General features: G+C 59.2%; 103 protein-coding genes (2 of these 103 cut by a window edge). 73 read left to right on the top strand and 30 right to left on the bottom strand.

Annotated elements, in window-relative coordinates; all coding sequences use genetic code 11:
* Positions 1-1,104: the 3' portion of an AAA family ATPase gene (locus tag BK659_RS26655; protein ID WP_123428811.1), read on the top strand. It extends 147 nt beyond the left edge of the window; only the last 1,104 of its 1,251 coding nucleotides appear in the window; its start codon lies off the left edge, out of view; it ends in the stop codon at positions 1,102-1,104.
* 2 nt (positions 1,105-1,106) lie between these two features.
* Positions 1,107-1,733 carry an RloB family protein gene (locus BK659_RS26650; protein ID WP_123428613.1) on the top strand — a complete coding sequence of 209 codons (627 nt, stop codon included), beginning with the start codon at positions 1,107-1,109 and terminating at the stop codon, positions 1,731-1,733.
* A gap of 41 nt (positions 1,734-1,774) precedes the next feature.
* On the opposite strand, the gene BK659_RS26645 is transcribed toward BK659_RS26650, so the two are convergent.
* The 9 genes from BK659_RS26645 to BK659_RS26605 form a co-directional block, all read right to left on the bottom strand.
* Entirely contained in the window at positions 1,775-3,256 is a 1,482-nt protein-coding gene (locus BK659_RS26645; RefSeq protein ID WP_123428611.1) for an APC family permease, read from the bottom strand.
* Between the two features lie 234 nt (positions 3,257-3,490).
* Positions 3,491-4,915 (bottom strand): gamma-aminobutyraldehyde dehydrogenase, encoded by a 1,425-nt coding sequence (locus BK659_RS26640; protein ID WP_123428809.1) that lies wholly within the window; start codon positions 4,913-4,915, stop codon positions 3,491-3,493.
* Positions 4,916-5,091: 176 nt separating this feature from the next.
* Positions 5,092-5,916: an ABC transporter permease gene (locus BK659_RS26635; RefSeq protein ID WP_123428609.1), complete on the bottom strand. Its 825-nt coding sequence runs from the start codon at positions 5,914-5,916 to the stop codon at positions 5,092-5,094.
* Entirely contained in the window at positions 5,906-6,853 is a 948-nt protein-coding gene (locus BK659_RS26630) for an ABC transporter permease (RefSeq protein WP_123428607.1), read from the bottom strand. The genes BK659_RS26635 and BK659_RS26630 overlap by 11 nt, the downstream gene beginning before the upstream one ends.
* Position 6,854: 1 nt before the next feature.
* Positions 6,855-7,892 (bottom strand): ABC transporter ATP-binding protein, encoded by a 1,038-nt coding sequence (locus BK659_RS26625; protein WP_123428605.1) that lies wholly within the window; start codon positions 7,890-7,892, stop codon positions 6,855-6,857.
* 105 nt (positions 7,893-7,997) lie between these two features.
* On the bottom strand, positions 7,998-9,149 hold the full coding sequence (gene ydcS / locus BK659_RS26620; protein WP_123428603.1) for a putative ABC transporter substrate-binding protein YdcS: 1,152 nt from the start codon (positions 9,147-9,149) through the stop codon (positions 7,998-8,000).
* 86 nt (positions 9,150-9,235) lie between these two features.
* Complete coding sequence (locus BK659_RS26615; protein WP_123428601.1) at positions 9,236-10,726, bottom strand: gamma-aminobutyraldehyde dehydrogenase; 1,491 nt, start codon at positions 10,724-10,726, stop codon at positions 9,236-9,238.
* Positions 10,727-10,827: 101 nt separating this feature from the next.
* Positions 10,828-11,742, bottom strand: coding sequence for a LysR family transcriptional regulator (locus BK659_RS26610; RefSeq protein WP_123428599.1), 915 nt, complete (start codon positions 11,740-11,742; stop codon positions 10,828-10,830).
* A 283-nt stretch (positions 11,743-12,025) separates the two neighbouring features.
* Positions 12,026-13,306: a glycoside hydrolase family 68 protein gene (locus tag BK659_RS26605; protein WP_123428597.1), complete on the bottom strand. Its 1,281-nt coding sequence runs from the start codon at positions 13,304-13,306 to the stop codon at positions 12,026-12,028.
* 675 nt (positions 13,307-13,981) lie between these two features.
* Between BK659_RS26605 and BK659_RS26600 the strand changes: the two genes are divergently transcribed.
* The 14 genes from BK659_RS26600 (at position 13,982) to BK659_RS26535 (ending at position 29,904) form a co-directional block, all read left to right on the top strand.
* On the top strand, positions 13,982-14,347 hold the full coding sequence (locus tag BK659_RS26600; protein WP_123428595.1) for a DUF6124 family protein: 366 nt from the start codon (positions 13,982-13,984) through the stop codon (positions 14,345-14,347).
* A 486-nt stretch (positions 14,348-14,833) separates the two neighbouring features.
* Positions 14,834-16,396, top strand: coding sequence for a methyl-accepting chemotaxis protein (locus BK659_RS26595; protein WP_404942550.1), 1,563 nt, complete (start codon positions 14,834-14,836; stop codon positions 16,394-16,396).
* The gene (locus tag BK659_RS26590) at positions 16,396-16,932 is read left to right on the top strand and encodes a chemotaxis protein CheW (RefSeq protein WP_123428591.1); all 537 of its coding nucleotides are present in this window, start codon (positions 16,396-16,398) and stop codon (positions 16,930-16,932) included. Before BK659_RS26595 ends, BK659_RS26590 begins: the two co-directional genes overlap by 1 nt.
* Positions 16,929-18,203: a CheR family methyltransferase gene (locus BK659_RS26585; RefSeq protein WP_123428589.1), complete on the top strand. Its 1,275-nt coding sequence runs from the start codon at positions 16,929-16,931 to the stop codon at positions 18,201-18,203. Before BK659_RS26590 ends, BK659_RS26585 begins: the two co-directional genes overlap by 4 nt.
* Positions 18,200-18,883 carry a chemotaxis protein CheW gene (locus BK659_RS26580; RefSeq protein WP_123428587.1) on the top strand — a complete coding sequence of 228 codons (684 nt, stop codon included), beginning with the start codon at positions 18,200-18,202 and terminating at the stop codon, positions 18,881-18,883. Before BK659_RS26585 ends, BK659_RS26580 begins: the two co-directional genes overlap by 4 nt.
* Positions 18,880-21,198 carry a hybrid sensor histidine kinase/response regulator gene (locus BK659_RS26575; protein WP_123428585.1) on the top strand — a complete coding sequence of 773 codons (2,319 nt, stop codon included), beginning with the start codon at positions 18,880-18,882 and terminating at the stop codon, positions 21,196-21,198. Before BK659_RS26580 ends, BK659_RS26575 begins: the two co-directional genes overlap by 4 nt.
* The gene (cheB, locus tag BK659_RS26570; protein ID WP_123428583.1) at positions 21,195-22,205 is read left to right on the top strand and encodes a chemotaxis response regulator protein-glutamate methylesterase; all 1,011 of its coding nucleotides are present in this window, start codon (positions 21,195-21,197) and stop codon (positions 22,203-22,205) included. The genes BK659_RS26575 and cheB overlap by 4 nt, the downstream gene beginning before the upstream one ends.
* A 42-nt stretch (positions 22,206-22,247) precedes the next feature.
* Complete coding sequence (locus tag BK659_RS26565) at positions 22,248-23,249, top strand: response regulator (RefSeq protein WP_123428581.1); 1,002 nt, start codon at positions 22,248-22,250, stop codon at positions 23,247-23,249.
* Positions 23,250-23,554: 305 nt separating this feature from the next.
* A protein-coding gene (gene prfB, locus BK659_RS26560) for a peptide chain release factor 2 (RefSeq protein ID WP_123428579.1) occupies positions 23,555-24,650 on the top strand; the annotation gives its coding sequence in 2 pieces (ribosomal slippage) (positions 23,555-23,626 and positions 23,628-24,650; 1,095 coding nt in all).
* A gap of 71 nt (positions 24,651-24,721) precedes the next feature.
* Positions 24,722-26,224 (top strand): lysine--tRNA ligase, encoded by a 1,503-nt coding sequence (gene lysS / locus BK659_RS26555; RefSeq protein ID WP_123428577.1) that lies wholly within the window; start codon positions 24,722-24,724, stop codon positions 26,222-26,224.
* Positions 26,225-26,326: 102 nt separating this feature from the next.
* The gene (locus tag BK659_RS26550; RefSeq protein WP_185015476.1) at positions 26,327-27,043 is read left to right on the top strand and encodes a TetR/AcrR family transcriptional regulator; all 717 of its coding nucleotides are present in this window, start codon (positions 26,327-26,329) and stop codon (positions 27,041-27,043) included.
* A gap of 198 nt (positions 27,044-27,241) precedes the next feature.
* The gene (locus BK659_RS26545) at positions 27,242-28,519 is read left to right on the top strand and encodes a flavohemoglobin expression-modulating QEGLA motif protein (RefSeq protein ID WP_123428573.1); all 1,278 of its coding nucleotides are present in this window, start codon (positions 27,242-27,244) and stop codon (positions 28,517-28,519) included.
* A 147-nt stretch (positions 28,520-28,666) separates the two neighbouring features.
* Positions 28,667-29,581 carry an alpha/beta hydrolase gene (locus BK659_RS26540; RefSeq protein WP_123428571.1) on the top strand — a complete coding sequence of 305 codons (915 nt, stop codon included), beginning with the start codon at positions 28,667-28,669 and terminating at the stop codon, positions 29,579-29,581.
* Entirely contained in the window at positions 29,578-29,904 is a 327-nt protein-coding gene (locus BK659_RS26535) for a PA3694 family proteiin (RefSeq protein ID WP_123428569.1), read from the top strand. Before BK659_RS26540 ends, BK659_RS26535 begins: the two co-directional genes overlap by 4 nt.
* 206 nt (positions 29,905-30,110) lie before the next feature.
* Here BK659_RS26535 and BK659_RS26530 read toward each other — a convergent pair whose 3' ends face one another.
* Positions 30,111-30,455 carry a pilin assembly protein gene (locus BK659_RS26530; protein WP_123428567.1) on the bottom strand — a complete coding sequence of 115 codons (345 nt, stop codon included), beginning with the start codon at positions 30,453-30,455 and terminating at the stop codon, positions 30,111-30,113.
* A gap of 194 nt (positions 30,456-30,649) precedes the next feature.
* Here BK659_RS26530 and ppc point away from each other — a divergent pair, with 194 nt between their 5' ends.
* From ppc to BK659_RS26495, 7 genes are all read left to right on the top strand, one after another.
* Complete coding sequence (ppc, locus tag BK659_RS26525; RefSeq protein ID WP_123428565.1) at positions 30,650-33,280, top strand: phosphoenolpyruvate carboxylase; 2,631 nt, start codon at positions 30,650-30,652, stop codon at positions 33,278-33,280.
* A 289-nt stretch (positions 33,281-33,569) separates the two neighbouring features.
* Positions 33,570-34,217 (top strand): adenylate kinase, encoded by a 648-nt coding sequence (gene adk, locus BK659_RS26520; RefSeq protein WP_123428563.1) that lies wholly within the window; start codon positions 33,570-33,572, stop codon positions 34,215-34,217.
* A gap of 93 nt (positions 34,218-34,310) precedes the next feature.
* Positions 34,311-34,985: a tRNA (adenosine(37)-N6)-threonylcarbamoyltransferase complex dimerization subunit type 1 TsaB gene (tsaB, locus tag BK659_RS26515; RefSeq protein ID WP_123428562.1), complete on the top strand. Its 675-nt coding sequence runs from the start codon at positions 34,311-34,313 to the stop codon at positions 34,983-34,985.
* Positions 34,986-35,217: 232 nt separating this feature from the next.
* Entirely contained in the window at positions 35,218-35,526 is a 309-nt protein-coding gene (locus BK659_RS26510) for a hypothetical protein (protein ID WP_123428559.1), read from the top strand.
* The gene (locus BK659_RS26505; RefSeq protein WP_123428557.1) at positions 35,526-36,386 is read left to right on the top strand and encodes a DUF72 domain-containing protein; all 861 of its coding nucleotides are present in this window, start codon (positions 35,526-35,528) and stop codon (positions 36,384-36,386) included. The genes BK659_RS26510 and BK659_RS26505 overlap by 1 nt, the downstream gene beginning before the upstream one ends.
* A 33-nt stretch (positions 36,387-36,419) precedes the next feature.
* Positions 36,420-37,241 (top strand): isocitrate lyase/PEP mutase family protein, encoded by an 822-nt coding sequence (locus BK659_RS26500; RefSeq protein ID WP_123428555.1) that lies wholly within the window; start codon positions 36,420-36,422, stop codon positions 37,239-37,241.
* A 16-nt stretch (positions 37,242-37,257) separates the two neighbouring features.
* Entirely contained in the window at positions 37,258-37,956 is a 699-nt protein-coding gene (locus tag BK659_RS26495; protein WP_123428553.1) for an extensin-like domain-containing protein, read from the top strand.
* Between the two features lie 15 nt (positions 37,957-37,971).
* Here BK659_RS26495 and BK659_RS26490 read toward each other — a convergent pair whose 3' ends face one another.
* Positions 37,972-38,592 (bottom strand): energy transducer TonB, encoded by a 621-nt coding sequence (locus BK659_RS26490; protein WP_123428551.1) that lies wholly within the window; start codon positions 38,590-38,592, stop codon positions 37,972-37,974.
* A gap of 93 nt (positions 38,593-38,685) precedes the next feature.
* On the opposite strand from BK659_RS26490, the gene BK659_RS26485 reads away from it, so the two are divergent.
* Complete coding sequence (locus BK659_RS26485) at positions 38,686-39,468, top strand: class I SAM-dependent methyltransferase (RefSeq protein WP_123428549.1); 783 nt, start codon at positions 38,686-38,688, stop codon at positions 39,466-39,468.
* Positions 39,469-39,602: 134 nt separating this feature from the next.
* Here the strand turns inward: BK659_RS26485 and BK659_RS26480 are convergent, their stop codons facing one another.
* Positions 39,603-40,247 (bottom strand): TetR/AcrR family transcriptional regulator, encoded by a 645-nt coding sequence (locus BK659_RS26480; protein WP_123428547.1) that lies wholly within the window; start codon positions 40,245-40,247, stop codon positions 39,603-39,605.
* A gap of 93 nt (positions 40,248-40,340) precedes the next feature.
* Between BK659_RS26480 and BK659_RS26475 the strand changes: the two genes are divergently transcribed.
* The 3 genes from BK659_RS26475 (at position 40,341) to BK659_RS26465 (ending at position 46,131) form a co-directional block, all read left to right on the top strand.
* A complete protein-coding gene (locus BK659_RS26475) occupies positions 40,341-41,441 on the top strand; it encodes an efflux RND transporter periplasmic adaptor subunit (protein WP_123428545.1) in 1,101 nt (366 codons plus the stop codon).
* A 6-nt stretch (positions 41,442-41,447) separates the two neighbouring features.
* A complete protein-coding gene (locus tag BK659_RS26470) occupies positions 41,448-44,513 on the top strand; it encodes an efflux RND transporter permease subunit (RefSeq protein ID WP_123428543.1) in 3,066 nt (1,021 codons plus the stop codon).
* A gap of 262 nt (positions 44,514-44,775) precedes the next feature.
* Complete coding sequence (locus tag BK659_RS26465) at positions 44,776-46,131, top strand: Fic family protein (protein WP_123428541.1); 1,356 nt, start codon at positions 44,776-44,778, stop codon at positions 46,129-46,131.
* 79 nt (positions 46,132-46,210) lie between these two features.
* Here BK659_RS26465 and BK659_RS26460 read toward each other — a convergent pair whose 3' ends face one another.
* The 3 genes from BK659_RS26460 to plsB all read right to left on the bottom strand — a co-directional run bounded on the left by BK659_RS26460 (position 46,211) and on the right by plsB (position 50,342).
* The gene (locus BK659_RS26460) at positions 46,211-46,582 is read right to left on the bottom strand and encodes a DUF6124 family protein (protein ID WP_123428539.1); all 372 of its coding nucleotides are present in this window, start codon (positions 46,580-46,582) and stop codon (positions 46,211-46,213) included.
* A gap of 507 nt (positions 46,583-47,089) precedes the next feature.
* Positions 47,090-47,779, bottom strand: a complete 690-nt coding sequence (locus BK659_RS26455; protein WP_123428537.1) for a DUF4197 domain-containing protein — start codon at positions 47,777-47,779, stop codon at positions 47,090-47,092.
* 49 nt (positions 47,780-47,828) lie between these two features.
* Complete coding sequence (gene plsB / locus BK659_RS26450; RefSeq protein ID WP_123428535.1) at positions 47,829-50,342, bottom strand: glycerol-3-phosphate 1-O-acyltransferase PlsB; 2,514 nt, start codon at positions 50,340-50,342, stop codon at positions 47,829-47,831.
* Between the two features lie 247 nt (positions 50,343-50,589).
* Between plsB and BK659_RS26445 the strand changes: the two genes are divergently transcribed.
* Entirely contained in the window at positions 50,590-50,799 is a 210-nt protein-coding gene (locus BK659_RS26445) for a cold shock domain-containing protein (RefSeq protein ID WP_054595898.1), read from the top strand.
* Positions 50,800-50,966: 167 nt separating this feature from the next.
* Here BK659_RS26445 and BK659_RS26440 read toward each other — a convergent pair whose 3' ends face one another.
* The 4 genes from BK659_RS26440 to BK659_RS26425 all read right to left on the bottom strand — a co-directional run bounded on the left by BK659_RS26440 (position 50,967) and on the right by BK659_RS26425 (position 56,195).
* Positions 50,967-51,344 (bottom strand): hypothetical protein, encoded by a 378-nt coding sequence (locus tag BK659_RS26440; RefSeq protein ID WP_123428533.1) that lies wholly within the window; start codon positions 51,342-51,344, stop codon positions 50,967-50,969.
* A gap of 99 nt (positions 51,345-51,443) precedes the next feature.
* Positions 51,444-52,253 (bottom strand): putative RNA methyltransferase, encoded by an 810-nt coding sequence (locus tag BK659_RS26435; protein ID WP_123428531.1) that lies wholly within the window; start codon positions 52,251-52,253, stop codon positions 51,444-51,446.
* Positions 52,253-53,404: a succinyl-diaminopimelate desuccinylase gene (gene dapE / locus BK659_RS26430; protein WP_123428529.1), complete on the bottom strand. Its 1,152-nt coding sequence runs from the start codon at positions 53,402-53,404 to the stop codon at positions 52,253-52,255. Before dapE ends, BK659_RS26435 begins: the two co-directional genes overlap by 1 nt.
* Before the next feature lie 199 nt (positions 53,405-53,603).
* Positions 53,604-56,195 carry a glycosyltransferase gene (locus BK659_RS26425; protein ID WP_123428527.1) on the bottom strand — a complete coding sequence of 864 codons (2,592 nt, stop codon included), beginning with the start codon at positions 56,193-56,195 and terminating at the stop codon, positions 53,604-53,606.
* 268 nt (positions 56,196-56,463) lie between these two features.
* Between BK659_RS26425 and tcdA the strand changes: the two genes are divergently transcribed.
* Positions 56,464-57,276, top strand: a complete 813-nt coding sequence (tcdA, locus tag BK659_RS26420; protein ID WP_185015475.1) for a tRNA cyclic N6-threonylcarbamoyladenosine(37) synthase TcdA — start codon at positions 56,464-56,466, stop codon at positions 57,274-57,276.
* A gap of 90 nt (positions 57,277-57,366) precedes the next feature.
* On the opposite strand, the gene BK659_RS26415 is transcribed toward tcdA, so the two are convergent.
* The 8 genes from BK659_RS26415 to map all read right to left on the bottom strand — a co-directional run bounded on the left by BK659_RS26415 (position 57,367) and on the right by map (position 66,816).
* Positions 57,367-57,771 (bottom strand): SufE family protein, encoded by a 405-nt coding sequence (locus BK659_RS26415; RefSeq protein ID WP_123428523.1) that lies wholly within the window; start codon positions 57,769-57,771, stop codon positions 57,367-57,369.
* Positions 57,768-58,973 (bottom strand): aminotransferase class V-fold PLP-dependent enzyme, encoded by a 1,206-nt coding sequence (locus BK659_RS26410; protein WP_123428521.1) that lies wholly within the window; start codon positions 58,971-58,973, stop codon positions 57,768-57,770. Before BK659_RS26410 ends, BK659_RS26415 begins: the two co-directional genes overlap by 4 nt.
* A 132-nt stretch (positions 58,974-59,105) precedes the next feature.
* Positions 59,106-60,140 carry a 2,3,4,5-tetrahydropyridine-2,6-dicarboxylate N-succinyltransferase gene (gene dapD / locus BK659_RS26405; protein WP_123428519.1) on the bottom strand — a complete coding sequence of 345 codons (1,035 nt, stop codon included), beginning with the start codon at positions 60,138-60,140 and terminating at the stop codon, positions 59,106-59,108.
* A 33-nt stretch (positions 60,141-60,173) separates the two neighbouring features.
* On the bottom strand, positions 60,174-60,482 hold the full coding sequence (locus tag BK659_RS26400) for an arsenate reductase (protein ID WP_259740318.1): 309 nt from the start codon (positions 60,480-60,482) through the stop codon (positions 60,174-60,176).
* Positions 60,483-60,998: 516 nt separating this feature from the next.
* A complete protein-coding gene (locus tag BK659_RS26395; protein ID WP_123428515.1) occupies positions 60,999-61,751 on the bottom strand; it encodes a zinc metalloprotease in 753 nt (250 codons plus the stop codon).
* A 208-nt stretch (positions 61,752-61,959) separates the two neighbouring features.
* On the bottom strand, positions 61,960-63,159 hold the full coding sequence (gene dapC, locus BK659_RS26390) for a succinyldiaminopimelate transaminase (RefSeq protein WP_123428513.1): 1,200 nt from the start codon (positions 63,157-63,159) through the stop codon (positions 61,960-61,962).
* A gap of 127 nt (positions 63,160-63,286) precedes the next feature.
* Entirely contained in the window at positions 63,287-65,989 is a 2,703-nt protein-coding gene (locus BK659_RS26385) for a [protein-PII] uridylyltransferase (protein WP_123428511.1), read from the bottom strand.
* 44 nt (positions 65,990-66,033) lie between these two features.
* Positions 66,034-66,816 (bottom strand): type I methionyl aminopeptidase, encoded by a 783-nt coding sequence (gene map, locus BK659_RS26380; protein ID WP_123428509.1) that lies wholly within the window; start codon positions 66,814-66,816, stop codon positions 66,034-66,036.
* Positions 66,817-67,187: 371 nt separating this feature from the next.
* Here map and rpsB point away from each other — a divergent pair, with 371 nt between their 5' ends.
* The 23 genes from rpsB to ispD all read left to right on the top strand — a co-directional run bounded on the left by rpsB (position 67,188) and on the right by ispD (position 93,365).
* Positions 67,188-67,925: a 30S ribosomal protein S2 gene (rpsB, locus tag BK659_RS26375; RefSeq protein ID WP_003219330.1), complete on the top strand. Its 738-nt coding sequence runs from the start codon at positions 67,188-67,190 to the stop codon at positions 67,923-67,925.
* Between the two features lie 204 nt (positions 67,926-68,129).
* Entirely contained in the window at positions 68,130-68,993 is an 864-nt protein-coding gene (gene tsf / locus BK659_RS26370) for a translation elongation factor Ts (RefSeq protein WP_123428508.1), read from the top strand.
* Positions 68,994-69,202: 209 nt separating this feature from the next.
* On the top strand, positions 69,203-69,946 hold the full coding sequence (gene pyrH / locus BK659_RS26365) for a UMP kinase (protein ID WP_019692086.1): 744 nt from the start codon (positions 69,203-69,205) through the stop codon (positions 69,944-69,946).
* Positions 69,943-70,500, top strand: coding sequence for a ribosome recycling factor (gene frr, locus BK659_RS26360; RefSeq protein ID WP_019692087.1), 558 nt, complete (start codon positions 69,943-69,945; stop codon positions 70,498-70,500). Before pyrH ends, frr begins: the two co-directional genes overlap by 4 nt.
* 17 nt (positions 70,501-70,517) lie before the next feature.
* Entirely contained in the window at positions 70,518-71,273 is a 756-nt protein-coding gene (gene uppS / locus BK659_RS26355) for a polyprenyl diphosphate synthase (RefSeq protein WP_123428506.1), read from the top strand.
* On the top strand, positions 71,273-72,079 hold the full coding sequence (locus tag BK659_RS26350) for a phosphatidate cytidylyltransferase (protein ID WP_123428504.1): 807 nt from the start codon (positions 71,273-71,275) through the stop codon (positions 72,077-72,079). The genes uppS and BK659_RS26350 overlap by 1 nt, the downstream gene beginning before the upstream one ends.
* The gene (ispC, locus tag BK659_RS26345) at positions 72,076-73,266 is read left to right on the top strand and encodes a 1-deoxy-D-xylulose-5-phosphate reductoisomerase (protein WP_123428502.1); all 1,191 of its coding nucleotides are present in this window, start codon (positions 72,076-72,078) and stop codon (positions 73,264-73,266) included. Before BK659_RS26350 ends, ispC begins: the two co-directional genes overlap by 4 nt.
* A gap of 54 nt (positions 73,267-73,320) precedes the next feature.
* Positions 73,321-74,673 carry a sigma E protease regulator RseP gene (gene rseP, locus BK659_RS26340; RefSeq protein ID WP_123428500.1) on the top strand — a complete coding sequence of 451 codons (1,353 nt, stop codon included), beginning with the start codon at positions 73,321-73,323 and terminating at the stop codon, positions 74,671-74,673.
* A gap of 74 nt (positions 74,674-74,747) precedes the next feature.
* Positions 74,748-77,126 (top strand): outer membrane protein assembly factor BamA, encoded by a 2,379-nt coding sequence (gene bamA / locus BK659_RS26335; RefSeq protein ID WP_123428498.1) that lies wholly within the window; start codon positions 74,748-74,750, stop codon positions 77,124-77,126.
* Positions 77,127-77,171: 45 nt separating this feature from the next.
* Positions 77,172-77,675 carry an OmpH/Skp family outer membrane protein gene (locus tag BK659_RS26330; RefSeq protein ID WP_071551636.1) on the top strand — a complete coding sequence of 168 codons (504 nt, stop codon included), beginning with the start codon at positions 77,172-77,174 and terminating at the stop codon, positions 77,673-77,675.
* Between the two features lie 3 nt (positions 77,676-77,678).
* Positions 77,679-78,734, top strand: coding sequence for a UDP-3-O-(3-hydroxymyristoyl)glucosamine N-acyltransferase (gene lpxD / locus BK659_RS26325; protein WP_123428496.1), 1,056 nt, complete (start codon positions 77,679-77,681; stop codon positions 78,732-78,734).
* Positions 78,735-78,842: 108 nt separating this feature from the next.
* The gene (gene fabZ, locus BK659_RS26320) at positions 78,843-79,283 is read left to right on the top strand and encodes a 3-hydroxyacyl-ACP dehydratase FabZ (protein ID WP_071551634.1); all 441 of its coding nucleotides are present in this window, start codon (positions 78,843-78,845) and stop codon (positions 79,281-79,283) included.
* A complete protein-coding gene (lpxA, locus tag BK659_RS26315) occupies positions 79,280-80,056 on the top strand; it encodes an acyl-ACP--UDP-N-acetylglucosamine O-acyltransferase (RefSeq protein WP_123428494.1) in 777 nt (258 codons plus the stop codon). Before fabZ ends, lpxA begins: the two co-directional genes overlap by 4 nt.
* 2 nt (positions 80,057-80,058) lie before the next feature.
* Positions 80,059-81,189 carry a lipid-A-disaccharide synthase gene (gene lpxB, locus BK659_RS26310; RefSeq protein ID WP_123428492.1) on the top strand — a complete coding sequence of 377 codons (1,131 nt, stop codon included), beginning with the start codon at positions 80,059-80,061 and terminating at the stop codon, positions 81,187-81,189.
* Positions 81,190-81,200: 11 nt separating this feature from the next.
* The gene (rnhB, locus tag BK659_RS26305) at positions 81,201-81,827 is read left to right on the top strand and encodes a ribonuclease HII (RefSeq protein WP_259740317.1); all 627 of its coding nucleotides are present in this window, start codon (positions 81,201-81,203) and stop codon (positions 81,825-81,827) included.
* 76 nt (positions 81,828-81,903) lie between these two features.
* Entirely contained in the window at positions 81,904-85,425 is a 3,522-nt protein-coding gene (dnaE, locus tag BK659_RS26300; RefSeq protein ID WP_123428488.1) for a DNA polymerase III subunit alpha, read from the top strand.
* A gap of 154 nt (positions 85,426-85,579) precedes the next feature.
* On the top strand, positions 85,580-86,527 hold the full coding sequence (locus BK659_RS26295) for an acetyl-CoA carboxylase carboxyltransferase subunit alpha (protein ID WP_123428486.1): 948 nt from the start codon (positions 85,580-85,582) through the stop codon (positions 86,525-86,527).
* A gap of 153 nt (positions 86,528-86,680) precedes the next feature.
* Positions 86,681-88,009: a tRNA lysidine(34) synthetase TilS gene (gene tilS / locus BK659_RS26290; protein WP_123428484.1), complete on the top strand. Its 1,329-nt coding sequence runs from the start codon at positions 86,681-86,683 to the stop codon at positions 88,007-88,009.
* A gap of 274 nt (positions 88,010-88,283) precedes the next feature.
* Complete coding sequence (locus tag BK659_RS26285; RefSeq protein WP_123428482.1) at positions 88,284-89,915, top strand: CTP synthase; 1,632 nt, start codon at positions 88,284-88,286, stop codon at positions 89,913-89,915.
* Between the two features lie 5 nt (positions 89,916-89,920).
* On the top strand, positions 89,921-90,766 hold the full coding sequence (kdsA, locus tag BK659_RS26280; protein WP_123428480.1) for a 3-deoxy-8-phosphooctulonate synthase: 846 nt from the start codon (positions 89,921-89,923) through the stop codon (positions 90,764-90,766).
* Positions 90,767-90,922: 156 nt separating this feature from the next.
* Positions 90,923-92,212 carry a phosphopyruvate hydratase gene (gene eno / locus BK659_RS26275; RefSeq protein WP_123428478.1) on the top strand — a complete coding sequence of 430 codons (1,290 nt, stop codon included), beginning with the start codon at positions 90,923-90,925 and terminating at the stop codon, positions 92,210-92,212.
* A 170-nt stretch (positions 92,213-92,382) separates the two neighbouring features.
* Positions 92,383-92,661 carry a cell division protein FtsB gene (ftsB, locus tag BK659_RS26270; RefSeq protein WP_019692104.1) on the top strand — a complete coding sequence of 93 codons (279 nt, stop codon included), beginning with the start codon at positions 92,383-92,385 and terminating at the stop codon, positions 92,659-92,661.
* On the top strand, positions 92,658-93,365 hold the full coding sequence (gene ispD / locus BK659_RS26265) for a 2-C-methyl-D-erythritol 4-phosphate cytidylyltransferase (RefSeq protein ID WP_123428476.1): 708 nt from the start codon (positions 92,658-92,660) through the stop codon (positions 93,363-93,365). Before ftsB ends, ispD begins: the two co-directional genes overlap by 4 nt.
* A gap of 518 nt (positions 93,366-93,883) precedes the next feature.
* On the opposite strand, the gene BK659_RS26260 is transcribed toward ispD, so the two are convergent.
* A complete protein-coding gene (locus BK659_RS26260) occupies positions 93,884-94,780 on the bottom strand; it encodes a LysR substrate-binding domain-containing protein (protein ID WP_123428474.1) in 897 nt (298 codons plus the stop codon).
* Between the two features lie 106 nt (positions 94,781-94,886).
* Between BK659_RS26260 and BK659_RS26255 the strand changes: the two genes are divergently transcribed.
* From BK659_RS26255 to rpoS, 8 genes are all read left to right on the top strand, one after another.
* Complete coding sequence (locus tag BK659_RS26255) at positions 94,887-95,999, top strand: S-(hydroxymethyl)glutathione dehydrogenase/class III alcohol dehydrogenase (RefSeq protein ID WP_123428472.1); 1,113 nt, start codon at positions 94,887-94,889, stop codon at positions 95,997-95,999.
* 8 nt (positions 96,000-96,007) lie between these two features.
* Positions 96,008-96,853, top strand: a complete 846-nt coding sequence (fghA, locus tag BK659_RS26250; protein WP_123428470.1) for an S-formylglutathione hydrolase — start codon at positions 96,008-96,010, stop codon at positions 96,851-96,853.
* Positions 96,854-96,905: 52 nt separating this feature from the next.
* On the top strand, positions 96,906-97,379 hold the full coding sequence (gene ispF, locus BK659_RS26245; RefSeq protein WP_123428468.1) for a 2-C-methyl-D-erythritol 2,4-cyclodiphosphate synthase: 474 nt from the start codon (positions 96,906-96,908) through the stop codon (positions 97,377-97,379).
* A complete protein-coding gene (gene truD, locus BK659_RS26240; protein ID WP_123428466.1) occupies positions 97,376-98,434 on the top strand; it encodes a tRNA pseudouridine(13) synthase TruD in 1,059 nt (352 codons plus the stop codon). Before ispF ends, truD begins: the two co-directional genes overlap by 4 nt.
* On the top strand, positions 98,422-99,171 hold the full coding sequence (gene surE, locus BK659_RS26235) for a 5'/3'-nucleotidase SurE (protein WP_123428464.1): 750 nt from the start codon (positions 98,422-98,424) through the stop codon (positions 99,169-99,171). Before truD ends, surE begins: the two co-directional genes overlap by 13 nt.
* Positions 99,172-99,212: 41 nt before the next feature.
* On the top strand, positions 99,213-99,848 hold the full coding sequence (locus tag BK659_RS26230) for a protein-L-isoaspartate(D-aspartate) O-methyltransferase (RefSeq protein WP_185015482.1): 636 nt from the start codon (positions 99,213-99,215) through the stop codon (positions 99,846-99,848).
* A gap of 211 nt (positions 99,849-100,059) precedes the next feature.
* Positions 100,060-100,917 carry a peptidoglycan DD-metalloendopeptidase family protein gene (locus BK659_RS26225; RefSeq protein ID WP_123428460.1) on the top strand — a complete coding sequence of 286 codons (858 nt, stop codon included), beginning with the start codon at positions 100,060-100,062 and terminating at the stop codon, positions 100,915-100,917.
* A gap of 105 nt (positions 100,918-101,022) precedes the next feature.
* Entirely contained in the window at positions 101,023-102,027 is a 1,005-nt protein-coding gene (gene rpoS / locus BK659_RS26220) for an RNA polymerase sigma factor RpoS (protein WP_123428458.1), read from the top strand.
* Positions 102,028-102,562: 535 nt separating this feature from the next.
* Here the strand turns inward: rpoS and fdxA are convergent.
* Both fdxA and mutS read right to left on the bottom strand, forming a co-directional pair.
* A complete protein-coding gene (fdxA, locus tag BK659_RS26215; RefSeq protein ID WP_123428456.1) occupies positions 102,563-102,886 on the bottom strand; it encodes a ferredoxin FdxA in 324 nt (107 codons plus the stop codon).
* Positions 102,887-103,028: 142 nt separating this feature from the next.
* Positions 103,029-105,608, bottom strand: coding sequence for a DNA mismatch repair protein MutS (gene mutS / locus BK659_RS26210; protein WP_123428454.1), 2,580 nt, complete (start codon positions 105,606-105,608; stop codon positions 103,029-103,031).
* Positions 105,609-105,807: 199 nt separating this feature from the next.
* On the opposite strand from mutS, the gene BK659_RS26205 reads away from it, so the two are divergent.
* The 13 genes from BK659_RS26205 to BK659_RS26145 form a co-directional block, all read left to right on the top strand.
* Positions 105,808-106,542: an XRE family transcriptional regulator gene (locus tag BK659_RS26205; protein WP_123428807.1), complete on the top strand. Its 735-nt coding sequence runs from the start codon at positions 105,808-105,810 to the stop codon at positions 106,540-106,542.
* A 504-nt stretch (positions 106,543-107,046) separates the two neighbouring features.
* Positions 107,047-107,397: a phage holin family protein gene (locus BK659_RS26200; protein ID WP_123428452.1), complete on the top strand. Its 351-nt coding sequence runs from the start codon at positions 107,047-107,049 to the stop codon at positions 107,395-107,397.
* A gap of 51 nt (positions 107,398-107,448) precedes the next feature.
* The gene (locus BK659_RS26195; RefSeq protein ID WP_123428450.1) at positions 107,449-107,982 is read left to right on the top strand and encodes a hypothetical protein; all 534 of its coding nucleotides are present in this window, start codon (positions 107,449-107,451) and stop codon (positions 107,980-107,982) included.
* A 3-nt stretch (positions 107,983-107,985) separates the two neighbouring features.
* A complete protein-coding gene (locus BK659_RS26190; protein ID WP_123428448.1) occupies positions 107,986-108,597 on the top strand; it encodes a phage baseplate assembly protein V in 612 nt (203 codons plus the stop codon).
* 10 nt (positions 108,598-108,607) lie between these two features.
* On the top strand, positions 108,608-108,940 hold the full coding sequence (locus tag BK659_RS26185; RefSeq protein ID WP_123428447.1) for a phage baseplate protein: 333 nt from the start codon (positions 108,608-108,610) through the stop codon (positions 108,938-108,940).
* Positions 108,937-109,932, top strand: coding sequence for a baseplate J/gp47 family protein (locus BK659_RS26180; RefSeq protein WP_123428445.1), 996 nt, complete (start codon positions 108,937-108,939; stop codon positions 109,930-109,932). Before BK659_RS26185 ends, BK659_RS26180 begins: the two co-directional genes overlap by 4 nt.
* Positions 109,929-110,564: a phage tail protein I gene (locus BK659_RS26175; RefSeq protein WP_123428443.1), complete on the top strand. Its 636-nt coding sequence runs from the start codon at positions 109,929-109,931 to the stop codon at positions 110,562-110,564. The genes BK659_RS26180 and BK659_RS26175 overlap by 4 nt, the downstream gene beginning before the upstream one ends.
* A complete protein-coding gene (locus BK659_RS28130; protein ID WP_259740312.1) occupies positions 110,565-112,526 on the top strand; it encodes a phage tail protein in 1,962 nt (653 codons plus the stop codon).
* A gap of 9 nt (positions 112,527-112,535) precedes the next feature.
* Entirely contained in the window at positions 112,536-112,961 is a 426-nt protein-coding gene (locus BK659_RS26165; RefSeq protein ID WP_123428441.1) for a tail fiber assembly protein, read from the top strand.
* 102 nt (positions 112,962-113,063) lie between these two features.
* Positions 113,064-113,282 (top strand): hypothetical protein, encoded by a 219-nt coding sequence (locus tag BK659_RS26160; RefSeq protein WP_123428439.1) that lies wholly within the window; start codon positions 113,064-113,066, stop codon positions 113,280-113,282.
* Positions 113,283-113,284: 2 nt separating this feature from the next.
* Positions 113,285-114,451: a phage tail sheath protein gene (locus BK659_RS26155; RefSeq protein WP_123428437.1), complete on the top strand. Its 1,167-nt coding sequence runs from the start codon at positions 113,285-113,287 to the stop codon at positions 114,449-114,451.
* Positions 114,451-114,957 (top strand): phage major tail tube protein, encoded by a 507-nt coding sequence (locus tag BK659_RS26150; RefSeq protein ID WP_123428435.1) that lies wholly within the window; start codon positions 114,451-114,453, stop codon positions 114,955-114,957. The genes BK659_RS26155 and BK659_RS26150 overlap by 1 nt, the downstream gene beginning before the upstream one ends.
* Positions 114,958-115,171: 214 nt before the next feature.
* Positions 115,172-115,343, top strand: the 5' end (the start) of a protein-coding gene (locus tag BK659_RS26145) for a phage tail assembly protein (protein WP_123428433.1). It continues 416 nt past the right edge of the window; only the first 172 of its 588 coding nucleotides appear in the window; the start codon lies at positions 115,172-115,174; the stop codon falls past the right edge of the window.

Here is a 115,343-nt window from a genome sequence, read left to right as displayed (position 1 = left end):
GCCGCGATTTACGGACCGAACGCGTCCGGTAAATCTTCGCTTATCCGGGCGATGGGCATCATGGGAAGTTTGCTGGCTTCAACACCCACCTCAAATGATGAACCGCTGCCGGTTTCACCGTTTCGTTTTGACCCTCAGCTTAAAGACGAACCCAGTTTTTTTGAGTACAACTTCCTGCAAGGCGGGATTCGATATCGGTTTGTTCTGCGCATGACTGCGCAGCGGATACTCGAGGAACAATTGGTCTCCTATCCCAAAGGAAAAGAAACGCTGCTGTATGAGCGTCATTTTGGTGATGAAGGAGAGCGCTATGTTTTTGGTTCAAGCCTTGAGGGTGGTAAAGAGGTACACAATGCCTGGCGACGCCTGACAAGCCCGAAGATGTTGTTTATTTCCCAAGCAGTTGCGAACAGCAGCGAAGAGCTGACCCAGTTGCGAGCGCCATTTAGCTGGTTTCAAACCGGTCTCCTCGTTATTGAACAAAACAACATGATGGGGTTGTCTGCTGCGTCCATCAGGTTTCTGCAGATGGCGTCGGACTATACGGGCGATTTACGAGACTTTCTGGCAGAAGTGGATATCCCGGTATCTGCTATTCAACTCAATACTGATGCGGATTCTGTTCCGACTCGTAAAAAGCTCACGCTTAAAGAGTTCTTCGCTGCGGCCCAAAAAGACAAAGTGACCTTGACGCACACGAGTCTTTTAGGAAGAGCGGAGTTTGATTTTTCAGAAGAATCCGGCGGCACGAAAAACCTGATTGGATTCTGGCTGCCCTGGTTCATGATCAATCACGCCAATGGGAGTGGGATACTTTCTGTCGATGAGTTGGACAGCAGCCTACACCCTGCAATAGTCGCTGACCTGATTGAGAAACATCTGGACGGTGGGTTGGATACTCAGTTGATCTTCACGACTCACGACACTCATCTGATGAACGCCAAAACGCTTCGGCGCGATCAGTTCTGGATTACCGAACGCGATGCCAATGGTGCAACCAGCCTTTTTTCTGTTCACGATTTTGAAGGGCGAGAGGGAGAGGATGTTGAAAAACGCTACTTTGAAGGCCGTTACCGCGGGTTGCCGTTAATCAGGCAGAGGTGACCATGGTGCGCTCGACAAAGTTATTTGATCGAAAGGCATCACGATTCAAGCCTCAACCCAAAGTGTTGATTCTCTGTGAAGACAGCAAGTCAGGAAAACGCTATCTGGAGGAGGCGGCATTTCATTTTCGCGCCAACGCTCAGGTAGAAATCGCCCACTGTGGAGTCACACATCCAAGTGGCATCGTAGAAAGGGCCATTGCCCGTCAGAAACGCTTCGATAGGGTGTTTTGTGCACTGGATCGCGATACGCACCTGTGTTTTGAACGGGCGATAGATCTGGCGAGGCCTCACCCGAAAATCAAAGTCATCGCTTCGTACCCCTGTTTTGAATTTTGGCTTCTGCTGCACTTCGGTTTCAATCGAAAGCCATTCAGCGCCGTGGGGAACTACTCTCCGGGGGAGTTGGTGGCGAAGAGCTTGCGAGAAAAGCCCAACATGGACAAATACGAGAAGGGCAAGGATATCTGCTATTTCGCTCAACTCTTGGGTGAGCCTTTCCAGACAGCCAGATCCCTGGCTCCGAAGATCCTGGAAGACGTTGCTAGCAGCGGCGAGCCCAACCCCAGCACCGAAATCCACTTGCTAATGGACGAGTTCGAAACGCTCTCCAAGCCTCAACCCATCTAACGCCAAATCCTGCCCGCATCACTGCGGGCAGGGCGCTTTCGTTACCGACTGATTTGCCAGGCATCACCCGCCGGGGCAGTACCATGGTCATACGGTTTGCCGAGCCACATGTAGAGCAGGCCCAGGCCGATGACGATGGCGGTGCTCAGCACCATGGCGTAGTTGATGTACCACGCGGCATCCGGCGTGCGTGGCCAGGCCATGTTGATGATGGCGCCAACGCCGTAGACCAGCGCGCCGATGTTCACCGGTAGACCCCAGGCGCCCAGCGTGAACTTGCCGCTGGGTTTCCAGCCGCGAGCGCGGGCGTAGAGGGCGGCGAGGACGATCATCTGGAACGCCAGGTAGATGCCGATGGCCGCGAAGCTGACGATGGTGGCGACGGCGTCTTGCAGGAAAAAGCCGAGGGCAATAATCAGCGCTGGCAGGACGCCAGACACGAACAGCGCGGCAACTGGAACCTGAGTCGTAGGCGAAATTTTTTTCAGCAGCGCACTGCCGATGACCATTTCATCACGAGCGTAGGAATACAGCAGACGGCTGGCTGCGGCTTGCAGGCTGATGACGCAGGAGATGAAGGAAATCATTACCACGCCCATCACCACTTTCGAACCGACCGGGCCGAAGGCGTTGTTGAGGATGGTGGTCACTGGGTCCTTGTCGGTGCCGTTGATCACCGCCTGCATGTCCGGCACCGCCAGAATCAGCGCCAGGCAGGCGAACATCGCCGCGATGCCACCGATGTAGATGGTCATGCGCATGGCTACCGGAATCTGCTTGCTCGGGTTCGGGGTTTCTTCGGCCACGTCGCCGCAGGCTTCGAAGCCGTAGTACAGAAACATCCCGGCCAAGGATGCGGTCAGGAACGCCGGCAGGTAGGAACTGTCGACACGGATATCGAAGGTGTTGAACAGTACGCTCAGCGGCTGATGGCGCTCGAACACCAGCAGGTATACGCCGACGATCACCGCACCGACCAGCTCGCAAAGGAAGCCGAACATGGCGATACGCGCGAGCACTTTGGTGCCGCTGAGGTTCACCAGAGTGGCGAACAGGGTCAGCAGCAGGGCGATGACGATGTTGGTGTTGTTGCTCGGTTCAAAACCCATCATCGCCGCCAGATACGGACCGGCGCCGACGGCTACAGCGGCGATGGTCACGCACAGGGCGATGGAGTAGATCCAGCCGACCATCCACGCCCAGCGTTTACCCACCAAGCGACGAGCCCACGGATAGACACCGCCGGAAATCGGGAACTGCGAGACCACTTCACCGAAGATCAGGCAGACCAGCAGTTGGCCGCAACCGACCAGCAAGTACGCCCAGAACATCGGCGGGCCACCGGCAGCCAGGCATAGGCCGAACAGGGTATAAACCCCTACGACCGGGGAGAGGTAAGTGAAGCCCAGGGCGAAGTTTTCCCACAGGCTCATGCTGCGATTGAAGTTCGAGGTGTAGCCCAACTTGCGTAGCTGCTCGGCATCGCTGTCGGCGGCGATTGCAGGGAGTTCGGGTAGAGTCATGGTGCTGATGCTCCGGAAAATCGGCAGATTTCGGATGTCCGAAACCGTGGCTGGGCCATGACGGCTCAACCCGGATCGGTGGTTATTGTTTTGTGTTGCAGTGAGTCCCTGGTGTGAATCGCCGAGTTCGTCCATGAGATCGAGGTGAGGCCTTCGCGAGCAAGCTCGCTCCCACAGGTTCAGTGCCGTCCTTGTGGGAGCGAGCTTGCTCCGGGCGGCGATCCGACGATGCTTTTAATGTTTGAACATCACATGCCTTACGGTGGTGTAGTCCTCCAGCCCGTACATGGACATGTCCTTGCCATAACCGGAGAGTTTCTGACCGCCGTGTGGCATTTCGCTGACCAGCATGAAGTGTGTGTTCACCCAGGTGCAGCCGTACTGCAAGCGGGCGGCGAGGCGGTGGGCGCGGCCGACATCGGCGGTCCACACTGACGACGCCAGGCCGTAGTCCGAATCGTTGGCCCAAGCCAGCACCTGTGCTTCATCGGTGAATCGGGTCACCGAGACCACCGGCCCAAACACTTCGCGGCGGACGATTTCATCGTCTTGCTGGGCGTCGGCCAACACCGTCGGTTCGAAGAAGAACCCGTTGCCTTCCACAGTTTTCCCGCCCGTGATCAAACGGATGTGCGGTTGCGCGATGGCGCGCTCGACGAAACCGGCGACACGGTCGCGATGCTGGGCGGTGATCAGCGGGCCCAGCTCGGTGGTTGGGTCATCCTGCAAACCGTATTTGATGCTGCTGACGGCCTCGCCAAGCTTCTCGACGAATTTTTCGTAGATGCCTGCCTGGGCGTAGATGCGGCAGGCGGCGGTGCAATCCTGGCCAGCGTTGTAGAAGCCAAAGGTGCGGATGCCTTCCACGGCCGCGTCGAGGTCGGCGTCGTCGAAGATAATCACCGGGGCTTTGCCACCCAATTCCATATGCATGCGTTTGACGCTGTCGGCGGTGCTGGAAATGATGTTCGAGCCGGTGGCGATGGAGCCGGTCAACGACACCATGCGCACTTTCGGGTGGGTGACCAACGGGCTACCGACCGTAGGCCCACGGCCGAATACCAGGTTGAGCACGCCGGCCGGGAAGATTTCCGACGCCAGTTCGACCAGACGCAGCGCGGTCAACGGGGTTTGCTCCGACGGCTTGAGCACCACGGTATTACCGGCAGCCAGTGCCGGGGCGATTTTCCAGGCGACCATCATCAGCGGGTAGTTCCACGGTGCGATGGAGGCGATCACGCCGACCGGGTCGCGGCGGATCATCGAGGTGTGGCCCGGCAAGTATTCACCGCCGGCCATACCGCTCATGCAACGGCTGGCGCCAGCGAAGAAACGGAACACATCGGCAATCGCCGGGATCTCGTCGTTCAGCGCGGCACTGTAGGGCTTGCCGCAGTTGTCCGACTCAAGCTTGGCCAGCTCTTCACCGTGGGCCTGGATGACATCGGCGAGTTTGAGCAACAGTAGCGAACGGTCTTTCGGTGAAGTCTGCGACCAGCTTTCAAACGCGGCATCGGCAGCTCGCACCGCGGCGTCGACCTGGGCTTCGCTGGCTTCGTTGATCTCTATCAGCACCCGGCCCAGAGCCGGGTTGAATACCGGTTGGGCGGGGCCTTCGCCGGCGACAAGCTGGCCGTTGATCAGCAGTTTGGTTTGCATGGCATTGTCCTCTTCGAAGCTGCTTATTGTTTTCATGTGGGCACTGACTCATGTGGGAGCGAGCTTGCTCGCGATGGCGGTCTTACAGTCGACACCTCTGTTGAATGTCCGTCAGTCATCGCGAGCAAGCTCGCTCCCACAAAAAACCAGGTTCCACAGTGGATAGTCGTTGTTGGTTATTTACCGCCACTGCCCGCGACGCTTTCGCCGCCGCGAGTCAGGTAATAGGCGCCGAGGATCGGCAGCATGGTCACGAGCATCACCAGCATCGCCACCACGTTGGTCACCGGTACGTCGCGTGGGCGGCTGAGCTGATTGAGCAGCCACAGCGGCAAGGTGCGTTCGTGGCCAGCGGTGAAGGTGGTAACGATGATTTCGTCGAACGACAGGGCGAACGCCAACATGCCGCCGGCCAGCAATGCCGAGCCGAGGTTCGGCAGGACGATGTAGCGGAAAGTCTGCCAACCGTCGGCGCCCAGATCCATCGACGCTTCGATCAAGCTGTACGAGGTACGGCGCAGGCGGGCGATGACGTTGTTGTAGACGATCACCACACAGAAGGTCGCGTGACCGACGATGATGGTGAACATCCCGGGCTCGATGCCCAGCGTCTTGAACGTCGCCAACAGCGCGATACCGGTGATGATCCCCGGCAACGCAATCGGCAGGATCAGCATCAGCGAAATACCCTGCTTGCCGAAGAAGTCGCGGCGGTACAGCGCGGCCGAGGCCAGCGTCCCCAGGACCATGGCGATCAAGGTCGCGATCGCGGCGATCTGCAGCGAGAGCTTGATCGCTTCCAGCACGTCAGGTCGCGCGAACGCCACGCTGAGCCACTTCAGGGTGAAGCCTTGGGGCGGAAAACTGAACGCTGCGTCTTCAGTGTTGAAGGCGTACAGGAAGATGATCAGGATCGGGAAGTGCAGAAACACCAACCCGCCCCAGGCTGCAATGCGCAGGCCCAAAGAAGCCTGCCCTTGAGATGAAGAATCAGAGCGCATCGAAGGCCCCCAGACGTTTGACGATGGACAGGTAGATGGCGATCAGCACGATCGGCACCAACGTGAACGCAGCCGCCATTGGCATGTTGCCGATGGCACCTTGCTGGGCGTACACCATGCTGCCGACGAAGTAACCCGGTGGGCCGATCAGTTGCGGCACGATGAAATCACCGAGGGTCAGCGAGAAGGTGAAGATCGAACCGGCCGCGATGCCTGGAATCGACAGCGGCAAAATCACTTGCATGAAGGTCTGGTGCGGCTTGGCGCCGAGGTCGGCGGAGGCTTGCAGCAAGGAGGGTGGCAGGCGTTCCAGCGATGCCTGGATCGGCAGGATCATGAACGGCAGCCAGATGTAGACGAACACCATGAAACGGCCCAGATGGGAGGTCGACAGGGTGCTGCCGCCCACGCCGGGAATCCCGAGCACGAACTGCAATACCGGCTCCAGCCCCAGGTGCTGAACGAACCACTGCGCCACGCCACCCTTGGCCAGCAGCAGGGTCCAGGCGTAAGCCTTGACGATGTAACTGGCCCACATCGGCATCATCACCGCGATGTAGAAAAACGCCTTGGTGTTGCCGGTGGTGTAGCGCGCCATGTAGTAGGCAATCGGAAACGCGACGATGGCGCTGGCGATCGAGACCACGATGGCCATGCTCAAGGTGCGCAGGATGATGTCGAAGTTCGAGGGGTTCAACAGCGCCGCGAAGTTTGCCAGGGTCAGCTCGGGCGTGACCGCCATGGTGAAGTCGTCGAAGGTGTAGAAACCTTGCCACAACAGCGTCAGCAGCGAACCTAAATAGATCGCGCCGAACCAGATCAGCGGCGGCACCAGCAACATCGCGAGGTAGAGGTTGGGCCGGCGATACAGCAGGTTGGAAAACCTGCGCAACGGCGAGCTGCCGGCCGGGGTTTGGGTCATGGTCACGCTGTTCATCTCAGACCCCGCCCGCAACGGTGTCGTGCAACGGAATCATGGCCTCGCGGGCCCAGCGTGCACGGATAAGTTGACCGGTCTGATGCTGGGCGCTGACGTCCAGCCACTGATTGTTGGCCTGGCTGATGTTCAGGGTCTGACCGTTTTCCAGCTTCATCTCGTAACGCGTGGCGCTGCCCTGATACTGGATGTCGTGCAGCAGGCCGCTGACTTCGATTTCATGGCTGGCCTTTGGGCCTTCGGCGAAGCGCACGTGTTCCGGACGAATCGAGAACGGCTGCGGATGGCCGCTCAGCTGTTGGGCCAGATCACCGCGAATCACGTTGGAGGTGCCGACGAACTCGGCGACGAAGGTGGTCACCGGTTTCATGTACAGGTTGCGCGGGGTGTCGACCTGCTCGATGCGGCCCTTGTTGAACACTGCCACGCGGTCGGACATCGACAGCGCTTCGGTCTGGTCGTGGGTCACGAAGATGAAGGTGATGCCAAGTTGGCGCTGGAGCTTCTTCAACTCGCCTTGCATTTGCTCGCGCAGCTTCAGATCGAGTGCGCCCAATGGCTCATCGAGCAGCAGCACCCGCGGGCGATTGACCAGGGCGCGGGCCAGCGCCACGCGCTGACGTTGGCCACCGGACAGTTGCACCGGTTTACGCTCGCCGTAACCGCCGAGGGCGACCATGTCGAGAGCCTCCTCGGCGCGTTTGATGCGCTCGGTTTTGCCGACGCCTTTGACCTTCAAACCGTAAGCGACGTTGTCGCGAACGTTCATGTGCGGGAACAGTGCGTAATCCTGAAACACGGTGTTCACATCACGTTGATAGGGCGGCAAACCGGCGGCCTCGAAGCCGTGAATGCGGATCGAGCCTGTGCTCGGTTGTTCGAAACCGGCGATCAGCCGCAAGCAGGTGGTTTTGCCCGAGCCGGAAGGGCCGAGCATGGAAAAAAACTCGCCGTCCTGGATGTCGATGGAAACCCGGTCGACGGCTTTCACTTCGCCGAACTGACGGGAAACGTTGGTGAACTGGACTGCAAGCGTCATGGTGCGGTGCTCCAAAATCTGAAATCTTTAAAAGCATCGCGAGCAAGCTCGCTCCCACAGGGGAATGCGATCAATTGTGGGAGCGAGCTTGCTCGCGAAGAGGGCTTAGCGGCCGCCCATGATCGCGATGTAATCCTGGGTCCAGCGGCTATAAGGCACGAACTTGCCACCTTCAGCCTGTGGGGTTTTCCAGAAGGCGATCTTGTCGAACTGGTCGAAACCGTTGGTTTTGCAGCCTTCGGCGCCCAGCAGTTCACTTCCGGTGCAGGCCGCCGGCACGGCTGGCAGCGAGCCGAACCACGCGGCTACGTCGCCCTGGACTTTGGGTTGCAGCGACCAGTCCATCCACTTGTAAGCGCAGTTCGGGTGTTTGGCGTCGGCGTGCAACATGGTGGTGTCGGCCCAGCCGGTCACGCCTTCTTTCGGAATGGTCGAGGCCACTGGCTGCTTATCGGCTTGCAGGCCGTTGACCATGTAGCCCCAGGTGCTGGAAGCCGCGACGCCTTCGTTCTTGAAGTCGCTCATTTGCACAGTCGCGTCATGCCAGTAGCGGTGCACCAGCGGCTGCTGAGCGCGCAGCAGGTCGAGCACGGCCTTGTACTGGGTTTCGGTCAGTTCGTAAGGGTTCTTGATGCCGAGTTCCGGCTTGGTCGATTTCAGGTACAGCGCAGCGTCGGCGATATAGATCGGGCCGTCGTAGGCTTGCACGCGGCCCTTGTTGGCCTTGCCGTCCGGCAGGTTTTGCGGATCGAACACCACGCTCCAGCTGTCAGGCGCAGTCTTGAAAACGTTGGTGTTGTACATCAGCACGTTCGGGCCCCACTGATAAGGCGTGCCGTAAACCTGCTTGTTGACCACGTACCAAGGCCCGTCCTTGAGGCGCGGGTCGATGTTTTTCCAGTTCGGGATCAGCGCCGTATTGATCGGCTGCACACGTTTGCCGCCGATCAAACGCAACGAGGCGTCGCCGGACGCGGTCACCAGGTCGTAACCGCCCTTGGCCATCAGACTGACCATTTCGTCAGAGGTAGCAGCGGTTTTGACGCTGACCTTGCAGCCGGTTTCTTTCTCGAAACCGGTGACCCAGTCGTAGGCCTTATCGCTTTCGCCACGTTCGATGTAGCCCGGCCAGGCGACGATATCCAGTTGGCCTTCGCCAGCGCCAACGGCTTTCAGCGGTTCGGCGGCCTGAATACTGGCGCTGGCCAGCAAGGCGGTGGTGATTGCACTGAACAGTGCTGTCTTGTGCACGAACATGGGGTTTCCCTCTTCTTTAATTATGGTCGGGGCAGTTTTGAACGTGGTAGAGCTGGCCTTTTCGGCTGGTTGTTAGCGTAGTGCGGTTATTTCAGATCGTTGCCGTGGCGCGCCATGATGTGTCGTACCACGCTGTAGTCCTGGAGCGAATCGCTGGATAAGTCTTTGCCGTAACCCGAGCGCTTCAAGCCGCCGTGGGGCATTTCGCTGACCAGCATGAAGTGGCTGTTGATCCAGGTGCAGCCGTATTGCAAGCGCGCCGCGACCTGCATCGCCTTGTCGAGGTTTTGGGTCCATACCGATGACGCGAGGCCGTATTCCGAGTCATTGGCCCAGTCCACCGCTTGCGCAAGCTCGTCGAAGCGGGTCACGGTGACCACCGGCCCGAACACTTCGCGCTGGACGATTTCATCGCTCTGTTTGCAGCCGGCCAGCAGGGTTGGCTGGTAATAGAAACCTGCACCGGAATGCACCGCCGCGCCGGTCACTCGTTCGATGTGTGGCTGGCCAAGGGCGCGTTCGACAAAACTGGCCACGCGGTCGCGCTGGCGAGTGCTGATCAGCGGGCCGAGTTCGTTGTCGGCATCGCGTTTACCGGCGAAGCGCAGGCTGCTGACGGCGGCACCGAGTTCCGCCACCAATGTGTCGTGAATCCCGGCCTGTGCATAAATCCGGCAGGCGGCGGTGCAGTCCTGTCCGGCGTTGTAGTAACCGTAAGTGCGCACGCCTTCGACTACCGCTTGAATGTCGGCGTCGTTGCAGACGATCACCGGCGCTTTGCCGCCGAGTTCCAGGTGGGTGCGTTTCAGGGTTTTGGCAGCGGCCTGAAGGATTTTCTGTCCGGTCACGATGTCGCCGGTCAGTGAGACCATGCGCACTTTCGGGTGGCTGACCAAATGGCTGCCGACGCCTTCACCACCGCCGCAAATAATGTTGATCACCCCGCGCGGGAGGATTTCAGCCAGTGCCGGTGCCAGGGCGAGGATCGACAACGGTGTGTGTTCGGACGGCTTGAACACCAGTGTGTTGCCGGCGGCCAGGGCCGGGGCGATTTTCCACGCGGCCATCATGATCGGGTAGTTCCACGGCGCGATGGACGCTACGACGCCAATCGGATCGCGACGCACCATGCTGGTGTAACCCGGCAGGTATTCACCGCTGAGCTGGCCGGTCTGGCAGCGTACGGCACCAGCAAAGAAGCGAAACACGTCGACTGTGGCGCTCAAATCGTCCTGACGGGCCAGGTGCAACGGCTTGCCGCAGTTCAGCGATTCGAGTCGGGCGAGGAGGTCGGCGTGCTTTTCCACCGCGTTGGCGATGTCCAGCAGGATGTTCGAGCGTTGTTGCGGGGTGGTTCGCGACCAGCCGGCGAAGGCGCGGTGGGCGGCGAGGATGGCGGCTTCGACTTGTTCGGTGCTGGCTTCGGCGATGTGCGTCAGCACTTCACCGGTGGCCGGGTTGATGATCGGCTCGACAAAGCCCTGGCCTGCGACTAATTCACCATCGATCAGCAATGCAGTGAACAACGGGGTCTGCGCGCCAGGCATTTTTCGGGTTCTCTTTTCTTGTGTGGTCATGGTGCTCCCTGTGACTGGGGGCCCGACCGTCTTATTGATGTCCAGAGACTAGTGGTCGGGCTTGCGGACGACAAATACTAAATACTGAATGCAGCGTTCGATTAAATAGATGGCTTGCGTCCGCCGTGAGGTTGCTCACGAGCGACCGTCAGGAACGGATCGACCAGCGCCGGGCGGGCGGTGCCGCGCCGCCAGGCCAGGCCGACGTCGAGGGTCTGGCTGAGGTCGGCAATCGGTCGTGCTTCGATGATGTCGCCTTCCAGCGACCAGGGTCGGTAGGTCATGTCGGGTTGAATCGATACGCCAAGGCCGGCCGCCACCAGGCTTCGAACGGCTTCGGTGGAGGCCGTGCGCAAGGTGATGCGCGGCTGCAGGGAGGCTGCCGACCACATGCGTTGGGCGTTGCGGTCCATTTCATCGACGTTCAATTGAATCAACGGCTCGCGGGTGACATCGGCGAGGTTGATGCTGTCGTGCTCCAGCAACGGGTGCTGGGCCGGCAGCCACAGGCGGTGCGGCGAATGGGTCAGCACCTCGGTCTGCAATGCATGGCGATCCTCAAGGTTGGAGAGAATCAGTACCCCGACATCGATTTCGCCGCTGACCAGCAAGTGCTCGATATAAGGCCGCTCGTCTTCCATCACGCGAATCTCCACGTTGGGGTAGGCGCGCTGAAAACGGGTGAGCAAATCGGCGAGGTAATAACCGGCCACCAGACTGGTCACGCCAATGATCAATTGGCCGGCGACCTGATCGGTGCTTTGTTGAAGGCTGCGTTTGGCGTTGTCGACCGTGGCCAGAATCAAGTGCGCCTGACGCAGGAATTGATGGCCCTGGTGCGTCAGGGTCATGCCCTTGGCGTGGCGATTGAACAGGCTGACGCCAATTTCCTGCTCAAGCTGCTGGATGGCCAGGGTCAAGGTGGACTGGGAGATGTACACCGCTTGCGCGGCAGCCGAGATCGAGCCGGTCTCGGCCACGGCGATGAAGTGACGGATCTGGCGCAAGGTCATCATGGTGAAGATACCCGGTGGGCGGTTTTTATAGATTTGCCCGAGTGTATATCTTTTTAATCGATGCCCAGGCATGGGCTTAGTTGGGGTGGGGGGGAGAAAGGGGGGAGAGACCCGTTACTGGCTGCATCCTTGCAGCCAGTTCCGATGGGTCGATGTTACGCATTGTTCAATGCGGCTCCCGATCAAGTCGCAGTGAGTCAGGCGCGGATATCTCGATCATATCCACAACGAGTTTGTTATCGAATTCAAACCCGGTGCCTGAAGGCCCTGTGTAGCTTCGATACTATTTCAGCGTTACATCAATCATCGGGGGAATGTAACCATAGTCATATTCGGCCACCACGAAAGTCTGCTGCCCTTTCACCTTGATGCCCACTGTCGGCGCTTCAGTGCCGCCGACCCGGAACTGCATTCCGGTGTTGCTTTCCTTTGTGGGTACGGTGTCGATGAACGAAGTCACCAGGCCGTTAGGCATCACGTAATGTGAATAGGTTTGAAATGGCTGGGAAGAGGGGTTGCCCAGCACCAGACCGGAACCGTTCAGTGGTACGTAAGGGCCGAAGAGCGAATCCGCCACGAAACCGTACACCCCGTCCGGACCGGTCACACCGTCGGCATAAGTGAATTTATGGCTGATGGTGAACAAATAGTATTTACCGTCCTGAAACAGGAAGTGTGGACGTTCGGTCTGGTCATTGACGCCTACTGCAGTCAGCAGTGGCGGCAACATTTCCCAGTCGTCGCCATCTTCGTCATTCGCTACGGCGATACCGACACAGGCGGTTTGGAAGCGCGAGTTACCGACATCTTCATAGCCCGGCGGTACGTCGCCGATTTCAGCTTCGCCGACCTTGTGCGAACCACGCTCACCGGCCACGTTGCCCTCAAACAGCATGTACAACTTGCCGTCTTTCGGATCGCGGAACGGCCATGGATCACGGAAGCCCCAGTACGGATTCTGCGCTTCGGTCTGATAGATCTCGCCGTCAGCTTCAAACAGCGACGTAACCTTTTTGAAGCCTACCATGCTGACGCCATGTTCAGTCGTCACCACGCGGCCACGCACCTTGACGATCGTGGCGCCCGGCGTGACGGCGGTGTAATACAAATCCACATCGCCCTGGTCGTTCAACAGAATCGGGGAGCCAGCCCATTCACGCGTGGTTGGAGACACACCTTGCGCCATCACGCGACCACCAAACTGCCAGTCTTTACCGGTGCGGGAAAACCAGTAGTACATCTTTGCCCGACCGTGGCGATCGTTCCAGTCTCGGGTGATGTCGTAATTACCGTTCTCGTCGATGTACTCCGGATCATTCGGATGGCGATCCGCCGTCAACGTGAAGATGACCGACCAGCCATCGACGGAAGCCACGTTACCGTCCATATCGCGCAGCGGCATGGTGTCCCAGATGAACACCTCGTTGCTCAATACCGGGAAATCCGCACTGACCAGAGGCTGGGTAGTGGTCGGATCATCCGCGTGAACTTTCAGCGCGTCGGCGCGGGTCCACAGGCTGGGCTGGTGGGGAAGCTGACCAAGTTTTTCAGTGTTGCTTTTCATAGGGAGTACCTCATCCATGAATATATTTAAATGAATCTTCGTTAATGACTGTATATCCATACAGTGATTTCACTGTAAGTCAGTGAATTTTCAAGATCAAGGGAAAATTCCATTTTTTTTAATTTATGGGTTTTTTGTTGCTGGCTGATACGTTTCATCAGGTTATTTTTTGCACAAAAAAGGCCTGCCTCTCGGTAAGCCTCTGGTCGTCCGCTGTGGGGCATGATGTGGTTTTGAAGTGAAAAGATCTTTTTGGACCGTTACGCAGCCCAACGGAGGGCACGCTCCGCTCACCACAAACCAGTGCGCAATTTCTGATCTGTTTATTCTTTCCCCAAAGCCTCGGTCCGAGGCTACGTTGCCTTGCGTCGCTGCCTACAACTCCACCAGAACTCCCCGGCTTGTACGCTTTGTTGCCCGGCTCTATTGTTTCCGGGTCGCTGCTTATTCAGCGGCCGGGCCTGGAAACCCGTGAGCAAAAAGGCGCAACAGCGCGCCACATGACATACTGCGGCGCTTTTTTTGTGCTCGCAGTTCTGCGTTATGGCGGCTGTGCGTGGGAGACCTTCGGGTCTGCCGGGTACCTTTTGCCTCGGTTTTCCAGCCCGCGTACAGCTGCCACCCTTTCGCCTGGAAACGAAAACGGCAGCTCCTCAACGCAAAAGGAGCTTCACCATGTTCAAACCAACTCCAAATCCGCCGGAAACCGATCCGGTTTCCCCCTATGCCTCCCTCGACTCAAAAGAACTCCACGCCGCCGCGCACCGCGCACTCGATCACTACCTGGTGCTGCCCGAAACCAAGGCATTGTTAGCCGACCGACGTCCCGGCTGCATTTTCGTCATCGCCCCCGACGTCGACTCTGAAACCCTATTGGCCCACGCCTGCGAAACCCTCGCCTCGGCGAATGTCATGGCCAGCGATCTGGCGTTCGACCTCGACGGCCCCAAGCGCAATACCGCGCTGGCGATTCAGCAGATGATTTCGTTGGCCGAGTTGGCGGTGAATCGGGCGCTGGATCACCTTGATCCACCGGAATAACGGATAGGAGCGCGGCTCCCACGTACGCGTAGCAGCTGTCGAGCCCGCGAGGCTGCGTTCGGCTGCGAAGCAGTCGTAAAATCAGGCAACACGTTCTTTCAGATGAACCGCGTATACAGGGCTGGCGAGGACTGCGTCCTCGAACGCAGCCTCGCGGGCTCGACAGCTGCTACGGGAGTAGTCCTGCACCGTATTTCAACGTTGAGCTGCTACGGGAGCAATCCTGCTGCATCATTCAATGGCCAAACCGTCGCCTGTATCTGCACAAATAGCACTGGCAGTACTTGGCTCGTCTGACTGAAAGTAGCCGTCCCAAAGCGGATACACGCTTTTCACTCAGGATGAGACGCAGTGCGCAACCGCTTATAAAACGCGGTGTGCCCTCGGCTATACTCCCCTCCATTTGAACCGCCCCGAGGACTGACTGTGAAGAACTGGACGTTGCGCCAACGCATTTTGGCGAGCTTTGCGGTAATTATTGCCATCATGCTGCTGATGGTCATGGTCTCGTTCTCCAGTCTGCTGAAGATTGAGTCCAGTGAGGAAACGGTCCAGAAGGATGCCGTTCCGGGGGTGTATTACAGTTCGATGATTCGCAGCGCCTGGGTCGACGGTTACGTCCTGACCCAGCGGATCGTTGGCCTTTCTGAACATCGCGACCTGACCACCGCTGACCTGGAGCTGTACAAGAGCTACGAAGCGCGTATCGAAGAGCAGATGGACAACTATCGGAAAACCATCTTCACCTCCGCGGATCAGGTCGATTTCGACGCGTTCGAGGTTCGTCATCAAGCGTTCAATAAGGTGCTGAATAAAGTCGTCGATCTGTATCAGCACAAACAATACGAACAGGCCCGCATAGCGCTGGAGCAGGAATTGACACCTGCGTGGGTCGATGGCCGCAAGCAATTGAATATTGTGATTGACGCCAATCGTGATCAATCCAATGCCGCCACTGAGGCAATCCGCAATGCGGTCACTGCGGCAAAAATCAGCATGGGCCTCTCTTTGCTGGTCGCGATTCTCGCCGCCGGCCTCTGTGGCCTGCTGCTGATGCGCGCGATCATGGCGCCGATGAATCGCATCGTGCAGATCCTCGACATCATGCGCACCGGCGATCTCAGCAGCCGTCTGAACCTCGATCGCAAAGACGAATTCGGCGCGGTGGAAACCGGCTTCAACGACATGATGACCGAGCTGACTTCGCTGGTGTCCCAGGCTCAACGTTCCTCGGTACAGGTCACCACCTCGGTGACCGAAATCGCCGCCACCTCCAAACAGCAACAGGCGACCGCCACGGAAACCGCGGCCACCACCACCGAAATCGGCGCCACTTCGCGCGAAATCGCCGCGACCTCGCGGGACCTGGTGCGCACCATGACTGAAGTCTCCACCGCCGCCGATCAGGCTTCGGTGGCGGCCGGTTCCGGACAGCAAGGGCTGGCGCGGATGGAAGAGACCATGCACTCGGTAATGGGCGCGGCTGATCTGGTCAACGCCAAACTGGCGATCCTCAACGAGAAGGCCGGCAACATCAATCAGGTGGTGGTGACCATCGTCAAGGTCGCCGATCAGACCAACCTGCTGTCGCTGAACGCCGCCATCGAGGCTGAAAAGGCCGGCGAATACGGTCGTGGTTTTGCCGTGGTCGCTACCGAAGTGCGACGTCTGGCGGACCAGACCGCTGTCGCCACCTATGACATCGAGCAGATGGTTCGCGAGATCCAGTCGGCGGTGTCGGCCGGTGTGATGGGCATGGACAAATTCTCTGAAGAAGTACGCCGTGGCATGTTCGAAGTGCAGCAGGTCGGTGAGCAGCTGTCGCAGATCATCCATCAGGTTCAGGCGCTGGCGCCGCGGGTGTTGATGGTCAATGAGGGTATGCAGGCCCAGGCCACGGGCGCTGAACAGATCAACCATGCACTGGTGCAGTTGGGCGACGCCAGCAGCCAGACCGTCGAGTCCCTGCGTCAGGCCAGTTTTGCCATCGACGAGCTGAGTTCGGTGGCCGTAGGGCTGCGCAGCGGCGTCTCGCGATTCAAAGTCTGATGAGCGAACTGGTGGCGAAACGCAGTGCGGGCATGGCACCGAAACAGTCGTTGTTTCTGGTATTTCGCATTGGCGACGAGCGCTATGCGCTGCAAGCCATTGAAGTGGTTGAGGTGCTGCCGCGCCTGCCGCTCAAACCGATTGCCAGGGCACCGTCCTGGGTCGCGGGGGTGTTTGCCTACCGTGGCGCGGTGGTGCCGGTGATCGATGTCGGCGACCTGGCGTTCGGTCAGCCGGCCAAGGCGCGTACCAGCACTCGATTGGTGTTGGTGCACTATCAGCCGGATGGCGCAATGCCTGCGCAATTGCTCGGGCTGATTCTTGAGCAAGCCACCGACACCCTGCGTTGCAATCCGGCGGACTTCCAGCCCTATGGCCTGGATAACCGTCAGGCGCCGTATCTAGGGCCGGTGCGTGAAGACGCGCAAGGACTGTTGCAATGGGTGCGCGTCGCGGACTTGCTGGATGCTCAGGTGCGCGCGTTGCTGTTCCCGTCGCCACCGCTGGACCTGGCGTCGCTTGAGGAGCGCCCATGAGCAATGACCAGCGTTTTTTCGACTTCCTCAAAGAACGCATCGGCCTCGACGTGAGCTCCGTCGGCCCGGCGATCATCGAGCGCGCGGTGCGTCAGCGCACGGCGGCGCAGCAGGTGGAAACGTCGGATGAGTACTGGCAGCGCCTGCAAGGCTCGCGAGACGAACAGCAAGCGCTGATCGAAGCAGTGATCGTCCCGGAAACCTGGTTTTTTCGTTACCCGGAATCCTTTGCTACTTTGGCCAAGCTGGCGTTCAAGCGTCTGGCCGAGATCAAGGGCATGCGTGCGCTGCGGATTCTCAGCCTGCCGTGCTCCACCGGCGAGGAGCCGTATTCGATTGCCATGGCGTTGTTCGATGCCGGGCTGGCGCCGCACCAGTTCAAGGTCGAAGGGTTGGACGTCAGCCCGCTGTCGGTCGAGCGGGCCAAGCGTGCGCTGTACGGCAAGAACTCCTTTCGAGGACAACTCACCGATTTCCGCGAGCGGCACTTCAGCGCCGAAGACGAAGGCTATCGCCTCAGCGATCGGGTGCGCGAACAGGTACGTTTGCAGGTGGGCAATCTGCTGGATCCGGCCCTGCTGGCCAATGAACCGCCCTATGACTTCGTGTTTTGTCGCAACTTGCTGATCTATTTCGATCAGCCTACTCAGAAGCAGGTTTTTGAGGTGCTCAAGCGCCTGACTCACGTGGATGGCGTGCTGTTTATCGGCCCGGCCGAAGGCAGTCTGCTGGGGCGTCTGGGCATGCGTTCGATCGGTATTCCACAATCCTTCGCCTTCAGCCGTCACAGCGAGCCTGAACCCGAACCGCTGCCGGTGTTCATTGCACCACCGTTGCCGGTGAGTTTGCCGATGCGCAGCGTTTCGCCGCCGGTACGCAACCGACCTTTTGCCGCCGTTGCACCCGCGCCGCGCCCGAGCGTTGAGACGCTGTCGAACACTGATGCCGCCGCTCTGCTGGCGAGCATTGCAACCCTGGCCAACGAAGGTAAGAGCGTTGAAGCGCGAGCGGCCTGCGAGCAGTACCTGCGCGGCCACGAGCCGGTGGCGCAGGTGTTTTACTGGCTGGGGCTGCTCAGCGATGTCGCTGGCAGCGTGCTGGAAGCTCAAGGTTTTTATCGCAAGGCGCTTTATTTGCAACCGCAGCACCCCGAAGCGCTGATCCATCTGGCGGTGTTGCTGGCGTCCCAGGGGGATACGGCTGGCGCCCGTCGATTACAGGAACGCGCCGCCCGCAGTGAGCGCACCGCTGACAGTGAGCGTAAACGATGACCGGTTCTGTTTCGTTGAACGTGACCCATGAAGATGCCCAGGCCATCGACGACTGCTGGAACCGTATCGGTATCCACGGCGACAAGTCCTGCCCATTGCTGATCGAACACATTCACTGCCGCAATTGCGCGGTGTATTCGGCGGCGGCGACGCGCTTGCTGGATCGTTATGCCTTGCAGCAGGACGACCGTGCGCAAGCGTCCATTGCCGTTGAAACGGATGTGCTCACGCGCTCGTTGTTGATGTTTCGCCTCGGCGAAGAGTGGCTCGCCCTGGCGACCCGCAGTCTGGTGGAAGTGGCGCCGATGCAGGCGATTCATTCGCTGCCGCATCAGCGTTCACGGGCCTTGCTGGGGGTGGCGAACGTGCGCGGCGCGCTGGTGGCCTGCCTGTCGCTGGTGGAGTTGCTGGGGTTGGAAGCGACCACAGGTGTCGCCTCGGGTGTGCGGATCATGCCGCGCATGTTGATCATCGCCGCTCACGGCGGTCCGGTCGTGGTGCCGGTGGATGAGGTGGACGGGATTCACGCCATTGATGAGCGAGTCCTCGACGCCGCGTCTCAATCAGGCCAGCAGGCCAGCGCCAAATACACCCGTGGCGTGTTGCAATTCAGAGGTCGCAGCCTGCGCTGGCTGGATGAAGAGCAGTTGTTGTCCGCCGTGACCCGGAGCCTGACATGACCCCTGATCAAATGCGTGACGCGTCACTGCTGGAGCTCTTCAGTCTTGAAGCCGAGGCCCAGACCCAGGTGCTCAGCGCCGGGTTGCTGGCGCTGGAACGTGACCCGACTCAGGCCGATCATCTGGAAGCCTGCATGCGCGCCGCGCATTCGCTCAAGGGCGCGGCGCGGATTGTCGGCGTGGATGCCGGGGTCAGCGTTTCCCATGTGATGGAAGACTGCCTGGTCAGTGCGCAGGAAGGCCGGCTCTTTCTGCGCCCGGAACACATTGATGCGCTGCTGCAAGGCACCGACTTGCTGATGCGCATCGCGACGCCGGGCAGCGCTAATGTCGGGCCGAGCGACATCGAAGCCTATGTGGCGTTGATGGGGCATTTACTGGATCCCCTGGCGGTCGCAGCACCCGTTGTAGCGCGGCCGTCATTGCCGCCCGAAGCGCCGATGGCCGAGCTGCAACTCGAGCGGCCGGCACCGCTGATTGAATCGCCAGATCTTGTGGCAGAACTCGAGTCGTCGCTCGCAGCATCGGTAGCGGCATCGCGCAAAGCCAAACACGTCACCGAGGGCGGCGAGCGGGTGTTGCGGGTGACCGCCGAGCGCTTGAACAGCCTGCTCGACCTGTCGAGTAAATCGCTGGTGGAAACCCAGCGCCTCAAACCGTACCTGGCGACGATGCTGCGTCTCAAACGGATGCAGAACAACAGCCTGCGCGCCCTGGAAAGTCTCAACGTTCACCTCAAAGAGCAAACCCTGAGCCTTGAGGCCCAGGAGGCGCTTGGCGATGCACGGCGGTTGTTGGCCGAGTCCCAGCAATTGCTGGCGGAGAAAACCGCTGAGCTTGATGAGTTCGCCTGGCAGGCGAGTCAGCGTGCTCAGGTTCTGTACGACACGGCATTGGCCTGTCGCATGCGGCCGTTTGCCGATGTGCTGACCGGGCAGGCGCGGATGGTTCGCGATCTGGGCCGTAGCCTGGGTAAGCAGGTGCGGTTGGAGATCGAGGGCGAAAAGACCCAGGTCGACCGCGACGTGCTGGAAAAGCTTGAAGCGCCGCTGACCCATTTGCTGCGTAACGCCGTGGACCACGGCATCGAAACACCTGAACAACGCCTGCTGGCCGGCAAGCCTGCCGAAGGGCTGATTCGCTTGCGCGCGTCCCACCAGGCCGGGCTGCTGGTGCTGGAGTTGAGCGATGACGGTAATGGCGTGGACCTGGAGCGGGTTCGCCAGAGCATCGTCGAGCGCCAATTGTCACCGCTCGAGACCGCAGCGCAGTTGAGTGAAGAAGAGCTGCTGACGTTCCTCTTCCTGCCCGGTTTCAGTCTGCGCGACAAGGTCACCGAAGTCTCCGGGCGTGGTGTCGGCCTGGATGCGGTTCAGCACATGGTCCGCCAGTTGCGCGGTGCGGTGGTGCTGGAGCAGAAAGCTGGCGAGGGCAGTCGTTTCCATCTTGAGGTGCCGCTGACGTTGTCGGTGGTGCGCAGTCTGGTGGTCGAAGTGGGCGAGGAGGCGTATGCCTTTCCACTGGCGCACATCGAGCGCATGTGCGATTTGGCGTCGGACGACATCGTTCAGGTGGAAGGTCGTCAGCACTTCTGGCACGAAGGTCGACACGTTGGCCTGGTCGCGGCCAGCCAGTTGCTGAACCGCCCGGCGAGTCAGAACAGCCCGGCGACACTCAAAGTCGTGGTCATCCGTGAGCGCGACGCGGTGTACGGGGTGGCCGTCGAGCGCTTTATCGGCGAGCGCACGTTGGTGGTGCTGCCGCTGGATGAGCGCCTGGGCAAGATTCAGGACATTTCCGCCGGGGCTTTGCTCGATGACGGTTCGGTGGTGTTGATCGTCGACGTCGAAGACATGCTCCGCTCGGTGGATAAACTGCTCAATACCGGTCGCCTGGAGCGGATCGCCCGGCACAGCCAGCAGACCGCCATCGTTGCGCGCAAACGCATTCTGGTGGTCGATGACTCACTGACGGTTCGTGAGTTGCAACGCAAGCTGCTGCTCAATCGTGGTTATGACGTGGCCGTTGCGGTGGACGGCATGGATGGCTGGAACGCGCTGCGTGCCGAGGATTTCGATCTGCTGATTACCGATATTGATATGCCGCGCATGGACGGGATCGAGCTGGTTTCGTTGTTGCGACGTGACAATCGGCTGCAATCGCTGCCGGTGATGGTGGTGTCCTACAAGGATCGTGAAGAAGACCGTCGTCGTGGGCTGGACGCTGGAGCCGACTACTATTTAGCCAAGGCCAGCTTTCATGACGATGCGCTGCTCGATGCAGTGGTTGAGCTCATAGGAGGAGCGCGTGCATGAAGATCGCTATCGTCAACGATATGCCCATGGCCGTGGAGGCCCTGCGTCGAGCCTTGGCGTTCGAACCGGCGCATGAGGTGGTCTGGGTCGCCAGCAACGGTGCCGAGGCGGTGCAACGCTGCGCCGAGTTCACCCCGGACCTGATCCTGATGGACCTGATCATGCCGGTCATGGATGGCGTCGAAGCCACCCGGCGGATCATGGCCGAGACCCCGTGCGCCATTGTCATCGTCACGGTGGATCGGCAGCAAAATGTCCACCGGGTGTTCGAGGCCATGGGCCACGGCGCGCTGGATGTGGTCGATACCCCGGCCCTCGGCGCGGGCGATCCGAAAGATGCCGCAGCGCCGCTGCTGCGCAAGATCCTGAATATCGGCTGGCTGATCGGCGAACGCGGTAACCGCGTGCGATCGGCGCCGACCCATCCGCGCAGCTCCGGACAGCGCCAGAGCCTGGTGGCCATCGGTTCTTCCGCCGGTGGGCCGGCGGCGCTGGAAGTCTTGCTCAAGGGCCTGCCGCGCGATTTTGCGCCGGCCATCGTGCTGGTTCAGCACGTTGACCAGGTATTCGCGGCCGGTATGGCTGAATGGCTCAGCAGCGCCAGCGGTCTGGATGTGCGCCTGGCTCAGGAAGGCGAGCCGCCGCGAAGCGGGACGGTGTTGCTGGCGGGCACCAATCACCATATCCGTTTGTTGAAGAACGGTACGCTGGCCTACACCGCCGAGCCGGTCAACGAAATTTACCGCCCCTCGATCGACGTGTTTTTCGAAAGCGTGGCCAGTTACTGGAACGGTGACGCAGTCGGTGTGCTGCTGACCGGCATGGGGCGCGATGGCGCCCAGGGACTTAAATTGATGCGCCAGCAGGGTTACCTGACCATTGCTCAGGATCAGCGCAGCAGTGCGGTATATGGCATGCCTAAAGCAGCCGCCGCCATCGATGCTGCTGTGGAAATTCGCCCGCTGGACAAGATAGCGCCACGATTGCTGGAGATCTTTGCAAAATGATTCATCATTGCCGCTGTTATTGCCTGACTCAGGTGACCGCACATGGATGATTTACAGCTCGACGACTTTAAAACCGATGAAAACGCCGCGATGGTGCTGCTGGTCGACGACCAGGCGATGATCGGCGAAGCCGTGCGCCGCGGGCTGGCGAACGAAGAGAACATCGACTTCCATTTCTGCGCCGATCCGCACCAGGCCATTGCTCAGGCGATCCGTATCAAGCCGACGGTGATTCTGCAGGACCTGGTCATGCCCGGTCTGGACGGCCTGTCGCTGGTGCGCGAATACCGCAACCACCCGGCGACCAAAAACATTCCGATCATCGTGCTCTCGACCAAGGAAGACCCGCTGATCAAGAGTGCGGCGTTTGCCGCGGGTGCCAACGATTACCTGGTCAAACTGCCAGACAACATCGAACTGGTGGCGCGCATTCGCTACCACTCGCGTTCCTACACCACCCTGATCCAGCGCGACGCGGCCTACCGGGCGTTGCGGGTCAGTCAGCAGCAGTTGCTCGACACCAACCTGGTGCTCCAGCGGTTGATGAACTCCGATGGCCTGACCGGCCTGTCGAACCGCCGTCATTTCGACGAATACCTCGAGCTGGAATGGCGCCGGGCCTTGCGTGACCAGGCGCAACTGTCGCTGTTGATGATCGATGTCGACCACTTCAAGCTGTACAACGACAACTTCGGCCACCTGGAAGGCGACGAAGCCCTGCGCAAAGTCGCCACGGCAATCCGCGATGCCAGCAGCCGGCCTTCCGATCTGCCGGCGCGTTATGGTGGTGAGGAGTTCGTACTGGTGTTGCCCAATACTTCGCCGGTCGGGGCGCGTCTGGTCGCGGAAAAGCTCCGCCAGACCGTAGCCGGGATGAAGATTGCGCATGTTTTCCCGGCCGAAGGTGCGAGCCTGACGATCAGCATCGGCCTCTCGACCATGACCCCGCAGCCCGGCAGTGATTACCGTCAACTGATCTCGGCAGCGGACAAGGGGTTGTACCTGGCGAAGAACAATGGGCGCAATCAGGTGGGGATTGAGTAAGGATCAGCCCGCACATGGAAATGCGGCACCCGTAGCAGCTGTCGAGCCTGCGAGGCTGCGTTCGAGGACGAAGTCCTCGCAAATCTGGTGCACGCGATTTACCTGGACGTACGCGTTGTCTGATTTTACGGCTGCTGCGCAACCGAACGCAGCCTCGCGGGCTCGGCAGCTGCTACAAGAGTCCGCCTCTCATATGCTTTCATCCAAAAACCATTCGCCCTAAAGCCGCCAGGCGGGCTGCCGTGACAGCGTGATTACGTTATACTCGCCGGCTTTCAAAAGTTCGCCAACGAGTGCTGCCCGCCATGGAAATCAACCCGATCCTTAACAGTATCAAGGACCTGTCCGAGCGCTCCGAAACTATTCGGGGGTATCTTTGACTACGATCAAAAGCATGAGCGTCTGACTGAAGTCAATCGCGAGCTTGAAGATCCGAATGTCTGGAACAACCCGTCGTACGCTCAGGAACTGGGCCGCGAGCGCTCGCTGCTGGCGCAGATCGTCGAAACCCTCGACCAGATGCACACCGGCCTTGCCGACGCCAAGGACCTGCTGCTGATGTCCGCCGAGGAAGAAGACCAGGCCGCCGTCGATGACGTCGCTGCCGAAGTCGAGCGTCTGCGCGAGTCCCTGGAAAAACTCGAATTCCGCCGTATGTTCAGCGGCGAGATGGACGCCAACAACGCCTACCTGGACATCCAGGCCGGCTCCGGCGGTACCGAAGCCCAGGACTGGGCCAACATCCTGCTGCGCATGTACTTGCGCTGGGCGGATAAACGCGGTTTCGACGCGACCATCATGGAACTCTCTGCCGGTGAAGTCGCCGGGATCAAGGGCGCAACCCTGCACATCAAGGGCGAATACGCTTTTGGCTGGCTGCGGACCGAAATCGGCGTGCACCGTCTGGTGCGCAAGAGCCCGTACGACTCCGGTAACCGTCGTCACACCTCGTTCTCGGCCGTGTTCGTGTCGCCGGAAATCGATGACAACATCGAAATCGACATCAACCCGTCGGACCTGCGCATCGACACCTACCGCTCCTCCGGTGCCGGTGGTCAGCACGTAAACACCACCGACTCGGCCGTACGTATCACCCACGTACCGACCAACACTGTGGTCAGCTGCCAGAACGAACGTTCCCAGCACGCCAACAAAGACACCGCGATGAAAATGTTGCGGGCGCGCTTGTACGAGCAGGAAGTGCAGAAACGCAACGCTGCCTCCCAAGCCCTGGAAGACACCAAGTCGGACATCGGCTGGGGTCACCAGATCCGCTCGTATGTGCTCGACCAGTCGCGAATCAAGGATTTGCGTACTAACGTCGAACGCAGCGACTGCGACAAGGTGCTCGACGGCGATATCGACGAATACCTGGTGGCGAGCCTGAAACAAGGGCTGTAAACCGCCAGTCTAGACCTTAAGTCCCCTGTCATCGGCGGGGGCAACGAACCTGTGATGGAAAATTTAAAGACATGAGCGACCTAGAACTCGATCCGCAAGCCCTGCAACAGGAAGAAAACTCCCTGATCGCCCTGCGCAAGGAAAAGCTTGCTGCCGAGCGCGCCAAGGGCCAGGCCTTCCCCAACGACTTCCGCCGCGACGCCTACTGCGAAGATTTGCAGAAACAGTACGCGGACAAGACCAAGGAAGAGCTGGCAGACGCTGCGATCCCGGTCAAGGTTGCCGGTCGTCTCATGCTCAACCGTGGTTCGTTCATGGTGATTCAGGACATGTCCGGGCGCATTCAGGTTTACGTCAACCGTAAAACCCTGTCTGAAGAAACCCTGGCCGCAGTGAAAACCTGGGACCTGGGCGACATCATTGCCGCCGTTGGTACCCTGGCCCGTTCCGGCAAGGGCGACCTGTACGTTGAAATGACCGACGTGCGTCTGCTGACCAAATCGCTGCGCCCGTTGCCGGACAAGCACCACGGCCTGTCTGACACCGAGCAGCGCTACCGCCAGCGCTACGTTGACCTGATCGTCAACGATGACGTGCGTCAGACGTTCCGCGTGCGTTCGCAAGTCATTGCACACATCCGCAGCTTCCTGATGAAGCGTGACTTCCTTGAAGTCGAAACGCCGATGCTGCAAACCATTCCCGGTGGTGCAGCGGCCAAGCCGTTCGAGACTCACCACAATGCGCTGGACATGGAAATGTTCCTGCGTATCGCGCCAGAGCTGTACCTCAAGCGGCTGGTTGTTGGCGGTTTTGAGAAAGTCTTCGAGATCAACCGCAACTTCCGTAACGAAGGTGTTTCGACTCGTCACAACCCTGAATTCACCATGTTGGAGTTCTACCAGGCTTACGCCGACTACGAAGACAACATGGACCTGACCGAAGAACTGTTCCGTGAACTGGCGCAGCTGGTTCTGGGCAGCACCGACGTGCCGTACGGCGACAAGGTGTTCCATTTCGGCGAGCCGTTCGTACGCCTGTCGGTGTTCGACTCGATCCTCAAGTACAACCCGGATCTGACCGCTGCCGACCTGCAGGACATCGACAAGGCTCGTGCCATCGCCAAGAAGGCCGGCGCCAAGGTGCTCGGCTTCGAAGGTCTGGGCAAACTGCAGGTGATGATTTTCGAAGAACTGGTCGAGCACAAGCTGGAACAGCCGCACTTCATTACCCAGTATCCGTTCGAAGTGTCGCCGCTGGCCCGTCGTAACGACGAGAACCCGAACGTCACCGACCGTTTCGAGCTGTTCATTGGTGGCCGCGAAATCGCCAACGCCTACTCCGAGTTGAACGACGCGGAAGACCAGGCCGAGCGCTTCATGGCTCAGGTGGCCGACAAGGACGCTGGCGACGACGAAGCCATGCACTACGACGCTGACTTCGTTCGCGCACTGGAATACGGCATGCCGCCGACCGCCGGTGAAGGTATCGGTATCGACCGTCTGGTGATGCTGCTGACCAACTCGCCGTCGATCCGCGATGTGATCCTGTTCCCGCACATGCGACCGCAAGCGTAAATGTTTCAATTAAAAAGCCGCCTATAACAGGCGGCTTTTTATTGCCTGTCTGGTACAAACGTATCAATTGGTTACTTTTGACGTTAGAGAGGAATATCTGTCGTGAATCGTGCAATGGCTCAAGAAGGTGCAGCGGGTATCGCCACTGCGGTCGCTGAAAGTGTTCAGTACCAAGGCCGAAAGGCCAGCCGACAGGGCAGCGAGCAGCGTCGACAGGACATTCTCGATGCTGCGATGCGCATCGTCGTACGCGACGGTGTCCGTGCGGTACGTCACCGTGCAGTGGCCGCCGAAGCCGGCGTGCCGTTGTCGGCGACTACTTACTATTTCAAGGATATCGATGACCTGCTCACCGATACCTTCGCTCAATACGTAGAGCGCAGTGCCGCCTTCATGGCCAGGTTGTGGGCCAACAATGAAGGTCTGTTGCGCGAATTGGTGGTTAGCGGCGATGGCAGTCCCGAGTCCCGTTCACAGTTGGCTGACGATATTGCGCGGCTGATGGCTGACTATGTCCAACGGCAACTGATCAACCGCCGCGAGCACTTGATGGCTGAGCAGGCCTTCCGCCAGGAAGCTTTGCTCAATCCGCGTCTGGCACTGTTGGTGCGCTCGCATCAGCAAATTCTCCTACAGGGCACCTGCCAGCTTTTCCAGGTATTGGGTTCCCTAGAGCCACAGCAGGATGCCAAAGTGTTGACGGCCATTGTCGGCCGGATGGAATATCAGGGCCTGCTCAACGACGCAGAGCCGCAGGCCGAGGAAGAGATGCTCGGTATTCTTAACCGGTACATGCACCTGGTGCTGGCATCGGTCTGACCCTGTGGGAGCGAGCTTGCTCGCGATGACGGTCCGACATTCAACATGAATGTCGACTGTTCAATTGCTATCGCGAGCAAGCTCGCTCCCACATAAGGCCCTCGTCTGCGCTTAGGGAGTGTTGAATGAAGTCCTGGCGTGTCGTGATCGCCTTGTCCAATAAACGCAACACGCAACGGTTTTAAACAGGAGTTCCGGGTGGACGAATACCAGCAGACGATACGCACCTTGTCCGATCGCATAGTGCTGGCGCAAACGCCGATTCGGGTACTCGATGCGGTCAAGTGGGATGACAACATCCGCAAGGGTTTCCTCAAGGCCAAAGGCAAGGAAATGCCCGCGGTGGACCGTGACTATTACCTCAATCGGCCACTGTCTTTCGACTCCAGCAAAGTGAAGCTGGAGTTCCAGAACATCGAGCGCGACATCACCCGTCAGCTCGGTCAGTTCAACCCGGTCGGTCAGATCATGCGGCGCATGTGCAAGGAATACCGCATGGTGGTGCGGATGCTTGAAGCACGCGGTACCGAAGATTTCGGGTTGATCTCGCAAGAGCTTTACGGCGCAGCCTCCGATGCGTTCCACGCCGGCGACCCGACTCTGGCCGACCTTGGCCTGATGATGTCCGACTACCTGAACAACATCGATGGCCGGGGCGACCTCAAGGACGAGCCGAAGATTCTCACGGCCAAGGAAGCGGTGCACCTGCTGCAAACCCGCTTGAACAAGGTTTTTGGCGAAGCCGAGGAAACCATTCGGGTGTTCGAGTCCGACGGTATCGTCGCGGATGCGGCGGCCGGTGCCGACTACATCAAGATTCGTGCTGACGCGATGTTCAACGAGCGTGATGTGCGAGCTTTGGAAGTCCATGAAGGACTGGTGCATGTCGGCACCACCCTCAACGGTCTGAACCAGCCGATCTGCACCTTCCTCTCCAAAGGTCCACCGTCCTCGACCGTGACCCAGGAAGGCCTGGCGATCCTGATGGAAATCATCACCTTCGCTTCTTACCCGAGTCGCTTGCGCAAACTGACCAACCGTACCCGTGCGATTCACATGGTCGAGGAGGGCGCGGACTTCTTGCAGATCTTCGAGTTTTTCCGTGAGCAAGGCTTCGAGATGGCTGAAAGTTATGGCAACGCTAGTCGGGTTTTCCGTGGTTCGGTGCCAAATGGTCTGCCATTTACCAAAGACTTGTCCTACCTCAAGGGCTTTATCATGGTTTACAACTACATTCAGTTGGCCGTGCGTAAAGGCAAGCTTGAGCAGATCCCTTTGCTGTTTTGCGGCAAAACCACCCTGGAAGACATGCGAACCCTGCGCCAGTTGGTGGATGAAGGTCTGGTGGAACCACCCAAGTACCTGCCGGACCAGTTCCGTGACATGAACGCCTTGTCGGCCTGGATGTGTTTCTCCAACTTCCTCAACCACCTGAGCCTGGACCGGATCGAAGCGGATTACTCGAACATTTTGTAAGGATCACGCCGTCCAAATGTGGGAGCGAGCTTGCTCGCGATAGCGGTGTCACAGTCAACATCAATGCTCAATGTTAGAACGCCATCGCGAGCAAGCTCGCTCCCACAGGTAGTGTGTTTCAACTCCTTTTTTGCGGGGTTTCAACGGATGAGAATCCTCGGCATTCTTTGCCTTCTCCTGACCCTCGGCGGTTGCAGCTCTTTGCTGTTCTTCCCCGATCCCGGTCTGCCGTTTACCCCGCAGAAAGCCGGGCTTGAGTACCGCGACATCACCCTGACCACCGCCGATGGCCTGAAACTGAACGCCTGGTGGCTGCCGGCCAAAAAAGGCGTGGCGGTCAAGGGCACGGTGTTGCATTTGCACGGCAATGGCGGAAATCTCGCCGGGCATCTGGGCGCCACCTGGTGGCTGCCGAAGCAGGGTTATCAGGTGCTGCTGGTGGACTATCGCGGTTATGGCCTGTCGCAGGGTAAACCCAGCTTGCCGGCGATCTATCAAGACATCGACGCTGCATTCAAATGGCTGGACCAGGCGCCCGAGGTTCAGGGAAAACCGCTGATCGTCCTTGGCCAGAGCCTCGGCGGTGCGCTGGCGGTGCATTATCTGGTTGAACACCCCGAGCGTCAGCGTCAGCTCAAGGCGCTGGTCCTCGATGGCGTGCCGGCCAGTTACCGGGATGTCGGGCAGTTTGCGCTGAGCACGTCGTGGATGACCTGGCCGTTTCAGGTGCCGCTGTCCTGGCTGGTGCCGGACGCCGACAGCGCGATCAACGCGATGCCGCAGCTCAATGGCGTGCCGAAATTGATCTACCACAGCATCGACGATCCGCTCGTGCCTCTTTCCAATGGCATCCGACTGTATCAAGCTGCGCCCCCGCCTCGGGTCCTGCAACTGACCCGGGGCGGGCACGTGCAGACCTTCGGCGTCCCGACCTGGCGCACTGTCATGCTGCGCTTTCTCGAAGACCCGCAGCACTTCAACGGTCTGCGCCGCTTGGGCGAAACGCCCAATTACCCTGCGCCCCCGAATTCAGAAGTTGAACCCCCAGAGAGTCCGCAATGAGTGAAGAACGTAACGCCATCCCGCTGATCATCACCGGTATCTGCAGCATCCTCGGCACTGTCGCGTGCCTGTGGTACTACGGCTACCTGCACTTCGCCAAACCGGAAGATGCGTTGCTGCTCAACGAATTCACCATGCTCAAGACCGTACCGGGCGAAGACTACAAAGTCTCTCTGGACCCGGCCCCGCAAGTCGCGCAATGCATAGATGGGGTGCTGGTGCTGTTCGACACTGAACAGAAAGGCCTGACCGGTGTGCTGGTCAACGCTCAGAAAAAAGCCGTGCGCTGCATGGGGCAAGAGACGCCGCAGCTCGAACAATAAACACTGCGGGGGCTGTGATCTTTGATCATGCCGGCCCCAAGGATCGCAGCCTGCGGCAGCTCCTGCACAAGTCCCGTTGCGATCCGTTGATGTTCAAAATGCAAAAGCCGATCTCCCGTAGGAGCTGCCGAAGGCTGCGATCCGTTGATTTTCAGAAAAGCAAAAGCCCCGCCTTATCAGACGGGGCTTTTGCGTTACAGGCTGTCTCAGTGTTTTTGCTTGCCGCTCTGAGCCGATAAATCGTGCAAGTGGCGCCGCGACAATTCGAGAAAACGCGGTGTCGGGCCGACGTCTTCGTAGAGCGGGTCACCTTCCTCGTCAGTCGCAACCACGTGCTGGCCCTTGACGTAAGGGAAGCTTGCTTCGAGCTCTTCCAGCGCCGCACCGATCAGTTCGCCCAGCAGTTCTTCGGGGTGGCGTTTGGGGTACATCTCGGTAATCGCCGCCAACCGCGCCGCGGCTTCGACGTCCAGGTGAATGGTGTAGCCGGTCTTGGTCAAACGGCCTTTGGCGGTTTCTTCCCAATGTTGGGCTAGCTCACGGATTTTCATAATGACCTCAATAAGCACCTGCTCGTGGCAGGATGTGATGAGTGTCCGGCCGTGGCCGGTGGCAGGCCTTTGTACGGCTTACCTTTGAGACTAGCCTTTACCTTCAAGGTTTAAAGTCGATTCGTCGACTGCTTGTAAGAAGCCGCTGCGGGCGGCACTCTTGAAGTCGACTGCCATTCGCTGGAGAACTGCTGATGACTGATATCGATGCACGCTTGCGCGAGGATGTTCACCTGTTGGGTGAGTTGTTGGGCAACACCATTCGTGAACAGTACGGGGATGGCTTTCTCGACAAGATCGAGTTGATCCGCAAAGGTGCCAAGGCTGACCGACGTGGTTCGACGGACGCTGAACTGCGTGCCAGCCTCAATCAGTTGAGCGAAGACGAACTGCTGCCGGTGGCGCGGGCGTTCAACCAGTTTCTGAACCTGGCGAACATCGCCGAGCAATATCAGTTGATTCACCGCCGCGAAGAGTCCCAGCCGGCGCCATTCGAGGCGCGGGTGTTGCCCGAACTACTCGCTCGTCTGCTTGCTGAAGGGCATGGCAGCGACGCGCTGGCGCGGCAATTGGGGCGGCTGGAGATCGAGTTGGTGCTGACGGCGCACCCGACTGAAGTTGCACGCCGAACCTTGATCCAGAAATACGACGCGATTGCCGCGCAACTGGCCGCGCAGGATCACCGTGACCTGACGACTGCCGAACGCGAGCAGATTCAGCAGCGTTTGCAGCGTCTGATCGCCGAAGCCTGGCACACCGAAGAAATTCGCCGCACCCGGCCAACCCCGGTCGATGAAGCCAAATGGGGCTTTGCGGTGATCGAGCATTCGCTGTGGCAGGCGATTCCCAACTACCTGCGCAAGGCCGATCAGGCCCTGCACGCTGCCACCGGCCTGCATTTACCACTGGAAGCGGCGCCGATTCGCTTCGCCTCGTGGATGGGCGGCGACCGTGACGGCAACCCGAACGTGACCGCTGCGGTGACCCGTGAAGTCTTGCTGCTGGCGCGCTGGATGGCGGCTGACCTTTACCTGCGCGATGTCGATCAGTTGGCCGCCGATTTGTCGATGCAGCAGGCCAGCACCGAGTTGCGGGCCAAGGCCGGGGATAGCGCCGAGCCTTACCGTGCGGTGCTCAAGCAACTGCGCGAACGCCTGCGCGCGACCCGCAACTGGGCGCAGGCGTCCTTGACGGCAACCACGCCAGCATCGGCCGATGTGCTGCAAAACAACCGCGAACTGCTCGATCCACTGGAGCTGTGCTATCAGTCGCTGCATGAATGCGGCATGGGCGTGATCGCTGACGGCCCGCTGCTGGATTGCCTGCGTCGGGCGGTGACCTTCGGCCTGTTCCTGGTGCGGCTGGATGTGCGTCAGGACTCGTCACGGCATGCGGCGGCGATGACTGAGATCACCGATTATCTGGGGCTTGGTCGCTACGAAGACTGGGACGAGGAAGCGCGTATTCGTTTCTTGATGGGCGAGTTGAACAATCGTCGGCCACTCTTGCCAGCGTATTTCAAACCCTCGGCCGATACCGCCGAAGTCCTGGCGACCTGTCGCGAAATCGCGGCGGCACCGGCGGCGTCGTTGGGTTCCTATGTGATCTCCATGGCCGGCGCTGCTTCGGACGTGCTCGCCGTGCAGCTGCTGCTTAAAGAAGCCGGCGTGCTGCGGCCAATGCGCGTAGTGCCGCTGTTCGAAACCCTTGCCGACCTGGACAACGCTGGCCCGGTGATCGAGAAGCTGTTGCTGCTGCCGGGCTATCGCTCGCGTTTGCAGGGCCCGCAGGAAGTGATGATCGGCTATTCCGACTCGGCCAAGGATGCCGGCACCACGGCGGCAGCCTGGGCTCAGTATCGGGCGCAGGAGCGCTTGGTGGATATCTGCCGCGAGCAACAAGTGGAGCTGCTGTTGTTCCACGGTCGCGGTGGCACCGTGGGCCGTGGTGGTGGTCCGGCGCACGCGGCGATTCTGTCGCAGCCGCCGGGTTCGGTGGCCGGGCGATTCCGCACCACCGAGCAGGGGGAAATGATTCGTTTCAAATTCGGTCTGCCAGACATCGCCGAGCAAAACCTCAACCTGTACCTGGCCGCCGTGCTGGAAGCCACGTTATTGCCGCCTCCGCCGCCGGAACCCGCGTGGCGCGGCTTGATGGATGAATTGGCGGCCGATGGCGTCAGCGCTTATCGCGCGGTGGTGCGGGAAAATCCGCAGTTCGTCGAGTACTTCCGTCAATCCACGCCCGAGCAGGAACTGGGGCGTCTACCGCTCGGCAGCCGTCCGGCCAAGCGTCGTGCTGGCGGGATCGAAAGCCTGCGGGCGATTCCATGGATCTTTGGCTGGACCCAGACCCGTTTGATGCTGCCGGCCTGGCTTGGTTGGGAAGCGGCGCTGACCAAGGCACTGGCGCGCGGCGAGGGCGAGTTGCTGGCGCAGATGCGTGAGCAATGGCCGTTCTTCCGCACACGCATCGATATGCTGGAGATGGTGCTGGCCAAGGCCGACGCGGACATCGCCCAGTCCTACGATGAGCGATTGGTTACGCCTGATTTGTTACCTTTGGGTGTGCATTTACGCGACCTATTGTCGCAGGCGTGTTCCGTGGTCCTGGGCCTGACTGGTCAGTCGCAGCTGCTGGCCCATAGCCCTGATACCCTGGAATTCATCCGTTTGCGCAACACCTACCTCGACCCGCTACATCTATTGCAGGCTGAACTGTTGGCCCGCTCGCGGCAGCCGGAAGTGGCGCAGGGCAGCCCGGTGGAACAGGCGTTGCTGGTGTCTGTGGCGGGGATTGCCGCCGGCTTGCGAAATACCGGCTAAGGTCTTTTGCGGGGTGTCGCAGGCAGCTTTACTGCGACAAGCGACCGGTCCGCCGAGGCCGGTCGCGGTTGTCAGGCGACACTTTGTTATGGGGTTGCGACTTGGATCACCTCGTCGCCAGGGCGTAACAGGCGCGGGTTCCTCCGACTTTCGGCGGCTTGTGTGGTCCGGGCCTGCTGTGTATCTTGATCAGCCTTTGGCCGTTTGGGCGGCCCACGACCCTATTTTCAAGATTGGCCCCATGCGGCGAATCCGATCGTTTATTAATAAAAAATTGAGGAGCACATCGATGCGCGTCATTCTGCTGGGAGCTCCCGGGGCCGGTAAAGGTACTCAGGCTAAGTTCATCACTGAAAAATTTGCTATTCCACAGATCTCCACCGGCGACATGCTGCGTGCTGCGGTCAAGGCTGGCACCGAACTGGGCATTAAAGCCAAGGGCATCATGGATGCGGGCGGCCTGGTTTCCGATGACCTGATCATCGCGTTGGTCAAGGACCGTATCGCCCAGCCTGATTGCGCCAATGGTTTCCTGTTCGACGGTTTCCCGCGCACCATTCCTCAGGCTGAAGCCTTGGTTGATGCTGGTGTAGAACTGGATCACGTGGTTGAAATCGCCGTCGATGACGAAGAAATCGTTCAGCGTATCGCCGGTCGTCGTGTACACGAAGCCAGCGGCCGCGTTTACCACACCGTCTACAATCCGCCGAAACTCGCGGGCAAGGACGACATCACTGGCGAAGCGCTGGTGCAGCGTAAAGACGACACCGAAGAAACCGTGCGTCATCGTCTGTCGGTCTACCATTCCCAGACCAAGCCGCTGGTGGATTTCTACCAGCAGCTGTCGGCAGCTCATGGCAAGCCGAAGTACAGCCACATCGCGGGCGTTGGCTCGGTTGAAGCGATCACCGGCAAAGTGCTTGAAGCGCTGAGCTGAGAAAGCTGATTTGCTTTACCTTCAACGGCCCGCTTGCGGGCCGTTGTTGTTTATACTGGCGCACTTTTTTCTACCTCTCTGACGGAAACATCGATGAGCACCTTGCTGGCCCTGGACACCGCGACTGAAGCTTGCTCCGTTGCCTTGCTGCATGACGGCAAGGTCACGAGCCATTACGAGGTGATCCCGCGCCTGCATGCGCAGAAGTTGTTGCCGATGATCCAGCAGTTGCTGGCTGATGCGGGCACTACCTTGCAGGCGGTCGACGCGATTGCCTTTGGTCGCGGTCCGGGTGCGTTCACTGGCGTGCGAATAGCCATTGGCGTGGTTCAAGGCCTGGCGTTTGCTCTGGAGCGTCCGGTGTTGCCGGTGTCCAACCTGGCGGTGCTGGCGCAGCGCGCACTGCGTGAGCACGGTGCACGCCAGGTCGCGGCGGCCATCGATGCACGGATGGATGAAGTCTATTGGGGCTGCTACCGCGAAACGGCCGGTGAAATGCGTCTGGTGGGGGCTGAAGCGGTATTGCCGCCGGAAGTTGCAGCACTGCCGGCAGATGCCACGGGCGACTGGTTCGGCGCGGGCACCGGTTGGGGCTATGGCGAGCGAATCGCGGTCAAGCTGACCGGCCAGGACGCTGGCATGCTGCCTCACGCCGAAGACTTGCTGACCCTGGCCCGTTTCGCCTGGGAGCGCGGCGAAGGCATCCCGGCGGACGACGCGCAACCGGTTTACCTGCGCGATAAAGTGGCGACCCCCAAGGCCCGGTAATTTGCGATACCGAGTTGTCCCATTCGCGAGCAAGCTCGCTCCCACAAGAGCACCACTGTACCTGTGGGAGCGAGCTTGCTCGCGAATGCGATCTGCGTAACGCTGCCAATCGTCAGTTTCTACGCCGCGCTTTTAAACCTTTTCCGGTTTCTGTGCTCTAGTTATCACTTGGGAGTTTGCGCACACCGGTAAGTGCCGCTAAATTGCCATCATCGATAGCGAGCTTGTACGTATGCGCATAGACGGTTTTTCCTCTCAGTCCTACCCCATCAAGCGCAAGCCTCGCAAAGGCAATGTGTCGGTGGACGAGTCCCTCGAGGATATCGATGGCGAGCTGGAGATTCCTTCTGAAGAGCAACTGGCTGCCCGCGCCGCCAAGGCTTCTGCGCAACGTCTGAGTAATCTCCCCGCCCGTCAGCAGGACATGATCTATCACCGCGCCATGAGCAAAAGCGTGGCGATGGCCCTGGCCAGCTACCTGAGCACCGCAGCTTTCGTCGATTGGGATATGGAAGTGCTGGGTCTCGACCTGCACATCTGATGCGGCTGCCTTACTACCTCGGTTGCCCATCCTGGAGCGAAAACGCCTGGCGCGAGTACCTGTATCCGCAAAGCGCCCGTCCCAACGAATTTCTCGGTCTGTACTCGCAGGTGTTCAACGCCGTTGAAGGCAACACCACGTTCTACGCGCGCCCTGCACCGGCGACGGTAGAGCGCTGGGCGCAGACGATGCCCGAACACTTTCGCTTTACCGCCAAATTTCCCGGCGACATCAGCCACGGCGGTGACCTGCGCGAGCAACTGAGCGCCGCCGAAACCTTCGTGCAACTGCTCAGCCCGCTCGGTGAGCGGGTGTCACCGCTCTGGCTGCAGCTGTCGACGGCGTTTACCCCGCAACGGCTGGCCGAGTTGGCCGGGTTCATCGATGGCTTGCAGCGGCCGTTGGCGGTCGAAGTGCGGCATCGGGATTTCTTCGCCAAAGGCGATGCCGAGCGCAGGCTCAATCGGCTGTTGCTGGATCGTGGTGTGGAGCGCATTTGCCTTGATCCGCGGGCGCTGTTCAGTTGCACGTCAAGCGAACCCTCGGTGCTTCACGCGCAAGCGAAAAAGCCCAAGGTGCCACCGCGCCCGGCGGCGTTCACCCAGTTCCCACAGGTGCGTTTCATCGGTCATCCGGTGCTTGAAGCCAACGATTCGTTCCTGACGCCGTGGGTCGAGAAAATCGCCCAATGGATCGAAGAGGGCCGCACGCCATACATCTTCCTGCACACCGCCGACAACCTGCTGGCCGCCGCCCTGGCGCAACGCTTTCATACTCGGTTGATGATGCGTTTGCCTGGCTTGCCGGCCCTGCCTGAGCTATACAGAGAGCCCGCCGCCGAGCAGCTTGGTTTGCTCTGACGACGGGTTTTTCCCTTCTACAGGAGTGAGCCAATGGATGCGCAAACCCTTAAAGCTCAGGCCTTCAAGGCCTTACACGAAGGTGCCGGGGCTTTTGTGATTCCCAATCCGTGGGACGCAGGTTCGGCAAAAATGCTCGCCAGTCTGGGTTACCAGGCGCTGGCGACCACCAGTGCCGGTTATGCTTTTTCGCTGGGCCGTCCGGATGGCGCGGTGAAACTCGAAGAGACACTGGTCAACGTTCGGGCGATTGTCGCCGCGACCGATTTGCCGGTGGCGGTTGACCTGGAAAACGGTTTCGCCGACAGCCCGCAGGAGTCCGCCGAGAGCCTGCTGCGCGCCGCCACTGCTGGCGCGGTAGGTGGCTCTATCGAAGACGCCACCGGCCGTGAAGACGGCCCGATCTATTGCTTTGAACACGCTGTCGCCCGCATCGAAGCAGCCGTTGCGGTAGCGCGCAGTTTGCCGTTCCCGTTCACCCTGACCGCGCGTGCCGAGAATTACTTGCATGGCAATCCGGATCTGGCCGACACCATTCGCCGCTTGCAAGCCTTTGCCGAGGCGGGTGCCGATGTGCTTTATGCACCGGGGCTGCGCAGCGCTGAAGAGGTGCTGGCGGTGGTCCGTGCGGTGGCGCCGAAACCGGTCAATGTGTTGATGTCCGGCGGTCTCAAGCTGAGCGTGGCGCAGCTCAGTGAAATGGGCGTCAAACGGATCAGCGTCGGCTCGGCCATGGCCCGTGCCGCCTACGGAGCGTTTTATCAGGCCGCGCAGGAAATTCAGGGTCAGGGAACCTTCGACTTCGCCGACCGCGCGCTGCCGTTCGGGCAGATCAATCAACTGTTCAAAGGCTGATTCACGGGGAGTTGTCGTGCGGTTTCTGAAAGTGTTGTTGGCGGTAGTGCTGGTGCTGGGCGGGTTGCTGTTGGCTGTCTGGCGCGGCTGGCTGCCGTTGCCAGCAGCCTGGAACCCTTGGGCAGCGCTGGATGTCCGGGCCGCGCCGAACCTGCTGACACGCTTCAAATTGATGAGACTGCGCGATAACCCGCAACTCTGTGATCAGGTGCTCAGCGGTGCCGGGTTGAAGTTCAGCCGCCAGGCCGACAGCAACCCGGACGTTGATTGCCCGCTCAACAACACCTTGCGCGTGCAAGGCGGCGAGGTGGCGCTGAGCAGCAGCTTCCTCGCCAGTTGCCCGTTGGCGGTGGCCTTTGTGCTGTTCGAACGGCACGCCCTGCAACCGGCGGCGCAGGCCACTTATGGACAGGCGGTGGCGCGAGTCGATCACCTCGGCAGTTTTGCCTGCCGCAACATGTACAACCGAGAAAACGGTTCGCGCAGTCAGCACGCGACGGCCGATGCCTTGGATATCGCCGGCTTTCGCCTGGCGGACGGGCGCAGCATCAGCGTGCTGCGGGACTGGCCAAAGGACAATGACGATGCGCGTTTTCTACGCAAGGTTCGCGATGGCGCGTGTGAGATGTTCAGCGTGGTGTTGAGCCCGGACTACAACGCCGCTCATCGCAACCATTTTCATCTGGATGTCGGGCCGTGGTGGGTTTGTCGCTAGGGCTAAGACTCAGGATCAGGCAGCGATGCGCAGGTTTTGCAGAACGATCGGGCGAGCCCAGCCGTTATCGAAGTCGAATTGTTTCTGTTGCTCGACCAGTTCTGCGTGCGGGTAGGGGGTTGCCGGCTTGTCCAGCAGATCGAGTTCGAACTCGGCAATCGGCAGGTGCAGCGGACGCGGTTGCGGTGCCGGGCCTGGCGCAGGCAGTGGCTGACCGGCAGCCAGGACGATCGGACGCACCCACGCGCTTTCGAAGTCTTGTTGCTTCTGTTGCGCGAGCATTTCTTGCGGCGGGAACGGCGGGGCCGGTTTGTCGGCCAGGTCCATTTCGAACTCGGCAATCGGCAGGAACAGCGGCTCAGGCGGGCGGACCTCGGTGTCCTTCACGTCGCACGTGCGTTGCGTGACGATGTGCGCAAGCAGCTCGGCGCCAACGGTCGGTTCGACCGGACCATCGACGGCGACGGGGGTGAAACTGTCAGGAGCGGGTGCAGCATCGCCCAGATGATCGGCCAGCGCCTGGGCAAAAAAATCCTGCCACAGGTGACTGACGCCGCTCAGTGCTTGGGAATTACGCAGGCCATAATCGCCGTGGGGCGAAATGTAGCCTACTGATGTGCGTTGAATGTCTGACATTTCTCTCGGTCGACGCTCAGCTCTGGCAAAATGCTCGATAGTTTCGTTATCGGCCGTTTTTGCCGATCATTAATTTTTTGAGTGTGTTTTCTGATGAGTGAGCAACCCGCGGCCAGCCGCATCAAAGTCCAGGCCCTGGCCGAGGCGTTTCAGGCACGCGCCGAGCACTGGGCCGAGCGATTGAACTTGCCGTTGCTGCTGGAGAATGCCGAGTTTGCACTGCAAGTGGGTGAACACGGTTTACAGTTGCAACAGCTCGGGCCGGACGCGCCGGGACCGGTGCGGGTCGACTTCGTCGAGGGCGGCGCGGCTCATCGCCGGTTATATGGCGGCGGCAGCGGTCAGATGATCGCCAAGGCTGTCGGTGTCGCTCAAGGCGTGCGGCCGAAGGTGCTGGATGCCACGGCGGGGCTGGGCAAGGATGGTTTCGTGCTGGCAAGCCTGGGCTGCGAAATGAGCCTGATCGAGCGTCAGCCGTTGATTGGCGCGCTGCTGGAGGATGGCCTGGCCCGCGCGGCGGAAGATTTTGAGGTGGCGCCGATTGTGGCGCGGATGACGTTGCTCAAAGGCAACTCGATCGAGTTGATGCGCAACTGGGAAGGTGAGCCGCCGCAGGTGATCTACCTCGACCCGATGTTCCCGCATCGTGAAAAAACCGCGTTGGTGAAGAAGGAAATGCGCCTGTTTCGCCCGTTGGTAGGCGATGACCCGGACGCGCCGGCACTGCTTCAAGCCGCACTCGCCCTGGCCAGCCACCGGGTGGTGGTCAAACGTCCGCGCAAGGCACCGTGCATCGAAGGGCCGAAGCCGAGCCATGCGCTGGATGGCAAATCCAGCCGCTACGACATCTACCCCAAGAAAGCGCTCAAGCCTTAGGACCGCGTCGTCCGCATCGCGAGCAAGCTCGCTCCCACAGGGTTATCGGTTGATCACAGGATTTGTGGTCAGCACCGATCCATTGTGGGAGCGAGCTTGCTCGCGATAGCGTCAGCCCAGGCGCTAAAAACCTATCAGGCCGAATCCGGTCGATACGCCCGCATAAACAACCCCACCACTTCCTGCACATGAGACTCGGCCGCATCCCCGGTCAAGGGTTCGCCGCAGCCGTAGAGCAAGCGAAAGTTCGCCGCGCCTTTGAGCAGGCAGAAGAAGTGCTCGGCGGCGTTGAGCGGCTTGTCGATGCTCAAGGCGCCGATCTGGTCGATCTTCGTCAGCAAGCGTTCCATGCCCTGCAACATCCGCTGGGGACCTGCTTCGAAGAAGATTTGCGAGAGTTTCGGGTCCTGACTCCCCAGCGTCATGATCAGGCGATGCAGGTTCACCGATTCATCGCTGTTGATCAGCAGATGAAAGCCCCGGGCGATGTTCAGCAGCACGTTCTCGACCGGCATGCCGTCGGGCAGTTCGAAGAGCAGCGTGGGCAATTGCGCTTCGCATTTGGCCACCACGGCGGCGGAGAACAGCGTCTCCTTGTCGTTGAAGTGACTGTAAACGGTCAGCTTCGACACACCGGCTTCAGCCGCCACCGCATCCATGCTGGTGCTCGCGTAACCATTGCTCAGAAAAAGACGTTTTGCCGCCTCAAGAATCGCCCCGCGCTTGGCGAGATCCTTCGGGCGGCCGGGGCCGTTGGGTGCAGAAAGATTGTTGGACATTCTTCGCTTTAATACTGGACTGGTGAGTTTGCTATTAATAACATACTGGTCAGTATAATTATTCCAGGCACCATTAGCTAAAGGTCGTTCACCATGTTCCGCTATGCCTTGCCCCTCGCCTTGCCGGTCAGTCTGGCGTTTTTGTTGTCTGCATGCGGTCACGAAGAGCCGGCGCAAGTTACCGTGCGGCCGGCCATGGTGGTTCAGCCAGAGCCTTCGGCGCAGGCGATGGACAGTTATCCCGGCGAAGTTCGCGCGCGTTACGAGCCAGACCTGGCCTTCCGTATCGGCGGCAAAGTCAGCCGACGACTGGTCGAGGAAGGTGAACGGGTCAAGGCCAATCAGCCACTGGCAGAACTCGATCCCCAGGACGTACGCCTGCAACTGGAAGCGACTCGCGCCCAGGTTGCCGCCGCCGAGGCCAACCTGAACCTGGTGCGTGCCGAGCGTGATCGCTACAAGACCCTGATGGAACGTCAGATGGTCAGCCGTTCGCAGTACGACAATTCTGAAAACCTCTACCGCTCCGGCGAAGCTCGGCTCAAGCAGATCAAGGCTGAATTCGACGTTGCCAGCAACCAGGCCAGCTACGCGGTGTTGCGAGCTCCGCGAGACGGCGTCGTGGCCAAGCGCGCCGTGGAAGTCGGGCAAGTGGTGGCCGCCGGGCAAACTGTCTTCACCCTGGCCACCGACGGCGAGCGTGAAGTGCTGATCAGCCTGCCGGAGCAAAGCTTCGGCCGTTTCAAGGTTGGCCAACCGGTCACGGTTGAACTCTGGACCCAGCAAGGTCAGCGGTTCACCGGAAGCATTCGTGAGCTGTCGCCGGCCGCCGATCCCAAATCGCGGACCTTTGCCGCTCGCATCACCTTTACCACTGGCAAGGTCCCGGCCGAGCTTGGCCAGAGCGCCCGGGTGTTCATTCAAATCGCTGACGTGGTGCCGCTGTCGGTGCCACTCTCGGCGCTCACCGCAGAAAACGGCGCGACATACGTCTGGATCGTGGGTGCCAACAACACCCTGAAAAAAGCTCCGGTTCGCGTAGGCGCCTTCGGTGAGAAAACCGTGCCGGTGCTGGAAGGCCTGAGTCCCAGCGACTGGGTGGTGGCAGCCGGTGTTCACGTGCTCCATGAAGGCCAGCAAGTGCGGCCGGTGGATCGCTCCAACCGCGTGGTCAATCTGGCGGTCAAGGAGTAGTCCCCGATGCGTTTCAACCTTTCCGAATGGGCGTTGCATAACCGCCAGATCGTACTGTTCCTGATGATATTGCTGGCCGTCGTCGGCACGTTGTCCTACACCAAACTGGGTCAGAGCGAAGACCCGCCATTCACCTTCAAGGCTATGGTGATCAAGACCAATTGGCCGGGCGCGACGGCCCAGGAGGTCTCGCGGCAAGTCACCGAGCGCATCGAAAAGAAGCTGATGGAAACCGGCGAGTACGAGCGGATCACCTCGTTCTCCCGTCCCGGCGAATCCCAGGTGACCTTCATGGCCCGGGACTCGATGCATTCGGCGCAAATTCCCGAGCTCTGGTATCAGGTGCGCAAGAAGATCAGCGACATCCGCCAGACCTTGCCGCCGGGTATCCAGGGACCGTTCTTCAACGATGAATTCGGCACTACCTTCGGCAACATCTACGCGCTGACCGGCGAAGGTTTCGACTACGCGGTACTCAAGGACTACGCCGACCGCGTCCAGATCCAGCTGCAACGGGTCAAGGATGTGGGCAAGGTCGACTTGCTCGGGCTGCAGGACGAGAAGATCTGGATCGAGCTGTCCAACGTCAAACTCGCCACCCTGGGCCTGCCGTTGGCCGTGGTGCAGCAAGCGCTGGAAGAACAGAACGCGATGTCCAACGCCGGGTTCTTTGAAACCACCAGCGAGCGTTTGCAGCTACGGGTGACGGGCAATTTTCAGACCGTAGACGAGATCAGGAACTTTCCGATCCGCGTCGGCGACCGGACCTTCCGTATCGCCGATGTGGCTGACGTGCACCGAGGTTTCAACGATCCACCGGCACCGCGTATGCGCTTCATGGGCCAGGACGCGATCGGTCTTGCCGTGGCCATGAAGGACGGCGGTGACATTCTGGTGCTGGGTAAGGCGCTGGAACAGGAGTTCGAGCGTATCCAGAACAACCTGCCGGCCGGCATGCAATTGCGCAAGGTCTCCGACCAGCCCGCGGCGGTGAAAAGCAGCGTCGGCGAGTTCGTCCGGGTGCTGGTAGAAGCGCTGGCGATTGTCTTGCTGGTGAGCTTCTTCTCCCTCGGCGTGCGCACCGGCATGGTGGTCGCGTTGGCGATTCCGCTGGTGCTGGCGATGACGTTTGCCTGCATGTATTACCTCGGAATCGGCCTGCATAAAATCTCTCTCGGTGCACTGGTGCTGGCCTTGGGGCTGCTGGTGGACGACGCGATCATCGCCGTGGAAATGATGGCGATCAAAATGGAGCAGGGCTATGACCGGCTCAAGGCTGCCAGCTTTGCCTGGACCAGCACCGCGTTCCCGATGCTCACCGGTACGTTGATCACCGCGGCCGGCTTCCTGCCGATTGCCACCGCGCAATCCGGTACCGGCGAATACACCCGTTCGATCTTCCAGGTCGTGACCATTGCATTGCTGGCCTCGTGGGTCGCTGCCGTGGTGTTTGTGCCTTATCTGGGTGAAAAGCTGCTGCCGGATCTGGCAAAAATTCACGCCGCCAAACACGGTGCGGGCCAGCCGGACCCTTATGGCACGCCGTTCTACCAGCGCGTGCGGCGTCTGGTGGAGTGGTGCGTGCGTCGGCGTAAAACCGTCATTGCGCTGACCATCGTGCTGTTCGTGGCCTCGGTGGTGCTGTTCCGTTTCGTGCCGCAGCAGTTCTTCCCCGCCTCTGGGCGCCTGGAGCTGATGGTTGATCTGAAACTGGCCGAAGGCGCCTCGTTGAGCAACACCACCGAGGAGGTCAAGCGGCTGGAAGCGATGCTCAAGGAACACGCCGGCATCGACAACTATGTCGCCTACGTCGGCACCGGTTCGCCGCGTTTCTACCTGCCGCTGGATCAGCAATTGCCGGCGGCGAGCTTCGCGCAATTTGTGGTCCTGGCGAAAACTATCGAGGAGCGTGAAAGCCTGCGCACCTGGCTGATCGAAACCCTCAACGAACAATTCCCGGCGCTGCGTTCGCGGGTCACGCGTCTGGAAAACGGTCCGCCAGTGGGTTATCCGGTGCAGTTCCGGGTGACCGGTGAACACATTGAAGAGGTCCGCGCCCTGGCACGTAAAGTCGCGGCCAAAGTGCGCGAGAACCCGCATGTGGCCAACGTGCATCTGGACTGGGAGGAGCCGAGCAAGGTTGTCTACTTGAACGTCGATCAGGACCGAGCGCGCGCCTTGGGCGTGAGCACGGCAAACCTGTCGAGGTTTTTGCAAAGCTCGCTGACCGGTTCCAGCGTCAGCCAGTACCGCGAAGACAACGAGTTGATCGAGATCCTCTTGCGCGGCACCTTGCACGAACGCACCGAACTGTCGCTGCTGTCGAGCCTGGCGGTGCCGACCGACAACGGCAAAAGCGTCGCACTGTCGCAGGTGGCGACCCTGGAGTATGGCTTCGAAGAAGGCATTATCTGGCACCGCAACCGCTTGCCGAACGTGACGATTCGCGCCGATATCTATGGCAAGGAGCAACCGGCGACCCTGGTCCAGCAGATCCTTCCGACGCTTGCGCCGATTCGCGCCGAACTGCCTGACGGCTACTTGCTGGACGTCGGCGGCACGGTGGAAGACTCGACCCGTGGCCAGGACTCGGTGAATGCCGGCGTGCCGTTGTTCATTGTCGTCGTACTGACCTTGCTGATGCTGCAACTGCGCAGTTTCTCACGCATTGCGATGGTGTTTCTGACCGCGCCGTTGGGGCTGATCGGCGTCACCTTGTTCCTGATGGTGTTCCGTCAGCCGTTCGGTTTCGTGGCTATGCTCGGGACCATCGCGCTGTCGGGGATGATCATGCGTAACTCGGTGATCCTGGTGGACCAGATCGAACAGGACATCAGTGCCGGGCTGAAACCCTGGCAAGCGATCATCGAAGCCACGGTGCGGCGCTTCCGGCCTATCGTGCTGACCGCACTGGCCGCCGTGCTGGCGATGATTCCGTTGTCACGCAGCGTGTTCTTCGGGCCAATGGCGGTGGCGATCATGGGCGGACTGATCGTCGCGACGGCGCTGACCTTGCTGTTCCTGCCGGCGCTGTATGCGGCATGGTTCCGGGTCAAAAAGGAACCGGTCTGACCCCAAACTGAATTGACCCCGGAACTGTCCTGACCCGGAACTGGAATTGGAATTGGAATTGGAATTGGAATTGGAATTGGAATTGGAACTGGAATTGGAACTGCCGTAGGAGCTGCCGAAGGCTGCGATCTTTTGATGTTTGAAAGTCAACAGATCGCAGCCTGCGGCAGCTCCTACGGATATCTCAGTTTTGGCTGATATTGAGACATGGGCGTCGTTATGTTGTACTCGGAACTCAGTTTCACGAGTTTTTGAGACAGCGATGATAAAAAGCCCTCCAGCCATAGACCCGAGTCTTTTTGACGCACTCGGCCAATCGCCTCACAAGGAAAAGCTGGTCGACTATCTGGCGCTGCTCAAGCCGCTGGACGATCAGGGGCGATACCTGCCGTTCGATGATCTGCGTTTTCGCTGGCCGCCCGGTCTTGATCCGACCTTGTGCTGGGCCTTGGTGAAAAAGGCTCGTGTGGCGCAGTACGTGCGCTTGTTGCCGCTGGGCGAGCCAAGCCAATGGGGCCAGTTCGTTCTGACACCGCTGGCGCAGAAAACCCTGTCGACGGTTGATCGTCAGGCAACGACCGCCGCGTTGGAATACATGACTCACCACATCGGTGAAACGGCGCATTTGAGTTACCTGCTCAATGACCTGATCGAAGACGAAGCCATCAGCAGCAGCCAGCTTGAGGGCGCCGCGACCACCACGCTGGTGGCCAAGGACATGCTCAAGCGCAATCGGCTGCCGCGTACCCCGGATGAGCGAATGGTCATCGGCAACTACAAAATGATGATCTTCGCCTGGGAAAAACGTCACGAGCCATTGAGTGTCGAGCTGATCCGGCAACTTCATCGCGTGGGCGTCGAAGGCATTGATGACGCGCTGTATTCGCCGGGACTTTTTCGCAGCAATGATCAGGTGGTGGTGCAGGATGGCGAAGGCCATACTGTTCATACACCACCGCCAGCAGCGGGCATCAGCGCTCGGCTCAATGGACTGGCGACCTGGATCAACCAGCCCCACGACGACCCCCTACGCGTTGATTATGTGCACCCGATGATCAAAGCCATCGCCCTGCATTTTTCCCTGGGCTACGAGCATCCGTTTCGCGATGGCAACGGCCGCGTGGCGCGGGCGTTGTTTTACTGGTTCATGTTCAAGAATGACTACTCGGCATTTCGCTACATCGCGATCAGCATTCTGCTGCGCAATGCGCCGGTGAAGTACGGTCGGTCTTATGTGCATACCGAGAGTGACGGACTGGACCTGACGTACTTTATCGATTACCAGTGTTCGGTGATTCTGCGTGCCGTGACCGGGTTCACGGCGGCTTATCAAAAGAGCCTGGTTTATGCCGAAGGTTTTGATCGTTGGCTGGAGGAATCCGGGCTTTTCAAGCAATTGACCGAGAAGCAGCGCACGCTGTTTCAGATCGCCAAGAGCGGCATGGCCAAGGAGTTCACCGCGGTCAATGTGAAGGACAACCTGAACTGCTCCTACAACACGGCGGCCACGACCTTGAACGGTCTGGTCGAGTTGAAGGTATTCGAGAAGAAAAAGATGGGACGCGAGTGGGTGTTCTTCTTACGCGAGTCATCGCACATCAAAACAGACTGGCCGTAGGAGCCGCCGCAGGCTGCGATCTTTTGACGTTCAAACGTCAAAAGATCGCAGCCTGCGGCAGCTCCTACAGAGGTCTCCGTTACGGTGGGGTGTCCGTGTTATCCAGCGCGCGGTTCACCGCGAGCTCTGCCAGGGCAACCATCTGCTGAATCGCCAGTGCGCTGTTGCGTTTGGGGCCGTCGAGTTCAAACGCCAGGTCGCTGGCCATGACATTGGCCGAGGCCAGGGTTTCGCAGGCGTGGGCCAGCAGGGTTTCGCTGTCGACCTCCGGGGCGATGACGAAGATGCAACTTGGCCGGCGGTCGGCCAGCAACTTCTTGGTTTCAGGTAACAGCAGGTAATGATCGAGCGCCCGGTGGGCGGCGGCGTGGAGTTCTTTCGAGTCGAGGGACGCGTAGGGGGAAACGCTTTCGGCGTTGGCTTCGGGGGGATTGGGTGTGGGCTTGAACATGATGAAACTCCTCAGTGTGCGGAGTCGCAACCTATGGGCTACCAACCAATAGGGTGGCGACTGAACGCAGGTTGGTAGCCCGGCCACCAAGGAAACCGGTGCGCCCGAAGGCGCCCTGCGCACAGCCGCCATAACAAACAGCAGGCGAAAAGAAAGCGCCCACCATGTGGAAATGTCGGCGCTGTGCGCCTTGGAAAACACCGGGCTACCAAACCCGATCGCTGATTTTCAGCGACCCGGAGACGATAGAGCCCAGTGCTCAAGCGCACAAGCCGGCGGATTCTGGCGTAGGTGTAGGGCGTAACGCAAGACGCTGTGGCTCGTGACGAACGCAGTTGCCATGCAATTAAACACCACAAATCTAATGTGGGAGCGAGCTTGCTCGCGATGACGGCGGCACATTCAACATCAATGTTGACTGACCCATCGCCATCGCCATCGCGAGCAAGCTCGCTCCCACATGGATTGCATTTAACTGGCAGGCATTATTGATCGACGGGGGCGGAGTTACAGCAAGCCGAAGACTTTCTTCGCCAGGCTGGTCGCTGCTTCCGCCGGGTTGGCGCGGATACCTTCTTCCTTCTGGGCGATCATCTTGAACAGGCCGTCCAGGGCCTTTTCCGTCACGTAGCCTTCAACGTTGGCACTCTTGGCATCGAGCACGCCGAGGGTTGCCGCCTGCCCGGCGAACGCGTTGTACTGCTTGGCCAGGCCCACCTGGTCGGTGGCTTGTTTGACGATTGGCAGGAACTTGGTGCGGATTTGTTCGCGGCTGGTGTTGTTCAGGTATTGGGTGGCCGAATCCTTGCCGCCGGTGAGGATGCCCTTGGCATCGGTCACGGTCATTTTTTTCACCGCATCCACCAGCAGGGCCTGGGCCTGCGGCATGGCCGCTTCCGCCGCCTTGTTCATACTGGCTTCCAGTTGATCGACCTGAGCCCCCATGCCGAACTGTTTCATCTTGCTGGCGACCTTGCCCAGACTGCCCGGCAGTTCGATCTTCACCTCAGGGTTGTTGCTGAAACCGCCCGGTTTACCGAGCGTGGTGACGGCCGCGACGGCCCCCTGAGCCAGGGCGTCCTTGAGGCCGCCCGAGGCTTCTCCCTGGGAAAGGCTGCCCAGAGACAGCGCCAGTGCGCTGGCAGACATCATCAGACCTGCGCACAGGCCGGCAAAGCGAAGGGTAGGGCGGAGCATGGCAGTTTCCTTGTTCGAAAAAGACAATTAACGGACCGCGTAGACGGCATTAAGCAATTTTATCGGCTTGCAGCGCAGGCGCGGGTTGATCCGCCGCATCTTCGCTGCGATGCAGCGCCACCTGACGGATCGACAAGCGAATTTCCGCCGGCAACACGCGTTTGGCCGCACCCTCGGCCAGTTCGCCGAGCAGTTCGTGATGGCTCAGCTTGCCGGCTTCGTCGCGACGCAAGACGTCGAGGTTCAGCAGGGTCTGGATGAAGTGACGGAACAGGCTCTTGTCGAAGAATTCCGGGGCATTCAGGCCATGCAGGATCGACAGGCGCTGGGCCATGACCGTGCACAAGTCTTCCAGCTCTTCGGCACTGAGGGTGTTCTGGCCGCTGTTGAGCAGCAAGGAAATCGCCATGTAAAAGCGCTGCAAGGTCTGCGCGATGCTCTTGGACAGTAAGGTCAGCAGCACGAAATGCCGCGAGCTTGGCGCCGGGCGCAGGTACACGTTGTTCTCGAAACGCAGCAGGCCTTGTTCGACAAAAGCTTGGAGCCATTGATCGATCACCGCATCCAGTTCGTCCAGCGACCAGCGGATGAACAGCTCCGATTGCAGGTACGGATACAGCGCACGGGTGTAGCGCAGGATCTGTTCGCGGCTCATGCGCGAGGCGCTCTGGAAGAAGCTCGCGAGCAACGCTGGCAGGGCGAAAATGTGCAGCACGTTGTTGCGGTAATAGGTCATCAGGACGGCGTTTTGCTCGTCCAGATACAGGATTTTGCCCAGCGCATCGCTTTGCTCGCAGAGCAGGTCCATGTCCTTGACGTGTTCGATCAACGCGCGGCCGTCACCTTCCGGCAAGGTGGTGTGCGGCGAGTACGGCACGCGGCGCAACAGCGCCAGGTACAGATCGAGCACCCGCGCCATGGCGCGATCGTCCAGCGCCAGACGGCTGGTGGAGAGCAGGGCCAGCGCCACCAGGTTTACCGGGTTGATCGCTGCCGCTTCGTTCAAATGCCGCGCCACGCGCTCGCCGAGGCGGTTGGTGGTTTCGTTGAGCCAGGCCGGTCTGAACTGCGGGCCGAGTTCCTGGGTGCGCCAATCCGGTTGTTCGCTGTCGAGGAATTCCGCCAGTTTGATCGGCTCGCCGAAGTTCACCGCCACCTGGCCGAAGCGCTGCTTGAGCGCGCCGATGACTTTGAAGATGTCGAAGATCGACTCTTTCTTCTTGCTCGCGCCACGCAGTTCACCAAGGTAGGTTCGGCCTTCCAGCACGCGCTCGTAACCGATGTACACCGGGATGAACACGATTGGCATCCGCGACGAGCGCAGGAAGCTGCGCAGGGTGATCGCCAGCATTCCGGTTTTTGGTTGCAGCATGCGCCCGGTGCGCGAACGGCCACCCTCGACGAAGTACTCCACCGGGAAGCCTTTGGTGAACAGGGTGTGCAGGTATTCGTTGAACACCGAGGTGTAGAGCGGATTGCCCTTGAAGGTGCGGCGCATGAAGAACGCCCCGCCACGGCGCAACAGGCCGCCGATCACCGGCATGTTGAGGTTGATCCCGGCGGCGACATGCGGCGGGGTCAGGCCGTTGCGAAACAGCAGGTAGGAGAGCAGCAGGTAGTCGATATGGCTGCGGTGGCAGGGCACGTAGATCACTTCGTGACCCTGGGCGACTTTCTGCACGCCTTCGATGTGGTTGACCTTGATCCCGTCGTAGATCTTGTTCCAGAACCAGCTCAGTACCACTTCCATAAAACGGATCGCGGTGTAGGTGTAGTCCGAGGCGATTTCGTTGCCATAACGCAGCGCTTGAGCTTTGGCCTTCTCCGGTGAAATGTTCTCGCGTTCGGCTTCGTCAAGGATCGCCTGTTTGACCTGCGGCTGATTCAGCAGGCCTTTGACCAGGTTGCGACGGTGGGAAATGTCCGGGCCGATGACCGCGGCTTTCAGGTTGCGAAAGTGCACCCGAAGAATGCGCTGGGCCATGCGCACGGTGAGCTCAAAGCCCTTGTTGTGCTCGATCAGTTCGCGCAGGTTGATCGGCGCGGAGAATTGCACGCGGGTCTTGCGCCCCAGAATCATGATGCTCAACAGTCGGCGCAGACGCCCGGTCACCGCCCAGCTGTCAGCGAAGAGCAATTTCCACGGGCTCGATTCGCTGTCCGGCGATTGGCCCCAGAACACGCTGACCGGGATGATCTGCGCATCTTCGGCGGCATTCTGGCTCAGGGCGCTGACCAGACGGGTCAGGGTCGGTGGCGCGCCGCGTTTGTCCTGGCGGCCGAGCCAGTCGGGTTCCGGCGTCAGGTAGAAAAACGCCGCAGGCTCCAGCAGGTTGCCCACCGACACCGGGAGCACGGGGCGTGGCAGTCCGGCCTTGGTGCATTCGGTATCGAGCACGGCCAGCTCGGTCAGCGAAGGATTTTGCAGGACGTAGAACACCGGACGACTGCGGTCGAGGTTGAGGGTAAAGGACGACTGGTTGATCGTCTCCGAGCGAACCCAGAGGTACAACAGTCGGCGCAAGGTGCCAAACACCAGACGGCGGAACGGGGAGCGGGTCATACGGCTTCTGCTTTAGTTGAAAAAACCGAGCAGGCGCTCGGGGCCGGTAGTGTGCCGGATTCGTCGAAAATCGGCAAAAAAGCGCCGAAGTAAACTTGAGTTGAGAGTTTTTGCGGCTGTCATATACTCGGCCAGCCGTTTGCCACTATCGGCGCTGTTTCTTACAGTAAACCGAGCGCTGGCAAACGTTCTCAAGGCTTGTCCGAGAACAGGCCGACTCAATAATAAAAAAATGGGGGATTGATTGATGGCAACGCGCGAGACCGGCAACGTGAAGTGGTTCAACGACGCCAAGGGCTACGGCTTCATTCAGCGTGAAGACGGAGCAGACGTGTTCGTGCATTACCGCGCGATCCGTGGCGAAGGCCACCGCTCGTTGGCCGAAGGCCAGCAGGTTGAATACGCAGTGGTAGACGGGCAGAAAGGCTTGCAGGCTGAAGACGTAGTCGGTTTGTAAACCCACACTTCGCCTCATACAAAACCACTGTGGGAGCGAGCTTGCTCGCGATGGCGCCATTCGACGCGATATCTACCGCGCGCCTTACACCGCTATCGCGAGCAAGCTCGCTCCCACATTTGATCTCTGTCGGGCATGCCATATTGGGCATCCCACAGGTTCAGGGTTTAAACGGTTTTCCAGGTGATCTCTTCTTCACCATCGACGCTGATGCGAATCCAGCGATCTGCCGACTCTTCACCTTCTTCCTCGACCCAGGTCCCCGGCGCGCAGCGCACTTCGACGTTCAGTGCGGCAAAGGCTGCGCGGGCGCAGGCGATGTCGTCGTCCCACGGCGTCTGGTCGCTTTCCAGGTACAGGCTGTTCCACTTGCCCACGGCTTTTGGCAGCCAGGTCACCGGCACGTTGCCGGCCTTGCACTTGTAGGTCTGACCTTTCTGAACCCAGTCGGTGCAAGGGCCCAGAGCCGCGCCGAGCCAGGTGGCGATGGCCTTGTAGTCGACGTCGGCGTCTTTCAGGTAAATCTCGATATCGGGTTGGCGCATGGATGTTCCTCACTGCGGGTTTCGAAAAATCCATTCGCGGATTTAGCCGGTCTCAAGCCACTGCTCAAGGCCAAAAGTTAAAGGGTTGCTCTCAAACAATTACTGCAGAACGAAATAATCGTAGCGCATCGATACGCTGACTTCGAACGGCTCGGCCTGTTCGATGACGGCCGCCCGGCGTTCGGCACTCGCGCGCCAGCCGTGAGGCGTCATGGCCAGCAGGTTGGCGCGGTCCTGGCCACTCACCAGATTCAGTTTGAATTCCAGGGTTTCGCTGTGTTGCAGCGTCATGCCTTCCGGCACCAGCGCCAGATGCTTGTCATCGGTGTATTCGCGCACTTCGTCGTACAGACGCTCACGCAGTTCCATCAGATGACCGCTGGTCGGCCCGACTTTCATCAAGCCGCCGCCTGGGCTGAGCAGGCGTTTGGCTTCCAGCCAGTCGAGTGGGCTGAACACGCTGGCGAGGAACTGGCAGCTGGCGTCGGCCAACGGCACTCGGGCCATGCTGGCGATCAACCAGGTCAGCTGCGGGTTGCGTTTGCAGGCGCGCTTGACCGCTTCGCGGGAAATATCCAGCGCGTAGCCGTCGGCATTCGGCAGGGCGTCGGCGATTTGCGCGGTGTAGTAACCCTCGCCACAACCGATGTCCAGCCAGCGCTGCGGCGCACGTTCGGCAGCCAACTCGGCGAGACGCTTGGCTACCGGCGCGTAATGCCCGGCATTCAAGAAGTCGCGACGGGCTTCAACCATTGCCTGGTTGTCACCCGGATCACGGCTGTTCTTGTGCTGCACCGGCAGCAGGTTCAGGTAACCCTGACGGGCACGGTCGAAGCGATGCCCAGCCGGGCACGCGACGCCGTTGTCGACCGCGTTCAGCGGCGCGCTGCAGATAGGGCAGGTGAGCATCAGGCGAGCAACTTGATCAGGGTCTGGTAGTAGATTTCGGTCAGTACGTCGAGATCGCTGGCCAGCACTCGCTCGTTGACCTGGTGAATCGTCGCGTTGACCGGGCCAAGTTCGACCACTTGCGTACCCATGGTCGCGATGAAGCGTCCATCCGAAGTGCCGCCGCTGGTGGACGCCTTGGTCTCGCGACCGGTGATGGTCTTGATGCTCACCGACACCGCATCGAGCAGGGCGCCCGGCTCGGTGAGGAACGGCAAACCGGACAGCGCCCAGTCGATGTGCCAGTCCAGGCCATGTTTGTCGAGGATGTCGGCCACTCGCTGTTGCAGGCCTTCAACGGTCGATTCGGTGGAGAAACGGAAGTTGAACACCGCCACCAGATCACCCGGGATCACGTTGGTCGCGCCGGTGCCGGAATTGACATTGGAAATCTGGAAACTGGTCGGCGGGAAGAAATCGTTGCCGTGATCCCAGTGCTCGGCGGCCAGTTCGGCCAGGGCCGGGGCGGCGAGGTGGATCGGGTTCTTTGCCAGGTGCGGGTAAGCCACGTGACCTTGCACACCGCTTACGGTGAGCTTGGCGCCGAGGGAGCCGCGACGGCCGTTCTTGACCACGTCACCGACCAGGGTGGTGCTCGACGGTTCGCCGACGATGCACCAGTCCAGACGTTCCTTACGCGCCGCGAGGCGTTCAACCACAGCTTTGGTGCCGTGATGCGCCGGGCCTTCTTCGTCGCTGGTGATCAGAAACGCAACCTTGCCCTTGTGGTCCGGGTAGTCGGCGACAAACCGCTCGGCCGCCACGGTCATTGCTGCGAGGCTGCCTTTCATGTCTGCCGCGCCACGGCCGCAGAGCATGCCGTGCTCGTCGATCAGCGCATCGAACGGGTCGATCTGCCAGGCCGCCACTGGGCCGGTCGGTACCACGTCGGTGTGACCGGCGAAGCACAGCACCGGGCCTTCGTGTTTGCCGTGGGTGGCCCAGAAGTTATCCACATCTTCGATGCGCATTGGCTCAAGCGCAAAACCGGCATCGCCCAGGCGCTGCATCATCTGCTTCTGGCAATCGGCGTCGACCGGCGTCACGGACGGACGACGGATCAGGTCGATGGCGAGTTGGAGGGTCGGCGAAAGGTCGGCGTGGGCCGTCATGGGAAGCTCCGGAGACTGTCAATGTGGGAGCGAGCTTGCTCGCGATGAACGATGACACGGTTTGTATGACAAACCCCATCGCGAGCAAGCTCGCTCCCACAGGTATTGGGTCAGGCCTTTAGGGCCAAGCCCTGCAAAATGGCGGATATCTTAAAGCAAAACGGCGGCCAGAGGCCGCCGTTTAGTGGTTTGCGCAGATTTAGGCGGCAGGTGCCGGCTCTGTCGCAGGCGTTGGTTTTGGCAGCGAAGACAGGAAGGCCATGATCAGCGCGGCCAGGTACGGCAGCGACTGCACCAGCAACATGGTCACCCAGAAGCGCATGTCGTTGCTCGGGATGCCCTGTACCAGGTAGATCCCCAGCGCAGCGCCCCACAACAGCAGCATGATGAACAGCTCTTCGCGAGCTTCCGAAATCGCTACCCAGAAGCCGTGGTTATCGGCGTTTTTCGGGGTGCGGAAAAACGGAATACTGCTGGTGAAGAAGCCGTACAGCACCGCTTTGGCGATGGTGTGCGACAACGCCAGGCCGGCCAATGCCGCGCAGAATGCGTCCTTCAGGTTGACCCCGACCGCACGGCGGTAGAGGAAGATGATCTTGCCCACCTTGAACACGAACAGCGCCAATGGCGGGATTGCGAAGATCAGCAGCGGTGGATCGACCCGTTGCGGCACGATGATCATCGCCGCCGACCAGAGCAGGGCGCCGACGGTGAAGAAGATGTTCATGCCGTCCGCAACCCACGGCAACCAGCCCGCGAGGAAGTGGTAACGCTGGCCACGGGTCAGCTCGGTGTCCTTGCCACGCAACAGGCTGGCGGTGTGCCGCTTGATGATCTGAATCGCTCCGTAGGCCCAGCGGAAACGCTGTTTCTTGAAGTCGATAAAGGTATCGGGCATCAGGCCCTTGCCATAACTGTTGTGGTGGTACGCCGCCGACAGGCCTTTTTCGAACACCCGCAGCCCCAGCTCGGCGTCTTCGCAGATGCACCAGTCAGCCCAGCCGAGCTCTTCGAGCACCGAACGGCGGGTCATGGTCATGGTGCCGTGCTGGATGATCGCGTCACGGTCGTTGCGGGTGACCATGCCGATGTGGAAGAAGCCTTTATATTCCGCGTAGCAGAGCTTCTTGAAGGTGCTTTCGTTCTGGTCGCGATAGTCCTGCGGCGACTGCACGATGGCGATTTTCGGATCGGCGAAGTGCGGCACCATGTGCTTGAGCCAGTTCGGATCGACACAGTAGTCAGAGTCGATCACGGCGATGACTTCGGCATCCTTGGCGGTGTGCGGCAGCAGGTAGTTCAGCGCGCCGCCCTTGAAACCGGCCAGTGGCGCGACGTGGAAGAACTTGAAGCGCGGGCCGAGGGTTTCGCAATAAGCCTGCACCGGTTCCCAGACCGCCGGGTCCTTGGTGTTGTTGTCTATGATCAGGACTTCGAAGTCCGGATAGTCGAGGTTGGCCAGGGCGTTGAGGGTCTGTTTGACCATCTCCGGCGGTTCGTTGTAGCACGGCACGTGGATCGAGACTTTCGGGCGGTAGTCCGAATCGCCCACCACCGGCAGGAATTCACGCCGGCGTTTGTGGGTCCAGACGGTCTCGGCCAGTTCGTGGGCTTCGGTCAGCAATACGATAAATACCCCGAGCGCACCGAGGGCGAGCAGGAAGCCCACCGTCAGGCTGAACCAGGTGCTGTATTGCTGGCTGTAGTCGTAACCGATCCACACCAGTGCCGAACCGCCGAGGAAAGCGGTGAAGGTCAGGAAGGTCCGACCGCGCTGGCGCAGGGCCGAGCCGTCGATCATCAGCAGGGTCAGGGACAACAACGCCAGGACGCCGGAGCCGACCGCCAGTACCCGCCATTGCGGGATCGCCACGACCGGGCCTTCGAAGTTGAATTTCTGCTGACGCGCGGCGTTGAACACGCCCCAATAAGCGCCCACCGAACCTTCGTCGCTGGCTTTCCATGGCTGGTCAAACGCTTCGATCACGAAGTAGTTGAAGCCCTGGCGGTTGAGCTTGTTCACCAGCGTACGCAGGTAAATCGCCTGGTCAGCCGGGGTCGCATCAGCACCACCGCGCATACGACCGTTGCTCGGCCAGCCCACTTCGGAGAGCAGCAGCGGCTTTTTCGGGAACAGCTTTTTCAGGTCGCGGGCACGGTCCAGAACAAACTGACCGGCCTCGTCCACCGGGATGAATTCCCAATAAGGCAGGATGTGAGCCGCGATCAAGTCGACGTGCTTGGCCAGCATCGGGTTTTCTTCCCAGACGTGCCACTGCTCAGAGGTGGTCACCGGGACCTTTACCGCTGCGCGCACGCGATCGAGGATCACGCTCAATTGCTCGGCGGTGATTTCCTTACGGAAGATCGCTTCGTTACCGACCACCACGCGCACGACGCTGCGCGAGCTGTTGGCGAGTTCGATGGCGCGCTGGATCTCGCGCTCGTTGCGCTCGAGGTCCGGGCTGATCCAGATCCCGAGCGTCACGCGCAGGCCGAATTCTTCCGCCAGTTTCGGGATGTCCTCCAGCGTACCGTCGACGGAGTAGGTCCGAATGTTGTCGGTCAGCTTGCTCATGATCTCCAGGTCGCGACGCATTTCATCGTCGGACGGGAACTGGTTTTTCTGTGGGAACTGGCCTTGTTGGAACGGCGAGTAAGAAAAACCGGAGATCTGCTCAGGCCAGTTGGGGGTCGTGACCGGGCGGTTGATCAGCGCCCAGAAACCGGTGAACAGCGCGGCAATTGCCAGCACTACCACCAGATTGAGTCCAAATTTACGCGATGACATAGCTATTTCGGGTTCCAAAAGGTGTGGAACGAGGGGACGGTTGGCACGCGCCAATCGGCGCGCATCCTACACTGGCCTTCAACTGAGCGTATAGCAGACAGAAAAAAGCCGGACATTGGGCAAGCCATCTTCGCTTAAGTTCTTTTGTGTGACAAAAAATGTACAGATGCTGGCTTAATTAAATCAGGACTCGCTGCCGTTTATAGCGCAAAGATGTTCTTGGCACGCATCGGCCCTATAATGCGCGCCGGTTTTTAGGGTAGTGGTCATGAGTACAGAAGATCCGCGGTTTGCTGGCATTGCCCGTTTGTATGGCATCGAAGGCCTTGCGCGTTTGCGCGCGGCCCATGTGGCGATTGTTGGCGTCGGTGGCGTCGGTTCCTGGGCGGCGGAAGCCATGGCCCGTTGCGGCGTAGGCGAAATCTCGCTGTTCGACCTCGATGACGTGTGCGTCAGCAACGTCAATCGCCAGTTGCACGCACTGGACAGCACCGTCGGCAAGCCCAAGGTCGAAGTGATGGCCGAGCGCCTGCGCGGGATCAACCCGGAATGCACCGTGCACGCGGTGGCGGATTTCGTCACGCGCGAGACCATGGCCGAGTACATCACGCCAAACATCGACTGCGTGATCGATTGCATCGACAGCGTCAACGCCAAGGCTGCGCTGATCGCCTGGTGCAAACGTCGCAAGATCCAGATCATCACCACGGGCGGTGCAGGCGGGCAGATCGATCCGACGCTGATCCAGGTGTGTGACCTGAACCGTACCTTCAATGACCCGCTGGCCTCGAAAGTGCGCTCCACGTTGCGTCGCGATTATGGTTTCTCGCGAACCGTGACCCGCCATTACAGCGTGCCGTGCGTGTTCTCCACTGAGCAGCTGCGCTATCCGAAACCCGATGGCAGCATTTGTTTGCAGAAGAGCTTTGTCGGCGACGGCGTGAAACTCGACTGCGCCGGCGGTTTCGGCGCGGTGATGATGGTGACGGCGACGTTTGGCATGGTCGCCGCGACCAAAGCTGTGGATAAGATCGTTGCGGGTGTGCGGCGCCCGGCGGATCGGGTCAAGCCAGAGGTGTGAAGGTCGTTGCTGATGGCCTCATCGCGAGCAAGCTCGCTCCCACAGGGGAATGCATTTCAACTGTGGGAGCGAGCTTGCTCGCGATGGCGGTTAACCTGCCAACTCATTCATTCGCTGTAATACGGCATTGAGGCCATTGCTGCGCGAAGGAGATAGCTGTCTGCTCAGGCCCAACTGATCAAACCAGTCCGACAAATCCACCTGCTGCAACTCGGCGGCGGATAACCCGTTGACCCGCGCCAGCAGCAACGCCACCAACCCACGAATCAACCGCGCATCGCTGCTGGCGGCAAACTGCCAATGGCCGTCGTGCAACGCGCCCACCAGCCACACCTGGCTTTCGCAGCCGTGCACGCGGTTGGTCTCGACCTTGTCTTCATCGCTCAACGCCGGAAGCCGTTCGCCCCATTGCATCAGCAAGCGAGCGCGTTGCTCCCAGCCAGCAGCGGCCTGAAAGGTTTCCAGTGCGGCAACGGCATCGGCAGGCAGGCTCATCGCAACAACTCCAGCGCCTGATCAAGCGCTTCGAAAAAGCGCTCGAGGTCTTGCGAGTCGTTATACAGCGCCAACGAAACCCGAATCGCTCCCGCCAGCTCGAAGCTTTTCAGCAGCGGCATGGCGCAGTGATGACCGGCGCGCACGGCGATGCCCTGTTCGGTGAGTAGATGCGCCAAATCGGCATTGTGCACGCCTTCGACGACAAAACTGGCCAGCGCCAGTTGCGGCTTGCCCAGCAGACGAATGCCATTGCGCGCCTGCAAGCCCTTCAACAGGTAATCATGCAGCGCGGCTTCGTGGGCGCACACGGCGTCCTGATCCAGTCCTGCCAGATAGTCGAGGGTCGCACCCAGGCCAATCACGCTGGCAATCGGTGGCGTACCGGCTTCAAAGCCCAGCGGGGCCGGGCGGAAACGCGCGTCGTGGTAGTTGGCGTCCAGCACCATCTCGCCGCCGAACTGCCATGGGCGCAGCTGTTGCAAGGCTTCGTTGCTGCCGTAAAGCACGCCGAGACCGTCCGGACCATAGAGCTTGTGGCTGGAAAATACATAGAAGTCGCAGCCCAGCGCCTGCACGTCATGGCGGCCATGGACCACGCCTTGGGCGCCATCGACCACGGTCAAGGCGTTCTGCGCCTTGGCCAGCGCCAGCAACGGCGCTAACGGCTGCCAGGCGCCAAGCACGTTGGACAACTGACTGACGGCCAGCAACCGCGTGCGTGGGCCGATCAACTGAGCGGCGGCATCGAGATCGATCAGGCCGTCCACATCCAGTGGCAACACCACCAGTTTCAGCTCGCGACGGTGCGCCAATTGCTGCCACGGCAACAGGTTGGCGTGATGTTCCAGGGCGCTGATGACAATTTCATCGCCCAGGTTGAATGAGTGTTCCAGGCCATAGGCCAGGAGGTTCAGTGCAGAGGTTGCGCCGTGGGTAAAGATGATTTGCCCGCTGGTACCTGCGTTCAGCCAATGTGCGACTTTGCTGCGGCTGTCTTCGAACGCTTGCGTGGCGTGGGCGCCGGGCAGGTGTTGCGCACGATGGACGTTGGCCGCGCCGTTGGCGTAGTAGTGCGCCAGTGCGTCGAGCAGGGCTTGGGGTTTCTGGGTGGTGGCGGCGTTGTCCAGATAGGTCTGGTCTTGCCGTTGCAGAGCGGCGATGGCCGGAAAATCGGCGCGCCAGGGCGAAGTAATCATCATATGTTCGGCCCTGTGAACATGGGCGGGTGTAGGCCAGACCCTGTGGGAGCGAGCTTGCTCGCGAAGGCGTCCTTGAGGTCGCCAAAAGCTTCGCGAGCAAGCTCGCTCCCACAGGTGATCATTTGAGGCTGCTTAGTTGTGAGCGTGCAGCGCTTCGTTCAGTTCGATGGCCGATTTGTGGGTTTTGCATTCCACCGCACCGGTCTCCGAATTGCGGCGGAACAACAGGTCAGGCTGGCCGGCCAGTTCGCGGGCCTTGAGCACTTTGACCAGTTTGTTGTTCTCGTCCAGCAGTGCCACTTTGGTGCCAGCGGTCACGTACAGGCCCGACTCAACGGTGTTGCGGTCGCCCAACGGAATGCCGATACCGGCGTTCGCGCCGATCAGGCAGCCTTCGCCGACCTTGATCACGATGTTGCCGCCGCCCGACAGGGTGCCCATGGTCGAGCAGCCGCCGCCCAGGTCCGAACCCTTGCCGACGAAGACGCCCGCAGAGACGCGGCCTTCGATCATGCCCGGGCCTTCGGTGCCGGCGTTGAAGTTGACGAAACCTTCGTGCATCACGGTGGTGCCTTCGCCCACGTAGGCACCCAGACGGATCCGTGCGGCGTCAGCGATACGCACGCCGGCCGGTACGACGTAGTCGGTCATTTTCGGGAACTTGTCGACCGAGAACACTTCCAGCAGCTCGCCACGCAGACGCGCTTCCAGTTGATGCTCGGCCAGCTCGTTCAGGTCGATTGCGCCTTGGCTGGTCCAGGCGACGTTCGGCAGCAACGGGAAGATTCCGGCCAGGTTCAGGCCATGTGGCTTGACCAGGCGATGGGACAACAGATGCAGCTTGAGGTAGGCCTCAGGGGTGGAGCTCAGCTGCGCGTCTTCGGCCAGCAGGGTGGCGACCAGCGGCTTGTGGCTTTCCGCCAGACGGGTCAGCAGCGCCGCTTGTGCAGCGTCAACGCTTTTCAGGGCTTCAGCCAGTTGCGCGGCCTGAGCGGTGCTGAAGGCGATGGCCTGATTGCCTTCGGTGTAGCCCAGAATCGGGGCAATAGCGGCGACGAGCTCAGCCGATGGCTTGAGAACCGGGGCTGCGTAAAACACTTCCAGCCATGCACCTTGACGGTTTTGAGTGCCGACACCAAAGGCCAGGCTGAACAGGGTAGTGGACATGTTTATACCTCTAACAAAATTGAACGGGCTGGCTTACTTGAGCGCTGCCGCGTAAATGTCTGGCTTGAAGCCAATCAGGGTTCGGTCACCGAGATCGAGCACCGGGCGCTTGATCATCGAAGGCTGTGCGAGCATCAGTTCGATAGCTTTCGTCTGGTCGAGATCGGCTTTGCGTTCGTCATCGAGTTTGCGAAAGGTCGTGCCTGCACGGTTGAGCACCACTTGCCAGCCGTGCTCGTTGCACCACTGGGTCAGGTGTTCACGGTCGATTCCGGCCGTTTTGTAATCATGAAAATCAAAGCTCACAGCGTATTCATCGAGCCAGGTGCGCGCCTTTTTCATGGTGTCGCAGGCTTTGATGCCGAAAAGGTGCAACGTTTTGCTTGAAGCGGTCAAGGAATTGCCCCCCTTTGGAGCTGCTGAAAATAAAAGGTGACGGATTATGCCATGACCGAGCGGGTTCGGCGTCGGCCGCGACCGGGCTTTGCCACATTGTGCGATAGGTTGGCGGGCCGGGAGCGACCTTTGTGCAAAGGTCAGGTTGTAGCCTAAACGTCTAATATGGCACTTCGACGGCAGCGTGTTACCAGATGTGTGCCGTTGCTGATGCATGAAGTTCGCGAGGCCAGGCGCAAAAAGCGCTATAGCTCAGGCGTTGGTGTTTCAGTTGGACGTGCAGGAGCGTCGTTTGCGCCTCAAGGCTTTGCGTGCCCAACGATTGGAGTTGTACACGCTCAGTCGTCATCACCCGATGGGTGATGACGTGCGGTGAGAAGTGTTGGGTGAGTTTGAATTGAGTGAAACTAACGTGGGCCAAGTTAAATGCCCGAATATTTGATGGGCTGCACGTTATCTGACTTATTTGTTTTGTGGTTCAGGGTAAGGATAAGCCTTGGCCATGAAGGCTTTATCCGCTTCGCTGAGTACTTCGTTGAGTTCGATTTCAAAGTCGCCAATTGTCCATTCCTGTTGGACTTCATAGTGCATGATAGAGAGCGGGTCGTAAGGCGAGTAATTGACTTCGCTGGCGTCAAGAGTGTCAAAGTAGCGCTCGTCAACTTCTCGCTTTATATATCGATTTTGTGCATCGTCTACCTCTGTCACACCGTGAGCCTCGTAGACCGCTTGTTTGTTCCAGGGGATATTTACTTCAGGGTGCAGGTGTTCATGTTCGGCACCCAGGGCGTGCCCAAACTCGTGAATCACATTGGGTATGAACCCGTACCACAAAAGATCCGGTGACAGGCTCATGGTGGCACCCTCGGTTTCCAGTAGAGCGTTGGTGCCAGTATAGGACCAGTAATAGCCCCGGGTGCTGGTGATGCGGATCTCGCCCTCTGTGCCCTCGACAAAATCGAGTGTCAGGTTGATGTGGGGTTGCCAGGTGAGTGCGGCAGCCTTGACGATGTCCTTGAATGCTTGGTCGCCGTCCAGGAAGGCAATACGTAACGTTCGTCCCGGTGCCCAGAAGTTGGTGTGTTTGGCGATAGCCCTCTTTTTTCGACCGGAAACAGAGGTGGGCTGATTGGCCGGGTTTTCGCGGATGGCGGCTTCGTAAGACGCGTTAATGTCTTGCGGCTTTTTAGTAAAGCAACGTTGTGCTGTGTTCATCAATAAACATCCTTGTTTTCAGAGTGAAAATAACCGTTTGGTTTTTATTGGCCATGACGTGAGTGAGTGGTAAGTTGTTAATAAGCTAACGGTGAAGGATGAGAGTAATCGTCTGCGCAAAGAGCGAGAAGTTTAAATTGAAAGGCTTGTATTGCTTTATGTTTGAGTGCGTCTGCACGGCATTGCACCGTGCAGGTATTAAACATTATTAGCGACGGCGTTTGATGAAGTCGCGAATCCGTTCAGCGGCCTCAACGCACTCTGCCAGCGGTGCAACCAACGCCAGGCGCACACGCCCGGCGCCGGGATTGACCCCGTCCACTTCACGGGACAGATAAGACCCCGGCACCACCGTCACATGTTCTTCGACAAACAGGTCACGGCAGAACGCGGCATCGTCGCCTTCAACATTCGGCCACAGGTAGAAACCGCCGTCCGGGCGCTGTACGTCCATCACCGGGCTGAGGATTTCCAGTACCGCATCGTATTTCTCGCGGTACAGCGCACGGTTGGCGCTTACGTGAACTTCGTCGTTCCACGCGGCAACGCTGGCGAGTTGGGTCTGAACCGGCATGGCGCAGCCGTGGTAGGTGCGATAGAGCAGGAAGCCTTTGAGAATCTCGGCATCACCGGCGACGAAACCCGAGCGCAGGCCCGGCAGGTTGGAACGCTTGGACAGGCTGTGGAACACCACGCAGCGTTTGAAGTCCTTGCGGCCCAGTTCCACGCAGGCGCTGAGCAGGCCAGGCGGTGGTGTCTGTTCGTTGAAGTAGAGCTCGCTATAGCACTCGTCGGCAGCAATCACGAAGTCGTGTTTGTCGGCCAGGGCGATCAGTTTTTTCAGGGTTTCGACCGGGATCAGCGCGCCAGTCGGGTTGCCCGGCGAGCACAGGAACAGGATCTGGCAGCGTTTCCAGATGTCGTCCGACACCGCGTCGAAGTCCGGGTTGAAGCCGTTTTCATCCAGGCACGGCAGGTAATGCGGTTTGGCGCCGGCGAGGAACGCAGCGCCTTCATAGATCTGGTAGAACGGGTTCGGGCTGACGATCAGTGCGTCGTCACCGCGATTGACCACGGTTTGAGTGAAGGCAAACAGCGCTTCGCGAGTGCCGTTGACGGGCAGCACGTTGCGCGCCGGGTCGATCCAGCCGCTTGGCACGTTGAAGCGACGTTCGCACCAGCCGGCAATCGCTTCGCGCAATGCGGGAATACCGAGGGTGGTCGGGTAGACGGCCATCTGATCCAGGTTGCTCGCCAGCGCTTGCGCGACAAAGCTTGGCGAACGGTGCTTCGGCTCGCCGATCGACAGCGCAATCGGACGCTTGTCAGGGTTTGGCGTGACCGCACCGAGCAGGGCGCGCAGTTTCTCGAACGGGTAAGGCTGGAGCTGGTTCAGGGCGTTGTTCATCGGTGCGGGGTCTCGTTCAATGTGGGAGCGAGCCTGCTCGCGATAGCAATAAATCAGTCACTGGCGATGCTGAGTGGACTGACGCCATCGCGAGCAGGCTCGCTCCCACAGGGGGAAATTTGTTGATTCAGATGCTGATGCGTGAAAGTTTGATATCCGGTTCGGGGCTGACGCTCAGTTGTTCGACGATCGCATCCTGCAAACGGCTGCACAGCTGTGGGTCGGACAACGGGTGGTTGTTCGCGTCAGTGATGAAGAATACGTCTTCGACCCGCTCACCGAGGGTGGCAATCTTGGCGTTCTGCAGCGACAGGTCGAATTCGAGAAAGATTGTTCCGATCCGCGCCAGCAGGCCCGGACGGTCGGGGGCGCTGAGTTCCAGCACCGTCACCTGGCGCTGGGCGTCGTTGTGGATCGTCACTTGCGGCGCGAAGGCGAAATGCTTGAGCTGGCGCGGCACCCGACGCTGGATGATGGTCGGGTAGTCGTCGGGGTTGCGCAGAGCCTCGGTCAGGCCGTCGCGGATCTGCTTGACCCGCGCCGGGTTGTCGCCGATCGAGTCGCCGTCGGTGTCGAGCACGATGTAGGTGTCGAGGGTGAACTGGCTGGTAGAGGTAATAACCCGGGCGTCGTGAATGTTCAGGTTGAGCTGGTCCATCGCCGCCACGGTCACGGCGAAGAAGTCGTGCTGGTCCGGCGCGTAGATGAAGATCTGCGTACCGCCCTCGAACTCGCGCTGGGTGGTTTCCTTGATCAGCACCAGTGGCCCGCCGTCGGCCGGCTGCTGGAGGATGGCATCACTGTGCCAGGCCACGTCGCCGGCGGTGTGACGCAGGAAGTAGTCATCACCCAGCTGCGACCAGAGTTGCTCGACGTCGTCCGGATCGGTGCCGCTGCGCACCAGAATATCCAGGGCTGCGCTCTGGGTCTGGCGAATCTGTTCTTCGCGGTCGACGGGGTTTTCCAGGCCGCGACGCAAGGCCCGCTTGGTCTCGGTGTAGAGCTGGCGCAACAGGCTGGCGCGCCAGGAGTTCCATAGCGTCGGATTGGTGGCGTTGATGTCGGCGACGGTCAGCACGTACAGGTAATCGAGGCGGGTTTCGTCACCGACGACCTGCGCGAAGTCGTGGATCACTTGCGGGTCGGACAGGTCCTTGCGCTGCGCGGTGGTCGACATCACCAGGTGGTTCTGTACCAGCCAGACAATCAGCCGGCTGTCCCACACGGGCAGTTGGTGCCGCTGGCAGAACGCTTCGGCGTCGACCGCGCCGATGTCCGAGTGATCGCCATGCCGACCCTTGCCGATGTCGTGGTACAGCCCGGCGAGGTAGATCAGCTCGGGCTTGGGCAGTTTGCCCATGAGCTTGCTGGCCAGCGGGAATTTTTCGGACACCTGGGTGTACTGCAACTTACGCAGGTGCTTGATCAGGTTCAGGGTATGGGCGTCGACCGTGTAAATATGGAACAGGTCGTGCTGCATCTGCCCGACGATAAAACCGAACTCCGGCAGGTAGCGCCCGAGAATACCGTAACGGTTCATCCGTCGCAGGTTGCGGTGGATGCCGATCTTGCATTTGAACAGTTCGATGAACAGGCTGGTGTTGCGAATGTCGTTGCGGAAGTCGTCGTCGATCAGGTGCCGGTGTTCCCGCAGCAGACGAATAGTGTCAGCCCGCACGCCTTTGATTTCCGGCTGTTGGGCCATCAGCACAAAGATTTCCAGCATGGCAAACGGCGTGCGCCTGAACACGTTGGTGTTGATCGCCTCGATGTAGCCGTCATGCAACTGGAAGCGCGAGTTGATCGGTTGTGGCGGCGCTTCATCTTCCGGCGCGAGGATGACTTCCTCGAAATGCTGGATGATCAGGTCGCTGAGCTGGGCAATGCTCATTACCACGCGGTAGTACTGTTGCATGAAGTTTTCGATGGCGTGTTTCGCGTCTTCGCCTACGAAGCCCAGCAGCCCGGCAATCGAGCGCTGATGATCGAACAGCAAGCGGTCCTCGGCGCGCCCGGCCAGCATGTGCAGGGCGTAGCGAACCTTCCACAGAAATTCCTGGGACGAGGCCAGCAGGGCGTTTTCGCTTTCGACCAGGAAGCCTTCGCCAGCGAGGGCGCGCAGGTTCAGCGTGCCGTATTGGCGGCGTGCCACCCAGAGAATCGTCTGAATATCCCGTAGGCCGCCGGGCGAGCCTTTGACGTTGGGTTCCAGGTTGTATTCGGTGTCGTTGTATTTGTGGTGACGCGCTTTTTGTTCGGTGTGTTTGGCCAGGAAGAACTCCTTGGCCGGCCACATGTGTTCGGTGCTGGTGACATCGAGCATGCGCTGACGCAGATGCTCGGGGCCGGCAATGGTGCGGCTTTCCATCAGGTTGGTGATCACCGTCAGGTCAGCGCGGGCTTGTTCGGCACATTCGTCCACTGAGCGTACGCTTTGGCCGACCTCCAGACCGATGTCCCACAGCAGGGTCAGAAAACGCTCGATGGAATCGCGGAAAACTTCGTGATCGGCGTTGTCCAGCAAGATCAGCAAATCAATGTCGGAGTAGGGGTGCAACTCGCCGCGACCATAGCCGCCGACGGCGACCAGCGCGATGTCGGCATCTTCACTCCAGTCGAACTGCTCCCAGGCCTTTTGCAGGATGTTATCGACGAACCAGGCACGATCCTCGATCAGCCGGCGAATGTCCCGCCCGCTACGAAAGCGTGCGTCGAGCACCTCTCGCGCCTGGCGGATCGCCTTCTTGAAGGCCGCAATCGGGCTTGCCTTCAGGGCCAGTTCAGCCTGGAACTGGCCGCGGTCGAAGAGTTCGGGATCCACCTGCGGCATCGATTGGCTTTCCTTCATATAGGCTGGGTGCGGGGTTCGTCGGATCAGGCCGAAACGCGAGGAATGGTGTCATCGCTGCGCAGGGTGAAGATCTCGTAGCCGGTTTCGGTCACCAGAAGGGTGTGCTCCCACTGGGCCGACAGCTTGCGATCCTTGGTGATCGCGGTCCAGCCGTCGCCGAGTACCTTGGTGTCGGCACGGCCCTGATTGATCATTGGCTCGATGGTGAAGGTCATGCCGGCTTTCAGTTCCATGCCGGTGCCGGCGCGGCCGTAATGCAGGATTTGCGGTTCTTCGTGGAACACCTTGCCGATGCCGTGACCGCAGAACTCGCGAACCACCGAGAAGCCGTTCTTTTCAGCGTGCTTCTGGATGACTTCGCCGATATCGCCGAGGCGGCAGCCAGGCTTGACCAGCTCGATGGCCTTGTACATGCATTCCTGAGTGACTTGCGACAGGCGCTCGGCCCAAACCGGCACGTTGCCGACATGGAACATGCGGCTGGTATCACCGTGATAGCCATCTTTGATCACGGTGACGTCGATGTTCAGCGTGTCGCCATCTTTAAGCGGCTTCTCGTTCGGAATGCCGTGGCAGACCACGTGGTTGATCGAGGTGCAGATCGACTTCGGAAAGCCTTTGTAGTTGAGCGGGGCAGGGATGGCTTTCTGCTCGTTGACGATGTAGTCGTGGCAGATGCGATCCAGCTCTTCGGTCGTGACGCCGGGTTTGACGAATTCGGCAATCATTTCCAGCACATCGGCGGCAAGTTTGCCGGCGATACGCATTTTGGCGATGTCCTCTGGGGTTTTGAGGGTGACGGTCATACAGGCTCTCTCTACGCTCAGTGGCGTTTTCTATACGGAATGGGCTCTGCGTGATGCTGCTCGCAGCCCTGAAAAACGCGATTCTAACAGACGATCACGGCAAATCTGCGCCTCTGTGCATCGCTTCTCTCTATAGAATGGCGCATTCTGGGGGGATTCCAAGGGCCGGGACAAAAGCGCTTATCCGGTTTCAAGAATCCGGGTTTCGTTTTCGCCCTCCTTGTGATATAAAATGCGCCGCTTTCCGGGGATACCCTGAAAAGCCTAAATCCACACACGTGTCGACACGATGACCTGGGTGCCTTCAGCTGATGCTGCTGGTTGGTCATTGGGATACGTGGAGGCCAAACCCGACTTATTAAGGAACTATCATGTCCCAAGTCAACATGCGCGATATGCTGAAGGCCGGTGTGCACTTCGGTCACCAGACCCGTTACTGGAACCCGAAAATGGGTAAATACATTTTCGGCGCGCGTAACAAGATCCACATCATCAACCTTGAAAAAACCCTGCCAATGTTCAACGAAGCTCTGACTTTCGTAGAGCGTCTGGCCCAGGGCAAAAACAAGATCCTGTTCGTCGGCACCAAGCGTTCCGCTGGCAAGATCGTTGCTGAAGAAGCAGCACGTTGCGGTTCGCCGTACGTCGATCACCGCTGGTTGGGCGGCATGCTGACCAACTTCAAAACCATCCGTGCTTCCATCAAGCGTCTGCGTGACCTTGAAGTGCAAGCCGAAGACGGTACTTTCGCCAAGCTGACCAAGAAAGAGGCGCTGATGCGTACTCGCGACCTGGAAAAGCTCGATCGTTCCCTGGGTGGTATCAAGGACATGGGCGGTCTGCCTGACGCACTGTTCGTTATCGACGTTGATCACGAGCGCATCGCGATCACCGAAGCCAACAAGCTGGGCATCCCGGTTATCGGCGTAGTCGATACCAACAGCAGCCCGGAAGGCGTTGACTACATCATCCCAGGCAACGATGACGCAATCCGCGCTATCCAGCTGTACATGGGTTCGATGGCTGACGCTGTAATCCGTGGTCGCAACCACGTTGCTGGCGGCACCGAGCAGTTCGTTGAAGAAGCTCCGGTAGCAGCAGCTGAGTAATTGACGCCTTGGCGTTGACTCAGTAAGCAAAAAGGGGGCTTGGCCCCCTTTTTGCCACCTCGAAAACCATTTGTTGGCGCCCGTTTCAGGGATGCCGCTACTGCATTTGTAATGTGCAGCAGCTAACAAGGGTGGTTCGGGAAGAATTGAACGCCCGTTCGATCGGGTGGAATGGTTGATAACCTATCCAAGAGGAATTTTGAAATGGCAGAGATTACTGCAGCGTTGGTCAAAGAACTGCGCGAGCGTACTGGCGAAGGCATGATGGACTGCAAGAAAGCCTTGACCAAGGCTGGCGGCGACATCGAAAAAGCCATTGATGACATGCGTGCTTCGGGCGCCATCAAGGCAGCCAAAAAAGCAGGCAACGTTGCTGCTGAAGGCGCTATCGCTCTGAAGGAAGACGGTAAATCCGCCGTTCTGCTGGAAGTGAACTCGCAGACCGACTTCCTGGCTCTGCAGGACGACTTCAAGGCATTTGTTGCTGCAAGCGTTGAAAAAGCGTTCGCCGACAAGCTGGTAGACGTTGCTCCGCTGATCGAAGCTCAAGAAGCTGATCGCCTGGTACTGGTCGGCAAGGTTGGCGAAAACGTCAACATCCGTCGTCTGGCACGCGTTGAAGGTGATGTTGTCGGTGGTTACCTGCACGGCAACAAGATCGGTGTTGCAGTTGTCCTGAAAGGCGGCAGCGTTGAGCTGGCCAAGGACATCGCTATGCACGTAGCGGCCACCAACCCTGAATTCCTGCTGCCATCGGAAGTTTCCGCTGAAGCGATCGAGCGCGAGAAAGGCGTGTTCCTGACGCTGAACGCTGACAAGATCGCCGGCAAGCCGGAAAACATCGTTGAAAACATGGTTAAAGGCCGTATCAGCAAGTTCCTGGCCGAAGCCAGCCTGGTTGAGCAGGCGTTCGTCAAGAACCCTGAAATCAAGGTCGGCGAGCTGGCCAAGAAAGCCGGTGCTGAAATCGTTTCCTTCACCTACTTCAAAGTAGGCGAAGGCATCGAGAAGCCAGTCGACAACTTCGCTGAAGAAGTTGCTGCCCAGCTGGCTGCTGCCAAGTCGTAAGACAGTTTTTTAACTGTCGCCCTGAAGAGGCTGCCCGCTCACGCGCGCAGCCTCTTTTCAGATGGGGAAGCCAATTTATTTGGTTTTCCGTCGGAACTGGCTTACAAAGCCGTGTTCCGATGGCGCTGTGATAGCGTCAAACCAGAGTGAACGCAGGCTGCAAACAGCCCGCAAAGAATTTTTTAAATACGCCGCAGGAGAGATTCGCAATGGCTCAGCAGGGCAGTGGTTATCAGGCTCGCTATAAACGCATTCTACTCAAGCTTAGCGGCGAGGCCCTGATGGGCTCCGAAGAGTTCGGGATCGATCCCAAGGTTCTGGATCGCATGGCGCTGGAAGTCGGCCAACTGGTCGGTATCGGCGTTCAGGTCGGTCTGGTGATTGGTGGTGGTAATCTGTTCCGCGGCGCGGCACTGAGTGCGGCCGGCATGGATCGGGTAACTGGCGACCACATGGGCATGCTGGCCACTGTGATGAACGCTCTGGCCATGCGTGATGCGCTGGAACGTGCGAATATCTCGGCCATCGTGATGTCGGCTATTTCCATGGTGGGCGTGACCGATCATTACGATCGCCGCAAAGCCATGCGTCACCTGAACGCCAAGGAAGTGGTTATTTTCGCTGCCGGTACCGGCAACCCGTTCTTCACCACGGACTCGGCAGCTTGCCTGCGAGCGATCGAGATCGATGCTGATGTCGTGTTGAAAGCAACCAAGGTTGATGGTGTGTACACCGCTGACCCATTCAAAGACCCGCATGCCGAGAAGTTCGATCATCTGACCTACGATGAAGTGCTGGATCGCAAGCTGGGTGTGATGGATCTGACGGCTATTTGCCTGTGCCGCGACCACAAAATGCCGCTGCGCGTATTTAACATGAACAAGCCCGGCGCCCTGCTGAACATCGTGCATGGCGGCGCTGAAGGAACCCTGATCGAGGAAGGCGAACAATGATCAACGAAATCAAGAAAGACGCTCAAGAGCGCATGACCAAATCCCTGGAGTCGCTGGCGCACGCTTTTGGTCAGATTCGTACAGGCAAGGCGCACCCAAGTATCCTGGGCAGCGTGATGGTGCCCTACTACGGTTCGGATACTCCTTTGAGCAGCGTGGCCAACGTCACCGTGAAGGACTCCCGGACCCTGCAAGTCGTGGCTTTCGAGCGCAACATGCTCGCAGCGGTCGACAAGGCGATCCAGAGTGCTGGTCTGAACCTCAACCCGACTAACCTGGGTGAGTTGCTGCTGATATCTATGCCGGCCTTGACCGAGGAGACCCGCAAGGGCTTCACCAAGCAAGCGCGCAGCGCAGCCGAAGATGCTCGTGTCGCGGTGCGTAATATTCGCCGTGATGCGCTGGGCGACCTGAAGAAGCTGGTCAAGGATAAGGAAATCAGCGAAGACGAAGAGCGTCGCGCGAGTGCCGATATCGACAAGTTGATCAAGGACTTCGAGGCTCAGATCAATAAGCTCACTGAAGACAAAGAAAAGGACCTGATGGCCGTATAAGGGGTCAGGACGCCTTCATGGAAAAGACCAAGCAGACTGCGCCCTCCGTGGTGCCGCGCCATGTCGCGATCATCATGGACGGCAATAATCGCTGGGCAAAAAAACGTTTCTTGCCTGGCGTTGCCGGGCACAAGGCTGGCGTCGATGCCGTTCGCGCGGTCATCGAGGTGTGTGCTGAGGCCGGGGTCGAAGTACTGACCCTGTTCGCCTTCTCCAGTGAAAACTGGCAGCGTCCGGCCGATGAAGTCAGCGCCTTGATGGATTTGTTTTTCAAGGCATTGCGTCGCGAGGCCAAGCGCCTCAACGACAACAACATCACGCTGCGTATTATCGGTGACCGTTCGCGTTTTCATCCCGAGCTTCAAGCGGCAATGCGTGAGGCGGAGGCAATGACAGTGGGCGCCAATCGTTTTGTTCTGCAGATCGCTGCGAACTACGGCGGCCAGTGGGATATCGCGCAGGCTGCGCAGCGTCTGGCGCGAGAAGTTCAAGCCGGGCATTTGCGTCCGGATGACATCACCCCGCAATTGCTGCAAACCTGCCTGGCTACCGGTGATCTACCGCTACCGGATTTGTGCATTCGTACCGGCGGCGAGCATCGCATCAGCAACTTCCTGCTGTGGCAGTTGGCGTACTCCGAGCTGTATTTTTCCGACCTGTTCTGGCCGGACTTCAAACACGAAGCCATGCGTAATGCGCTGGCCGATTTCGCTTCTCGCCAGCGTCGCTTCGGTAAAACGAGTGAGCAGGTCGAGGCTGGGGCCCGGGTTTAATGCTTAAACAACGAATCATCACTGCGCTGATCCTGCTACCGATCGCCCTGTGCGGATTTTTTCTGCTCGAGGGTTCCGGTTTTGCGCTGTTTATCGGCCTGGTCGTGACCCTTGGTGCCTGGGAATGGGCGCGTTTGGCGGGTTTCACTGCGCAACCGATTCGCCTCGCTTATGCGGCCGTGGTCGCGGTGATGCTGTTTATCATGCATGTGCTGCCAGGGCTTTCGCCTTGGGTGCTGGGGGCTGCCGTGCTCTGGTGGGCAGCGGCGACTTACCTGGTGCTGACCTATCCCAAGACCAGCGAACATTGGGCCAGTGCAGCCTGCAAGCTGGTGATCGGCCTGCTGATCCTGTTGCCGGCCTGGCAGGGTCTGATCCTGATCAAGCAGGAGCCGCTGGGTAACTGGCTGATCATGGCGGTAATGGTGTTGGTCTGGGGCGCAGACATTGGCGCTTACTTTTCCGGTCGGGCATTTGGCAAGCGTAAACTTGCTCCGCACGTCAGTCCCGGTAAAAGCTGGGAAGGTGTGTACGGTGGTTTGCTGCTGAGTCTGGTGATCACCGCCATTGTTGGTCTGGTGCGTGACTGGACGACCGGCGAGATGCTGAAAGGGCTGATCGGCGCGGCGATTATCGTGTTTATTTCGGTGGTTGGCGATTTGACCGAAAGCATGTTCAAGCGTCAGTCGGGAATCAAGGACAGCAGTAATCTGCTGCCTGGCCACGGCGGCGTACTGGACCGTATCGACAGTCTCACCGCGGCGATTCCCGTGTTTGCGGTATTGCTGTGGATGGCAGCACCATGAGCCGCCCACAACAGATCACTGTTCTGGGTGCGACCGGCTCCATTGGTCTGAGCACCCTTGATGTCATCGCTCGTCACCCTGAGCGCTATCAAGTCTTCGCTTTGAGCGGTTTCTCTCGTCTGAGTGAGCTGCTGGCCTTGTGCATTCGCCATGTGCCGCGTTTTGCGGTGGTGCCAGAGCCCGTGGCTGCCCGGCGCCTGCAAGACGATCTGCGGGCGGCCGGCCTTTCGACGCGCGTTCTGGTGGGGGAGGAGGGCTTGTGTCAGGTCGCCTCCGACGCTGAAGTCGATGCGGTGATGGCAGCGATTGTCGGTGCGGCCGGTTTGCGTCCGACACTGGCGGCGGTCGAGGCGGGCAAGAAGATTCTGCTGGCCAACAAGGAAGCGCTGGTGATGTCCGGCGCTCTGTTCATGCAGGCCGTGCACAAGAGCGGGTCAGTGCTGCTGCCCATCGACAGCGAGCACAACGCAATCTTTCAGTGCATGCCCGCAGACTTTTCCCGTGGGCTTGGCGCTGTAGGTGTTCGACGGATTTTGCTGACAGCCTCTGGCGGTCCGTTCCGGCAGACGTCCATGGCTGAGTTGGCGCATGTTACGCCAGAGCAGGCGTGTGCCCATCCCAACTGGTCGATGGGGCGCAAGATTTCGGTCGATTCGGCCAGCATGATGAACAAGGGCCTGGAGTTGATCGAGGCCTGTTGGCTGTTTGATGCCAAGCCATCGCAGATCGAAGTGGTGATTCATCCACAAAGCGTGATTCATTCGCTGGTCGACTACGTTGACGGTTCGGTATTGGCGCAGTTGGGCAATCCGGATATGCGGACACCGATCGCTAACGCGCTGGCATGGCCTGAGCGCATCGACTCCGGGGTTGCGCCGCTTGATCTGTTCGCGATCGCGCGCCTGGACTTCCAGGCGCCTGACGAAGAGCGATTCCCGTGCTTGCGTCTGGCGCGTCATGCGGCGGAGGCCGGCAACAGTGCTCCGGCCATGCTGAACGCGGCGAATGAGGTGGCTGTTGCAGCCTTTCTCGATGGACGTGTCCGTTACCTGGAGATCGCGAGTATCATCGAAGAGGTGTTAAACCTCGAGCCTGTGGTTTCGGTCGATGATCTCGATGCGGTTTTCACTGCGGACGCGAAAGCGCGTGTCCTTGCCGAGCGTTGGTTGAGTCGTCACGGGCGATAGGTGTTGCGGCTGGTTTGCTCGCGGCAGCACTGAATAGGATTGCGGAGAAAGTAGATGAGCGCGCTCTATATGATTGTCGGCACCCTGGTGGCTTTGGGCGTGCTGGTCACCTTCCATGAATTTGGCCATTTCTGGGTTGCGCGTCGCTGTGGCGTCAAGGTTCTGCGTTTCTCCGTGGGTTTCGGCCTGCCGTTGCTGCGCTGGCATGATCGGCGCGGCACCGAGTTCGTAATCGCCGCCATCCCTCTGGGTGGCTACGTGAAAATGCTCGATGAGCGTGAAGGCGAAGTGCCGGCCGATCAGCTTGACCAGGCCTTCAACCGAAAATCCGTTCGTCAGCGCATCGCAATCGTTGCTGCCGGGCCTATCGCCAACTTCCTGCTGGCATTGGTGTTCTTTTGGGCGCTGGCAATGCTGGGGACGGAGCAGGTACGCCCCGTCATTGGTGCCGTTGAGATCGGCAGCCTTGCCGCCAAGGCTGGTTTGAGCCCAGGCCAGGAAATTGTCGCCATCGACGGCGAGCCGACTTCGGGTTGGGCGGCAGTGAATCTGCAGCTGGTCCGGCGTCTCGGTGAAAGCGGTTCCTTGCAGTTGCTGGTGCGCGAGCAGGGCTCTACCGCTGATTCACCTCGTGAGCTGGTCCTGGACCATTGGCTCAAGGGCGCCGATGAGCCGGATCCGATTCGCTCGCTGGGTATTCGTCCTTGGCGTCCGGAATTGCCACCGGTGTTGGCTGAACTTGACCCCAAAGGCCCGGCGCAGGCTGCCGGCCTGAAGACCGGCGACCGTCTGCTGGCGCTCGATGGTCAGGCGTTGAGCGACTGGCAGCAAGTGGTTGATTGGGTCCGTGTACGTCCTGATACCAAAATTGTGCTGCACATTGAGCGCGACGGTGCTCAAATCGACGTCCCTGTGACCTTGGCAACCCGTGGCAAGGAAAAAGTGGCCACCGGTTATCTGGGTGCCGGGGTCAAGGCTGTCGATTGGCCACCAGCGATGATTCGCGAGGTCAGCTTCGGTCCTGTGGCAGCAATTGGCGAGGGTGCTCGACGCACTTGGACCATGAGTGTGTTGACCCTTGATTCACTAAAGAAAATGTTGTTCGGCGAGCTCTCGGTAAAAAACTTGAGTGGACCGATAACCATTGCTAAAGTGGCGGGCGCTTCTGCCCAGTCGGGTGTCGCTGATTTCCTGAATTTCCTGGCTTATCTGAGTATTAGCCTGGGAGTTCTGAATTTGTTGCCCATTCCTGTACTGGATGGGGGGCATTTGTTGTTTTATCTGATCGAGTGGACGCGTGGTCGTCCCTTGTCGGATCGGGTGCAGGGTTGGGGGATACAGATCGGTATCAGTTTGGTGATCGGGGTGATGTTGCTTGCTCTGGTCAACGATCTGGGTCGACTGTAACGCTTCGCTGAATTGCGAATCTGCCGCATTTTGCGGCAGTTTGTTTATTGCCAGTTGGAATAAGAAAGGACTTCATGAAACGTCTGCTGCTAACTGCGGTTCTCACCGTATTGATGATCGCCGAAGTTCACGCCGAGTCCTTCACTATCTCCGATATTCGCGTCAATGGCCTCCAGCGGGTATCCGCGGGTAGCGTCTTTGGTGCCTTGCCGTTGAACGTCGGTGAACAGGCGGATGATCGTCGCCTGGTGGAATCCACTCGTGCGCTGTTCAAAACCGGGTTCTTTCAAGATATCCAGCTGGGCCGCGATGGCAATGTCCTGGTCATTACTGTAGTCGAGCGTCCGTCGGTTGCCAGTATCGAGATCGAAGGTAACAAGGCGATCTCCACTGAAGACCTGATGAAAGGCCTTAAACAATCCGGTCTGGCCGAAGGCGAGATCTTCCAGCGTGCGACGCTTGAAGGCGTGCGTAACGAGCTGCAGCGTCAGTACGTCGCTCAAGGCCGCTACTCTGCGACCGTCGATACCGAGGTTGTTCCTCAGCCGCGTAACCGCGTTGGCTTGAAGGTCAATATCAACGAAGGCACTGTTGCCGCCATCCAGCACATCAACGTGGTGGGTAACACGGTTTTCCCTGATGAAGACCTGATCGACCTGTTCGAACTCAAGACCACCAACTGGCTGTCGTTCTTCAAGAACGATGACAAGTACGCTCGTGAAAAACTCTCCGGTGACCTGGAGCGTCTGCGCTCCTATTACCTGGACCGTGGCTATATCAACATGGATATTGCTTCGACCCAGGTTTCGATCACTCCGGACAAAAAACACGTCTATATCACCGTTAACGTCAACGAAGGTCAGAAGTACAACGTTCGTGACGTGAAGCTCAGCGGTGACCTGAAAGTCCCTGAAGACCAGGTCAAGGCGCTGCTGCTGGTGCAAAAAGGTCAGGTGTTCTCGCGCAAGCTGATGACCACGACTTCTGAACTGATCACCCGTCGCCTGGGTAACGAGGGTTACACCTTCGCCAACGTCAACGGTGTACCGACTCCACATGATGACGATCACACGGTCGATATCACCTTTGTGGTCGATCCGGGCAAGCGTGCTTACGTAAACCGTATCAACTTCCGCGGCAACACCAAGTCGGAAGACGAAGTGCTGCGTCGTGAAATGCGCCAGATGGAAGGTGGCTGGGCTTCGACCTACCTGATCGACCAGTCCAAGACCCGTCTGGAGCGTCTGGGCTTCTTCAAGGAAGTCAACGTCGAGACGCCGGCCGTACCGGGTGTCGATGACCAGGTTGACGTGAACTACGCCGTTGAAGAACAAGCTTCCGGTTCGATTACCGCCAGCGTTGGTTTTGCTCAGAGCGCCGGTTTGATCCTGGGTGGTTCGATTACCCAGAACAACTTCCTGGGTACCGGTAACAAGGTCAGCATCGGCTTGACCCGTAGCCAGTACCAGAGCCGTTACAACTTCGGTTATGTCGACCCGTACTGGACCGCCGATGGCGTGAGCCTGGGTTACAACGCTTTCTATCGCACCACTGACTACAAAAACCTCGACGTCAACGTAGCCAGCTATGCGGTAGACAGCCTGGGTGCCGGTGTCAGCGTCGGTTATCCGATCAGCGAGACTTCGCGTCTGACCTTCGGTCTGACGGCGCAGCAAGACAAGATCAAGACCGGGCAGTACACCGTTGACGAGATTTTTGACTTCGTTAACCGTGAAGGCGACCAGTACCTGAACTTCAAGGCCTCGGCCGGTTGGTCCGAGTCGACTCTGAACAAAGGCGTGCTGGCGACCCGTGGTCACTCCCAGAGCTTGACGATGGAAGCGACAACACCAGGTAGCGACCTGTCGTTCTTCAAGCTTGATTACCGTGGTCAGCTGTTCCAGCCATTGACCGACAACTACACCATGCGTCTGCATACAGAGCTGGGCTATGGTGATGGTTACGGTTCGACCAGTGGCCTGCCGTTCTACGAGAACTACTACGCAGGTGGTTTCAACTCGGTTCGCGGCTTCAAGGACAGCACCTTGGGGCCTCGCAGTACGCCGAGCCGTGGCGTTAACCCGGGAACTTCCGTCGACCCGGACCAGAATGCGCTGCCGTTTGGTGGTAACGTCCTGATTCAGGGCGGTGTAGAGGTTCTGTTCCCTCTGCCGTTCGTGAAAGATCAGCGTTCCTTGCGCACGTCGGTATTCTGGGACGTGGGTAACGTGTTCGACTCGTCTTGCACGCAGAGCACTAACGCCGATGGTTCGAAGTCCAAAACGCAGTGCAACGAAGTCAGTCTGGCCAATATGGCCAGTTCGGTGGGTGTTGGCGTGACATGGGTTACCGCCCTCGGTCCGTTGAGCTTTGCCTTGGCAATGCCGGTCAAGAAACCGGACAGCAATGCAGAGACCCAGGTGTTCCAATTCTCCCTCGGTCAGACTTTCTAATAGTCTGATCCAAGATAACGACAATGGATTTTGTAGGAGTGCATCGTGCGTAAGTTGACTCAATTGGTTCTCCTGGCAACTGTCCTGGTAGCAACCCCGGCATTTGCCGAAATGAAAATCGCGGTACTGAACTATCAAATGGCTCTGCTGGAGTCTGACGCGGCGAAGAAGTACGCCGTGGATGCCGAGAAGAAGTTCGGCCCGCAGCTGACCAAGCTCAAAACCCTGGAAAGCAGTGCCAAAGGCATCCAGGATCGTCTGGTTAGCGGTGGCGACAAAATGGCCCAGGGCGAGCGTGAGCGTCTTGAGCTCGAGTTCAAGCAGAAGGCTCGTGACTTCCAGTTCCAGTCCAAAGAGCTGAACGAAGCCAAAGCCGTTGCTGACCGTGAAATGCTGAAGCAGCTCAAGCCGAAACTGGATAGCGCTGTGGAAGAAGTCATCAAGAAAGGTGCTTATGACCTGGTCTTCGAGCGTGGCGCAGTGATTGATGTCAAGCCTCAGTACGACATCACTCGCCAGGTTATCGAGCGCATGAATCAGCTGAAGTAATCCATGACAGCGACTATAAAGCTCGGCCAATTGGCCGAGTTCCTCGGCGCCACCCTTCGTGGCGACCCGGAGAAAGAAATCACTGGGCTAGCCACCTTGCAGGAGGCTGGCCCAGCTCAGTTGAGCTTTCTGGCAAACCCCCAATACCGTAAATATCTGGCCGACAGCCAGGCCGCAGCCGTGTTGCTGAAGGCCGCTGACGCAGAAGGTTTTGCCGGTGATGCGCTGGTTGTGCCCGATCCGTACGCGGCGTATGCGCGGGTTTCCCACCTGTTCGATCCCAAGCCGAAGGCTGCTGCCGGTATTCATCCGACAGCGGTTGTGGCGGCGGATGCAGTGGTTGATCCGGCAGCGAGTATCGGCGCGTTTGCCGTGATCGAAAGTGCTGCGCGAATCGCCGCAGGCGTGACGGTCGGTGCGCACTGCTTCATTGGTGCGCGTAGCGAGATCGGCGAGGGCGGCTGGTTGGCCCCGCGTGTGACGCTGTACCACGACGTTCGCATTGGCAAGCGCGTGGTCATTCAGTCCGGCGCCGTGCTCGGTGGTGAAGGCTTTGGTTTTGCCAACGAAAAAGGCATCTGGCAGAAAATCGCCCAGGTCGGTGGGGTATTGATCGGTGACGATGTGGAGATTGGCGTGAATACCGCCATCGACCGCGGTGCGTTGGCCGACACCATCATCGGCAATGGCGTGAAGCTCGATAACCAGATTCAGATTGCCCACAACGTGCAGGTCGGTGATCACACCGCCATGGCGGCGTGCGTGGGGATTTCCGGCAGCACCAAAATCGGCAAGCACTGCATGCTGGCGGGTGGTGTAGGGCTGGTTGGGCACATTGATATTTGCGACAACGTATTCCTGACCGGAATGACCATGGTGACTCACTCGATTACCGAGCCGGGTTCATATTCCTCCGGAACGGCCATGCAACCGGCTGCCGAGTGGCGTAAAAGCGCGGCACGTATCCGTCAGCTCGATGACATCGCGCGACGTCTGCGACAGCTGGAAAAGCGTGTTGGGGACGTGACCCCTGACAGCAATGCTTCATCAGATGGCTGATACCATTTCCATATCAAGTGTGCACAGCCGTTAGACTGCCTCCTTGATTTGCTAGAGGAGTGTGCGTCAGTCGCGCGCTCCCAATCTTTACATAGGCTTCCCCCCGAAATGATGGACATCAACGAGATTCGCGAATACCTGCCTCACCGTTACCCGTTCCTGTTGGTGGACCGGGTAGTGGAGCTGGATGTTGAGGGCAAGCGCATTCGCGCCTACAAGAATGTCAGCATCAACGAGCCGTTCTTCAATGGTCACTTTCCGGCGCATCCAATCATGCCGGGCGTACTGATCATTGAAGCGATGGCTCAGGCTGCCGGGATCCTTGGTTTCAAAATGCTCGACGTCAAGCCTGCCGATGGCACGCTTTACTACTTCGTCGGCTCCGACAAGCTGCGTTTCCGCCAACCGGTTCTGCCGGGTGATCAGTTGATTCTTGAAGCCAGGTTCATCAGCTGCAAGCGTCAGATCTGGAAGTTCGAATGCCAGGCTTCGGTCGATGGCAAGCCAGTCTGCTCTGCTGAAATCATCTGCGCGGAACGCAAACTATGAGTTTGATTGACCCTCGCGCAATCATCGATCCGACGGCCATTCTGGCCGACGACGTCGAGGTCGGCCCGTGGTCGATCGTCGGCGCTGGTGTGGAAATCGGCGAGGGAACAGTGATCGGCCCGCACGTGATTCTCAAGGGGCCGACACGTATCGGTAAGCACAACCGCATTTACCAGTTTTCCTCGGTAGGTGAGGACACGCCCGATTTGAAGTACAAGGGTGAAGAAACCCGCCTGGTGATCGGTGACCACAATGTCATCCGTGAAGGCGTGACGATTCACCGTGGCACGATTCAGGATCGTTCCGAAACGACCCTGGGTGATCACAACCTGATCATGGCCTATGCCCACATTGGCCATGACAGCGTTATCGGCAATAACTGCATCCTGGTCAACAACACTGCGTTGGCCGGTCATGTGCACGTCGATGACTGGGCGATCCTGTCCGGTTTTACCCTGGTTCATCAGTATTGCCATATTGGCGCCCACAGCTTTTCCGGCATGGGCACTGCCATTGGCAAGGACGTTCCGGCCTATGTCACGGTGTTCGGCAACCCTGCCGAAGCCCGCAGCATGAACTTCGAAGGCATGCGCCGCCGTGGTTTCAGCGAAGAGGCGATCCACGCATTACGCCGTGCCTACAAAGTGGTTTATCGCCAGGGGTTGACGGTCGAACAAGCGCTTGCCGAGTTGACCGAGCCGTCGGAACAGTTCCCGGAAGTCGCGGTGTTCCGTGACTCGATCCAGTCTTCGACTCGCGGCATCACCCGTTAATCATGGCTAATCTGCGTATTGCGCTGGTGGCGGGCGAAGCCTCCGGCGATATTCTGGGCGCGGGCCTGATGCGCGCACTCAAGGCACAGCATCCTGCGGTTGAGTTCATCGGTGTCGGCGGTCCGCTGATGCAGGCTGAAGGCCTGAGCTCTTACTTCCCGATGGAGCGTCTGGCGGTCATGGGCCTGGTCGAAGTGCTGGGTCGATTGCGCGAGCTGCTGGCTCGGCGCAAAAAACTGATCGCGACCCTGATAGCCGAAAAACCGGATGTGTTCATCGGCATCGACGCCCCGGATTTCACCCTCAATATCGAACTCAAACTGCGTCAGGCCGGGATCAAGACCGTGCATTACGTCAGCCCGTCGGTTTGGGCGTGGCGTCAAAAGCGCGTGCTGAAGATTCGCGAAGGCTGCGATCTGATGCTCACGCTGTTCCCGTTCGAAGCAAAGTTCTATGAAGAGAAGGGTGTGCCGGTGCGGTTTGTCGGTCACTCGCTGGCCGATGCGATTCCCCTCGAGGCTGACCGCTCGGCTGCGCGCGCCGAACTGGGATTGCCTGAAGGCCCATTGGTTGCCCTGATGCCGGGCAGCCGGGGTGGTGAGGTCGGGCGTCTGGGTGCCTTGTTCCTCGACACCGCCGAGCGTCTGCGGGCCATGCGTCCCGGCGTGCGGTTCGTCATGCCGTGTGCCAGTCCCGAGCGCCGTGTACAGCTCGAAGAGCTGTTGGCCAGCCGCGATTTGCCGGTGACCTTGCTCGATGGTCGCTCTCATCAGGCACTGGCTGCTTGCGATGCGGTATTGATCGCTTCGGGGACCGCGACGCTGGAAGCCCTGTTGTACAAGCGGCCGATGGTTGTGGCCTACCGCCTGGCACCGCTGACGTTCTGGATCCTCAAGCGCATGGTGAAAAGCCCTTATATCTCTTTGCCGAATTTGCTGGCTCAGCGTCTGCTGGTGCCCGAATTGCTGCAAGACGATGCAACCCCCGAGGCCTTGGCGCTGACGCTGTCGCCGTTGATCGATGGCGGTGAAGAGCAAACCACCGGTTTTGACCAGATTCACCGGACCTTGCGTCGCGATGCCTCGAACCAGGCCGCCGAAGCTGTCCTCAATCTGATCGGCAAACCTCAATGAGTAACGTAAAGATGCAAATGGGCCTGGATTTTACCCTCGTCGCAGACGCCGAAGACCTGGTCGCCGGTGTCGATGAGGTGGGGCGCGGTCCGCTCTGCGGCGCGGTGGTGACGGCGGCGGTAATCCTCGATCCGAACCGGCCGATCCTCGGACTCAATGACTCGAAGAAGCTCACTGAAGCGCGCCGCGAAAAGCTTTACGACGAAATTTGCGAGAAAGCCCTGAGCTGGTGCATCGCCCGTGCCGAAGTCGAAGAAATCGATGAACTGAATATTCTGCACGCGACGATGCTGGCCATGCAGCGCGCCATCGAAGGCCTGCACATTACGCCAAAACTGGCGATGATCGACGGCAACCGCTGCCCGAAACTGGCCATGCCGGCTGAAGCAGTGGTCAAAGGCGATAGCAAAGTCCCGGCTATTGCAGCAGCATCGATTCTGGCAAAAGTCAGCCGTGATCGTGAAATGGCGGCGTTTGAATTGATTTACCCGGGTTACGGCATCGGTGGCCACAAAGGCTACCCGACGCCCGTTCATCTGGAGGCCTTGGCCCGACTGGGGCCGACGCCGATTCATCGGCGCTCGTTTGCTCCGGTTCGACTGGCTTACGAGGCGCGTGAGGGTTTGATCGAGAGCTAGTTGCAAGGCTGATGTTTTTGCCAAGGCCCGGTACAATCCGGGCCTTGTTGTCTTCACGTTTTCAGACAGGATCACTATGCCGGCTTCATTCGTTCATCTACGCCTGCACACTGAATACTCCCTGGTCGACGGTCTGGTGCGGATCAAACCGCTGGTCAAGACCCTGGTCGGCATGAACATGCCTGCCGTGGCGGTCACCGACCAGAACAACATGTGTTCCCTGGTCAAGTTCTACAAAAACGCCATGGGCGCCGGGATCAAGCCGATCTGTGGCGCCGACCTGTGGTTGTCGAACAAGGACCCCGATAACCCGCTGAGCCGGATCAGCTTCCTGGCGATGAACGCCGTTGGCTACCGTAACCTCACCGAGTTGATTTCGCGTGGCTTCATCGACGGCCAGCGCAATGGCCAGATCATCATCGAGCGCGAGTGGGTGGCCGAGGCCAGCGAAGGCTTGATCATGTTGTCGGCTGCGAAGGAGGGCGAGATTGGTATCGCCTTGCTCGGTGGCAATCCTGATGAAGCCGAGACTCTCGCCCGTGAGTGGATGGCAGTGTTCCCGGATCGCTTCTATCTGGAAATCCAGCGCACCAATCGCCCCAACGACGAAGAACAGCTGCACGCTGCCGTGGCGCTGGCCGACAAGATCGGCGCGCCATTGGTGGCGACCAACGATGTGCGCTTCATCAAGCGCGAAGACTTCGAAGCTCACGAAACCCGCGTGTGCATTGGTGAGGGCCGAGCGCTCGACGATCCACGCCGCTCGAAAAACTACAGCGATCAGCAGTACCTGAAAAGCGCCGAGGAAATGGCCGAGTTGTTCAGCGACTTGCCTGAAGCGCTGGAAAACACCGTCGAGATCGCCAAGCGCTGCAATATCGATGTGAAGCTCGGCAAGCACTTCCTGCCCAACTTCCCGATTCCCGATGGCATGACCATCGACGAGTATTTCCGCAAAGTCTCCTTTGATGGTCTGGAAGAGCGCTTGAGCGTTCTGCTGCCCAAGGACACCACCGAAGATTACGACGCCAAGCGTCAGGTCTACGTTGACCGGTTGAATTTCGAGCTGGATATCATCATCCAGATGGGGTTCCCCGGTTACTTCCTGATCGTTATGGACTTCATCCAGTGGGCCAAGAACAACGGCGTACCGGTAGGTCCAGGCCGTGGGTCGGGTGCCGGATCGCTGGTGGCCTATGTGCAGAAAATCACCGACCTCGATCCGCTGGAATATGACCTGCTGTTCGAACGTTTCCTTAACCCGGAACGGGTTTCCATGCCCGACTTCGACGTCGACTTCTGCATGGACGGTCGTGACCGGGTGATCGACTACGTGGCTGAGAAATACGGCCGCAACGCGGTAAGCCAGATTATTACCTTCGGTTCCATGGCGGCCAAGGCTGTGGTCCGTGACGTCGCGCGGGTGCAGGGCAAGTCCTACGGTTTGGCGGATCGTCTGTCGAAGATGATCCCCTTCGAAGTCGGCATGACCCTGGAAAAAGCCTACGAGCAGGAAGAAATCCTCCGCGACTTCATCAAGGTCGATGAAGAGGCCGCAGAAATCTGGGAAATGGCCCGAAAGCTTGAGGGCGTTGTGCGTAACGTCGGCAAGCACGCCGGTGGTGTGGTTATCGCGCCGACCAAACTGACCGACTTTTCGCCGATCTATTGCGACGAAGAAGGTGGTGGCCTGGTAACCCAGTTCGACAAGGACGACGTCGAGGCTGCCGGTCTGGTGAAGTTCGACTTCCTGGGTTTGCGCACCCTGACCATCATTGATTGGGCGCTGAAAACCATCAACCGTGACCGCGCCAAGGTCGACCTGCCGCCGCTGGATATCGCGTTCATCCCGCTGGATGACAAGCCGACGTACCAGTTGCTGCAAAAAGCTGAAACCACCGCGGTGTTCCAGCTCGAGTCGCGTGGCATGAAAGAGCTGATCAAAAAGCTCAAGCCCGACTGCCTGGAAGACTTGATCGCACTCGTGGCGTTGTTCCGTCCGGGCCCGCTGCAATCGGGCATGGTGGATGACTTCATCAACCGTAAGCACGGTCGCGCCGAACTGGCGTACCCGCACTCGGACTACCAGTACGAAGGCCTCAAACCGGTATTGGCGCCGACCTACGGCATCATCCTGTATCAGGAACAGGTGATGCAGATTGCTCAGGTCATGGCCGGGTACACCCTCGGTGGTGCGGACATGCTGCGTCGGGCCATGGGTAAGAAAAAGCCCGAAGAAATGGCCAAGCAACGCGGCGGTTTCATCGAAGGGTGCGCGACCAATAATATCGATGCCGACCTTGCCGGTAACATCTTTGATCTGGTGGAGAAGTTCGCCGGTTACGGCTTCAACAAATCTCACTCCGCCGCCTACGGCCTGGTGTCGTACCAGACAGCCTGGCTGAAAGCTCACTACCCGGCGCCGTTCATGGCCGCGGTACTCTCGGCGGATATGCACAACACCGACAAGGTCGTGACCTTGATCGAAGAAGTGCGGACCATGAAGCTGCGCCTCGACGCACCGGACGTGAACACCTCGGAGTTCAAGTTCACGGTGAACGACGAAGGCCGGATTATTTACGGTCTGGGCGCGATCAAGGGTGTTGGCGAAGGGCCGGTCGAAGCGATTACCGAGGCACGGCAGGACGGGCCGTTCAAGGACCTTTTCGATTTCTGCGCCCGGGTCGACCTCAAGCGCATTAACAAGCGGACCCTCGACGGCTTGATCCGCAGTGGTGCCCTGGATCGCCTTGGCCCGTATTTCCACGATGAGCAGAAAGCCTATCAGGCCAATATCGACCGCAATCGAGCGGTCTTGCTGACGGCTATGGAAGAAGCGATCAAAGCTGCCGAACAAACCGCTCGTACCCATGACAGTGGTCATGCCGACCTGTTTGGAGGCCTGTTTGTCGAAGCAGACGCCGACGTCTACGCCAATCACCGCAAAGCCAAGGAGCTGACGCTCAAGGAACGCCTGAAAGGGGAGAAAGACACCCTGGGGCTGTACCTGACCGGTCACCCGATTGACGAATACGAAGGTGAAATCCGCCGCTTTGCCCGTCAACGCATCATCGATTTGAAACCTGCGCGTGATACTCAGACAGTCGCGGGGATGATCATTGCCCTGCGGGTGATGAAGAACAAAAAGGGCGACAAGATGGGCTTCATCACCCTCGACGACCGCTCGGGACGGATCGAGGCATCGCTGTTTGCCGAGGCGTTCCATTCCGCGCAGTCGCTGTTGCAGACCGACGCGATGGTGGTGGTCGAAGGCGAAGTCAGCAATGACGACTTCTCTGGTGGCCTGCGCTTGCGGGTCAAGCGGGTGATGAGCATGGAAGACGCACGCACCAACCTGGCCGAAAGCCTGCGCTTGAAGGTCCAGACCCAAGACCTCAAAGGCGATCAGCTACGCTGGCTGGGCGAGTTGTTCAAGCGCCACCGTGGCGCGTGCCCGATTACCATGGAGTACACCAGCCCTGACGCCAAGGCCCTGTTGCAGTTCGGCGAAGGCTGGCGAATCGATCCGGCAGACGCCTTGATTCAAGCCCTGCGTGACCAGTTCGGGCGAGACAACGTCTTCCTCCAATACCGTTGACGGTGAGGTGCCGTTCTTTGTCATTATTGAACGCGCCCTGACCTTGAGCAGAATTTTTAATCTCGACCTGAACGCGCCTGTCCCTTAAGGTAGGGCGCGAATAGACAACCGGCCGGCCCAAGCTCTCTTGGACGTCGACCCAAGACGGACGCCTATGAACCCGAATTTTCTTGATTTCGAACAGCCGATCGCCGACCTGCAAGCCAAGATCGAAGAGTTGCGCTTGGTCGGTAATGACAATTCGCTGAATATCGGCGATGAAATCTCCCGCCTGCAAGACAAGAGCAGCACGCTCACCGAAGACATCTTCGGCAAGTTGACCAGTTGGCAGATCGCGCGTCTGGCGCGTCATCCGCGTCGCCCTTACACCCTGGACTACATCGAGCACATCTTCACCGAATTCGATGAATTGCACGGTGACCGTCACTTCTCCGACGACGCCGCGATTGTCGGCGGTGTTGCTCGTCTGGATGACCAGCCGGTGATGATCATCGGTCACCAGAAAGGCCGTGAAGTGCGCGAGAAGGTTCGCCGCAACTTCGGCATGCCGCGCCCAGAGGGCTACCGCAAAGCCTGCCGTCTGATGGAAATGGCCGAGCGTTTCAAAATGCCGATCCTGACCTTCATCGACACTCCGGGTGCTTACCCTGGCATCGACGCTGAAGAGCGCAACCAGAGCGAAGCGATTGCCTGGAACCTGCGCGTCATGGCCCGCCTGAAGACCCCAATCATCGCCACCGTGATCGGTGAGGGTGGTTCCGGTGGTGCGCTGGCGATCGGCGTTTGCGACCAGCTGAACATGTTGCAGTACTCGACCTATGCGGTGATCTCGCCGGAAGGTTGCGCCTCGATCCTGTGGAAAACCGCCGAGAAAGCCCCGGATGCCGCTGAGGCCATGGGCATCACTGCCGAGCGCCTGAAAGGCCTGGGTATCGTTGATAAAGTGATCGGCGAGCCACTGGGTGGCGCGCACCGTGATCCGGCGGCGGCTGCTGCCTCGATCCGTGCCGAGCTGAGCTCGCAACTGGCGATGCTGAAGAAGTTCGACAACGACGCGCTGCTGGCCCGCCGTTACGAGCGTCTGATGAGCTACGGTCTCTGATCTGACGCTGCTTCGGCAAACGACGCAAAACCACTGTGGGAGCGAGCTTGCTCGCGAAGGCTGTGTAACATTCAATGAATTTATTGACTGTTATATCGCTATCGCGAGCAAGCTCGTTCCCACATTGGTTCTATGTGGAGGCGACAGACGCCTATGAATCCTTCAAAGATGAATCTGTCTGCCCGGCTTCTGCTGAAGCTTGCACCCTGGCGCACCGCGCCGACCTGGCGTGTCGCCTTCTCCGGTGGTCTCGACTCCACCGTTCTGCTGCACCTTCTCGCGCAACTCGCAAAAAAACATTCCCTGCCTGAACTCAAAGCGATTCACATCCATCACGGCCTTCAGGCTGCGGCTGATGCGTGGCCGGGGCATTGTCAGTCGGTGTGTGATGCGCTGGGTGTGCCATTGCAGGTTATTCGGGTTCAGGTCCTGCCTGGTGCGAGTCTTGAACGCGCGGCTCGTGAGGCGCGGTATGGCGCCTTTGTCGAGGCCACCGAAACCAATGAGCTGCTACTGACGGCCCAGCACCGGGACGATCAGGCCGAAACCCTTTTGTTTCGTCTGCTGCGCGGGGCAGGGGTGAGAGGATTGTCGGCGATCCCGCCACAACGTCCGTTGGGTCGTGGTTTTTTGCTGCGTCCGTTGCTTGAGGTAGCGCGGGCTGAACTTGAGGCCTATGCCGCCGAGCATCAGTTGAGCTGGATCGAAGATCCGTCGAACGCGGACCAACAGTTTTCTCGCAATTACCTTCGCCAGCAGATTTTTCCTGCGCTGACTCAGCGCTGGCCGCAGGCCGTGGCCACCATCGCCCGCAGCGCCGCGCATTTGAGTGAGGCGCAGGGTTTGCTCGCAGACTTGGCCGAGATGGATCTGGCTCAAGCTGCAACCGTCAGCGAATTCGATTGGCTGGGCGTACCGTCTCTGGAAATGGCCGCGCTTGAAAAGCTCTCCGCCGCCCGCCAGCGCAATGCCCTCAGCCACTGGTTGGCGCCGTTGACGCGTTTGCCGGACAGTGACCATTGGTCGGGTTGGGCGGATTTGCGCGATGCAGCGATGGATGCACGGCCGATCTGGCGCCTGGCGGACGGTGAGCTGCAGCGTGCGAACGGGCGAATCTGGTGGCTGTCCGGCCACTGGTTGAGTCTCCCTGAGCCGGCTGCGCTTTGGCCAGATCCATCGGCGGCGCTGCGGTTGCCCGATAACGGCCAACTGACCCTCAGTGGGATCATTCCCGAAGGGGCGTTAAGCGTGCGCTACCGGCAGGGCGGTGAAGTCATGTATTTGCCCGGGCGAGGGCATCGGGATCTCAAGCGTTTGCTCAATGAAAGCGGCCTGCCGCTGTTCGCCCGTGGCAGATTGCCGCTGCTCTACTGCAATGAACAATTGCTCGCGGTGGCAAACCTGCGCGGGCTCGACGGTAGCGCGGGGGGAAACTGCCTTTTGCTGTGGCAGCCAGCGATCAACGATCAAGGTTTGAGCTGAAAGGGGCTTTCCGGTAGACTACGCTCCCTTCTTGATACAACTTCTGTGGATTCAACTGAATTGCAGGAGTTGCCGATTACCAAGCAGTCTTTGCTGGGCGATTCCAAAAAATGTGTAGCGAGCAACGTACCGGTGATTCTTCTTCCGGTCTGTCCCAACGCAGCGGTTTTTTTGAAAGGTGCACTGTGATTAATGCAGGTGATCGGGGGCTTCGGCCTTCCTTCGCTTTCCCCGGCGGCTCGGACCGCTTTAACGCAGACTTCTAGGGTTTTTCATGACGCGCTACATATTCGTCACGGGCGGTGTTGTTTCTTCATTGGGGAAAGGCATTGCATCGGCTTCATTGGCGGCCATCCTGGAGGCGCGGGGACTTAAGGTCACCATGCTCAAGCTGGACCCGTACATCAACGTTGACCCGGGCACCATGAGCCCGTTCCAGCACGGTGAAGTGTTCGTCACTCACGACGGCGCCGAGACCGACCTGGACCTGGGCCACTACGAGCGGTTCATCCGCACGACCATGACCCAGAACAACAACTTCACCACCGGCCGTGTCTACGAGCACGTCCTGCGCAAAGAGCGCCGTGGTGATTATCTGGGTGCAACCATCCAGGTGATTCCGCACATTACCGATGAAATCAAGCGCCGCATCATCAAGGGCGCGGGCGATGCCGACGTGGCCATGGTCGAGATCGGTGGCACCGTGGGTGACATCGAATCCCAACCGTTCCTCGAAGCCATCCGTCAATTGCGTTTCGAAGTCGGCGCCAAGCGCGCGATGCTGATGCACCTGACACTGGTGCCGTACATTGCCACTGCCGGCGAAACCAAAACCAAGCCTACTCAGCACTCGGTCAAGGAACTGCGTTCCATCGGCCTGCAACCAGACGTGCTGGTGTGCCGTTCCGATCACCCGATCGACATCTCTTCGCGTCGCAAGATCGCGCAGTTCACCAACGTTGAAGAACGTGCGGTCATCGCGCTGGAAGACGCCGACACCATCTACAAGATCCCGGGCATTCTGCATTCCCAGGGCCTGGATGATTTCGTTGTCGAGCGTTTCGGCCTGCAATGTGGCGGTGCCGATCTGTCCGAGTGGGAAGCCGTGGTCGATGCCAAGCTCAACCCCGAGCACGAAGTCACCATCGCCATGGTCGGCAAGTACATGGAACTGCTGGACGCTTACAAGTCGTTGATCGAAGCGATGAGTCACGCCGGCATCAGTAACCGCACCAAGGTCAACCTGCGCTACATCGATTCCGAAGACATCGAAAACCAGGGCACCGCGCTGCTTGAGGGCGTGGATGCGATTCTGGTTCCAGGCGGCTTCGGTCTGCGTGGCGTGGAAGGCAAGATCACCGCCGTTCAATACGCTCGCGAAAACAAGGTTCCGTACCTGGGTATCTGCCTGGGCATGCAAGTCGCCGTGATCGAGTTCGCTCGTAACGTGCTGGGCTGGAAAGACGCCAACTCCACCGAGTTCGATCGTGCCAGCGGTCACCCGGTCGTGGGCCTGATCACCGAGTGGGAAGATGCCACCGGCGCGGTTGAAACCCGTACCGAATCGTCCGATCTGGGCGGCACCATGCGTCTGGGTGCTCAGGATTGCCTGCTTGAAGCTGGCTCCCTGGTCCACGATTGCTACGCCAAGGACGTGATCGTCGAGCGTCATCGTCATCGCTACGAAGTGAACAACAAACTGCTGCCACAACTGATCGAAGCCGGTCTGAAAATCTCCGGTCGTTCCGGTGACGGCGCGCTGGTTGAAGTGGTTGAAGCCCCGAACCATCCTTGGTTCGTCGCTTGCCAGTTCCACCCGGAGTTCACCTCGACCCCGCGTGACGGTCACCCGTTGTTCAGCGGCTTCGTCAAAGCAGCTTTGGCTCAACACCAGAAGAAGGCTTGAACCTGATGGCTCAAAAGATCATCCGCGTAGGCAACATCGAAATCGCCAACGACAAACCGATGGTGTTGTTCGGTGGCATGAACGTGCTGGAAAGCCGTGACATGGCGATGCAGGTCTGTGAAGAGTACGTAAAGGTCACCGAGAAACTCGGTATCCCTTACGTGTTCAAGGCCAGCTTCGACAAGGCCAACCGCTCGTCGGTAACTTCCTATCGGGGCCCCGGCCTCGAGGAAGGCATGCGGATTTTCCAGGACATCAAGCAAGCCTTTGGCGTGCCGATCATCACCGATGTCCATGAGCCCGAGCAGGCTGCGGTGGTTGCTGAAGTCTGCGACATCATCCAGTTGCCGGCCTTCCTGTCGCGCCAGACCGATCTGGTTGTCGCGATGGCCAAGACCGGCGCGGTGATCAACATCAAGAAAGCCCAGTTCCTCGCCCCTCAGGAAATGAAACACATCCTGAGCAAATGCGAAGAGGCCGGTAACGATCAGTTGATCCTCTGCGAGCGTGGTTCGAGCTTCGGCTACAACAACCTGGTAGTGGACATGCTCGGCTTCGGCATCATGAAGCAGTTCGAATACCCGGTGTTCTTCGACGTGACCCACGCGCTGCAAATGCCCGGTGGTCGCTCGGATTCTGCCGGCGGACGCCGCGCCCAGGTCACCGACCTGGCCAAGGCTGGCATGAGCCAGTCGTTGGCTGGCCTGTTCCTGGAAGCTCATCCGGATCCGGACAACGCCAAATGCGACGGCCCTTGCGCCTTGCGTCTGGACAAGCTGGAGCCATTTCTGGCTCAGCTCAAGGCTCTGGACGAACTGGTGAAGAGTTTTCCGACGGTAGAAACCGCGTAATCCTCAATTCTCCGGTAAAGTACCGCACGATTTAATGCTCAGGCCCGCGGGCCTGAGCCTTATCGTCCGCAAGTCTGCCCGCTGCTTATCACTTGCCGACGGTAAAAGATTTCCTACAGCTGCGTCGTTTTCGTCAACTTTGGAGTGTTTACAACAATGGCAAAAATCGTCGACATCAAAGGTCGTGAAGTTCTCGACTCCCGTGGCAATCCCACCGTCGAAGCGGACGTGCTTCTCGATAACGGCATCATCGGCAGCGCCTGCGCGCCGTCCGGTGCTTCCACCGGTTCGCGCGAAGCGCTCGAGCTGCGTGATGGCGACAAGAGCCGTTACCTGGGCAAGGGTGTACTGAAAGCTGTGGCCAACATCAATGGCCCGATTCGCACCGCGCTGCTGGGTAAAGACCCGGTTGACCAGAAAGCCCTCGACCGCATCATGATCGAGCTGGACGGTACCGAGAACAAAGGCAGCCTGGGTGCCAACGCAATCCTCGCTGTGTCGCTGGCTGCTGCCAAAGCGGCTGCCCACGACCAGGACCTGCCGCTGTACGCACACATCGCCAACCTGAACGGTACTCCGGGTGTTTACTCGATGCCGGTTCCGATGATGAACATCATCAACGGTGGCGAGCACGCCGATAACAACGTCGACATCCAGGAATTCATGGTTCAGCCGGTTGGCGCCAAGACTTTCTCGGAAGGTCTGCGCATGGGCACCGAGATTTTCCATCACCTCAAAGCTGTGCTGAAGGCTCGTGGCCTGAGCACTGCCGTGGGTGACGAAGGTGGTTTTGCTCCGAACCTGGCATCCAACGAAGATGCGCTGAAAGTGATCTCCGAAGCGGTGGCCAACGCTGGCTACAAACTGGGCACCGACGTGACCCTGGCTCTGGACTGTGCGGCCAGCGAATTCTACGAAGACGGCAAGTACAACCTGTCCGGTGAAGGCCAGGTGTTCACCGCCGAAGGTTTTGCCGACTACCTCAAAGGTCTGACCGAGCGTTACCCGATCATCTCCATTGAAGATGGCCTGGACGAGTCCGACTGGGCTGGCTGGAAAATTCTCACCGACAAGATCGGCGAAAAAACCCAGCTGGTGGGCGACGACCTGTTCGTGACCAACACCAAGATCCTGAAAGAAGGCATCGACAAGAAGATCGCCAACTCGATCCTGATCAAGTTCAACCAGATCGGCACCCTGACCGAAACCCTGGAAGCGATCCAGATGGCCAAGGCCGCTGGTTACACTGCCGTGATCTCGCACCGCTCCGGCGAAACCGAAGATTCGACCATTGCCGACCTGGCGGTGGGTACCTCGGCTGGCCAGATCAAAACCGGTTCGCTGTGCCGTTCCGACCGCGTTTCCAAGTACAACCAACTGCTGCGTATCGAAGAGCAATTGGGTGGCAAAGCCAAGTACAACGGTCGCAGCGAGTTCCGCGGCTGATTGGTAAATGCTAAAAAAGACACCGGATTGTGTCGAAAAAATCGCAGCAGCGGGATTTTTGCCACTAATCTGATGCCTTATCAGTACGAGCCTGGTTCTTCCAGGCTTCGTGCTATCAGAAGCTTCAAAGTTGGCATGGCTGTCTTTTTTCACTGGATACCTGATATTCGATGCGCAGTCCTTACTGGTTGTTTCTTGTCTTGCTCTTGCTGCTGGCTGGCCTGCAATACCGCCTGTGGGTGGGTAATGGAAGCCTGGCGCAAGTGGCCGAGCTGACTCAGCAGATTGCCGATCAGCACGCTGAGAACGAATCGTTGCTGGAGCGCAACCGGGTCATGGACGCCGAAGTCAGTGAGTTGAAAAAAGGCATGGAGACCGTTGAAGAGCGGGCTCGCCATGAGTTGGGCATGGTCAAGGATGGTGAAACCCTTTACCAGTTGGCTCAATGATGCATACGTTACCGGCCTTCTGGGCCGTGATCCCTGCCGCGGGCGTTGGTGCCCGTATGGCCGCGGACCGTCCCAAGCAATATCTGCAATTGGGCGGGCGCACTATTCTCGAACACAGCCTTGGCTGTTTCCTTGATCATCCTGCCTTGAAAGGTCTGGTGGTCAGTCTTGCGGTTGATGACCCTTATTGGCCGACTCTGGCCTGTGCTACCGATCTGCGTATTCAGCGGGTGGATGGCGGCGATGAGCGCTCGGGTTCGGTGCTTAACGCGTTGTTGCATTTGCACGCTCAAGGCGCTGCCGATGAAGACTGGGTGTTGGTTCACGACGCCGCGCGGCCGAACCTGACTCGCGATGATCTCGACAAGTTGCTGTCGGAGCTGGCTGACGATCCTGTTGGCGGGTTACTCGCAGTGCCTGCTCGTGACACGCTCAAACGCGCAGACAAGCACGGTCGGGTTCTTGACACGGTTGATCGCAGTTTGATCTGGCAAGCGTATACGCCGCAGATGTTTCGTCTTGGTGCTTTGCATCGGGCGTTGGCGGACAGTCTGGTGGCTGATGTGACTGTTACCGATGAGGCCTCTGCGATGGAGTGGGCGGGTCAGGCGCCGCGCTTGATCGAGGGGCGTGCGGATAATCTCAAGGTTACTCGGCCTGAAGACCTTGAGTGGTTACGCCTGCGTTGGGCGAATCGCCGCTGATACCTCTAACTGTGGGAGCGAGCTTGCTCGCGATGGCGGCCTGACAGCCGCCCCATCTTTCACAGACGTACCCAGTTCAACTGTGGGAGCGAGCTTGCTCGCGATGGCGGCCTGACAGCCGACCAATCTCCCGCAGGTGTACATATCCATTCCTGCGGTAACGGCCGCTTACGGTTTCGCTCTTACAGCGAGTCCCTTTTTCAAACGCCAAAAAGGAACCAAAAGGCTTCGCCCCAAGCGTACGGCCCCTCGCTTAGGCTCGGCGTTCCCTCGCTCCGGCATTCATCAGGGGGCATCGCCTACGGTCTGCTTCGCGACGACCTCCTCTCGATGTGTCCGGCTGCGCCGTACGGCGCTACGCGCCAACCCCCTGATGAACACCTCCACTCGGCCTGCCGAAGGGGCGGGTGGATCAAGATCAACGGCTGCAGGCGAGCTAACGCTCGGCCTGTTGAGTGGTGAAGGCGAATTCGATTTCTGTAGGAGCTGCCGCAGGCTGCGATCTTTTGATCTTTTGATCAAACTTGGTACTCCGGCCGTTTGGCCAGTCCTTCCTTCAAGTAATCCACCAGTTTGCGCACCTTTGGCGACAGATGCCGTTGTTGCGGATACAACGCCCAGACGGCGGTGTTTGGTGGTTGATGAGCATCCAGCAACGACACCAGGGTGCCGTTGTTTAAATGCTCCAGCACGTAATAGTCCGGCAACTGACACAACCCAACACCTTGTAGCGCCGCGTCCAGTACTGCTTGCCCGCTGTTACAGCGCCAGTTGCCCTGTACTCGCTGGGAAAACTCTCTGCCGTCCTGCTCCAGTTGCCAGATGTCCGAGCTGCCGATCAGGCAGTTGTGCCGACTCAGCTCGGACAAACTGTGCGGTCGGCCATACCGCTCCAGATAGGACGGCGAGGCGCACAAGTACATCCGCCGTGGTGCCAGGCGCGTGGCGACCAGTCGTGAGTCTTGCAGGCGGCCGAGCCGGATCGCCAGGTCCAGGCCCTCGTGCACCAGATCGAGTGGACGGTTGCTCAACTCGATATCGACACGCAATTGTGGATAAAGCCCCATGAAGCTGGTCACCAGCGGCACGATGAAGCGCTCGCCGTACGCCACTGCACAGGTCATGCGCAGCATGCCTTTGGGTTCGCTGGTCAGGTCGCCGACGGCGCGCAAGGCTTCTTCGCGTCCGTCTTGCAAGCGTTGGCAGTGTTGCAGGAACGTTTGCCCGGCTTCGGTCAGCGTCACCCGACGGGTGCTGCGGTAGAGCAGACGGGTTTGCAGGCGCTCTTCAAGACGGACGATTTGTCGACTGATGTGCGAAGACGAAACCCCAAGGCGTTCGGCGGCAGCCGTGAACTGGTTGCATTCGGCGACGGCGACGAACTCATCGATGCCTTCCCAGCGGTTTTCGGACATGAGGATTATCCCTGTGCAGCAATAATGTTTTGCTTTTGGCTGGATTATTAATCGTCTGGCGGTGTTTTACACTCCTGGTCTCGTTTTTATTCGCTGGAGAGTCAGGATGATCAAGTCGCGCGCTGCCGTTGCCTTCGAGGCCAAGAAACCCCTTGAGATCGTTGAAGTCGATGTCGCCATGCCCAAGGCGGGTGAAGTCCTGTTGCGTGTGGTCGCGTCCGGCGTTTGCCATACCGACGCCTACACCCTGTCGGGTGCTGACCCGGAAGGCATCTTTCCGTCGATCCTCGGCCACGAAGGTGGCGCGATTGTCGAAGCCATTGGCGAAGGTGTGACTTCGGTCGCGGTCGGCGATCACGTGATTCCGCTGTACACCCCGGAATGCGGGCAGTGCAAGTTCTGCAAGTCGGGCAAGACCAACCTCTGCCAGGCCATCCGTGCGACCCAGGGCAAAGGTTTGATGCCAGACGGCACCACGCGCTTCTCCTACAAAGGTCAGCCGATTTTCCACTACATGGGTACGTCGACCTTCTCCGAATACACCGTGTTGCCGGAAATCTCCGTCGCGAAGATCCCTAAAGAAGCGCCGCTGGAAAAAGTCTGCCTGCTGGGTTGCGGTGTCACCACCGGGATCGGCGCGGTCATCAACACTGCCAAGGTCAAACCGGGCGACACCGTGGCCATTTTCGGTCTGGGCGGCATTGGTCTGTCAGCGGTCATCGGCGCGGTCAAAGCCCGCGCCGGGCGAATCATCGCCATCGACATCAACCCGGCCAAGTTCGAAATCGCCAGGCAGCTGGGCGCCACCGATTGTGTGAACCCGAAAGATTTCGATCGTCCGATCCAGGACGTGATCGTCGACATGACTGACGGCGGCGTCGACTTCTCCTTCGAGTGCATCGGTAATGTACAACTGATGCGTGCGGCGCTGGAGTGCTGCCACAAGGGTTGGGGTGAGTCGGTGATCATCGGCGTTGCCGGTGCTGGCCAGGAAATCTCTACCCGTCCGTTCCAGCTGGTGACCGGCCGCGTCTGGCGCGGTTCGGCATTCGGTGGCGTGCGTGGTCGTACCGAGTTGCCAAGCTACGTGGAAATGGCCCAGACCGGCGAAATCCCGTTGGACACTTTCATCACCCACACCATGGGCCTGGAAGACATCAACAAGGCATTCGACCTGATGCATGAAGGCAAAAGCATCCGCTCCGTCATCCATTTCTGAGGTCGGTCATGAGTCTGGAAAATCTCTCATGCCAGAAGAGCTTTGGTGGCTGGCATAAACGCTACAAACATCATTCGCACGTGCTGGGTTGTGACATGGTGTTTGCCGTGTACTTGCCGCCACAAGCGGAGCAGGGCGGCAAACTGCCGGTGTTGTACTGGTTGTCGGGATTGACCTGCACCGACGAGAACTTCATGCACAAGGCCGGCGCGATGCGTATGGCGGCCGAGCTGGGGTTGATCATCGTTGCGCCAGACACCAGCCCTCGGGGCGCCGATGTTCCGGGCGACCCGGATGGCGTGTGGGATTTCGGCCTCGGTGCCGGGTTCTATCTGAACGCTACACAGGAGCCCTGGGCCAAGCACTATCGGATGCATGACTACGTGGTGCAGGAATTACCGGCGTTGGTCGAAGCGCATTTTCCGGCATCGGACAAACGCGGCGTCAGCGGCCATTCCATGGGTGGTCACGGCGCGCTGGTCTGTGCCTTGCGCAACCCTGGGCGGTATCAGTCGGTGTCGGCTTTCGCTCCTATCAACAATCCAATGGATTGCCCGTGGGGCCAGAAAGCGTTTTCGCGCTATTTGGGTGAAGAGCGTTCGAAATGGCGCGAATGGGATGCCAGCGTCTTGATCGCCGAGGCCAGCGAAAAGCTGCCATTGCTGGTGGATCAGGGTGATCGGGATGACTTCCTCGCCACTCAGCTCAAACCCGAAGCGCTGCAGCAGGCGGCGAAACTGGCCGGACATCCGCTGACCTTGCGTCTGCAACCGGGCTACGACCACAGCTATTTCTTTATCGCCAGCTTCATTGATGAACACTTGCGACATCACGCACACGCTCTAGGCGCCTAATGTTCGCCAAAGCAGGTAGAATCACGCCCTGACTAAATCGGGGCGTTTTTTTATGCGTATTGGCCACGGCTATGATGTGCACCGTTTCGCTGAAGGCGATTTCATCACTCTGGGCGGCGTGCGAATTGCACACAGCTTCGGGTTGCTCGCCCATTCCGACGGCGACGTCTTGCTGCACTCGTTGAGCGATGCCTTGCTCGGTGCGGCGGCGCTGGGTGATATCGGTAAACACTTTCCGGACACCGACCCGCAATTCAAAGGCGCTGACAGCCGTGTACTGTTGCGTCACGTTGTCGCATTGATCCACGCCAAGGGCTGGAAGGTTGGCAACGTCGATAACACCATCATTGCCCAGGCGCCGAAAATGGCCCCGCATATCGAATCGATGCGCGCGCTGATTGCCGCGGATCTTCAAGTTGAGTTGGATCAAGTGAACGTGAAAGCTACCACCACCGAAAAGCTCGGCTTTGTCGGTCGCGAAGAAGGCATTGCCGTGCATTCCGTTGCCTTGTTGCTGCGCGCATGAATGAACTGCAACTGCTCGGCCCGCGTGCCTACGGTGAAGCCCTCGGTACCGCGGTACTGAAAGCCATCGCGGAAGATTTTCAGGTCGATGAAGTCCTCGACATCCCGTTGACCGGCGAAGGCGAACACCTGTGGATCTGGGTGGAAAAACGCGGTCTGAACACTGAAGAGGCGGCCCGGTGGATTGCCAAGGCTGCCGGCGTGCCGTTGCGCACCGTCAGTTATGCCGGTTTGAAAGATCGCCAGGCTCTGACCCGCCAGTGGTTCAGCGTGCAATTGCCCGGCAAGGCCGATCCTGACTTGTCCGCTGCAGAAAACGACACGCTGAAAATCCTCAAGACTGCACGGCACAAACGCAAGTTGCAGCGCGGCGCGCATTCGGCCAACGGTTTTACCTTGCGCCTGACTCAGTTCAGCGGTGACAAGGACGCGATTGACGCGCGTCTGCAACTGATCGCCAAACAAGGCATTCCCAACTATTTCGGTGCCCAGCGTTTTGGCCATAACGGCGGCAACGTGGTGGATGCCCGTGACTGGGCGGCACGCAAAGCCTTGCCAGAGCAGCGCAACGTGCGTTCGCGTTTACTTTCCACCGCCCGCAGCTTTTTGTTCAACCAGGTGCTGGCGGCGCGAGTCGCCGATGGCAGTTGGCAGCGCGCCCAGGTGGGCGACTTGCTGGCGTTCACCGACAGCCGCAGTTTCTTCCCGGCAGGTGAAGCCGAATGCAGCGATCCGCGTCTGGCGATCCTCGACCTGCACCCGACCGGGCCGCAGTGGGGCGAGGGCGAGTCACCGGCTACCGGTGCGACTCATGAACTTGAGCAACAGGTCGCGGCACGTGAAGCGGATCTGCGCGATTGGTTGATAAACGCTGGAATGAGCCATGAACGTCGCATCCTGCGGCTGCCCATTGGCGGGTTGACGTGGCATTATCCCGTGCCTGACATTCTGCAACTGGAATTCGTCCTTCCGGCCGGATGCTTTGCCACCGTATTGGTGCGTGAACTCGTCGATCTGGTGCCGGTGGGGCAGACGGACAGCCCATGCGTATTCTGATTTCTAACGACGATGGGGTAACAGCACCCGGTCTCGCCGCGCTTCATGCTGCGCTGGCGGATTACACCGAGTGCGTGGTTATCGCCCCTGACCAGGACAAAAGCGGCGCCAGCAGTTCGCTGACGCTCGACCGTCCGTTGCACCCGCAAACTTTGGCCAATGGCTTTATCAGCCTTAATGGTACGCCGACCGATTGCGTGCACCTGGGCCTCAATGGTCTGCTGGAGCTCGAGCCGGATATGGTGGTTTCCGGGATTAACCTGGGGGCCAACCTGGGTGACGATGTGCTGTATTCCGGCACGGTCGCGGCGGCGCTCGAGGGGCGTTTCCTCGCGCTGCCATCGTTTGCCTTTTCGCTGGTATCGCGGCAAGTCGAAAACTTGCCGACGGCGGCCTACTTTGCGCGCAAACTGGTGGAGGCTCATGCCGAGCTTGATTTACCACCGCGCACGGTGCTGAACGTGAACATTCCCAATCTGCCTCTGGATCACATTCGAGGTATTCAACTGACCCGCCTGGGCCACCGTGCCCGTGCAGCGGCGCCGATGAAAGTCGTCGACCCGCGTGGCAAGTCCGGCTACTGGATTGCCGCGGCCGGCGATGCGGAAGATGGCGGACCGGGCACGGATTTCCACGCGGTGATGCAGGGCTATGTTTCGATCACGCCGCTGCAACTCGATCGCACCTTCAATGATGCCTTTGGAAGTCTCGATGGCTGGCTGGAGGGATTGCGCTGATGGCTCGTGAGCAAGACGATATTCTGCGTCGTGGTATCGGGATGACCTCCCAGCGCACGCGCGAACGGCTGATCCAGCGCCTGTATGAGGAAGGTCTGTCCAACGCCAAGGTGCTGGAGGTGATCCGTAGTACGCCGCGTCATCTGTTTGTCGATGAGGCCCTGGCGCACCGTGCCTATGAAGACACGGCATTACCGATTGGCCATAACCAGACCATTTCCCAGCCTTATATGGTGGCTCGCATGAGCGAGTTGCTGCTGGAGGCCGGTCCTCTGGATAAAGTGCTGGAGATCGGCACCGGATCCGGTTACCAAACCGCAATATTGTCGCAATTGGTCGAGCGGGTGTTTTCCGTCGAGCGTATCAAGGTCTTGCAGGATCGGGCCAAGGAGCGCCTGGTCGAGTTGAACCTGCGCAACGTGGTGTTTCGCTGGGGCGACGGCTGGGAAGGCTGGCCGGCGCTGGCGCCGTACAACGGCATTATCGTCACCGCGGCGGCCACCGATGTGCCTCAGGCGTTACTTGATCAACTGGCGCCCGGTGGGCGGCTGGTGATTCCGGTTGGTTCAGGGGAGGTTCAGCAACTGATGTTGATCATCCGTGAAGAACAGGGTTTTTCCAGGCGCGTTTTGGGGGGCGTTCGCTTCGTGCCATTGCTCCATGGACCACTGGCTTAAGCATTTATTCAACGACGCTGAATTCTGTTCAATTACCTTGGTCTTACAGCGGCATTGCCTGGTTAAACGCGATTGAACGGCGATCGGCAAACGTGTGCGCGTATCGATTTCGCTTAGTCGACGGTAAAGCCCGAATGGCCAGTTATACTTGCGACATTTCATGCCTGAACAAGGCGATTTTTATCTTCAGCCACCACAAAGGGAGCGGCGGGTGAGTCTCACAGTCATTGCGCAGCGTATTGGTACAACAAGCTTTCAGCGCCTGGTGACTGGCCTTGTCTTGAGTTCCTTGTTGGTCGGTTGCTCCAGCACGCGTTCAAGCGATGTGCGAGTGGTCGATCGTAATAACGCGGCGGCCCAGCGGCCTGCAGTAACCACCGGGCAATACGTAGTCCGTCGCGGCGATACCTTGTTCTCGATCGCCTTTCGCTACGGCTGGGATTACAAGGCCTTGGCAGCGCGCAACAACATTCCTACGCCTTACACCATCCATCCAGGTCAGACGATTCGCTTTGATGGACGTTCCGGTTCAACACCGGCAGAGGCGGTGGCCGAGTCTGGAACCAGCACTTCTTCGTCGGGCAAATTTACCGTAACCCGGCGCCCGGCATCGGGGGCGAGCCCCGCCAAGGAGGCGGCTGCGCCGTCCGTCGCAAACAAACCAGCCCCTGCGCCACTGCCTCCGGCAGGGCCTGCACCGACAGGCTGGGGATGGCCATCTAATGGCATTCTGATTGGAAAATTCTCTTCAAACGGTAGTTTGAATAAAGGAATTGATATCGCAGGGGATTTGGGACAGCCTATTTTAGCTGCGTCTGATGGGACGGTGGTTTACGCCGGGAGTGGCTTGCGGGGCTACGGTGAGCTCGTCATCATCAAACACAGCGATACCTACGTCAGTGCCTACGGTCATAACCGCAGGTTGTTGGTTCGGGAGGGACAGCAGGTCAAAGTCGGACAGACAATTGCCGAAATGGGGTCAACGGGTACAGACCGGGTGAAACTGCATTTTGAGATTCGCCGACAAGGTAAACCTGTAGATCCGCTGCAATTCCTGCCACGTCGTTGATTTGTTACCAGCCTGTTCCGTCACGTAGAGGGAACAGGCTCCAGCGTTGCCAAGGATAAAGGCGTCGCTTGAGCTTGAGGTCGAACTCACCAAAGGACTATAACAATGGCTCTCAGTAAAGAAGTGCCGGAGTTTGACATCGACGATGAGGTTCTCCTGATGGAGGCCGGCGTCGCATCGGATGAGATGTCGAATGAAGGGTCAGCTACGCCTTCAGTTCGTGCCAAATCCAAGCACTCCGCAACACTTAAGCAGCACAAGTACATCGATTACACCCGGGCGCTCGATGCAACTCAGCTGTACCTCAATGAAATCGGCTTTTCCCCCTTGTTGTCACCGGAAGAAGAAGTTCATTTTGCGCGCCTGTCGCAAAGTGGCGATCCGGCTGGGCGCAAGCGCATGATTGAAAGCAACTTGCGACTGGTGGTGAAAATCGCCCGGCGCTATGTCAATCGTGGGCTGTCACTGCTGGACCTGATCGAAGAGGGCAACCTCGGGCTGATCCGGGCGGTGGAAAAGTTCGATCCAGAGCGCGGCTTCCGCTTTTCGACCTACGCTACCTGGTGGATTCGTCAGACCATCGAGCGTGCAATCATGAATCAGACCCGGACCATCCGGTTGCCGATTCATGTGGTCAAAGAGCTCAACGTCTACCTTCGGGCAGCACGGGAGCTGACGCAAAAGCTTGATCATGAACCCTCACCCGAAGAAATCGCCAACCTGCTGGAAAAACCGGTGGGAGAGGTCAAGCGCATGCTGGGCCTGAACGAGCGGGTTTCTTCGGTCGACGTCTCGCTGGGTCCGGATTCGGATAAAACCCTGCTGGACACCCTCACCGATGACCGCCCTACCGATCCTTGTGAGCTGCTTCAGGACGATGACCTGTCGCAGAGCATCGATCAGTGGCTCTCGGAGCTGACGGACAAACAGCGCGAGGTGGTGATCCGCCGCTTCGGTCTGCGCGGCCACGAGAGCAGTACGCTGGAAGACGTAGGCCTGGAGATTGGCCTGACCCGTGAACGAGTCAGACAGATTCAGGTTGAAGGTCTGAAACGCCTGCGTGAAATCCTTGAGAAGAATGGCCTTTCGAGCGAGTCGCTGTTCCAGTAGCAGGAACGCGTTCACCCGATGACAATAAGCCCCGCCTGTTTCGGGGCTTTTTGTTGTTCGCAGATTAGTGCGGTGTTTAATCTTTGTGAGTGCTATCTGGACTCTTTCGCAGGTTAGCGTAAGCCATGGCTTACTCTCTCGTAAGTGTTCGGTTTTTCTAACGGGTAGTGGTCGTCTATTTCTGTTGACTGAATTAGCTAGCTTGTTGATTTGTAATGATATTTATCATGGTTAAACACATCGTTTCACCCAGGCTTGCCCGTGGCAGGTGATTGCTCTTGTCGGGGAACTCTTTAGTATCAGCACTGTGTCGACGGATAGACACAGCCATCAAGGATGATGGGTAAGGAACATCGCAAGGACGTGATTCATCAGGACGATGAAAAGGAACACAGGGAATAGGGAAAAAATGTGGGCGGGTCATACCGCCCCTTTTTTTTGCCTGTTTTTAGGAGCTGCCGAAGGCTGCGATCTTTTGATCGTTGATAAAAACAAAAAAGGCCCGCAAGGGGCCTTTTCGAGAGCGCCGCGATGATCAGCGAGCGAGGTCTTTGATCTTGCCTTTGACGCCATCAAACTCCGCCGCATCTGGCAGCGGATCTTTCTTCTCGGTGATGTTGGGCCAGATTTCGGCCAGATCAACGTTCAGCTGAATGAACTCCTTCATCTCATCCGGGACTTCGTCTTCGGAGAAGATGGCCACAGCAGGGCATTCTGGCTCGCACAGGGCGCAGTCGATGCACTCATCCGGGTGAATCACCAGGAAGTTCGGGCCTTCGTAAAAGCAGTCCACCGGACACACTTCTACGCAGTCGGTGTACTTGCACTTGATGCAGTTGTCGGTGACGACGAAGGTCATTTCTAATTCTCTCCTCAGGCGCGGCTTGCTGCGCCCCTTCACGGTGGGGTCGCCAGGTTTGGGAGCGATAGTCTGCAGACCAGGCTATTTGCCTGCAGCATCCCAAACCGCGCGAGATTCTAACAGCTTGCAGGCATCTGCGTTAGATCCGTGTCTTTAATGTATAGAGCATTTCCAGTGCCCTACGCGGGGTCATGTCATCCAGATCGAGCTTGGCCAGTTCATCGAGCACCGGATGCGGCAGGCTGGCGAACATATCGCTCTGTTGCGGCGCTGCCGGTTTGCCCTTGGCAGGTGCTGGCACTTCATGCGGCAGGCTGGTGGTTTCCAGTCGGCTCAAGTGCTCGCGAGCACGCACGATGACCTCGGTTGGCACACCAGCCAGTTGCGCAACCGCCAACCCATAGCTCTGGCTGGCAGGGCCAGGCAGTACGTGGTGGAGGAACACAATGCGCTCGTTATGCTCGGTGGCGTTGAGGTGGACGTTGGCCACCAGCGGTTGGGCTTCCGGCAGTACCGTCAGCTCGAAGTAGTGGGTGGCGAACAGTGTGTAGGCGCGCAGCTGAGCTAAACGCTCGGCCGCTGCCCAGGCCAGCGACAGGCCGTCGAAGGTGCTGGTGCCGCGGCCGACTTCGTCCATCAGCACCAGGCTGCGTTCGGTGGCGTTGTGCAGGATGTTCGCGGTTTCGCTCATCTCGACCATAAAGGTCGAACGGCCACCGGCCAGGTCATCGCTGGAACCGATCCGGGTGAAGATCCGGTCCACCAGCGACAACTCGCAACTGGCTGCCGGCACGAAGCTACCGATATGCGCCAGCAGCACAATCAGTGCAGTTTGCCGCATGTAAGTGGATTTACCGCCCATGTTCGGACCGGTAATCACCAGCATCCGCGTGCTGTCGTCCAGGCTCAGGTCATTGGCCACGAACGGCGTGGTCAATACCTGCTCGACCACTGGGTGACGACCCTGGCTGATGCGCATGCACGGCTCGCTGACGAACCGTGGGCAATTCAGGTCCAGGTTCAGCGCGCGTTCGGCCAGGTTGCTCAAGACGTCCAGCTCGGCCAGTGCTGCGGCCGTGTCCTGCAGCGGTGGCAGTTGGCTGATCAGGTCTTCGAGCAGGGCTTCGTAAAGCATCTTCTCGCGGGCCAGTGCACGGCTCTTGGCTGACAGGGCTTTGTCTTCGAAGGCTTTGAGTTCTGGCGTGATGAAACGCTCGGCACCCTTGAGAGTCTGGCGGCGGATGTAATCGGCCGGCGCCTGTTCCGCCTGCTTGCTGGGCAACTCGATGAAGTAACCGTGAATCCGGTTGTAGCCGACTTTCAGGTTGGCCAGGCCGGTACGAGCCTTCTCGCGGGCTTCGAGGTCGATCAGGAATTGTCCGGCGTTTTCGCTCAGCGATTGCAGTTCGTCGAGCTCTGCGTCGTAACCGGTTTTCAACACGCCACCATCACGGATCACCGCAGGCGGGTTGTCGATGATGGCTTTTTCCAGCAGGGCGGCCAGCTCGGGATAGGTGCTGGTGGTCACGGCCAGTTGATTCAGGTGTGGCGCTTCAAGCTCGGTCATCGCCATTTGCAGCTCGGGCAGGGCACCGAGTGCGTCGCGCAGGCGAGCCAGATCACGAGGGCGGGCATTGCGCAGGCCGATACGCGCCAGAATCCGCTCGATGTCACCGATTTCTTTCAGCTGCGGTTGCAGCTTTTCGAAACGGTAACCGTCGAGCAGGCAGGTGATCGAGGTCTGGCGCGCCAGCAGCACGCTCAAGTCGCGCAACGGGCGGTTTAGCCAGCGGGTCAGCAAACGGCTGCCCATGGCGGTCTGGCAACGGTCGACCACCGACTGCAGGGTGTTTTCGCGGCCACCGGCAAGGTTGGTGTCCAGCTCCAGGTTGCGACGACTCGCGCCATCCAGCACCACGGTATCGTCCAGACGCTCATGACGCAGGCTGCGCAAATGCGGCAGGGCGGTGCGCTGGGTTTCCTTGGCGTAGCTCAACAGGCAACCGGCGGCACCGATGGCCAGGGTCAGGTTCTCGCAGCCGAAACCCTTGAGGTCCTGGGTGGAAAATTGCTGACAAAGACTTTTCAGCGCCGAATCACGCTCGAAATCCCACGGTGCACGACGACGAACACCACGACGCTTCTCCGCTGGCAAGTCTTTAGGCCAGTCGTCCGGAATCATCAGCTCGACCGGATTGACCCGCTCCAGCTCCGCCAGCAGGTTTTCCCAGCCTTTGATTTCCAGCACGCTGAAGTTACCGCTGGTGATGTCCAGCACCGCCAGACCGAACAGGCGCTCGTCACCCAGCACGGCGGCGATCAGGTTGTCGCGACGCTCATCCAGCAGCGCTTCATCGCTGACGGTGCCGGGGGTGATGATCCGCACCACCTGGCGATCCACCGGGCCTTTGCTGGTCGCCGGGTCGCCGACCTGCTCACAGATCACTACCGACTCACCGAGCTTGACCAGTTTCGCCAGGTAACCTTCCGCAGCGTGGTAAGGAATCCCGCACATCGGAATCGCCTGCCCAGCCGACTGCCCACGGGCGGTCAGGGTAATGTCCAGCAACTTGGCGGCCTTCTTCGCGTCTTCATAGAAGATCTCGTAGAAGTCACCCATGCGATAGAACATCAACTGGTCAGGGTGCTGGTTCTTCAGACGCCAGTACTGCTGCATCATCGGAGTATGGGAAGACAGATCGGAGAGTGCTTTATTCATCAGGTAATCAGGCGAATTCGTTGAAAGGGTGGGGCAAAAATGGGGCATCGGCCCGGTTTTTCCGCGATGGGCGCAAGGTTACCATGGGCAGTCCGACCTACGCAGGGATGAAAGGCCCACTGCACATTTCTGCGATTTATGCACTGGCTATGCAAATCAGCATTTGTCATCTTCGAAAAGAACAAGCACTATGCGCGTTATGCAAAAACGCAATGTTTCTACCGTCTTAAGAGCGCTGCTCGATCAGCACGGGATCTCCCCCACGGAGCTTCACCGTCGCACGGGCGTGCCTCAATCTACCCTCTCGCGGATTCTCAGCGGGAAGATCGTCGATCCTTCGGATAAACACATTTCGAAGATCGCCGAGTACTTCCGTGTGAGCACTGACCAGTTGCGTGGCCGCGCCGACGTAGCGCCGGCCACCGCGCCTGCACGCGAAGAGTCGCATTCGGAACTCAAGGACATAAGCCTGTGGGATGACGATACTCCCGTCGATGACGACGAGGTCTCGGTCCCCTTTCTTCGAGAGGTTGAATTGGCTGCTGGATCAGGAAGATTCGTCATCGAAGAAAGCGAGCGCTCAAGCTTGCGCTTCGGCAAGCGCAGCTTGCGGCATAACGGTGTGCAGTTCGACCAGGCCAAATGTGTGACCGTGCGCGGCAACAGCATGTTGCCGGTGCTGCGCGATGGCGCGACGGTTGGGGTCAACGCCGGCAAGTCCGGAATTGGCGACATCGTTGATGGTGATCTGTATGCCATCAACCATAACGGTCAATTGCGGGTGAAGCAGCTCTATCGTCTGCCTACCGGCATTCGTCTGCGTAGCTTCAATCGCGATGAACATCCGGATGAGGACTACAGCTTCCAGGAGATCCAGGAAGAGCAGATCGTCATCCTCGGTCACGTCTTCTGGTGGGGCATGTACGCCCGCTAACCCTTAGCTGTCAGATAAAACCCGCCATCGAGCGGGTTTTTTTTCGCCTGACGAAAACCATCCCAGCCTTTGTTTGCGAGGCTTTCATGCGCTCGTGCATTTTTAATGCATAAATAATTGCATTAATGCATTGACTGTATATGCATACATGCATATTCTTTGTCTCAAGCCGCTCAACAACGGCTCGTAACGAAGCTCTTTAGTTCCACAGCAAAGGCAGCGATGAACCGGCCTCAACGGTTCAGAGGGTTGGCAACTGACCCGGGTGTGCAGCGTAAAGCACCGTAAGCAGTTATCCGGCGGACAGGGTCGCGGTCGGAGGAACAATTTGAATGGATCTGTACCGCGCCAGTAGCGCCGAAAGATCAGAGAGCAGGACCGCATTACTGAAAAGCCCGGGCGACCGGGCTTTTTGGAATGCCTACCTACCTCCAGGCACACCAAGAGACAACGCTTGAACAACACACAACCCCATCACCTATTTATCAACGCAGGAGGCGTGACATGACAAACGAGCAGCAAGCGTTGCTGGACATGCCGATCTGGCTGGTCATTGCCCTGGCGGTGGTCGGCGGAGTGTCCGGCGAAATGTGGCGCGCCGACAAGGAGGGCACTCGCGGCTGGCCACTGTTGCGGCGCCTGGCGCTGCGCTCCGGGGCCTGCATGGTCTGCGGAGTCTCGACCATCATGCTGCTGTATGCCGCCGGCGTATCGATATGGACCGCCGGCGCCTTTGGTTGCCTTACCGCAATGGCAGGTGCCGATGTCGCCATCGGGCTTTACGAGCGCTGGGCGGCCAAGCGGATTGGGGTAGATGACCCCACTGCGCGCAACTCTCACCCGGATCAGCAGTAAGTCCCGCATTGGGATCAGTCGCAACAGAAATATTTGAACAGGAAGCCGTTTATGTCTCCAAGAGTTATCGATAAGCCCTCGGAGTTGTTTTTCGCTATCGGTGAGGCGCTTCGGCTGGCTTATCCAGGCCTGAAGGTCGGGGGGTATCAGGACTTCGACGGTGTTGTCGATGATGCCTGGGTCCTGATCGCAATTGAACGCGATGCCCCAGGCACCCGTGCCAACGATGGCCGTAAAGCGCATGTCCTGACGATCTCGCTGCAGGGCGTGGTGGCTGGGAAAAGTGGGCTTGAGGCCTGCAACCTGGCCAGCGCGCTGAAGGATCTCGTCACGGATAACCGTTGGGGTGTGTCGGGAGGGCAATGCGACCTGCCGATGAGCATCGAGGCAGTGCCGTCGACGTTCACCCGCGGTGAGCAGGTGTACGAAGCATGGACGGTTTCGTTTTCCCAGACGCTGTATTTCGGTCAGCCGTTGCTCGATGACCCAACGGGTACACCGAAGTTTGCGTTCACCTGGGAGGTCTCGAACATCGACGATCCGGATCAATACACAGAGCTTCAGTTACCAGCACTCAAGGGGTAGCCCATGTTTGACGCTCTTCTACGTATGCAGCTCGGCCCGATCATTGAACGTTTGGCCGAGATGGAGACCGAGTTCGAAGATCTGCACCGGCGTGCCGACAGCTTTTGTCGTATCGGTGTGTGTGTGGCGGTCGATGCCGCCAGCAACACCTGCAAAGTCAGCCACGGGGATCTGCTGACACCCGCGATCAGGTTCTTCAACCCGAGTGCTGGCGAACAGAGCGAGTCACGCATCCCATCCATGGGCGAGCAGTGCTTGCTGCTGAACTATGGCGGCGGCGATGGCGGTGGGCAATCGGTTGCCTTGTTCGGCCTCAACAGCAACCAGTTCCCGCCGGTTTCGACCGTGGCCACGTTGACGCGTCGCCGACACAAGGACGGCACTGAAAGCAGCTACGACGATGCAGGCCATGTTCTGAGCTGGACCAACGGACAGACAGCGTTCAAGGGCTCGCGTGAGTCGGTCGAATTGACCGTCGGCCCGGCCCGGCTGGCACTGACCCCTGAGGCAATCGAACTGAAGCTTGGCGCGGTCGGCGTGTTGCTCGACGCCTCTGGCATTCACTTCCTCGGCCCTTTGGTGGATCACCAGGGACGAGTCATCAGTACTGCATAAGGGACTTCCCATGATTGGAGTCGATAGAAACACCGGGGCAGCGGTCGACGACTGGCTCCAGTTTGTGCAGCGCGCAACCCGCGCATTGACCACGCCGCTGGGCACTCGTCAAAAGCGCCCCCTGTATGGGTCGCTAATCCCTGACTTGCTGGGGCGCAATGTCGGCGACGACGTGTTGATCCTTGCGCAGAGCCATGCGGCACAGGCGTTTTACAACAAGGAGAACGGCATCGGTGATTTTGAGCCTGAGGTTATTGTCGCCAGTCGTCGAGGTGCGGGGTTGCTGTTGCGCTTCGCCGGTACCTGGAAAAACCGTAAACAGACATTCGAGGTCGTGACATGAGCATGCTGATACCCGGTCAAAACCAGTTGGCTGAGCCGGCGATTGTTACGGTCGAGACGTTCGAGGCGCTGCTCGCTGAGTTCAAGGCGTTTGTCGTTGACTACGTGGCTGCACGCTCGCCGGAAAATGCAGCCAAGCTGCAAGTCAGCCTCGACAACGAAAGCGAGCTGCTGACCCTGGCCCTTGAGGCCTTTTGTGTGCGGCTGCAAACCCACGAACGCAAATACAACGCCCGCATCAAGCAGATGCTTGCGTGGTGGGCGACCGGCAGTAACCTCGATGCCCGCCTCGCGGATATGGGCCTCGAGCGGCAGGTGCTGGACCCGGGAGACCCGGCGGCATTCCCGCCGATCGAACCGACCTATGAAAGCGACGATGACGCCCGACTGCGTTACTACCTCGCACCTCATGCACCGGCAGCGGGTTCGCGGATGCAGTATCGCCGCGAGGTATTCACCCTGGGCGAACGACCCGTGGTGAAGGTGGAGACCACGGCTCCGGGCGTGGTGACGGTTACCTACAGCTTTGATCCGGATGGCTACGCGGCACAGGTCAAGGATGGCAACGGGCGCCGAACAGCGCCTGGCGAGGTGATGGTCACCGTGCTTTCTCGAGAGGCTGACGGCACGCCGTCTGCAGACCTGCTGGACGGTGTTCGCCGGCACTTTGCGCGTCCTGACGTCAGGCCGGAAACGGATCTGGTTACGGTGCAGGGCGCCGAAATCAAGCGCTACAAGATCCGGGTCGTCGCCAAGATCAATGCCGGGCCTGACTCGGGCCTGACAAAGGCTGCCGTTGAGCAGCAATTGCAGGCGTATGCCGACTCGCGCCACCGGCTGGAGGGGCGGGTCGATCCGAGCTGGATCGATTACACCTTGCACGCTGCCGGTGCGGTACAGCTGGAGATTCTGGAGCCCTTGGCACCGATCGTCACAACGTTCTCTCAGGCGCCTTATTGCACGGCTGTCGACGTTGAGGTGATCACGCTATGAGTGATGAAACGCCTCGCCCGAGTCTGTTGCCAGCGAACAGTTCGCCGCTGGAAAAGGCCCTCGATCTCGGTTTCGGCCAATTGCTCGATCGCATCGCGCTGCCGTTCCCCGAGCTGATGGACCCGGTCAACACGCCGTTGGCGTTCCTGCCGTATCTCGCGGCTGATCGTGGGGTTGCTGAATGGAGCTCTGAGGCTCCCGAGGCAGAAAAACGTTTAACGGTAGAACTCGCGTGGTCAACCGCTCGACAAGCTGGTACGCGAAAGGCTCTGGAGAACGCCGCCAAGGGCTTGCAATTAGTGCCGGAAATTCGCGCATGGTACGAGCAGACGCCGCTTGGCAAACCCTACAGTTTTTCAGTCAGGGCCTTTTCCGAGCGGCCCTACAGCGAAGAAATCGACGCTCGTCTCGACCGACGTTTGGCGGACGCCAAAAGTGAACGCGACATCGTGTCGGTGTCCGTGGGCTTGAGCGCATTTGGCAACCACGTCATCGGCGCAGCCACTGTGTGCGGTGAGCTGACCACGGTTTATCCGATTGTGATCGAAGGGCTTGAAGCCTCGGGTCAGGCCTTTATCGCCGCCGGGCTCTACAGCGTCGAAACATCCACTATTTATCCTCAGGGGTCCTAAATGGCCGACTATTACACCCTGCTCACGAATGCGGGGATCGCCTACGAAACTGCCTGCAAGGCTGCGGGCGTGCCGATCAAACTGTCGCAAATTTCAGTTGGTGACGGCGGCGGCGAGGTTTACAACCCGGCCGCGACTGACACAGCACTCAAGCGCGAAGTGTGGCGCGGGCCACTCAATGCGCTGTTCCAGGACGAGAAAAACCCGAGCTGGTTGCTGGCCGAAGTCACCATCCCGCCCGAAGTCGGCGGCTGGTATGTACGCGAGGCCGGGCTCTGGACCGATACCGGTATTCTGTACGCCATCGTCAAATACCCGGAGTCGTTCAAGCCGGTACTGGCGACGTCGGGATCGGGGAAAGAGTTCTATATCCGCTCGATTTTCGAGACCAGTAATGCCTCGTTGGTGACGTTGCTGATTGACGATACGGTCGTCAAGGCAACGCGGGCCTGGGTGTCGAGCTTTGTCGCTGACGAGCTTGCGAAGCTCGATAGAAAGCAGTCTGTGCGGGCGGCAACCACGGCCAACATTGTTTTAAGTGGTGCACAGATAATCGACGGTATCGCCGTGGTTGCCGGGGACCGGGTCCTTGTTAAGTCCCAAGCCTCGGCGAAAGACAACGGCATTTATGTCGCCGCAAACGGCGTATGGGCTCGTGCAAAGGATGCTGATGCGAGTGTCAAGGTAACCTCGGGATTGACTGTCCCGGTAGAGGAGGGGGCGACGCTCGCCGATACGATCTGGCAACTGATCACGGACGGAGCGATTGTGCTGGGCACTACAGCGCTGACGTTTCAAAACGTGACTCAAGGGTTTGCGCCGATCAACTCGCCGGCTTTGTTGGGAAATCCAACGACTCCAACGCCGGGCTTGTTCAGTAGTGATAAGTCGATTGCGACGACTGAGTATGTTCAGCGCGCACTGGGTAGTTATGCGGGACAAACTAACTACGCGGGCGATACTTTTTTAACGGCGGCTGATGTTGGCAAGCTTTCAATATTAACTACTGCTGCAACAGTGACGCTTCCGGAGTGGTCAACTGTTCCTGCTGGCGGTCTCTTGACGATTGTTAGTGGGGGCGGTGCGCCGGTCACTGTCAAAGCCAGGACCGGAGAAAGCCTGGGCACGCAGAGCGGTCAGAATGGTCCGTTCACAATTCCCGGTGCCACTTTTGCTGTATTCCGGCGCTTACTGCAAGCGCCTGGATGGAGCCTGGATTCTGGAGACGCTTCGCTGAAGTATTCACCGATGATGTCTGGCGCGAATTGGACAACGCAGCCGCAGTTCAGTAACACCAAGGCATTGGCGACGACGGAGTTCGTGCAAAAAGCAATAGGTAGCTTTTCTGACAGTGTGGCAATTGCAGGGGGCAATGTAACGCTGACTGCTGCGCACATAGGCGCTCGGATTGAAATGTCTGCGGCCGGCACTCTCACGCTACCCAAAGCGAGTTTGGTGCCTAAAGGATCCTCGATCCTGATTACGACCTCTAGTGGCTCGGGTCCGGTCTATCTGGCTGTTCAGGCCGGGGATTCGATCGCACTGAACAACGTCGCAGTGGCGGCGCCTTACACAATGTTCAATGGGTCGGACTTGTATCTGGTATCAGATGGGGTTATGTGGCGCGGTCATGCAAGCCTTGAGTGCTTGAGAACTTCCCAGCTATTTGCTTCTAGTCTCGGTGCTACGGGTTGGCAAAAACTGCCGAGTGGAGACATTGAAATGTGGGGGATGACTGGCGGCGCTGCATCGGGGGTGATCGCACCGGTCACGTTCCCGATCGCGTTCCCGATCGCTTGTACGAATATCCAACTGACCTATGTCGACTCGGGGACACAGTCTCCTGCTTCGCGCGGCGGCCCCTGGCAGGTCGGTAACTTTACGAAAACGGGGTTTAACTATTCCCATTCTGGCAGCGGCGGCAGCGGCGTCCAGCACTTCTGGCGCGCTAAGGGTAACTAAGGAGGGTCTATGTATTACTGTGCAGCCGATGGCGGTTTCTACGATTTGGAGTTTCATGGTTCTGTCCCGGATGGATCACTGGAGATCACTGATGAGACCTATCAGGCCCTGAAGGACGGCCAAGAAAAGGGCAAGTGGATAGTGGCCGGCGAGCAGGGTTACCCGGTGCTCATTGACCCGCTACCGCCGACTGATGAAGTTATAGCGGCCATCGAGCGGCAGTGGCGTGATGGGCGCTTGTTGGAAACGGACGGCATTGTTTCGCGTCACCGCGATGAGTTGGAGGACGGGGGGGCGACAACACTGACTCTTGAGCAATACAGCGAGGTGCAGGCGTACCGCCGACTACTTCGCAACTGGCCGAAGGCGGGAGAATTTCCGTTGATTGATCACCGTCCGCCGTCGCCTCTTTGGCTGACTGCTGAGCTCCAATAAACGCCCCGCACTGACGGGGCGTTTTCTTTTCCGCTGCACCTAACGCGGCACATCCCTAACAGCCTCGCTCATGCGGGGTTTTTCGCTTCTGGAGATCCTGAAATGGCAGAACGCCAAACGTACACCGTGCTCCTCCCATTCCCCACCGGTGGTGGCCATTGGTCGAGTGTCGGCCAACAGCTTGAGCTGCTTGATGTGGAGGCCAACGCGCTGCGCAGCGCTGGCCGTCTGGAACTGACCCGCGTCCTCGAAACGCACAAGCAGGACGAGGATATCAATACCACCCCGGCCCAAACGGCCGCCACGAAGAAGGCTGAATAACCATGGCTGAGGTTTTGAACTTCGAGCACAACGGCATCACCGTCAATGCCACCGAATCCCCCGAGGCCATGGGCGGCCTGGGTGACAACGTCATCGGTCTGGTCGGCACCGCGCCGAAAGCGGATCCACTGATTCCGCGTAATGCCCCGTTCCGCATCAACAGCTTCACCACCCAGGCGCTGCTCGATCCGACCGGCGCCGAGTCGGGCACGCTGTTCCACGCGGTGTTTCAGATCCTGAAAGTGGTCAAGGTGCCGGTCTATGTGGTCATCGTCGAGGAGGGCGCGACCCCGGCCGACACCCTGAACAACGTGATCGGCGGCAACGAAGCGCTGACCGGCCGCAAGCTGGGCCTGGCCGCGCTGAGCGGTGTCCCTGAAGACCTGACCATCATCGGTGCGCCGGGCTTTACCGGCACCAAAGCGGTGGCCAGCGAGTTCGCCTCGTTCGGCAAGCGCATCAAGGCCCGTGTGGTACTCGATGGCAAAGACACTTCGGTTGCCGATCAGGTGACCTACAGCGGCGAACTCGGCGGTGCGGATCTCGGTTTCGACCGTTGCCTCGTCGTGCACAACATGCCCGCGGTTTACTCCAAAGCGGCGAAGAAAAACGTGTTCCTGGCGCCGTCGAGCCTGGCCATCGCCGCATTGGCCAAGGTCAAGCAATGGGAGAGTCCGGGCAATCAAGTGACCTACGCCGAGGACGTATCCCGGACCGTGGAATACAACATCCTCGACACCTCGACCGAGGGCGATCTGCTCAACCGTTACGGCATCAGCTACTACGCACGGACCGTCCTCGGCGGCTTCTCGCTGCTGGGTAACCGCTCCATCACCGGCAAGTTCATCAGCTACGTCGGCCTGGAAGATGCGATCAGCCGCAAGCTGGTCAAGGCCGGCCAAAAAGCCATGGCCAAGAACCTGACCAAGTCGTTCATGGACCAGGAGGTCAAGCGCATCAACGACTGGCTGCAAACCCTGGTCGCCGACGAAACCATCCCCGGCGGCAGCGTGTACCTGCACCCGGAATTGAACAGCGTCGAGAAGTACAAGAACGGCACTTGGTTCATCGTCATCGACTACGGCCGCTACGCGCCGAACGAACACATGGTTTACCAACTCAACGCCCGCGATGAAATCATCGAGCAGTTCCTGGAGGATGTTCTCTAATGTTTACCAACCGCGTAAGACAGGCCATCGCGGCCACCCTGCAAGGCCTGCCGTTGTCGGCGACCGTGGAGGATTTCACTCCGCCGAAGATTGATTTCGAAATGGAGCCGATGACCGGCGGGCGCTTTATCGCCGAGGAAATGGCCAAGAGCGGCAAAGTGCTCAACGCCACGTTGAACCTGCAAGGTACTGGCCCGGAAATCATGCTGGCGCTCGGTGTGAAACTGGGTGAAGACATCCTGTTGAATGTCCGCGAAGCCGGTCAGGACCAGGACGGTAACACCTGGTTCACCTACCACACCGTCGGCGGCAAGCTGAAATCCCTGGCCGAGGCCAAGCTGAAGATGGGCGACAAATCCATCACCACCCTCGAGCTGTCCTGCCGCACCTACAACCGCCTGGAAAACGGCATCCCGGTGATCGACATCGACGTGCGCACGCAGAAATTCGTGCTCAACGGCGTCGACATTCTCGGCGACGCCCGCCGCGCCGTGCTGCTGCCGTAAACCTCGCAACATCCTCGATGCCTCTCAGTTAAAGCGGTAAACCTGTGGGAGCGAGCCTGCTCGCGATAGCGGTGTGTCAGACACATTGATTTTGAATGTACCGCCGCCATCGCGAGCAGGCTCGCTCCCACAGAGTGCTTGCCAGACTTGAGATTTGTGTTAGCTGACCGGTATTGCGCAACACCTTCCCATGATTCACAAAGGAATTCACTTCATGTCCTGGATGCCTCCTAAACATGTCCTGTTGTCGCCGATCACCGGTGACGATCAGTCGCAGATCGAGCAGATCCAACTCAAGCCGCTGTACTACGCCGCGCAGAAAGAGGCCTTGGCCCGTGCGGGCGATGACGAGGACGATCAGTTCTTCGAGTTGGCCAAATTGGCCA

It is taken from the genome of Pseudomonas brassicacearum, from assembly GCF_003732225.1.
Taxonomy (GTDB): domain Bacteria; phylum Pseudomonadota; class Gammaproteobacteria; order Pseudomonadales; family Pseudomonadaceae; genus Aquipseudomonas; species Aquipseudomonas brassicacearum_E.
Note: the sequence above shows the minus strand (reverse complement) of the source record. Positions and strands in the feature narration are given on the sequence as shown.

What these genes read in the sequence shown, in the direction of transcription:
- BK659_RS26650 (WP_123428613.1), top strand. Translation starts at nt 1,107, where the DNA reads ATGGTGCGCTCGACAAAGTTATTTGATCGAAAGGCATCACGATTCAAG.
- BK659_RS26645 (WP_123428611.1), bottom strand. Translation starts at nt 3,256, where the DNA reads ATGACTCTACCCGAACTCCCTGCAATCGCCGCCGACAGCGATGCCGAG.
- BK659_RS26640 (WP_123428809.1), bottom strand. Translation starts at nt 4,915, where the DNA reads ATGCAAACCAAACTGCTGATCAACGGCCAGCTTGTCGCCGGCGAAGGC.
- BK659_RS26635 (WP_123428609.1), bottom strand. Translation starts at nt 5,916, where the DNA reads ATGCGCTCTGATTCTTCATCTCAAGGGCAGGCTTCTTTGGGCCTGCGC.
- BK659_RS26630 (WP_123428607.1), bottom strand. Translation starts at nt 6,853, where the DNA reads ATGAACAGCGTGACCATGACCCAAACCCCGGCCGGCAGCTCGCCGTTG.
- BK659_RS26625 (WP_123428605.1), bottom strand. Translation starts at nt 7,892, where the DNA reads ATGACGCTTGCAGTCCAGTTCACCAACGTTTCCCGTCAGTTCGGCGAA.
- ydcS (WP_123428603.1), bottom strand. Translation starts at nt 9,149, where the DNA reads ATGTTCGTGCACAAGACAGCACTGTTCAGTGCAATCACCACCGCCTTG.
- BK659_RS26615 (WP_123428601.1), bottom strand. Translation starts at nt 10,726, where the DNA reads ATGACCACACAAGAAAAGAGAACCCGAAAAATGCCTGGCGCGCAGACC.
- BK659_RS26610 (WP_123428599.1), bottom strand. Translation starts at nt 11,742, where the DNA reads ATGATGACCTTGCGCCAGATCCGTCACTTCATCGCCGTGGCCGAGACC.
- BK659_RS26605 (WP_123428597.1), bottom strand. Translation starts at nt 13,306, where the DNA reads ATGAAAAGCAACACTGAAAAACTTGGTCAGCTTCCCCACCAGCCCAGC.
- BK659_RS26600 (WP_123428595.1), top strand. Translation starts at nt 13,982, where the DNA reads ATGTTCAAACCAACTCCAAATCCGCCGGAAACCGATCCGGTTTCCCCC.
- BK659_RS26595 (WP_404942550.1), top strand. Translation starts at nt 14,834, where the DNA reads ATGCTGCTGATGGTCATGGTCTCGTTCTCCAGTCTGCTGAAGATTGAG.
- BK659_RS26590 (WP_123428591.1), top strand. Translation starts at nt 16,396, where the DNA reads ATGAGCGAACTGGTGGCGAAACGCAGTGCGGGCATGGCACCGAAACAG.
- BK659_RS26585 (WP_123428589.1), top strand. Translation starts at nt 16,929, where the DNA reads ATGAGCAATGACCAGCGTTTTTTCGACTTCCTCAAAGAACGCATCGGC.
- BK659_RS26580 (WP_123428587.1), top strand. Translation starts at nt 18,200, where the DNA reads ATGACCGGTTCTGTTTCGTTGAACGTGACCCATGAAGATGCCCAGGCC.
- BK659_RS26575 (WP_123428585.1), top strand. Translation starts at nt 18,880, where the DNA reads ATGACCCCTGATCAAATGCGTGACGCGTCACTGCTGGAGCTCTTCAGT.
- cheB (WP_123428583.1), top strand. Translation starts at nt 21,195, where the DNA reads ATGAAGATCGCTATCGTCAACGATATGCCCATGGCCGTGGAGGCCCTG.
- BK659_RS26565 (WP_123428581.1), top strand. Translation starts at nt 22,248, where the DNA reads ATGGATGATTTACAGCTCGACGACTTTAAAACCGATGAAAACGCCGCG.
- lysS (WP_123428577.1), top strand. Translation starts at nt 24,722, where the DNA reads ATGAGCGACCTAGAACTCGATCCGCAAGCCCTGCAACAGGAAGAAAAC.
- BK659_RS26540 (WP_123428571.1), top strand. Translation starts at nt 28,667, where the DNA reads ATGAGAATCCTCGGCATTCTTTGCCTTCTCCTGACCCTCGGCGGTTGC.
- BK659_RS26535 (WP_123428569.1), top strand. Translation starts at nt 29,578, where the DNA reads ATGAGTGAAGAACGTAACGCCATCCCGCTGATCATCACCGGTATCTGC.
- BK659_RS26530 (WP_123428567.1), bottom strand. Translation starts at nt 30,455, where the DNA reads ATGAAAATCCGTGAGCTAGCCCAACATTGGGAAGAAACCGCCAAAGGC.
- ppc (WP_123428565.1), top strand. Translation starts at nt 30,650, where the DNA reads ATGACTGATATCGATGCACGCTTGCGCGAGGATGTTCACCTGTTGGGT.
- adk (WP_123428563.1), top strand. Translation starts at nt 33,570, where the DNA reads ATGCGCGTCATTCTGCTGGGAGCTCCCGGGGCCGGTAAAGGTACTCAG.
- tsaB (WP_123428562.1), top strand. Translation starts at nt 34,311, where the DNA reads ATGAGCACCTTGCTGGCCCTGGACACCGCGACTGAAGCTTGCTCCGTT.
- BK659_RS26510 (WP_123428559.1), top strand. Translation starts at nt 35,218, where the DNA reads ATGCGCATAGACGGTTTTTCCTCTCAGTCCTACCCCATCAAGCGCAAG.
- BK659_RS26505 (WP_123428557.1), top strand. Translation starts at nt 35,526, where the DNA reads ATGCGGCTGCCTTACTACCTCGGTTGCCCATCCTGGAGCGAAAACGCC.
- BK659_RS26500 (WP_123428555.1), top strand. Translation starts at nt 36,420, where the DNA reads ATGGATGCGCAAACCCTTAAAGCTCAGGCCTTCAAGGCCTTACACGAA.
- BK659_RS26490 (WP_123428551.1), bottom strand. Translation starts at nt 38,592, where the DNA reads ATGTCAGACATTCAACGCACATCAGTAGGCTACATTTCGCCCCACGGC.
- BK659_RS26485 (WP_123428549.1), top strand. Translation starts at nt 38,686, where the DNA reads ATGAGTGAGCAACCCGCGGCCAGCCGCATCAAAGTCCAGGCCCTGGCC.
- BK659_RS26480 (WP_123428547.1), bottom strand. Translation starts at nt 40,247, where the DNA reads ATGTCCAACAATCTTTCTGCACCCAACGGCCCCGGCCGCCCGAAGGAT.
- BK659_RS26475 (WP_123428545.1), top strand. Translation starts at nt 40,341, where the DNA reads ATGTTCCGCTATGCCTTGCCCCTCGCCTTGCCGGTCAGTCTGGCGTTT.
- BK659_RS26470 (WP_123428543.1), top strand. Translation starts at nt 41,448, where the DNA reads ATGCGTTTCAACCTTTCCGAATGGGCGTTGCATAACCGCCAGATCGTA.
- BK659_RS26465 (WP_123428541.1), top strand. Translation starts at nt 44,776, where the DNA reads ATGATAAAAAGCCCTCCAGCCATAGACCCGAGTCTTTTTGACGCACTC.
- BK659_RS26460 (WP_123428539.1), bottom strand. Translation starts at nt 46,582, where the DNA reads ATGTTCAAGCCCACACCCAATCCCCCCGAAGCCAACGCCGAAAGCGTT.
- BK659_RS26455 (WP_123428537.1), bottom strand. Translation starts at nt 47,779, where the DNA reads ATGCTCCGCCCTACCCTTCGCTTTGCCGGCCTGTGCGCAGGTCTGATG.
- plsB (WP_123428535.1), bottom strand. Translation starts at nt 50,342, where the DNA reads ATGACCCGCTCCCCGTTCCGCCGTCTGGTGTTTGGCACCTTGCGCCGA.
- BK659_RS26445 (WP_054595898.1), top strand. Translation starts at nt 50,590, where the DNA reads ATGGCAACGCGCGAGACCGGCAACGTGAAGTGGTTCAACGACGCCAAG.
- BK659_RS26440 (WP_123428533.1), bottom strand. Translation starts at nt 51,344, where the DNA reads ATGCGCCAACCCGATATCGAGATTTACCTGAAAGACGCCGACGTCGAC.
- BK659_RS26435 (WP_123428531.1), bottom strand. Translation starts at nt 52,253, where the DNA reads ATGCTCACCTGCCCTATCTGCAGCGCGCCGCTGAACGCGGTCGACAAC.
- dapE (WP_123428529.1), bottom strand. Translation starts at nt 53,404, where the DNA reads ATGACGGCCCACGCCGACCTTTCGCCGACCCTCCAACTCGCCATCGAC.
- BK659_RS26425 (WP_123428527.1), bottom strand. Translation starts at nt 56,195, where the DNA reads ATGTCATCGCGTAAATTTGGACTCAATCTGGTGGTAGTGCTGGCAATT.
- tcdA (WP_185015475.1), top strand. Translation starts at nt 56,464, where the DNA reads ATGAGTACAGAAGATCCGCGGTTTGCTGGCATTGCCCGTTTGTATGGC.
- BK659_RS26415 (WP_123428523.1), bottom strand. Translation starts at nt 57,771, where the DNA reads ATGAGCCTGCCTGCCGATGCCGTTGCCGCACTGGAAACCTTTCAGGCC.
- BK659_RS26410 (WP_123428521.1), bottom strand. Translation starts at nt 58,973, where the DNA reads ATGATGATTACTTCGCCCTGGCGCGCCGATTTTCCGGCCATCGCCGCT.
- dapD (WP_123428519.1), bottom strand. Translation starts at nt 60,140, where the DNA reads ATGTCCACTACCCTGTTCAGCCTGGCCTTTGGTGTCGGCACTCAAAAC.
- BK659_RS26400 (WP_259740318.1), bottom strand. Translation starts at nt 60,482, where the DNA reads ATGAAAAAGGCGCGCACCTGGCTCGATGAATACGCTGTGAGCTTTGAT.
- BK659_RS26395 (WP_123428515.1), bottom strand. Translation starts at nt 61,751, where the DNA reads ATGAACACAGCACAACGTTGCTTTACTAAAAAGCCGCAAGACATTAAC.
- dapC (WP_123428513.1), bottom strand. Translation starts at nt 63,159, where the DNA reads ATGAACAACGCCCTGAACCAGCTCCAGCCTTACCCGTTCGAGAAACTG.
- BK659_RS26385 (WP_123428511.1), bottom strand. Translation starts at nt 65,989, where the DNA reads ATGCCGCAGGTGGATCCCGAACTCTTCGACCGCGGCCAGTTCCAGGCT.
- map (WP_123428509.1), bottom strand. Translation starts at nt 66,816, where the DNA reads ATGACCGTCACCCTCAAAACCCCAGAGGACATCGCCAAAATGCGTATC.
- rpsB (WP_003219330.1), top strand. Translation starts at nt 67,188, where the DNA reads ATGTCCCAAGTCAACATGCGCGATATGCTGAAGGCCGGTGTGCACTTC.
- tsf (WP_123428508.1), top strand. Translation starts at nt 68,130, where the DNA reads ATGGCAGAGATTACTGCAGCGTTGGTCAAAGAACTGCGCGAGCGTACT.
- pyrH (WP_019692086.1), top strand. Translation starts at nt 69,203, where the DNA reads ATGGCTCAGCAGGGCAGTGGTTATCAGGCTCGCTATAAACGCATTCTA.
- frr (WP_019692087.1), top strand. Translation starts at nt 69,943, where the DNA reads ATGATCAACGAAATCAAGAAAGACGCTCAAGAGCGCATGACCAAATCC.
- uppS (WP_123428506.1), top strand. Translation starts at nt 70,518, where the DNA reads ATGGAAAAGACCAAGCAGACTGCGCCCTCCGTGGTGCCGCGCCATGTC.
- BK659_RS26350 (WP_123428504.1), top strand. Translation starts at nt 71,273, where the DNA reads ATGCTTAAACAACGAATCATCACTGCGCTGATCCTGCTACCGATCGCC.
- ispC (WP_123428502.1), top strand. Translation starts at nt 72,076, where the DNA reads ATGAGCCGCCCACAACAGATCACTGTTCTGGGTGCGACCGGCTCCATT.
- rseP (WP_123428500.1), top strand. Translation starts at nt 73,321, where the DNA reads ATGAGCGCGCTCTATATGATTGTCGGCACCCTGGTGGCTTTGGGCGTG.
- bamA (WP_123428498.1), top strand. Translation starts at nt 74,748, where the DNA reads ATGAAACGTCTGCTGCTAACTGCGGTTCTCACCGTATTGATGATCGCC.
- lpxD (WP_123428496.1), top strand. Translation starts at nt 77,679, where the DNA reads ATGACAGCGACTATAAAGCTCGGCCAATTGGCCGAGTTCCTCGGCGCC.
- fabZ (WP_071551634.1), top strand. Translation starts at nt 78,843, where the DNA reads ATGATGGACATCAACGAGATTCGCGAATACCTGCCTCACCGTTACCCG.
- lpxA (WP_123428494.1), top strand. Translation starts at nt 79,280, where the DNA reads ATGAGTTTGATTGACCCTCGCGCAATCATCGATCCGACGGCCATTCTG.
- lpxB (WP_123428492.1), top strand. Translation starts at nt 80,059, where the DNA reads ATGGCTAATCTGCGTATTGCGCTGGTGGCGGGCGAAGCCTCCGGCGAT.
- rnhB (WP_259740317.1), top strand. Translation starts at nt 81,201, where the DNA reads ATGCAAATGGGCCTGGATTTTACCCTCGTCGCAGACGCCGAAGACCTG.
- dnaE (WP_123428488.1), top strand. Translation starts at nt 81,904, where the DNA reads ATGCCGGCTTCATTCGTTCATCTACGCCTGCACACTGAATACTCCCTG.
- BK659_RS26295 (WP_123428486.1), top strand. Translation starts at nt 85,580, where the DNA reads ATGAACCCGAATTTTCTTGATTTCGAACAGCCGATCGCCGACCTGCAA.
- tilS (WP_123428484.1), top strand. Translation starts at nt 86,681, where the DNA reads ATGAATCCTTCAAAGATGAATCTGTCTGCCCGGCTTCTGCTGAAGCTT.
- BK659_RS26285 (WP_123428482.1), top strand. Translation starts at nt 88,284, where the DNA reads ATGACGCGCTACATATTCGTCACGGGCGGTGTTGTTTCTTCATTGGGG.
- kdsA (WP_123428480.1), top strand. Translation starts at nt 89,921, where the DNA reads ATGGCTCAAAAGATCATCCGCGTAGGCAACATCGAAATCGCCAACGAC.
- eno (WP_123428478.1), top strand. Translation starts at nt 90,923, where the DNA reads ATGGCAAAAATCGTCGACATCAAAGGTCGTGAAGTTCTCGACTCCCGT.
- ftsB (WP_019692104.1), top strand. Translation starts at nt 92,383, where the DNA reads ATGCGCAGTCCTTACTGGTTGTTTCTTGTCTTGCTCTTGCTGCTGGCT.
- ispD (WP_123428476.1), top strand. Translation starts at nt 92,658, where the DNA reads ATGATGCATACGTTACCGGCCTTCTGGGCCGTGATCCCTGCCGCGGGC.
- BK659_RS26260 (WP_123428474.1), bottom strand. Translation starts at nt 94,780, where the DNA reads ATGTCCGAAAACCGCTGGGAAGGCATCGATGAGTTCGTCGCCGTCGCC.
- BK659_RS26255 (WP_123428472.1), top strand. Translation starts at nt 94,887, where the DNA reads ATGATCAAGTCGCGCGCTGCCGTTGCCTTCGAGGCCAAGAAACCCCTT.
- fghA (WP_123428470.1), top strand. Translation starts at nt 96,008, where the DNA reads ATGAGTCTGGAAAATCTCTCATGCCAGAAGAGCTTTGGTGGCTGGCAT.
- ispF (WP_123428468.1), top strand. Translation starts at nt 96,906, where the DNA reads ATGCGTATTGGCCACGGCTATGATGTGCACCGTTTCGCTGAAGGCGAT.
- truD (WP_123428466.1), top strand. Translation starts at nt 97,376, where the DNA reads ATGAATGAACTGCAACTGCTCGGCCCGCGTGCCTACGGTGAAGCCCTC.
- surE (WP_123428464.1), top strand. Translation starts at nt 98,422, where the DNA reads ATGCGTATTCTGATTTCTAACGACGATGGGGTAACAGCACCCGGTCTC.
- BK659_RS26230 (WP_185015482.1), top strand. Translation starts at nt 99,213, where the DNA reads ATGACCTCCCAGCGCACGCGCGAACGGCTGATCCAGCGCCTGTATGAG.
- rpoS (WP_123428458.1), top strand. Translation starts at nt 101,023, where the DNA reads ATGGCTCTCAGTAAAGAAGTGCCGGAGTTTGACATCGACGATGAGGTT.
- fdxA (WP_123428456.1), bottom strand. Translation starts at nt 102,886, where the DNA reads ATGACCTTCGTCGTCACCGACAACTGCATCAAGTGCAAGTACACCGAC.
- mutS (WP_123428454.1), bottom strand. Translation starts at nt 105,608, where the DNA reads ATGAATAAAGCACTCTCCGATCTGTCTTCCCATACTCCGATGATGCAG.
- BK659_RS26205 (WP_123428807.1), top strand. Translation starts at nt 105,808, where the DNA reads ATGCAAAAACGCAATGTTTCTACCGTCTTAAGAGCGCTGCTCGATCAG.
- BK659_RS26200 (WP_123428452.1), top strand. Translation starts at nt 107,047, where the DNA reads ATGACAAACGAGCAGCAAGCGTTGCTGGACATGCCGATCTGGCTGGTC.
- BK659_RS26195 (WP_123428450.1), top strand. Translation starts at nt 107,449, where the DNA reads ATGTCTCCAAGAGTTATCGATAAGCCCTCGGAGTTGTTTTTCGCTATC.
- BK659_RS26190 (WP_123428448.1), top strand. Translation starts at nt 107,986, where the DNA reads ATGTTTGACGCTCTTCTACGTATGCAGCTCGGCCCGATCATTGAACGT.
- BK659_RS26185 (WP_123428447.1), top strand. Translation starts at nt 108,608, where the DNA reads ATGATTGGAGTCGATAGAAACACCGGGGCAGCGGTCGACGACTGGCTC.
- BK659_RS26180 (WP_123428445.1), top strand. Translation starts at nt 108,937, where the DNA reads ATGAGCATGCTGATACCCGGTCAAAACCAGTTGGCTGAGCCGGCGATT.
- BK659_RS26175 (WP_123428443.1), top strand. Translation starts at nt 109,929, where the DNA reads ATGAGTGATGAAACGCCTCGCCCGAGTCTGTTGCCAGCGAACAGTTCG.
- BK659_RS28130 (WP_259740312.1), top strand. Translation starts at nt 110,565, where the DNA reads ATGGCCGACTATTACACCCTGCTCACGAATGCGGGGATCGCCTACGAA.
- BK659_RS26165 (WP_123428441.1), top strand. Translation starts at nt 112,536, where the DNA reads ATGTATTACTGTGCAGCCGATGGCGGTTTCTACGATTTGGAGTTTCAT.
- BK659_RS26160 (WP_123428439.1), top strand. Translation starts at nt 113,064, where the DNA reads ATGGCAGAACGCCAAACGTACACCGTGCTCCTCCCATTCCCCACCGGT.
- BK659_RS26155 (WP_123428437.1), top strand. Translation starts at nt 113,285, where the DNA reads ATGGCTGAGGTTTTGAACTTCGAGCACAACGGCATCACCGTCAATGCC.
- BK659_RS26150 (WP_123428435.1), top strand. Translation starts at nt 114,451, where the DNA reads ATGTTTACCAACCGCGTAAGACAGGCCATCGCGGCCACCCTGCAAGGC.